Origin of the sequence: Thiocapsa marina 5811, assembly GCF_000223985.1 — a bacterium.
Classification (GTDB): Bacteria; Pseudomonadota; Gammaproteobacteria; order Chromatiales; family Chromatiaceae; genus Thiocapsa; species Thiocapsa marina.
Genome location: NZ_AFWV01000007.1, coordinates 1 through 114,056, shown reverse-complemented (window position 1 = coordinate 114,056; position 114,056 = coordinate 1). Strand labels below are relative to the sequence as shown.

Here is a 114,056-nt window from a genome sequence, read left to right as displayed (position 1 = left end):
CGGCGACATCGTCCGAGGGTCGGCGCGCGTAAATCATCACATCCGCAGCCTGCCGAGACCCGGACAACCGATCCGGCCGTCGCAGACCGAGCGGCTCCGAGCGCTCGCGGAGCGTGCCTCGGCTCAGGCCCGCGGCGCCCAACGGCGCGGATTCACGCTCGATATCCCCCCGCAGGTTCGCAATCTCGGTGCGCGATGCCGCGCCACCCGGAGCATCCCGCGGGGGCGCCGTCGGCACTTCGACGGGCCTCACGCACAGGGTATCGCGCGCCTCGCCGCGCGCCAGCGCCAGGATGCGTCGGCCCTCGCGGGCACCGAGAAAATGAAAGAGATAATCCTCCTCGGGCGTCGTCGCCCCCGAATCCAGACTCAGATAGTGCTTGGCAAAGGCAAGCACCGCGAAGTTGTGACGCAGCAGCCGCAGCTCCTCGTCCTTCGCATCGCGCACGCCCTCGATCGTGTCTCGGATCAGGCGACGCACCTTCGCATCGGAAAAAGGGCCGTTCCCCAAGTCCATGGGAGCGCGACCCGCCGCGGCCTCGGTCGCGCTCAGCAGCTCGGCGCCGTACCTTCTGATGATGTCGTGGAAGGTTGCGGGGATGAACTGCCACACGCCGGTCGCCGAGCCCAGCCGACCGTCGGCGATCGTGGGCCGAACATGATCGTTCCAGGTGTAGGCGCTTTCCATCTCTCCGGTGGCCAGCGCCTGCCCGAGGTTGGCCCCGGTGCGCTCGGCGACCTCGAGCAGAACGAGCATCTGTCGCGGGGAGATATCCTGTGTTCGGTCGTAGTCGCGCCACCGAGTCTCCGACCAGTCTCGATAGGCCGCAAGCATCAGCGCATGCGCACTGCCGTCCGCGGTGTAGACGGCATCGGTCACCGAGACGGGGCTCGACGACTCCTCGCCGAGCTCCGCGGTGGACGACCAGGAAGCTGCCGACAGCGATGTCAGAGCGCAAGCCGCGACCCCGACGAGATCGCGCATGAAGCCGGATCGTTTCATCGTGCTCATGTCCGATCGTCTCCTTGAAACCGCGTGCAGGGCGAGATGCTCACTTTCGAGTGAGCTCGACGTTTTATGCATCCACGGCGCGTAGCGGGAACGCGATTTAGAAGAAAAGAGAACAAACAACACCAAGACGCCGATCAAAAAAGCGTCCACCAAGCGACCCCAAGACCGCCCAGACCCGCACCGAGCAGCGGCAAGGTGACGCGCAGACCCAGCGCGCCGCCACCGACCGAGGCCGCAATGAGGCCCTTGACGAGGCTGTTCACGGCCGCGGCGATGATGATGCTCCAAACCGCAATGCCGACGCCAAGCTCGTCCCGACTCATACGCGCGACGGTGAGGGTGATGGCATCCACATCCGCGATACCCGAGACGGCGGCCAGCATCATGACACCGGTCGCTCCGATCCAGCTCTCGATGCCCCTCGCCAAGAGCATCACCAGGGCAAGCAGAAGTCCGAAGCCGACCGCGGATTTCAGCTCCAGCGGGTTATCGAGAAGCGCGTCCGCGTCGTCGCCGCCGCGCGGCTGAGTCAGCCAGTAGAAGGCCGCGAATCCGTAGGCGATCAGGGCCATTGCCGCGGCAGGCCAGATCAAGTGCGGCAGCAGTGGCGGATGGATCAGGCTCGACACCAGGAACATCCGGGGGAACATGGTCGCGCAGGCCACCAGGATGGCCGTGGCCAGCACGGGGGCCATCTCCCTGCGAGCACGTGCCAACCGCGAGAAATGCAGGGTCAGCGCGGTCGAGGATGCAAGACCACCGAAGAGTCCGGTGAACAAGGTTCCGCGCCGCGTCCCGACGAGCCTCATCGCGTAATAACCGACGAAGGAGATGCTCGCGATCAGCACCACCATCCACCAGATCTCACGAGGGTTGACGGCGTTCCATGGGCCGTAACCCTGATCCGGCAACACCGGCAACGCCACCACGGAGATGAGCAGCAGGATAAGACCGGCCTTGAGGTCCTTCTGCTCCATGGCATGAATCCAGCGATGGATCAGCGGCTTGGACCCCAGCAGCAGGGCCGTGACGACGGCTGCAGCCGCGGCGACGGCCAGCTCGCCGAGCACCGCGAGCGCCCCGAGCAGGAAGGTCATCAAGCCGGCGACCAGGCTGGTGATCCCGGCATCCTCGTCGCGCCTGTAGTCCAGGACGTGCGCAACCGTCAGGGCTCCTGCAAGCCCCGCGAAGATCACTCCCAAGGTCAACGCGCCTGAAGGTGCGCTCAATAGACCGGAAATCCCCCCGAGAAGCCCGATCAAGGCGTAGGTGCGAACGCCCGCGACGCGTCGCCCTTCCGCGGCGCCGCGCTCCTTCCAGCCGCGCTCGACGCCGATCAGAAGACCGATGGCCAAAGCGACAGCCAGCTCGATGAAGACCTGATGATCCTCGAACATCATGTGACCGCCTCGCCTTCGCTAGGCTTGCCCGGGGGCGACCATCAAAGACCAGACCCCGAGAGGTCCCCAGCCGTAACCGAGATCATGCACCGATCCGCGCCGAGGCGCCCGTGTCACACGCATAAGTGCCCTCCGATCACGGTGATGCCGGTCCCCCGAACCCGTCCACACTATTCGGACAGCTTAAACCGCGCCCGGCGCGGTATGCGAGGTTTTTGGATGGGATCGGCTCCGGCAAATTTGACGGCCGCTGGAGATGGTGCGGTTTAAGCGATTAAAAACGTTGTTATTTTAAACCGCGTCCCCGCCAAGGGCCGTGGATGCACCGAACGCCGAGCTCAACCGAACGTCAGCATCTCGCCCCGGACGCGGTTTAGCTCAAGGGGATCGGGGAGTTGCAGCGATCGCCGCGGTCTCGGTCACATCGACGAGCTCGCGCAGAAGCGTCGTCGCATAGGCGCCGGCCGGCAGGGAGAAGGTCAACCGCAATCCGCCGTCGACCCGTTGCGCGGCAAGATCGGCCACCGGCAGACGCAGAGACCGGCGCTCCTGCGCCAGACCGAAGGCGGCCAGCCCCTCGCACCAGGTCGGGAAGCGCATGCCGACCCCGTCTTCGAGCTGCCGGACCGATCCGCGCGCAGGCAGCTCGCCCTTGCCCCAGAGAGGCCCCGTCGGGTGCACATCCATGCCCTCGCAGCGCGCGCGCGTGGAGGCGTCGAGGGTCTCGGCGAGGAAATAGGAGTTGGATCCTGCGAGCTGGAGACAGTCCCCCTCGAGCGGACTGTCCCAGTCCCCGCGCTCGACCCGCTCGGCCAGGACCTCGTTGAAGATCTGAGAGCGTGCGGCGGAGAGCCAAAGACCGGACTGATGGCGGGGAACGCGACCGGCCGTCCCGGCGAAGAGGGCATGGGCACGGGCCAGATTGGAATGGTCGTGTCCGAAGCGCTGCTCGCCGAAGTAGTTGGGGATTCCGTGCGCGCGGATCCTCGCGAGCCGCTCGTCGAGCCCGGGCACGGTCTCGGGCTCGAGATCGCGTACCAGGATTCCGAAGTGATTTCCGACCAGGGCACCGCGCTTGAGCTTGCGCCGATGCGGATGCGCGTCCAGGACCTCGATGTGCTCCTCGAGGAGGATCGACCAATCCGGCATGCCCTCGCGCGGACGCGGGATCGAGAACCACTGGAGGGTCACGGCATGACGGTCCTTCAGGCCGGCATAGCCTACCGTGGACACCGGAACACCGGCGATGCGCGCCAGACGACGCGCCGCCCACTCCGTATTGGCGCCGGTCTTGCGAACCCGCAGCAGGAGATGATCGCCCTCACCGTCCGGGTCAAACCCGAGCTGCTCCTCGACCAGGAAGTCTTCGGGTCGCGCGCGCAAGCGTCCATGACCAAGCGGCGCGCCGTAGGCCCGGGGGAGTGCTTGGACCTGCGTCCAGGTCGGCAGCGACACCTCAGGTATCCGCCAAGAGGACGACGGCGCTCGCCGCGATACCCTCGCCCCTGCCCGTAAATCCCATCTGCTCGGTCGTCGTCGCCTTGACGTTGACGCGTGCCAGGTCGCAGCCCATGTCCGCGGCGAGGCGGGCACACATCTCCGGGATGTAGGCCGCCAGCTTGGGGCGCTGGGCGATGATGGTGAGATCGGCGTTGTGCACGCGCAGACCGCGCTCGGCAAGGCTCGCGATCACGCGCCGCAGCAGGATGCGGCTATCGATGCCGGCGTAGGCGGCGTCCGTATCCGGAAAGTGCCGACCGATGTCGCCGAGCCCGGCCGCGCCGAGCAGGGCATCGCAGAGTGCGTGAATGGCCACGTCGCCGTCGGAATGCGCGAGCAGGCCCTGATCGTGCGGGATCTCCAGGCCGCCGAGTACCAGCGGGCGTCCGGGACCGAAACGATGGGCGTCGACGCCCTGACCGATGAGCATGGTTAACAGCCTCCAGCCTCCGGCCTCCCGCCTCCTGCCTCCACCAGGTGCACGCTCGCGCAACGGTGGCCGGAGGCTGGAGGCCGGAGGCTGGAGGCTCTCGAGAGTTTGGATTAGCCCAGCCGCCCCTGCTGTTGCAGGTAGAAGCGGGCGAGCGGGAGATCCTCGGCGCGCGTGATCTTGATGTTGTCGGCATGGCCCTCGATCAGGCGCGGGGCTTGACCGATACGCTCCATGGCCGAGGCGTCGTCCGTAACCAGATCATTGGCGGCCAGGGCGTCGGTCAGTGCGGCACGCAATCGTCCGAGACGGAACATCTGGGGTGTAAAGGCGTGCCAGAGCGCGGCGCGATCCACCGTTGCGCCGATGCGATCGCCCGGCTCGGCCCGTTTCATGGTGTCGCGCACCGGGATGCCGAGCAGGCCGCCGACCTCGTCCTCGATCAGCGCCTCGATCAGCCGATCGAGATCAGCCGGGCGCAAACAGGGGCGCGCCGCATCATGCACCAACACCCAATCCTCGGCATGGGCGTGGGTACCCAGTGCATCGAGTGCATTCAGGACCGAATGGCAACGCTCGGCACCGCCGTGCGCGCGGACGACCTTAGGATGATCGGCATAGGCCGTCGCCCCCCAGTAGCGATCGGTCGGGTCGAGCGCGACCACGACGCCCCGGATCCGCACGTCGGCCACGAAGAGATCCAACGCATGATCGATCACCGCGCGACCGGCGAGATCCAGATATTGCTTCGGCGTCGTACTGCCCATGCGCCGCCCCACACCCGCGGCGGGAAGCACCGCCCACAAGGCCGGTGAAGGGCTCATCGTTTCACCTCCGGAGGCGTCGTCTGCTGTGCCTTACGCTCGATCACCTGGATGAAGATCTCGCCCGGCTTGATCATCCCCAGATCGCGGCGCGCGCGCTCCTCCAAGGCCTCGACCCCTTCGCGCAGGTCCATCACCTCGGCCTGGAGCTCCTGATTGCGCGCACGCAGACGGATCAGCTCCTCTTCCTGAGCCGCGATCTCGCTCTTGAGCCCATGCACCTCGGCCAAACTCCCCTCGCCGACCCACAGCCGAAACTGCAAGCCGGCCAGCAGGAGGATCAGCACGAGGATCAGAAGGCGCATCGAAGGTGTCTTCAGTTTCGGCAGCAGGGGGTGGACATGAGCGACCCCTGCCCGCCAACCATCAAAGCCACTTGAAGGCAGAGCGACCCGCATAGGTGGCCTCGTCGCCCAACAGGTCTTCGATCCGCATCAGCTGATTGTATTTGGCGACCCGGTCGGAGCGCGACAGCGAGCCGGTCTTGATCTGGCCCGTGCCGGTCGCGACGACCAAATCGGCAATGGTGGTGTCCTCGGTCTCGCCCGAGCGATGCGAGACGACGGCGGTATAGCCGGCGGCGTGCGCCATGGCGATCGCCTCCAGGGTCTCGGTCAGGGTGCCGATCTGATTGACCTTGATGAGGATGGAGTTGGCGATGCCCTTGTCGATACCTTCCTGCAGGATCTTGGTGTTGGTGACGAAGAGGTCGTCGCCGACGATCTGGACCTTGCCTCCGAGGCGCTCGGTCTGGCGCTTCCAGCCGTCCCAGTCGCCTTCGGCCAAGCCGTCTTCGATGGTGATGATGGGGTATTTGTCGACCCACTCGAGCAGAAGATCGGTCATGCCGTCGGAGTCGAGCGTGCGACCTTCGCCCTTCAGATGATACTTGCCGTCGGTGTAAAACTCGGAGGCCGCCACGTCCATACCGAGATAGATGTCCGAGCCGGCCTTGAATCCCGCCTTGTGGATTGCCTCGAGGATCGCCTCGATCGCCGCCTCGTTCGAGGGCAAGTCGGGGGCGAAACCGCCCTCGTCGCCGACGGCGGTCCCGAGGCCACGCCCGTGCAGCACGGACTTCAGCGCATGGAAGACCTCCGCCCCGTAACGCACCGCCTCGCGGATGCTGGGGGCACCGACCGGCAGGATCATGAACTCCTGGAAGTCCACGCTGTTGTCCGCGTGCTCGCCGCCGTTGATGATGTTCATCATGGGCACGGGGAGACGATAGGGTCCGGTCGCGAGCGACATGAAGAGCGGCAACGCCTTCTCCTGCGCGGCGGCATGCGCGGCTGCGATCGAGACGCCGAGCAGTGCGTTGGCACCGAGACGCGCCTTGTTGTCGGTCCCGTCGAGCGCAATCATGGCGCGATCGAGCGCCGCTTGGTCGCCGACCTCCATGCCGAGGACCGCATCGCGCAACTCGCCTTGGATATTGGCCACGGCCGTCAGGACGCCCTTGCCGCCGAACCGGGAGCGGTCGCCGTCGCGCAGCTCGAGGGCCTCGCGCGAGCCGGTCGAGGCGCCGGACGGAACGATGAAGCGGCCGATTGCGCCCTCGGCGGTGATGACATCGGCCTCGACGGTGGGATTTCCGCGGGAGTCAAGAACCTCGCGGGCACGAACATCGACAATGTCGGACATGATAGGTCTCTCCAAAAACAAGAACGGCGCGATTCTTCAAAAGAATCGCATGAGTGTATTGTGCCTCAGCGGGGATTCTCGCGACGATCGGTACATCGCAGACGCGTGCCCGATCTCGTTGTTCGATTCAAACCGGCTCCGGCAGGGAAGCCCTGAACGCGGCCCCGCTCGTGCAGGCGGGGATCGCCGGGCGTGCCGGCCATACCGAATGTCGCCTCACACCGAATCTCGAGACGCCTGCTCCGCGAAACCGGCCGACTTCACCAAGCGGTCGATCTGAGCCAAGGTCTCGAGCAAGCCTCGCATCTTCTCCAAAGGCCAGGCGTTCGGGCCGTCGCTCAGGGCGACATCGGGATTCGGGTGGGTCTCCATGAAGAGACCGGCGATACCGACCGCCACCGCGGCACGCGCCAAGACCGGGACGAACTCGCGTTGACCGCCGGAGCGATCGCCCTGCCCGCCCGGCAGCTGCACCGAGTGGGTCGCATCGAAGACGACCGGGCAGCCGGTCTCGCGCATCACCGAGAGTGCGCGCATGTCCGAAACCAGGTTGTTGTAGCCGAAGGAAACGCCGCGCTCGCACACCATGATCTGCTCGTTGCCGGTCGCGCGCGCCTTCGCGACCACATGACGCATATCCCAAGGCGCAAGAAACTGACCCTTCTTGATGTTGACGGGCTTGCCTTGGCTCGCGACCGCTTGGATGAAGTTGGTCTGGCGACAGAGAAAGGCCGGGGTCTGGAGGACATCCACCACAGCCGCGACCTCGCCGAGCGGCGTGTCTTCGTGCACGTCGGTCAGGATCGGGACGCCGATGCGCTGGCGCACCCCCTCGAGGATCGCCAGCCCCTGCTCCATCCCCAGACCGCGGAAGCTGCCCGAGGAGGAACGATTGGCCTTGTCGAAGGAGGACTTGTAGATGAAGGGAATCCCCAGGTCGTCGGTCAGCTCTTTCAGCACACCGGCGGTCTCCTCGGCCAGGCCCGCGCTCTCGATCACGCAAGGGCCCGCGATCAGGAAGAGCGGCCGATCCAGCCCGACCTCGAAACCGGGAAAGAGCATCATGCGGGCGTATCCTGCACCAGTTGACGCCGCGTCAGCGCCGCGCGAACGAAACCGCGGAAGAGCGGATGCCCGTCGCGCGGGGTCGAGGTGAATTCCGGATGGAACTGGCAGGCGATGAACCAGGGATGATCCGGGATCTCGACGATCTCCACCAGCCGGTTGTCGAGCGACCAGCCGGAGAAGCGCATACCCGCGTCCTTCATGACGTTCAGATAGCAGATGTTGAACTCGTAGCGATGCCGATGACGCTCGCGGATCTGCGGCTGACCGTAGACGCTGCGCGCCAGGCTGCCGGGCTCCAGACGACAATTCTGACCGCCCAGACGCATCGAGCCGCCCAGATCGACGCCCTCGGCGCGGGTCTCGATCCGGCCGCGCTCGTCGCGCCACTCGGTGATGAGCGCGATCACGGGGTGCGGGGTCTGGCGATCGAACTCCGTGCTGTGTGCGCCTTCCATTCCGGCGACATGCCGCGCGTATTCGATCACGGCGATCTGCATCCCGAGACAGATCCCGAGGTAGGGGATGCGGTGCTCGCGCGCGTAGCGCGCCGCCTGGACTTTACCTTCGATCCCGCGCTCGCCGAACCCGCCCGGCACGAGGATGGCATCGAGCCCGTCGAGACCGTCCGTGCCCTCCTGCTCGATGACCTCCGAATCCAGATAGACGATCTCCACCTTGGTCTTGGTGTGCACGCCCGCGTGGGCGAGCGCCTCGGAGAGCGACTTGTAGGCCTCGGTGAGGTGCATGTACTTGCCGACCATGCCGACGCGCACGACCTGCTCGGGGTGATCGAAGCCCTCCAGGACACGATCCCATTCACGCAGATCGGCCTCGGGGGCCTCGATCCCGAATTGGCGCACCACCAGCTCGTCGAGCTTCTGGTCATGCAGCAGCCGCGGGATGCGATAGATGTTGTCGGCGTCGACCGCGGAGATCACCGCGTCCTCGGTCACGTTGGTGAAGAGCGCGATCTTGCGACGCTCCTCGTCCGGAAGGTGCTTCTCCGCCCGGCACAGCAGGATGTCCGGCTGGATACCGATGGAGCGCAGCTCCTTGACCGAGTGCTGCGTGGGCTTGGTCTTGATCTCCCCGGCGGTGCGGATGTAAGGCACCAACGTCAGGTGCATGAAGAGCGCGTTCTCGCGCCCCTCCTCCACACGCATCTGGCGGATCGCCTCCAGGAAAGGCAGCGACTCGATGTCGCCCACGGTGCCGCCGATCTCGACCATCGCAACATCCGCGCCCTCGGCACCGAGACGGATTGCTTGCTTGATCTCGTCGGTGATGTGCGGAATGACCTGGACGGTTCGCCCGAGATAGTCGCCGCGCCGCTCTTTGCGGATGACGCTCTCGTAGATCTGGCCGGTCGTGAAGTTGTTGTTCCGACCCATCGGGGTGCGCAGAAAGCGCTCGTAGTGGCCCAGATCGAGGTCGGTCTCGGCGCCGTCGTCGGTCACGTAGACCTCGCCGTGCTGGAAGGGACTCATGGTGCCCGGATCCACGTTGATGTAGGGATCGAGCTTGATCATGGTCACCCGCAGACCGCGAGCCTCCAGAAGCGCCCCGAGAGACGCCGACGCGATGCCTTTACCGAGCGACGAGACGACACCGCCGGTGATGAAGATGAACTTGGTCATGGGGGTAGAGGAGGCAGTCGAGGGCAATGGCCCGGATCCGCCGACAAACTACCAAAAACCCCGCAACGGCTCAATGCGAATGCCGGCATTCCCCGCCGCGGCGGGCAGCCGCATGGTAAGAATTCCGGCCGGGCGCGAGCGCGCCGGGCACCGCCGCGCTTGACCTTCACAAAATCGAGCGGGCTGCGTATAGTCACCGCGGTTTCGCAAATGACGAAACACACCCTCTCGGCGTTGCGGGCGCTCGGCAGGATCGGGCGCCGCCGCAGCGGCCTTGATCGATGTCGTAGAACAAACAGAGGAGCGTCAACGATGCGTCAGACAGCAAGATTGATGAGTGCAGCCGCAATCGCAGGTGCCGCCGCCTTCGCAGTGAGTCCGGCCCAGGCGTGGTGGGGTCCGGGCTGGGGCGGTCCGGGCTACGGCGGCTACGGCCCCGGTTACGGCTCCGGCCTCGGCGACCTGTTCGGCGACATGCTCGGCGACGGCTGGGGTGATTTCAATATGAACATGAGCGGCGGCGGTCGCGGCTACGGGCGTGGTCGCGGCTACGGCTACGGACGTGGTTACGGATACGGCTATCCGGGCTACGGCTACGGTTACCCCGGCTACGGCTATGGCTATCCGGGTTACGGCGCCCCCTACTACGGCGCGCCCTACGCGGCGCCCTATGCCGCACCGGCAGCTCCCGCGACCGGCGAAGCGAAGTAGACCGGTCGCAGATTCGACATGCTTGCGTCAAGGCCGCGCCCGCAAGGGCGCGGCCTTTTTTGCGGGTTGAGGTCGCGCTGATGACAAGAAGATAATCTTCGCTTGATCCAGATCAAGCGGCGGTTCAAAATCTGACGACCGAAGACCGAGGGGCGATGCCGTGAGCCAGCACAAAGTAATCTCTTTGGAGACCATTCGCGTCGCCTGCAGGAACTGCTCCCTGTCATCGCTGTGCTTGCCCATGGGCCTTGCGCCGGACGATGTCGAGAGACTGGACGAGATCGTAAAGCGGACCCGCCCGCTTCATAGGGGCGACTTCTTGTTTCGCGACGGGGACCGTTTTCGTTCGCTCTATGTCGTGAAGACCGGCTCCGTGAAGACGTTCGCGCCGAGCCCCGAGGGCGGCGAGCAGGTGCTGGGTTTCCATCTTCCCGGCGAGGTGATCGGACTGGATGCGATCGACAAGGACATCCATGCCTGCTCGGCAAAGGTCCTCGAGACATCCGCAATCTGCGAGGTCCCCTTCACCCGACTCGAAGAGCTCACGGCGACGATTCCCAGCCTGCAACATCAGATGTATCGCCTGCTCAGCAAAGAGATCGGGCATGATACGGACATGCTCCTGCTTCTCGGCAAAAAGAACGCCGAGGAGCGGCTCGCCGCCTTCCTGCTCAGCCTGTCCAAGCGTCTGCACAAACGCGGGTTGTCCGCGACCGACTTCTATCTGAGCATGTCCCGACACGAGATCGGCAATTATCTGGGACTCGCCGTCGAGACCGTCAGCCGACTCTTTACGCGCTTTCAGGACGACGGCCTGATGAACGTCGACCGCAAGCACATTCAGCTTCTCGATTTAGCCACGCTGGAGTCGCTGGTCGGCGGCGCCGGACAGAATCGCCGCCAACAGCAGCAGAGCTAAACTGCGCCCGGTACGGTATGTGATGTTCGGAGGGTTGGATCCGCCTCGGAGCGATCGACAGCCCCTGGAGACGGCGCAGTTCAGGAGACTGAAACCCTAAAAAGCATCTCCACCGAGGCTGCGTGGACCTCCGGGGCCACACACGACGAAACCGCGGGCGGCGTCATCACTCGGCGCGAAGCCAAACACACCCATCGGCACTTGCAGCCTGGATCGCCGCGAGGCGCTCGGCATGGGCGGCGAGCGCGACCGGATCGGCCTGAATCACCCGCAATCGGGGCCGACTCGGATCCAACCGGCCGCGCGGCCGCGCGGCAGACCCGGCGTGAGAGGGCGTGGCGAACTCCTCGCCGAGGCTCAACGCCACCTGCCCGCCGGTCATGGCGAGATAGACATCCGCCAGGATCTCGGCATCGAGCAGAGCGCCGTGCAGGTCGCGGTGGCGATGATCCACGCCGTAGCGCTTGCACAAGGCATCGAGGCTGTTGCGCTGCCCCGGATGCATGCGACGCGCCATAATCAACGTGTCCGTCACCTCGCACAGGTCTGCGATCCGGGACGCTTCGGCATTCCAGCCCGCGATCTCGCGATCGAGAAAGCCGAGATCGAAGGCCGCGTTGTGGATGATCAGCTCGGCCCCTTTCACGTAGTCCAGGAAGCTCTCGGCGATCTCGGGGAAACGCGGCTTGTCGGCGAGAAAGGCGTTGGTGATCCCGTGCACGTCGGAGGCACCGGCATCGATCTGCCGATCCGGTTGGAGATAGCGGTGGAAGTTATTTCCGGTCAGGCGGCGGTCGATCAGCTCGACACATCCGATCTCGATGATGCGATGGCCGGCTTGGGGGTCGAGACCTGTGGTCTCCGTATCGAGTACGATCTGCCTCATTTAAACCGCATCCCTAGTGTAAACCGCTGCGTTGCAGGCAAGCGAATCCCCGAGGACTCCACATCCCCCGTACCTGACGCGGTTTAAAGAGCGAAATTCAAGGATCTGAATCGCGTCTGCACCGACGGGAGCCGAGTCATGCGACGCCGAGTCGAATCGAAAATTGCGCATGTCTTACCGGACGCGATTCAGCCCGCGACCCCTCGATTCGCCAGCCGGTCGGCACGCTCGTTCTCGGCGTGCCCGGCATGGCCCTTGACCCACTTCCAGCGCACCTGATGAGCGCCGATTGCGGAATCCAGACGCTCCCAGAGGTCGCGGTTCTTCACCGGCTTACGATCGGCGGTACGCCAACCGTTGCGCTTCCAGCGCGGCATCCATTCTTCGACGCCTCGCTTCACATACTGGGAGTCGGTGACGATCTCGAGAAAGGTCGGACGTTTCATGGCCTCCAGCGCCATGATGACCGCCATCAACTCCATACGGTTGTTGGTGGTCGCGCGCTCGCCGCCGCACAGCTCCTTCTCGACCTCCCCCCAGCGCAACAGGACACCCCAGCCCCCGGGCCCCGGATTGCCCTTGCAGGCACCGTCGGTGTAGGCACGCACGCAATCAGGCATGACCGGCTCGGCGGGTCGTCGGCTCCGCTGCTCCGCCGCGCAACAGCGAGCGCCGCCCCCAAGCCGGGCGCAGCGGCGTCAAGGTCGCGACGCGTTTGACGGCGCGAATCGAATAGACCCCGCCCAAGATCGGCCAGAGGCGTCGCCCCAGGGTATCGAAGGCGGAAAAGCTCGGCCCGAGGGCACGTCGGAACGGCGGGCGAAACATGATGTGCTCTCGAACCTCGATATCGAAACCCAACACGGACAACCAATCCTCGATTTGATGAGCGGTGCGGAAGCGCCCGCACCAGGGCACCTGCGCAGCGGAGCCGCTCAGCAGGGACCAAAGACCCCAGGCACTGAGCGCGTTGAACCCCAATACGATCACGCGACCCTCCGGGATCAGAACCCGCTCGACCTCGCGCAACACCGCGTCCGGGTCAGGCGAAAAATCCAGGGTATGCGGCAGCAGAAGAGCATCGACCGAATCGCTGGCGAGCGGCAGCCGGCTCGGCCATCCAACGACCTCGCGCCCCCCGTGGCCGGATGGATGCTCGCAGGGCATCAGGATCCGATGGCGGATCCGACTCGAGGCCATCGCGTCTCGAAAGCTCTCGGTCACGCCGATCTGGACCAGGTAATAGCCGAAGGTGTCGCTCAGCAGCCGCTGAACGCACGCACTCTCGAGCGCCGCCACCTCGGCTCCGAGCGGCGACCGATACCAATCTTGTAGTCTTGCCAGGGGCGAGCCCGGACCCTTGCGCACAGTCATGCCGATGCCTCTTCGAGAGACGCATGTTAACCGTGATTGCGCGTACTGTCGTGCGGGCGTAGAGGCGAATTTCCCGTAGCCGGACCTGGAATTGACGGCCATCTTTGGGTATCATGCTTTCCTAATTCCTAGAAAACGCAATTAAACAATCACTTACTAGGGATTTTTAGGGGGAAAACATGCCTGATGCCGCTCGTTTAGCGCGCGCGCTCGGCGCGCTCGGCGTACTGACGCTGCTCTTGAACGGTTGCGCGACGGAGAATCGGGTTGTCGAGGACGACCTCGGAGTCTCCGGCTACTCAGGCATGGTATCCGCCCGGGAGTATGGCTATGTCCGCCCGGCTACGGATGTCGTCGTCATGGAGAGACGCACCGCCGGGCGCGGGGATTCGCGCGGTGACCTCTGGAACCGCGTCCGCGCCGGGATGACCCTCGATCTCTACGCGGATGCGCGCATCGACAGTACGGTCGAGCGCTTCCGTCGAGACCCCCAGTATCTCTCCAAGTTGTCCCGCCAAGGGACGCCCTATCTCCACATGATCGTGACCGAGATCGAGCGTCGCGGACTGCCGATGGAGCTCGCCTTCCTGCCCCACGTGGAAAGCCGGTTCAATCCGGTTGCCACATCGCCCAAGGCAGCCGCCGGTATCTGGCAGTTCATGCCCTACACCGGGCTCGAAATGGGGTTGCGACAAGACGCCTGGTACGACGGCCGACGCGACCCGCTGGCGTCTACCGGCGCAGCGCTCGACTATCTCGAACAGCTCAACCGACGCTTCGACGGCGACTGGGCGCTCGCAATGGCCGCGTACAACTGCGGTCCGGGTCGCGTCGCTGCGGCACAGGCCGCCAATCGCCGCAGCGGCAAACCGACGGATTACTGGTCGCTGAGCCTGCCGAACGAAACCAAGCAATACGTCCCTCAGATTCTAGCCACCGCTCGCTTGGTTGCCGCGCCGACGCGCTACGGCATCAACCTCCCGCCGGTGCCCGATCGCCCGCAACTGGAGGTGATCCGCACGCTTCAACCGCTGGACTTGGGCAGCGTCGCCTCCGCGACCGGTGTTCAGCTCTACGAGCTGCAACGCCTCAACCCCGCCCTCAAGCTCGGACGCACCGCCCCCGGCGGTCCCGGCTATATCCTGGTGCCCTCGGGAAGCGGGCAGCGGATCGGCAAGAAGATGGGCCGAGTCCAGATCATGCCGGCCATGGCCTCCGTGGTCCGCACCAGTGCCGCACGCTCCGGTGGTACCGCTCGGCCCATGACCGCCACGCGCTCGAAGGCCGCACTCGCCGAGCGCAGCAAGATCCATGTCGTGAAGGGCGGCGAGACCATTGCCTCGATCGCGCGCGCCAACGGCATCGAGCCGCGCACGCTTGCCGAGCTCAACGGCATCTCCGTTCGCGAGCCGCTGCTTTCGGGCCAGACACTCGAGGTCCAAGCGACCGATGACTCCGCCTTGATCAAACACTTGGTCACCAAGGGCGATTCGGTCAAGACGTTGGCAAAACGCTACGGCGTCAGCGTCAAGGATCTCAAGCGCTGGAATCAGCTTGCCGATACACGACTGACTCCGGGCGATCTGATCCTCATCTATCCGCCGGGGCGTGCCCCGACATCCTGACGCCGGCGCGTGTCGGCTGATACACTGGTCGAAAGTGCGCGACCGCGCCCGGGGGCGCGCGATAGGATAGGTCCGATGAACAATCACAAGAACGTCTTGGGTGAGCCGCTCGAGATCTGCTCGCGCGAACCCGTGACAGGTTTCACGCGCAGTGGCGAGTGCGAGACCGGCCCACAGGATCCTGGATCCCATACGGTTTGCGCACGCATGACCCGCGAGTTCCTCGAGCTGAGCCTCGCCCGGGGCAACGACTTGGTGACACCCCAACCCGAGTACGGTTTCCCCGGCCTCAAACCGGGCGACCGCTGGTGTCTGTGCGCCGCGCGTTGGCAGGAGGCACTCGAAGCCGGCGCGGCCCCGCGCGTCGCCCTCAGGGCGACCCACGAGCGCGCCCTCGAGGTCGTGAGTCTGGCCGACCTGAAGTCACATGCCTTGGATCTCTCGTAAACAGAGACCGAGCGCGGGGTCGGCACGTGGTTCACCAGGTCTCGCCCTGATCATCACTGCGTTCGTTTCGGCCGTTTCGGCACCCGCGACTGCAATGTCGTATCTACCCTTGCCGCAGCCGAGCCGACCTGAAACCGGCACCCGCGCTCATCCCGTCGGCCTGGGTGCGGCGGATCGCTTGGTCGTCAAGAAGGCCGAGCGCCGCCTCTACCTCATGCGGGATGACCAGCCGCTGCGGAGCTACGAGATTGCCCTCGGGTTTCAACCCATCGGGCACAAGACACGCGAAGGCGACGGGCGTACTCCGGAGGGACGGTACCTGATCGACCGGCGAAACGACCGAAGCCGTTTCCACAAAGCACTGCACATTTCCTATCCGAACCCGGGCGACCGGCTACGCGCCGAGCATCGCGGAGAGCCGCCTGGAGGAATGATCCTGATCCACGGCCAGCCGAACGGAAAAAGCCGCTCGACGCGGATCGAGGACGACTGGACACTGGGTTGCATCGCGGTCTCCGACCGGGAGATCGACGAGATTTGGTCACTCACCGTCGACGGGACACCGATCGAGATTCTGCCATGAACCCTCAACCTTCGAAATCGCGCGTCGTTGCGATCGGCGGGCGCATGCTCTCTTGGATCGAGGTTCTCGGTCTCGTCGCGATCGCCATCGCGACGGTCGTCGCCGGTATCCAGGAGATCATCGAGATGGTGAGCCGGCGCGAGGTCGGCCTCGGCGATCTTCTCTTGCTCTTCATCTATCTCGAGGTGCTGACGATGGTCGGCATCTACCTGCAATCAGGCGCCTTGCCGATCCGCATGCCGCTCTACATCGCGATGGTTGCCCTTGCCCGACACCTGATCCTCGACATGAAGGAGATCACCGAGACCGAGATCATCGCAACCTCGGCCGCCATCCTGATTCTGGCCGGGGCCGTACTCCTGATTCGTTTCGGGCATGTCCGCTTTCCCTATCACCTCTCCAACCGGGACGAAGGCGCACCCTGATCGCGGGTCAGATCGGGCGACATCTTTTCGATACACGCGCATTCTAACCGGGATGAATCGATCGATGCCGCAACCGAGCGATATCACCGGCGTCATCCTGGCCGGAGGCCGCGGGCGTCGTATGGGTGGCATCGACAAAGGGCTCGCGGAGCTTGCGGGCCGGCCGCTCGTTGAATGGGCGCTGGATGCACTCGAACCGCAGGTCGGAACGCTGCTCATCAACGCAAACCGCCACCGCGAAACCTATGCGAGGTATGGCATCCCGGTAATCGCAGACCTCGACTCGGGATTCAACGGCCCCCTCGCCGGGATGCTGAGTGCAATGCGCGCCGCGCGAACCGACTGGATTCTGACCGTCCCCTGTGACGGCCCCCTGCTGCCGCCCGATCTGGCACACCGTCTCATCACGGCGTTGCGCTCGGGCAATGCCCCTTTGGCGACGGTCATTGAAAGGGAGCGCATCCACCCGGTCTATTCGCTCATGCCGGTCTCGCTCGAACAGACGCTTGCCGCCGATCTCGCGGGAGGCATGCGCAAGGTCATGGATTGGATCGCCCGACACCGCCCGGCGCTCGCGGATTTCAGCGATCGACCGCAGGCGTTCTGCAATATGAATTCGGCGGAGGACGTCGCGCGGCTCGAGTCGCAATTGCTGCTCTCGAGATGAGGCGGCGACAACAGCCGGATCAATGCCGAGGTTGAGATCCGGCGAAACGCGATAAAACAAAATGCTCTCAAGGGCCGAGGCCCATTGAGAGCAGTGCGACGGGGGCCGGGTGCCGCAGACCGAATCCGATTAAAACCTTTGGCTTCGTCGGATCAAGCCGTTCAGCTCGGCTCCGGGTGGTGTCGCAACCTCAGTCGGGGGTCACGTTCTCCGCCTGCGGACCCTTGGGGCCTTGCGTGACTTCCATGGTCACGCGTTGACCCTCGAGCAACGTCTTACGACCCGATCCATTGATGGCACTATGATGGACAAAGACGTCTTTGCCGCCCTCGCGCTCAATGAAGCCATATCCCTTCTCGTCATTGAACCACTTGACCGTCCCGGAAACCAATTCACCTGGCATATCAACCTCATCACTTAACGGACCAACCGGAGTTGGCTTTACTTAAACCCAGCCTTGCAGAAAGGCTAGTGTGTCCTCCACTCGATCTGGAGTGGAATCTGAATCAAGACCATCTGACTCAGTCTTTATCATGCGTCGGATCCCGGTCACCAAAGGGCGGTCCATGGTTCGCGTGCAGCATGCCTTAACCGGATTTTCTTGTCGTTCTCTACCTAAAGCAACGTGCAGCCCGAGCAACGCACCATACCCGAGGACATCCCCGTTCCGATAGCCCGTCGATCGGGGCAGATCGAAACGCACCTCTCGCCCGATGCGCCGAACCGGACGCGACTACGTCTAATGGAAGTCGGATGCTCATCGACACGGAATGAAAGAGGGGGAAAAATAAAGTGCGGATGTCGGAATGGGGTCGATCGTCTGATCTCGAGATTTGATCTCGCACAAGACAGGCCTCAAACGGTGCGGCTCGATTCGACGCAGCAGGCCGGAATTCCTTGCGCGGGGCTTTCACTTGCTCCTAGTGTACCGCGAAATTCGGAAAATGCGCGCCCATTGCGGCCATCGGAGTAAAAAAATTTGCGCAAGCACGGAACCTCTCAGTCGGAGCGTTCGGGGCCCTGCCACGCCGGACCGGAGCTGGACTCGACCCGCTGAATGCTGGGATACATCAGATTCTGGTAAGGCATGCTGACGAAATGCCCCTGAATCGCGTCCACACCCGCGGCGGTCAGCATCGGCAGAAGCTCGGCGTTGTCGACCGCCAACGCGATCACCCGCATGCCCTCCTTCTGCGCACACTGCACCAGCGCTTTCACGGCCGCTTGCGGGACACGCCGCTCGACCAACCCCTGGGTCATCGTGCGCGCGAGTTTCACATGGGTGATGAGGTCGCTGTGCTCGGCGAGAAAGGCGCAATCATCCAGACCGGCATCCTCGATCAAGAGGCCGTGACTCTTCGTTTGCAGTGACCGCGCAAACCGCTCCAAGGCCGCCCGCGCATCGGTAAAGGCGGACTTGCGCACCTCGATGACCACCGAGCCGCGCGCAAGGCGGGCAGCCGAAATAAAAGCCCCGAGCGCCTTCACCGTCTCCGCGGAGCTCAAGGTTTCGGTCGCGACATTGATGAACAGCACCGCGTCCTGCGCTCCCCCCTCCTGCATCTCCTGAAGCGTCGCCAAGGCGCGGCGCAGGATCCACAGGTCGATCTTGGTCATCCAGCCGGCAGACTCCAGGACGGGCAGAAACTCGGAGGGCATCAGCAGTTTTCCGGTACCGTCCTTGAGGCGCACCAGGGTCTCGAACATACTGCGATGCTCTTCATGGGTGCTGAGCGAGATGATCGGCTGAAACTCGAGCGTGAGCCCGCCGGCATCGATGAGCGCGCGGATACGCGCCTGATCGGACACCGGACTCTCGCCGGGGGCGGCGACGGCGGCCGGGACATCCTCCGTGCCCGGACGCGCCGCGCGACTCAGGTCATGGATCGTCGCGAGCATGACCGGCCGCGGGACATCCGGGTCGAGGATGCCGGCCGTGCGGCGAAGAACGCGCAGCTCCTTTCGAATCGCGCAGCTCCGCAGCTCGCGCTCGCACACCATCAAAAGATGCTCGATCTCGTCTCGCACGACCAGGTCTGCGGCGCCGAGGCGATAGCTCTGCTGCACACTCAAAGGACTCTCGGCCGCCTTCACCAGGACCAGAGAGGCATCCAGATCGTCCCGAAAGGGCAGGATTGCAGTGTCGACGCCGAGACCTTCGACGCTCTCGCCGTCGCACAGGATCAGATCCCACCAACCCGCGCGGTCCAAGGCGTTGCGGAGACCTTCTGGCGTGGAGACCTCGGTCAGATCGACTGCCGTACCCCGTCGGTTCAGGAGCGCTCCGATGCGAAGATCCGACGGTTCCGGGTCGATGCAGAGGATTTGCTTCGCTTTGCTCATTGCGATTGGACTGGGCCGCGCACCGATCGTGGTGAAGTGCCAAAACCATACGGTGCGCCGGCCTTCAAGACAAGAGGCGTCGCCGCAACGGTTCCGAACGCGCGCGTCAGGCCCGTAGACAATGCACGCGACGGGTCTCGCTCAAACGCGTCTCCTCGGGATACGTCCGTGAACAGGCATCGAACGCATCCGGACAGCGGGGGTGAAAGTAGCAGCCCGAGGGCGGGTGGCTCGGTGAGGGCATGTCGCCTTCGAGACGTATCACCGAACGCCGCTTTTCACGGTCGATCACAGGCACGGCCGAGAGGAGCGCGCGGGTATAGGGATGGCGCGGGTCATCCAGAACCTCGTCGACCCGCCCGCGCTCGACCACGCGTCCGAGATACATAACCGCCACCTCGTGCGCCAGATAGGCCACCACCGAGATGTCGTGCGTGATGAAGAGATAGGCAAGCCCGAGCCGATCCTGGAGGTCCTTCAACAGGTTGAGGATCTGGGCCTGGACCGAGACATCCAGCGCGCTGGTCGGCTCGTCGCAGACGATCAGCTTGGGCTCGACCGCGAGCGCGCGGGCGATGCAGATGCGCTGACGCTGGCCGCCGGAGAATTCGTGCGGGTAGCGCTCGACGGCGTCCGCGTCCATACCGACCAGATCGAGGAGCTCGGCGACACGCCGCATCCGGCCGGCCCGACTGCGCTCGATCCCGAGCGCCTGGAGACCCTCGCCGATCAGATCGCCGACCAGCATGCGCGGATTCATCGCCGCGTAGGGATCCTGAAAGATGATTTGAAGGTCTTTGCGGAAGGCACGCATGCGACGATGCCCCAGCCCGACAAGCTCCTCGCCCCGATAACGGATCGAGCCGTCGGTCGGCCTCGTCAGCTGCAGGATGCCTTTGCCGGCGGTCGTCTTGCCGCAGCCGGACTCGCCGACCAACGCCAGGGTGCGGCCCGGGGTCAGATCGAAGGTCAGGCCGTCGACCGCGCGGACCTGTCCGACGACACGCCGAAAAAAACCGTCGTGGATCGGGAAGTGGACCTTGAGATCCCGGACCTGCAGCATGGGAGCATGGGCCGCGGCCGGATCCTGCGCGGACTCGGGGACGAATGACGTCGCAGCCGCCGGATCGCCGGTCTCGCGCTGCAAACCGTCGGGCAGAACGCCACCGTGCTCCCAGAGATGACAGCGCACCCCTTGCCCGGTGTCGAGCTCGCGCCAGATGGGCGCTTGGTCACGACACCGCGGCATGACCGCATAACAACGCTCGGCAAACCGACAGCCGACGAACGCCTGATCCAGGTGCGGGACCCGCCCCGGGATCACGGCCAGACGCGCGCTGCGTTTGTCCGCGCCGGGCATGCTCTCCATCAGCTTGCGGCTATAAGGATGCGCCGGCGCGGCGAAGAAGGCATCGGTCGTCGCGGTCTCCAGGATCTGGCCTGCGTACATCACGGCCAAGCGATCCGCTGTCTCGGCGACCACGCCGAGATCGTGGGTGATCAGGAGCACCGCCATTCCGGTCTTCGCCTGGAGGTCCTTCAGCAGCCGAAGGACCTGGGCCTGGATGGTGACGTCCAGCGCGGTGGTCGGCTCGTCGGCAATCAGGAGCTGCGGGTCGCCGGCCAAGGCCATCGCAATCATGATGCGCTGCTTCATGCCGCCCGAGAGCTGGTGCGGGTACTCGTCGACTCGCCGGGCCGGATCCGGGATACCCACCGCGCGCATGAGCTCCACGACACGCGCCGGGATCCGATCGCGCGATCCACCCTCGTGAACCCGGACCGCCTCGGCGATTTGATCGCCGACGCTCATGACCGGGTTGAGCGAGGTTTGCGGCTCCTGGAAGATCATGGCCACGCGCCCGCCGCGGACTTGGCGCATCTCGGCCTCGGTCAGGCGCAGCAGGTCGGTTCCGGCCAACCGCACCGCGCCTGCCGTGACCCGTCCGGACGGCGGTAGAAGCCGCATCAGCGAGAGTGCCGTCATGGACTTGCCGCATCCGGACTCACCGAGCAGCACGAAGGTCTCGCCACGGCGAATCTCGAGATCGATCCCGTCGACGACCCGAACGGGCCGCGCGGCATCTCCGAGCAGCGTCGTCAGTCCGGAGACCTCAAGCAGCACATCGGACGCCATCAGACACTCACCCTCTCGTTTCGGGAATACGCGATCGAGCCGCTCGCGCGCAGGCACGCGGCGGGCTCGTCAACGCGATCAGCGTGCACCCTTGAGCCTCGGGTCGAAGGCATCGCGCACCACGTCCGCGAAGAGGTTCGCCGCGAGCACCAGCGCGAACATGAAGACGAACGCGGCGGCCAGGGACCACCAAACGACCGGATCACGGGCCAGCTCGAGCCGCGCGCTGTTGATCATGTTGCCCCATGAGTTCATGGTCGGATCGACACCGATGTTGATGTAGGAAAGCACGGCCTCGGCGAGCACCAGGCCGCTGAAGTCCAGCACCAGCGTGATCAGCACGATATGCATGACATTGGGCAGGATATGCCGGCCGATCAGGGTAAAGTGACCGACGCCGAGGGCCGTGGAGGCCTGCACATAGTCGACCTCGCGCAACTTCAGCGCCTCCCCGCGCAGCAGTCGGCAGAGCCCGGTCCAACTGGTCACGCCCAGGATCAGCACCAGAAACAGCAGGCGCAGATCGGCGCGCTCGACCAGGCTCGCGAAGTCGTCGGCGTGGTTGCTCATGTAGACCTGCAGCAAGAGGATCGCCGCGGCGATCAGGAGCACGCCCGGGATGGAATTCAGCGTGGTATAGAGATACTGGATGAGGTCGTCGACCCAGCCCCTGAAATAACCGGCCATGATGCCGAGCAAGACCGCGGCGGGCAGCATCACCAGGGTGGTGAGTGTTCCGATCAGAAGCCCGGTGCGGATGCTCTTCAGCGTCTGATAGAAGACGTCCTCGCCGACCTTGTCCGTCCCCAGGATGTGGTACGCAAGCGCCAGCTCGCCGGCAACGGCGCTCAGCACCAGCATGATCCCGAGCATCGCAAGCGCGATCCGCCAAGGGATCGGCGTGCGTCCGGCAAGGATCGCCGCGCGGGTCGCCGCCGATGTCTCCCCGCGCGAACGGGCAATCAGCCAAAGGATACCCGTCGCCAGCAGCGCCCAGATCACCAGGCCTTGCAGCGCACCCCACGCGGCGCGCCAGGCGATGTCGAAGCCGCGCTGTCGCGCTGGATCCTCCAGGTGCGCACCGCCGTACTCCAGCCTCGGAAAGTCACGCACGAGGGTTCCGTCCGGCTGCTCGATCGCCTCCTTCACGAAGAGATGGGTGGCGAACGGCGCCGAATAGGTCTTTTCCTGACGCTCGCGCAGCCCGCTCAACGCCAGGTCGAGCAGACTCAAGACCTCGGGCGAATAGCGGGTCTCGGCGCTGTCGTCGCCTTGCGGGTCGAGTGCAAGCCGAAAATGCACCGTATCGAGCAGCCCGACAACGACATAGAAGCCGAGCACGACGAGGGTCGCCACGCCTACCCTGGAACGCACCACCCGCCGCCAAGGTGCGCGCATGTGCTCGTACCGCGAGGCATAGAGCACGAAGGCCGCGATCAACGTCAGCAGCAGAAACACCAAAGCATCGGTCCAGAGCACGACCGGCATCACGCTCATGGCTGGCTTCCCAAGCCACCGGACAGGTCAGCGATTCGACTCCAGCCTCCAGCCGCCAGCCGCCAGCCGCCTGCGGATGTCGATCGTGCGGGAAGCCGGCAGCAGGAGGCCGGAGGCAGGCGGCTGGAGGCGCTCTTGATCATGGCTGTAATCTGACCCGCGGATCCACCAAGGTGTACGAGATATCCGTCAGGATCAGCCCGAGGATATAGAGCACGGCCCCGAGGAAGACCATCGAGCGCACGATCGCGAAATCCTGGCTGTTGATGGCGTCGATCGTGTAGCTGCCCAGCCCCGGAATCCCGAAGAAGGATTCGGTGATCAGACTGCCCATGAAGAGCAGCGGCAGCACGACCACGACGCCGGTCAGAATGGGGATCAGTGCGTTCTGCAGGACATGGCGGAAGAGCACGCGCCGCTCGCCGAGACCCTTGGCCCTGGCGGTGCGCACGTAGTCTTTGGAGATCTCCTCCAGAAAGAGGGTGCGATACCAGCGTGTGCCGGCCCCGATCCCGCCGATCACGCCCACGATCACAGGAAGGATCAGGAACTTCCAAGCCTCGATACCCGTGTCGTATCCGGAGATGGGGACCAGGTGGAAGAGCTTACCGAGCAGAAACTGTCCGCCGATGATGTAGAAGAGGCCCGAGATCGACATCATAGCCACCAACAGGACGACGCTGCCGATATCCAGATAGGTCGCGCGAAAGAAGACGATGAAGAGGGCGTAGGAGATATTGAAGGCGAGTCCGACCAGCAGCACCGGCACGGCGATGGCCAGACTCGGCCACATGCGTCGGGAGATGTCGTAGCCGATGTCGCGACCGTTGTCGGAGGAGCCGAAGTCGAAGACGAACAAGCGTATCGATTTCTCGAAAAAGATGGTCTCGGTGAAGCGCCCGAGGCCGGAGGCATCCGGGTTGTAGAGCAGCGGCCGGTCGTAGCCGTGCTCTTGCTTCCAGGTCTGGATCGCCTCCTCCGTGACCCGTTTCTCGCCGAGATGCATCCGTGCCATGTCGTCGGGGGCGTTGACCACGAAGAAGAGCACGAAGGTGATGAGGTTCACCCCGATCAGGATCGGGATCGCATAGATCAACCGTCGGATGATGTAGGCCGTCACAGTGCGGTGCTCCGCTCGCGCCGCCATACCAACCAGAGTGCCGGGAGGACAATCACCACGAGGAGCCCCCCGACCGCCCACAGCGGCCAAAGGATCGGCGGATTCCAGTCACGGCGCAGCTGCGCCCGCAGCTCGGGGTCGACCCGGCGGTACTTGAGCGTGTTGTTCGCCATCTGGTTCGGACTGGCGTTGTACATCCATCGATGATGCAGACTGAACGCCTTGGGATTGAAACCCCAGAGCCAGGGCGCGTCGGTGCGGGCGATCTCGACCATGCGATCGATCGCGGCCTGACGCTCCGGGCCGTCGTCCATGAAGCGCATCGCATTGAAGAGACGATCGAATTCCGGATTGACATAGTTCGACGCGTTCTCGCCTTGATGCTCGACCTTGCCGTTCGGCCCGTAGAGCAGGAAGAGGAAGTTCTCCGGGTCGGGATAGTCCGCGTTCCAACCCCACATGAAGACCTGCCCGGTCCCGTTGCGGATCTTCTCCTGAAAACGGTTGTAGTCGGTCGAACGGATCACAAGCTCGATACCGAGCTTGGCGAACTGCTTGCGGATCCAGTTCAGACGGGCGCGGTCGTCCGGGCCGGTCGCGATCGCCTCGTAGTTGATCGTGAGTGCCCGCCCGGTCGCTTGGTCGCGACCGCCTGGATACCCGGCCTGCTCCATCAGGACGCGGGCCTCGTCGAGACTCCGACGCACGGCCCGGCCATCGACCCATTCGTAGACGAACGGATTGATCCCCGCCTCTCCCTCGCGGTAGCCGAAGATCCCGGGCGGGATCGGGCCTTGCGCGACCAGGCCGCGACCGTTGGTGAAGATGGAGATGAACTCCTCGAAGTCCACCGCGATGGCGATGGCCCGGCGCAGGAGGCGCGCCCTCTCCGAGTCCCCGCCGATCACGGGATCGAGCATGTTGAATCCCATGTACATGACGGATGGCTCGACCGATGTCAGCAGGCTGATCCCGCGCTCGCGCATCGCATCGGTGAGTACCGGCTCGCCCCCGGCATCGATCTGAACGGCTTGATCGAAGGCGTCGGAGGCGATCCCGGAGCTGTCGTAGAAGCCCTGCAGGAACTTGTTCCAGCGCGGGATGCTTTCCTTCTCGAGGCTATAGATGGCCTCGTCGATGAAGGGCATCGGCCGGCCGGCATCGGCGAGGATCCCGGATGCCGTATCCTCCGGCATGCCCTCGCTCGGATAAGGTTCGCCGCGGAAATTCGGATTACGCTCGAGCACCATCCGCAGGTTTGGATTGTTCTCGCCGAGCATGAAGGGACCGGTGCCGACCGGATACCAGTCCAGCATGATGTTGCGCTCGCGCAGCCCCGGCTGAGCGTAGAAGACCTCCGCCTCCCACGGCATGGGGGCGAAGAAGGGCATGGCGAGCCAGTAGGCGAACTGCGGATACTTTCCCTTGACACTGATACGGTAACTGTAGGGATCGACGACCTCGACACCGGCGATCTCGGATGCCCGGAGTCGGGCCACACGCCCCGCTGGATCCGTTTCCGCCATCTGCGCGAGACCATCCGCATACGCATCGAACCCGATGATATGCTTTCGCATTACCGCGGCGATCGGCGAATGCGTCCAGGGCGCGGCAAGTCGCTTGATCTGATGAACATAGTCCGCCGCGGTCAGCTCGCGTGTTCCGGTCCGCTCGAAGTCTCCGAGCTGGTTGATGCCGCGTAAATCGCGCGCGGTCGGTGCGCGATCCTCGCCCGCCTCGTCCGCTGCAAAGGCCGGATGTGGCTGATAGCGAATCCCGGACTGGATGCGGATCAGGTAGTCGCTGCGATGGATCGACTCGGCCGGTGCATCCCGAGGAAGCGGATTCCCGTCGATGTCGAAGTAGGCCGGCTCGGGTACTTCGAGCGCCGTAAGCGGCACCAGACGGTAGGGGCGCAGCAGAAAATGGTACTGCAGCGGCGGCTCGTAGATCTGCGCGAGGAAGGCATACTCGTCGGCACTGTAGGAGCGCGCCGGATCAAGGTGCTTGGGCCGCTCGGCGAACGAGCTGTAGACCCGATTACCGGTCGCATCGCCCGCTGGATAGGGATCGTTCCAGGGTACCTCGCCGCAGCCCGCCAACAGCAAGGCGGCCAAGCCAAACAGGAGACCTCCCCGGACGTCGAACCGCTCGCTTGACCGCACGCCAGACCCTTTCACCGATAACCGAGTTTCTGTAATGTTAGCCCCGCAAATGGGGGTAAGACGAGAGATTGCACCGGGCTTTAGGTCATCGCACCGAGGCGGATGCGTCGCGCGTCGGGACTGCGACGGCGTCGATCGCAATGACCGTGCACATCTCTTCCGAGGGCGGATCGAACCCTGCCCGACCGACCCTCCCCGACCGACCTGCGCGCCATCCGGCGCCGCCCACTGAACGCACACAGAACGGAAGAGATATCGAATTATGGGATTCCTAAGCGGAAAGAAGATCCTCGTCACCGGGGTCGCCAGCAACCGATCCATCGCCTGGGGTTGTGCCGAGGCGATGCACCGCGAGGGTGCCGAGATCGCCTTGACCTACCAGAACGACAAGCTCAAGTCCCGCGTCGAAGACATGGCGGCGAAGTGCGGCTCTGATCTGACCTTTCCGCTCGACGTCGGCAGCGACACCGAGATCGATGCGCTTTTCGCTGCGCTATCCGAGCGTTGGGACGGCTTGGACGGCATCGTGCATTCGGTGGCCTTCGCACCGCGCGATCAGCTCGAGGGGGACTACGTCGACGCGGTCACGCGCGAGGGCTTCGGGACCGCCCACGACATCAGCTCCTATAGCTTCGCGGCACTCGCCAAGGCGAGTCGCAGCATGATGGAGGGCCGCAACGGCGCACTCGTGACCATGACCTATTTGGGCGCCGTGCGCGCGGTTCCCAACTACAACGTCATGGGCGTCGCGAAGGCGAGCCTGGAGGCGAACATGCGCTATCTCGCGGCATCGCTCGGGCCGCACGGTACGCGCGTGAATGCCGTCTCCGCCGGTCCCATCCGCACGCTTGCCGCGGCCGGGATCTCGGATTTTCGCGACATGCTGAAGAAGGTCGAGGAACGCACGCCGCTGCGGCGCAACGTCACGATCGAGGAGGTCGGTAATGCCGCCGCCTTTCTCTGCTCGGATCTGGCGAGCGGCATCACGGGTGACGTCGTGTACGTCGACACCGGGTACCACATCCTGGGCCTAGGCTGAGGTCACGTCGGGTCACCCGCGCCGCCGGGGCGCGGGTGTGAAGCCGGAATCAGAGGTCGGACGTCGTCTTGAGCGGATTGCGTTCCACCTTGGCACGCATTTCCATATCCGCGAGCATCGCGTCGTAGACGTGGCGCCCGAGCAATTGGACGAGCATCTCGGCCTCGGATGCGGATGACGGCCCCTCCGGCGGCGTCACCTCGCCATCCTTGATCTGCGTAACGCCGACGACCGCCACGTCTCCATCCTCCAGCACCGCCGTGCCGACACTCGGCACGCCGTCGCCGGGCGCGGCCAGCGTGAAGGCCAACCCGCGAATCGGTGCCGGGACGCTCTGCAGATCCCGACCCACCGCCCCGGGAGTCTCGAGCACCGCCGACGGGATCGCCTCGGACCAGCTCGTACCTTGCCGAAGCCGCTCGGCAGCGCTCTCGGCCGCCTGCAGTGCCGCCTCGCGGGCGCGCTCCGAACGCAGCGCCTCGACGATCTCGTCGCGCACCTCCTCGAGCGGCTTCACCGCCGCCACGCGGTGATCGGCAACGCGCAGGACAACGGCTCGAAGGACATCGCGCTCGGGCTCGATCAGATCGCTGTTGTTGCGACCGCCGAGAACCTCGTCGCTGAACGCCGCACCCATGACACGCGGATACGCAAAGACGCCCTCCCCGCCTTCGCGCCCGAGCCAATCGCTTTGCTGAAGCGCCAGGCCGAGCTCGTCGGCTGCCGGCTCGAGGCTATCCGGCGATTCGTAAGCGACGTTCGCGAGCCGCTCGCCGAGGTCGTAGAAAAGCGATTCCGCGCGCTGGCGCGAGACCTCGGCACGCAGCTCGTCCTTGACCTCGTCGAATGATTTCACCGCCGCTGGAACGATCTCGGTCACCTCGATCAGATGATAGCCGAAGCGCGTGCGGACAGGCTCGCTGAGCTCGCCTGCCGGGAGGCCGAAGGCGACCGTATCGAAGACGGGGTCCATGAGACCCTGCTCGATCGTCCCCAACGAGCCACCCTCGCTCGCGCTCCCCGGATCCTGCGACTCGGACCGCGCAACCTCCTCGAACGCCTCGCCCGCGAGGATCCGATCCCGAATCGCCTGCAACCGAGACTCGACGGCCTGCGCAGCGGCCTCGTCGGCGTCTGGCGGAACCGTGAGAAGAAGATGGCGAACGCTGCGCTGTTCGGGCTGACCGAAGCGCGACCGATCCTCCTCGTAGACGCGCCGAAGCTCGTCGTCGCCGATCTCCGCGCCCTTCGCGAGCTCCGCGACATCGAGCACCAGATAATCCAGCTTGACCGTTTCCGGGCTTTGAAACCGCGCCGCATTCGCGTCGTAGAAGGCCTGGATCTCCTCCTCGCCGATCGGTGCATCGCTTCGGAAATCCGCGACGGGCATCACGGCATACGACAGTTCTCGGGTCTGACCAACGAGTCGCCGATAATCGTCGAGCTCCCGGCTCGTGATGAGCTCGCTTCCGACGACGGCCCGCAGCAACTGGTTACCGATCAATTGCTGACGCAGCTGCTCTTCGAATTGCGCGGGAGAAAGCCCTTGCATGCTCAGCAGTCTTTCGTAAGCCTCGCGATCGAACCGACCATCGCGCTGAAAGGCCGACTCGGCAAGTATCTGCATGCGAACCTCCTCGTCGGACACGCGCATGCCGATACGGTTGGACACGTCGAGAAGGAGCGTTTGCCGAATCATGTCGTCGAGGACCTCGGCACGCAGGCGTCCTTCCTCGAAGAGCGCCGGGTCGTACGCTGCGCCGAGACGCTCGCGCAGCTCAAGGCGGGCCTGTTGTGCACGCCGACTCAGGTCACGGTCCGTGATTTCGACGCCGTTGACGGTCGCGACGACCGGCTCGCCGCCGACACCGAGGTAAGACTGAATACCCCAAAGGGCAAAAGGAATACTGATGAGTGCGACGATGACCCAGGCGAGCCAGCCCTGGGCACGTTCCCGAATGGCTTGAAGCATGAGGCGCTCAACTGCTGATTGGGACGGTGGAGGACGGATCCGGGAGAGGAATCGGGGATACCGATTGCGGTATCCCCGATTGACTGCAGTGGCGGAGCGGACGGGGCTCGAACCCGCGACCCCCGGCGTGACAGGCCGGTATTCTAACCAACTGAACTACCGCTCCGAAAAACATTTGCTCCGAGAAGACACGGCTTGTGCAAGCCTTTTCCTCTGTAGAGCTTGGTGGGTGCTGCAGGGATCGAACCTGCGACCCTCGCCTTGTAAGGGCGATGCTCTCCCAGCTGAGCTAAGCACCCTTGAGACGAACGACTATTGTACTGCGTCCTTGAAGGCTTTACCAGCCTTGAATGAAGGTGTTTTGCTTGCCTTGATCTCGATCGCCGCACCCGTTTGGGGATTACGACCGGTGCGTGCTGCACGCTCCTTCACTGCGAAGGTTCCGAAACCGATCAGGGAGACCGTGTCGCCCTCCTTGAGCGCACCGGCAACGCCATCCGTGAAGGCATCCAACGCCTTTCCTGCTGCGGCCTTCGAGATATCCGCAGCGTCCGCCATTTTTTCGATAAGTTCCGACTTATTCATCGCTCCCCCTGTTGATTCGTTCAATTTGCGCCGAAGGGCGCCCCGACGCTGAGGAAGCCGAAACCGGCTTCCCGCCGATGAGCAGGACATCAACACCGCATCAACGGCTCGACCGACCTGCGCTGCATGCTAAAACGGAGTCCGGACGAGGGCAACTGGCTTTTTGCGATTGAGCCGCACAAAACGGCGTTTAGTCAACGAAATGAGAACGAATCGCACACGGGGCGTCCCGATCCTGCGGTGCAGGACCGTTCGGGCCGTTTTCCGTCTCGGGAGGCGAGTGCAGCGCGGCAGCCGGGAGAGGCTTATCGGGGAAGCGCGCCCCGGCCTCTTCCCTGCCCGGGTCGCTCTAATGGTGGAGTCGCGCGGTCTGATCGCGTGCCGGCTCGGCAGAAGCCTCGCGCGTGTCCTTCTCGACCGTGATCGGGTCGTTCCCGTCAGCATCTGCAGCGATGCATTCCGGGCGTTTCGTCAGCGCAATATCGAAAACCTCGTCGATCCAGCGCACCGGATGGATGTTTAGATGTTGCTTGATGTTCTTCGGAATCTCGGTGAGATCCCGCTCGTTCTCGAGCGGAATAATCACGGTATCGATGCCGCCCCGGTGCGCCGCGAGGAGCTTCTCCTTCAGCCCCCCGATCGGCAACACCTCCCCGCGCAGGGTGATCTCCCCGGTCATGGCAACACTTGCCTTCACGGGAATCTTCGTCAACGCGGAAACCAGCGCCGTACACATGGCAACACCCGCACTGGGCCCGTCCTTCGGGGTTGCACCCTCGGGCACGTGGATGTGCACGTCGAGCGTGTTGTGGAAGTCCGGGGGCACACCGAGCGCGTCGGCGCGCGAGCGCACGACCGTCATCGCGGCTTGAATGGACTCCTGCATCACATCGCCCAGCTGACCCGTGTAGGTGAACTTACCTTTGCCGGGAACCAGGGCCGACTCGATGCGAAGCAGCTCGCCGCCGACCTCCGTCCAGGCCAGACCGGTGACTTGGCCGACTTGGTCGTGCTCGTCGGCGCGACCGTAGCGGAAACGCTGGACGCCCAGGTATTTCTCGAGGTTCTTCGCGCTGACCGTCGTGGCCGTATCGCGTTTCTTCAGCAGCACCTCCTTGACGACCTTGCGACAGATCTTGGAGATCTCGCGCTCGAGACTGCGCACGCCGGCCTCACGTGTGTAATGCCGGATGATGTCGCGCAGCGCACTCTCGCGGATGACCAGCTCGCCATCCTTCAAGCCGTTGTTCTTCATCTGCTTGGGCAGCAGATAGCGCTCGGCGATCGCGACCTTCTCGTCCTCGGTGTAACCGGAAAGACGGATCACCTCCATGCGGTCCAGAAGCGCAGGCGGGATGTTCAGGGTGTTCGCGGTGCCGACGAACATCACCTCGGACAGATCGAAATCGACCTCGAGGTAGTGGTCGTTGAAGGTATGGTTCTGCTCCGGATCCAGGACCTCGAGCAGGGCCGATGCGGGATCGCCGCGGAAGTCCATCGCCATCTTGTCGATCTCGTCAAGCAGGAAGAAGGCGTTGCGCGAACCGGCCTTGGAGAGATTCTGGATGATCTTGCCGGGCAGTGCGCCGATATAGGTCCGACGATGTCCGCGGATCTCGGCCTCGTCGCGCACGCCGCCGAGCGACATGCGCACGAATTGGCGATTGGTCGCACGGGCAATCGACTGACCCAGCGAGGTCTTGCCGACACCGGGCGGGCCGACCAAACAGAGGATAGGGCCTTTGAGTTTGCGCACCCGCTGCTGGACCGCGAGATATTCGAGGATGCGCTCCTTCACGCGCTCCAAGCCGTAGTGGTCCTTGTCCAGCACCGCTTCGGCGACCTTGATGTCGTTGCGGATGCGCGTGCGTTTCTTCCATGGTACGGCGACCAGGGTGTCGATGTAGTTGCGCACCACTGTCGCTTCGGCCGACATGGGCGACATCAGCTTGAGCTTGTTGAGCTCGCCTTGCGCCTTGGTCTTGGCCTCGCGCGGCATCCCGGCGGCCTCGATGCGTTTCGCCAGGTCTTCGATCTCGTTGGGCGCGTCCTCGAGCTCGCCGAGCTCCTTCTGGATCGCCTTCATCTGCTCGTTGAGATAGTACTCGCGCTGGTTCTTCTCCATCTGGCGCTTCACGCGCCCGCGGATGCGCTTTTCCATCTGGAGGATATCGTTTTCGGACTCCATCAGGCCCATCAGGTGCTCGAGCCGGGCTTGGACATCGATCATCTCCAAGACGCGCTGCTTCTCGTCGAGCTTCAACGACATGTGCGCAGCCATGGTGTCGGCGAGCCGGCCCGCCTCGTCGATGCTCGAGAGCGAGGTCAGCACCTCCGGCGGGACCTTCTTGTTGAGCTTGACGTACTGATCGAACAGCGTGACCGCGGAGCGCATGAGCACCTCCTGCTCGCGCTCGTCCACCTCGAGGGTCTCGTCCATCGGCTCGATGTTGGCCGAAAAAGAGCTTTCCGTCGTGAGGAAACGGTCGATACGTGCCCGCTGATTGCCTTCGACCAAGACCTTGACGGTCCCGTCGGGGAGCTTGAGCAACTGCAGGATGTTGGCCAGGGTCCCGATCTCGTGGAGATCCTTCACGCCCGGGTCGTCGACATCGGCGCTCTTCTGGGCGATCAAAAGGATCTGCTTGTCGCTCGCCATCGCCGCATCGAGCGCGCGAATCGATTTGTCGCGGCCGACAAAAAGCGGGATCACCATATGCGGATAAACAACGACGTCCCGCAAAGGAAGAACCGGGACCTCTTGAAGGGTATCGGATGCCGAGCTGGATACTGAATCGTGGTGCGCCATGTGGATCCGTTCTCGTGAAGTGGACGACCCGCGCCGACAGTTGTCGTCACTGCTGCTCGCGAGCGCGCGTCGGCTCGGGGCGTCGGTTGAGTTCTGGTCTGGGGTAAGGATCAGGGCGCGCCGAGCCGACTTCAACAGAAACCCGGCGCGGCGGGTGCCCGCGACGTGCGCGGGGCACGAGGGAGACGAACGAGGATCAGTCGGCTGCGACGGCCTGCTTCTCCAAACCTTCGTAGATCAGGAACGGCTTGTTTTCGCCCGAGATGACCGACGCATCGATCACGACCTTGCCGACATGCTCCATCGACGGGAGATCGTACATGGTATCCAGAAGCACCTGCTCCATGATGGTTCGCAGTCCGCGTGCTCCGGTCTTGCGCTCCATGGCCTTGCGCGAGATCCCGAGCAGGGCATCGTCGCGCAGCTCGAGCTCCACGCCCTCCATCTCGAAGAGACGTTGATACTGCTTGACCAGGGCATGCTTGGGCTCGGTCAGGATCCGCATCAGCGCCGGCTCGTCGAGCTCTTCCAAGGTCGCCATCACCGGGAGTCGGCCGACGAACTCGGGGATCAGGCCGTAGCGGATGAGATCTTCGGGCTCCACCGCACTGAAGAGCTCGCCGATCTGCCGTCTGTCGTCCTGGCTGTGGACCTCGGCCGAGAAGCCGATACCCGTCTTGCGCGAGCGGTTCTGAATCACCTTGTCCAGACCCGCGAAGGCCCCGCCGACGATGAAGAGGATATTGGAGGTATCGACCTGCAGAAACTCTTGCTGCGGATGTTTGCGCCCGCCCTGCGGAGGAACCGAGGCGACGGTGCCTTCGATCAGCTTGAGCAGGGCTTGCTGTACCCCCTCGCCGGAGACATCGCGGGTGATGGATGGATTATCCGATTTGCGCGAGATCTTATCGATCTCGTCGATATAAACGATGCCGGTCTGCGCCTTCTCGACGTCGTAATCGCACTTTTGAAGCAGCTTTTGGATGATGTTCTCGACGTCCTCGCCGACATAACCGGCCTCGGTCAAGGTCGTCGCATCCGCAATCGTGAAGGGGACGTTCAGCAGTCGCGCGAGTGTTTCGGCGAGCAGTGTCTTGCCCGAGCCCGTCGGGCCGATCAGCAGGATGTTGCTCTTGGCGATCTCGATGTCTTCCTTGGCCTCGGCGACCTCGAGACGTTTGTAATGGTTGTAGACCGCGACCGACAGGACCTTCTTGGCTTGCTCCTGGCCGATCACGAACTCGTCGAGTCGCGCGTTGATCTCGCGCGGCTTGGGAAGGTTGTTGGTCGCCTCGCCCACGCCGTCCTGCATCTCCTCGCGGATGATGTCGTTGCAGAGCTCGACGCACTCGTCGCAGATGAATACGGACGGGCCGGCGATCAGCTTGCGGACCTCGTGTTGACTCTTGCCGCAGAAGGAGCAGTAGAGTAGCTTGCCGTCGTCGCTCTTGCCGTGGCTGTTTCCACTCATCGCGGTTGAGTCTCCGTGCGGTCGGTTGGGGTCAAGTTGAGAGGGTCTCTGAGGGCGCAAACTCAATCATAACGGTTTGCTGTTGGATGGCAAGATGGTGACGAATCCCGCGCATCTCCACGGGATCCATCATTCGATCGGCCGTATCGGGGGCAAGCGGCGTGCGCAGCGCGGCCCGGCAACTGCGCCGGACATTGAAATCAGGCCTTCTTCGGCGCCGGACCGCGCTCGTCGATGACCTTGTCGATCAGGCCGTATGCCACGGATTCCTCGCCGCTCATGAAGCGATCTCGCTCGGTGTCGTCCGCGATCTTCTCGATCGGCTGGCCCGTATGGTGGGCGAGGATGTGGTTGAGTCGATCGCGAATATAGAGAATCTCGCGCGCGTGGATGTCGATATCCGTGGCCTGGCCCTGGAAACCGCCCAACGGCTGGTGGATCATCATCCGCGAATGGGGCAGGCAGACACGCTTGCCGGCCGCACCGCCCGCCAACAGCAAGGCGCCCATGCTGGCCGCCTGCCCGATGCACATGGTACTGACGTCGGGCCTGATGAACCGCATGGTGTCGTAGATCGCCAGACCCGCCGTCACCGAGCCGCCCGGAGAGTTGATGTAGAGGTGAATGTCCTTGTCGGGGTTTTCCGACTCCAGAAACAGCAGTTGCGCCACCACCAGGTTTGCCATGTGGTCCTCGACCGGACCGACCAGGAAGATGACGCGCTCTTTGAGAAGCCGGGAGTAGATGTCGAAGGAACGCTCGCCGCGCGCCGTCTGCTCGACGACGATGGGCACCAGCCCCAGACCGGAGGGCTGCCAATCCGAACGGCTCGAAGAATAGCTCATAGGATGTCTCATCGCCTTAAATCGCGTTCAGCATGAACAAAACCGACATCCGCCCGCGACCGATCGCCGCGCACGGATGTGTACCGGACCGGCGCACGCAAACCGGACGTCGGATCCGCTGCCCTCACTGCCCTCAGAGGCCGGGGCGAGCGCTCGACTCGGACAATTGGTCGAACGTCAGCGCCTCTTCCTCGACCTCGACCTGCCCCAACACCCATTCGACGACCTGCTCCTCGAGCACGAGGCTCTCGACCGAGGCGAGATGCTTGGGATCGGAGTAGAAATAATCGATGACCGCCTGCGGTTGCTCGTAGGTCGAGGCGCTGTCCTCGACCGCCGCGCGGACCCGCTGCGGGTCGGGGCGGAGCCCCTGCTGCTTCACGATCTCGCCGATGATGAGTCCCAGCGCGACGCGCCGCTTCGCTCCTTCCTCGAACAGCCCGTCGGGGAGCGCCACATCCGCGGAGCCGAGCGTCTCGAGCATCTGCGCCTTCATCGCGCGGATCTCCTCCTGAACCAAGACCCCCGGCAGCTCGATCTCGTGAGCCCCGAGGAGCAGCTCCATCACCGCTTCCTTCCTGCGGGCGTCGAGCCGCTGTTTCATCTCCCGCTCCATATTTTGACGCACCTCCGCCCTAAAACGCGCGACATCCCCGTCGGCGACACCGAATTTCTCGATGAAGGTCGCATCGATCTCGGGCAGAACGGACTCCTCCACCGCCTCGACGCTCACCTCGAAACGCGCGGGCTTGCCGGCGAGATGCTCGGCCTGATAGGAATCGGGAAACACCAGATCAAGCGTGCGCTCCTCGCCGGCCGAGGCGCCGATCAAGCCGTCCTCGAACCCCGGGATCATGCGACCCGTGCCCAGCTCGAGCTTGACGCCGGACGCGGAGCCACCCTCGAAGGGCTCGCCGTCGAGCGTCCCGTTGAAGGAGATGGTCAAAAGATCACCCGTCGCGGCTGCTCGCTCCACCGGCGCCCGGGTCGCGTGCTGCCGGCGCAGCCGCTCGACCATCGCATCGATATCCTCGTCGGTAATCTCGGCGACCGGCGATTTCACGGCGCGCCCGGACAGGGATACGATCTCGACCTGCGGCAAGACCTCGAAGATCGCCGTATAGCCGAAACGCTGCTCGGCCGGATCGATCTCCGGCTCGATCCGCGGCATCCCCGCGGGGCGCAGCGATTGCTGCATGAGCGCCTCGGAGAAGCTGGACTCGACGAGCTCGCCGAAAACCTCTTGGTTCACGGCGTCGCCGTAACGCTTCCTCAGCACCTTCATCGGCACCTTGCCCGGCCGAAAACCGGGCAGACGAGCGCTTCGGGCGAGCTTCTGCAAGCGCTTATCCACTTCGACCGCGATCTCCTCGAAAGGCAGATCGATCTTCATCCGTCGCTCGAGCCCCTCGCCCGTCTCAACCGAAACCTGCATCATGTCTCTCCGCTCGGCCCTCGCCGAGAGGGTCCGTAGGTTGTTGAATCTTGGATCGGGCAGAGACGCCCAAACCGCATAAAAGCTGTCCAGTATAGCGCACGGGCCGTCCGTCGCGAACGCTATCGGATCACCCGATCACCCGATCACCCGGGCGCCGACGCCTCGCCGACCCCTCGCTCATGCTCGCCGCAGCGTCGCAGCTCGCGCTTGAGGATCTTGCCCGCCGCGTTCTTCGGCAAGACGTCCCGGATGATCAGACGGCGCGGGACTTCATGCCGTCCCAAGTGCTCGCGGCACCAAGCACGCAGATTCGCCTCGGTGGCCGACGAACCGGTGCGCAGGACGACGTGTGCAACCGGGATCTCGCCGTGGCGTGCGTCCGGATCGCCGACGACCGCCGCCTCAGCAACCTCCGGATGCGCGAAAAGCGCCTCCTCGATCACCCGCGGATAGACGTTCATGCCGTTGGTGATGATGAGATCCTTGATGCGGTCGACCAGAAAGATATAGCCGTCCGCATCGCGATAACCGAGATCGCCGGTACGGAACCAGTCGCCGAAGAAGCTCTCGCGGGTCGCCTCGGGTTGGTTGTGATAGCCCTGCATCACGCTCGGCCCACGCACACAGACCTCGCCGTAGGTCCCGTCCGGCACCTCGCGACCCTCCGGGTCGAGGATCCGGGTCTCGACCGTGGGGATCGGCAACCCGATCGAGCCGGGCTTGCGCACGCCCGCGATCGGATTGACACAGGTGACGGGACCGCATTCGGTCGGGCCGTCACCTTCGAGGACGGGGATCCCGAAGCGCTCCTGAAACGCCGCCATCAGTGCGGCGGGCATGGCCGCACCTCCGCTCACGCAGACACGCACGCTGCGCCAGTGCGCGAGCTGCTCGGCATCGAGCCGCAACAGCACACCGTAGAGGCTCGGCACGCCGAGGAAGACGCTGGCGCCGTGACGAGCGATGGCCGTCGAGATCGCCCCCGGATCGAACTTCGCGACAGGCACGATCCCGAGACCATGCAGCAGCGGTGTCAGCACGCCGACGGTCGCGGCAAAGGCGTGAAACATCGGGAGCACGACCAGGATGCGGTCGGCCGGGGCGAGCGCAAGCGCCTGCGCGACGGCATCGGCGTTCGCGATCAGATTGGCGTGGGACAGCATCGCGCCCTTGGGACGACCGGTCGTGCCGGAGGTGTAGAGGATCGCGGCGATCGCGTGTTGCGGATCGCACGCCCGGACAGGCGCAGGCTCGGCGCTGCGCATCATGGCGGCGAAATCCAGGATGGCCGGATCGACCGCGGGGCTCGCGCCGATCCGCACCCGCACGGCTATGTCGGTCAGGCCGTCGAGGGCGGCGGCTGCGGCCGCATCGAACGCCTCCTGATGGATCAGACCCACGGCCCCGCTGTCGGCCAGGATGTAGGCCATCTCTTTGGGGTTGAGCAGAAGGTTGAGCGGCACCAAGGTCGCGCCGGCCTTGAGCGTTGCGAGGTAGGCGATGACGAGCTCCGGGCCGTTGCCGCAGAGCAGTCCCAGGCGATCGCCCTCCCCGATACCGGCCGCAGCCAGCGCCCCGGCGACCCCGTCGGAGGCCCGATCGAGCGCGGCATAGCTCCAATCGCCCCGATCCGAGCAGATGCCGATCGACGCGCCGAACCTTGCCGCCGTCGCCCGAAAGCGCCCGGGAATGTCCGGCGCGACGCTCGTACCCACCAGCGAGAAAGCCGTCAGATCACCTTCGAGAAGCCGATCGGCCCGGTCTTGGTGGCCAGATAGGCGTCGAAGGCCATACAGATGTTGCGCACCAGAAGGCGCCCGCGCGGGAGGATGCGGATCTTGTGCGCGTCGACCTCCAGCAGCCCGTCTCCGGCCATGTCGCGCAGCTTCATCAGGGCGTCGGCGAAATACTCGTCGAAGCGGATATCCCAAGCCGCCTCGGCGGAGGGGATGTCGAGCTCGAAGTGACAAATCAGACGGGTGATCATGTCGCGACGGATCAGGTCGTCGCGGGTCAGCTCGATACCGCGGAAGACCGGCAGACGTCCGGCGTCGAGATCCGCGTAATACTCCTCCAGTCCGCGCCGATTCTGGCCGTAGGTGTTGTCGATCTTGCCGATGGAGGTCACCCCGATCCCGATTAGATCGCAGTCGGCGTGAGTGGAGTAGCCCTGGAAGTTGCGATACAGGGTCCCGGCCTGCTGGGCGCGGGCCAGCTCGTCGTCGGGACGGGCGAAATGGTCCATGCCGATATAGACATAGCCGGCCTCGGTCAGGCGCTCGATCGTGGACTGAAGGATGTCGAGCTTCGCCTCGGGCGCCGGCAGATCGGCCTCGTTGATCCGCCGTTGCGGCTTGAAACGCTCGGGCAGATGGGCGTAGTTGAAGACCGACAGGCGCTCCGGATCGACCGCGATGATGCGCTCCAAGGTCCGTGCGAAGCTCTCGGGGGTCTGGAACGGCAGGCCGTAGATGAGGTCGATGCTGATCGAGCGAAAACCCTCGGAGCGTGCCGCCTCGAGCACGGCCATGGTCTCGGCCTCGGTCTGGATGCGGTTCACCGCCTGCTGAACCCGCGGGTCGAAGTCCTGCACGCCCAGACTCATCCGGTTGAAACCCAGACGGCGCAGCAGCGCCACACCGGCGGCATCGGCCTCGCGCGGATCGATCTCGATCGAGTACTCGCCGACATCGTCCCCGGCCAGGTTGAAGTGCCGGCGCGTCGTATCCATCAGCTCGGTCATCTGAGCGTGACTGAGGAAGGTCGGTGTACCGCCGCCCCAGTGCAGCTGCTCCACGACGCGCGTCTTGTCGAACAGCTCCGCTTGCAGGGCAAGCTCCTTGTAGACACGCTCGAGATAGGGCGGGGCAAGGGAGCGATCCTTCGTCGCGATCTTATTGCAGGCGCAATAGAAGCAGACGGTGTCGCAAAAGGGGATGTGAAAATAGAGCGAGAGCGGGCGGCCGCTGTGATTGCTGCGCTCGCAGGCCGCGCGATAGGCGGCGACGTCGAAGGATTCGTCGAACTCCACCGCGGTCGGATACGACGTATACCGCGGGCCGCTTTGGTCGTAGCGACGGATCAGATCCAGATCGAAAGAAATACCTTGTTCCACCGTTCAACCCTCCGGCCGTGGTGCCTGCCGCGACACCCGTTCGGCCATGTTCGTAACGCCTGTCTCAGGCATCATCCCCGCCGACATCGAGGCCGCGACGGCGCGTCTCGTTGATCTGTTCGAGCAGGGTATGGAATGGAATCTCTTCCGCGTACGTGCCGACCAGGTCCATGAGCGGCAGATCCGTGCGCCGGAAGGTGTCGCTCCGATCCTTCCCGGCGTCTTCCAGCGCCCGAAAACCCTTTTGAAGGGGATCGAGAACGGCCGAGGACCGGACCGAGCCCTCCATCTCGAGCTCGAGACAGTCGAGCAGACCGGCGTCCGCGAAGATCGCCCTGCGTGTGCGCTCGACATGGTCGTCGATGTTCTTGACCCGGGACAAGCTCATCGGGTCGTGGCCTCTTCGAGTAGCTCGAGCTGATGGCGATCGAGCTGCTCGCGCGTCAGCAGGAAGACGCCCTCCCCGCCGCGCTCGAACTCGATCCAAGTGAAGGGCACGCCCGGCAAGCGACGTTCCAGCTCGGGCGCCGCAGTGCCGACCTCGACGATCAAAATACCCTCGTCCGTTAGATGGCTTGCGGCATCGGCGAGGATCCTGACGACGAGATCAAGACCATCCTCGCCACCCAGAAGGCCTAACTCGGGCTCATTGCGGTATTCGAGGGGCAGGGCGTCCAGCTCGGAGCGAGACACATAGGGAGGGTTGGAAACGATGACATCGTAACGGTCGGTCGGAACCGACGCGAACAGATCCGAGGCGAAGACGCGCACTCGATCCTCGACCCCGTGTCGCGCGACGTTGCGCCTCGCCACATCCAACGCCTCGGTCGAGATGTCGACCAAATCGACATCCACATCGGGCAGGTGGACGGCTGCGGCAACGCCGATGCAACCGCTCCCGCAGCACAGATCCAGCACGCGGCCGACGATCTCGCCGTCGATCCAGGGCTCGAAACCGGCCTCGACCAGCTCTGCGATCGGCGATCGCGGCACCAGAACGTCCGGTGTCACGATCATTTCAAGACCGGCGAACCAGGTCCGCCCGGTCAGATAGGCCGCCGGTAGGCGCTCCACGACCCGACGCTCGAGGATGTCGCACACCTGCACGCGCTCGGACGGCGTCAACCGGCAATCGCGAAAACCGGCAGGGAGTCCGGGGTCCAAGCTCAGGGTTCCGAGGACCAGGTGAGCGGCCTCGTCGACAGCGTTGTCGGTCCCGTGACCGAAGTAAAGTCCGGCGGCGTTGAAGCGGCTTGCCCCCCACCGCACGAAGTCTTGTATCGTGATCAAACCATCCGGCTGCTCGGCCATACGAAATTTCGAAGAGAACGCGTCAGTGAATCCAGCGCCGCAGGATACCACTACCGCGCGCCCCTGTTCAGCCCCGTTGCGGGTCAGCAACGAAGAGCAAGCCGACAGGGGCTTCGAGCGCGGGTCCCGAACCGAACCGCCGATCAGGCCGCGCGTCGTTTGGCGTCGTCCTCGAGCGTCTCGATCCCGACCTTCGGTGCATCGGATCGGCCGCGGCCGCGGTCGACCAGATCTTGCAACGAGATATCTTTGAGGAAGCGAAAGATTTCGTCGCTGAGCTGATCCCATAGATGATGCGTCAAGCAACGCTGACCGTCGCGACAGTTCTCGCGGCCGCCGCATCGCGTGAACTCCACCCACTCGTCCACGGCGCAGATGATGTCGGCGATCGAGATGTCCTCGGCCGATCGACCGAGATAGTAGCCTCCTCCCGGTCCGCGCACGCCCCGCACGAGTTTTTTGCTTCGCAGCGCGGCAAACAGTTGCTCGAGGTACGACAACGAGATCCCTTGATTTACCGAGACGTCCGCCAGCGTCACCGGCCCGCTGCCGGAATGCAGCGCGAGGTCGAGCATAGCGGTCACCGCGTATCTGCCTTTCGTCGATAGTCTCATCGTAGGATGCCTGGAGTGAGTGAGCCGATGGACGCGCGGGTCGAAGCGACGGCGCCCAATGTCCCCCAGTTAAGTAGTCAACAATTTCGACATTTCAATGCGCAACCGCGTGATCGGTCGTCGGAGAACGGGTCTCGAGGGGAAGAGCGCGCGTCTGCCGCCGGCGTGGATCCGGACCAGACCGGCCCGGGCCAACGGCGCGCTAAGGGCAGAGGGTGACGCGAGCGCCGGACGCGCACGTCGGGGGAGTGACCGGCGCATCCGCGAAGACGCGCCCCTGCCGCAGGCAATATGTCAGCCACTTGCCGACGAAGAGATTCGCTTGCCATTTCTCGGCGAGCGCAGGTGCACGATAGTCGGCACGCAGCGGCAGGACCGTTTGGCGCAGGTCGATCACCTCCACTTGACCGGCGTCGTGATACACCCTCAAGCGGGCATCCGGGTCGGGAAGCGCAGCGCCCTGAACGGCGAAGACATAGGTGAGACGAAGGATGGTCGTGAAGCGCGCCTGCTCTTCGATCTCGAGATAGAGATCGACCCCTTCGGGGCAACGCGATCCGTAAACGCCCGGCGGCCGCGCGCCCAGCTCCGGAACCAAGCGAGCGAGCCGCGCGAAGTTTTCTTCGCAGAGACTCATGAGTGCCCCGACGTTGGGGCGACCCGACAGGACGCAGGCAGTCGCCCAAGGGTGGCAAGCGCGCTGCATCGAGACCGGAACCGAGGGAGCGGTGCGCGACTGACGCGCTATGCGTTTCCGGAGGCCGGAGCCTGGGCCTGCTCTGCGATCTGACGCTTGACGTCGACCATATCGAGATCCCCGGCTTTGGCCAGGAGATCTCGGAACTGACTCTCCGGGAGCGCGCCCGGCTGCGAGTAGATGATGATCTGCTCGCGAAAGATCATGAGCGTCGGAATCGAACGGATCTGAAAGTGAGCGGCGATCTCTTGCTGCTCTTCGGTGTTGATCTTGGCGAAGACGATATCGGTCAAGTCCTCGGACACCTTGTCGTAGACCGGCGCAAAGGATCGGCAGGGACCGCACCAGGGCGCCCAGAAGTCCACGACGACGAAGGCATTGCCTTGAATCGTTTGTTCGAAATTGGTCCCGTCGAGCTCGATTACGGCCATAAGGATATCCTGCGATCAATTCGGCGATGAAACATTGCCGTCGATGGTATCAGAATCCGGGCCCCTCGGCAGTTTCACGGACTCGAAACAGGGATATACCGAGCGCGCGCGGGTTTCTCGGAAAGCAGCGTGCGGCGAAAAAAACGCGTGCGCTCGGTACCTTGCGGATGGGCACGCCCCGATCGGGCCGACAGGGCCGGACCCGACATCGAGTACCGGGTGTCGCCCGCAGGCGCTCGAGAGGGCCTCAGCCGGCGGAGAGTTTCGCGATGATCTCGTCGCGAATCCCCTCGACCGAACCGATCCCGATCACCTTGACGTAACGAGGGGCGTCATCGCCGCCCTGCTCGGCCCAGGTCGAGTAGTAGTCGATAAGCGGCTCGGTTTGGTCGTGATAGACGCGCAGCCGTTCCTTCACGGTCTCCTCGCGGTCGTCGTCGCGCTGGATCAGCGGCTCGCCGGTCTCGTCGTCCTTATCGGCCTCTTTGGGCGGGTTGAAGACGACATGGTAGGTCCGGCCCGAGCCGGGGTGGACTCGACGACCCGACATGCGGCGGATGATCTCCTCGTCCGGCACGTCGATCTCGACCACGACATCGATGCCGACGCCCGCCGCCTTCAGGGCATCGGCCTGCCCCAGGGTGCGCGGAAAACCGTCGAACAGATATCCGTTCTTGCAGTCCTCATCGGTGATCCTGGTCTTCACCATGCCCATGATGATGTCGTCGGAGATGAGACCGCCTTCGTCCATGATCTTCTTGGCCGCCTTGCCCAGATCGGTCCCGTTCTTGACGTGCGCGCGCAGCATATCGCCGGTCGAGACCTGCGGGATCTTGAAGTGCTCCTTGATGAATCCCGCCTGCGTACCTTTTCCCGCGCCCGGGCCGCCCAATAGGATGACGCGCATTTCGCTTCCTCTCAGTGATGTTTCTCTTAGGGTACGCCCGAGTGTGCCACAGTCCGATTCAAGAGAACCACAGAACTAATCCATCGCGGGATCGGGCGGATTTATGGCCGAAAGCCGCTCCGAGGACCGCCCGGCAGCGTCGCGCCCGCCGAGATTCGACGGGCGCGCGCAATCGACGAGGCACTGCCGCGGGGTTCGCCCTCAGCGCCCGGACATCAGCATGCCGAGCATCAACTTGTTCAGACGCCCGACGAACGCCGCGGGATCCTCGAGCTGTCCGCCTTCGGCGAGCTGCGCCTGGTCCAGCAGGATGAGCGCGAGGTCCGCAAAACGATCGTCTTGGCTCTCGGACTCCAGGCGCTTGACCAAGGGATGGCCGATGTTGACCTCCAGGATCGGCTTGCTCTCGGGCGCACTCTGACCGACCGCCTTGAGCACGCGCGCCAGATTGGCGCTCATGTCGTGCTCGCCGACGACCAGACAGGCCGGGGAGTCGACCAAGCGGGTGCTCGGCCGGACCGAGTCGACCCGCTCGCCCAAGGTGGATTTGAGCCGCTCGAGCAGACCGCCGTGCTCCGCCGCGGCCTTCTCCTTGGCCTCTTTTTCTTCGGCATCGGCCAACCCGCCGAGATCCAGATCGCCCTTGGCGACCGAGTGCAGCGTCTTGCCTTTGTACTCGGTGAGATGACTGACCAACCACTCGTCGACGCGGTCGGACAAGAGCAGCACCTCGATGCCCTTCTTGCGGAAGACCTCGAGATGCGGGCTGTGACGCGCCGCCGCTGCGCTGTCGGCGGTGATGTAGTAGATCTTCTCCTGGCCGTCCTTCATCCGCTCCAGGTAGCCGTCGAGGGACTCGCGCTGCGCATCGCTCTCGCTGTGAGTGCTGGCGAAGCGCAGCAGACCGGCGATGCGCTCTTTGTTCGCGAAGTCCTCGGCCGGACCTTCCTTGAGCACCCGGCCAAACTCGTCCCAGAATTCGCCGTACCTCTCGGGCTCGTCCTTCGCCAGGGTCTCGAGGAGTCCGAGGATTCGCTTGGTGTTGGCCTGGCGGATGGTGTCGATCTTACGGTTGTGCTGGAGAATCTCGCGCGAGACGTTCAAGGGCATGTCGTCGGAGTCGACTACGCCCTTCACGAAGCGCAGATAGTGCGGCATCAGCTTGTCGGCCTCGTCCATGATGAAGACGCGGCGCACATAGAGCTTCACGCCGTGCTTGGCGTCGCGCTCCCACAGATCCCAGGGCGCACGTTTGGGCACGAAGAGCAGCGTGGTGTACTCGTTCGTCCCCTCGACCCGGTTGTGGGCATAGGCGAGCGGGACATCGAAGTCGTGCGACACGTGTTTGTAGAAGTCGTGATATTCCTCCTCCGTGATCTCCGACTTGTTGCGCATCCAGAGTGCGGTGCCGCGGTTGACCTGCTCGTACTCGGGCGGTGCGTCCTTGGCCTTCTCGGCCTCCTCGCCGTAAAGCTCCTTGCGCATCTCCACCGGCAGGGCGAGATGGTCGGAGAACTTGCCGATGATGCTGCGCAGACGCCAGGCATCCAGGAACTCCTTCTCGTCCTCCTTCAGGTGCAGGATAACGTCGGTGCCGCGACCGGACTTCTCGAGCGTCTCCAGGGTAAAGCTGCCGCGGCCGTCGGACTCCCAACGCACCCCGTGCTCGGCACCGAGTCCGGCACGACGCGAGATCAACGTCACCTTGTCCGCGACGATGAAGGCCGAATAGAAACCGACACCGAACTGGCCGATCAGCTTGCTGTCTTTCGCCTGATCGCCCGAAAGCGCCTCGACGAATCGGCGCGTGCCGGAGCTGGCGATACTACCGATGGTGTCGATCACCTCTTGGCGGCTCAGCCCGATCCCGTTGTCCGATACCGTCAGCGTGCCGGCCTCTTTGTCGATCTCGACCCGGATGCGCAGCTCGCTCTCGCCTTCGTAGAGCCCGTCGTCGCTGAGTGCCTCGAAGCGCAGCTTCTCGGCCGCGTCGGAGGCGTTGGAGACCAGCTCGCGCAGAAAGATCTCCTTGTTCGAGTACAGCGACCGGATGACGAGATCCAGCACCTGGCTGACCTCCGCCTTGAACTCCAGTGTTTCTTTGTGCGCTTCGACTGTCATTGCTTGGAATACCTCAATCGTGCTTCGATTCAACTTGAAATTGGGGGGTGGCCCGAGGGCACAGCGGCCGTCCGACATCACGCGCGGTGCACGGCCGGAGCAGCCCCGGGCCGATCCGGTATTGTCGCATGGGCTTGCGGGGATACAATGCCGCACGAGCGCAGCGGCCGATCGCGTGACCGAGCATCCGCATCCCGCGCCTTCGGGAGCCTTTTCAAGCAAGCCCGGGCGCTCCGCATCCGGACATGTGAAGATCGGAGCCCGCCATGTCAATACACGTCAAGGGGTTGAAGATGCAACCGCAAGTGATCGCCACAACGCCATTCGAGGGGCAGCGCCCCGGCACCTCCGGCCTGCGCAAAAAGGTCGGGGTGTTCCGGCAGCCGCATTATCTGGAAAACTTTGTCCAGGCGATCTTCGACACCCAAACCGATGTCGCGGGCGGGACACTGGTCGTCGGCGGCGACGGACGTTACTACAATCGCGAGGCGATCCAAACCATCCTGCGCATGGCCGCGGCCAACGGGGTGAAGCGGGCGCTGGTCGGGCGTGGCGGGATCCTCTCGACACCGGCCGCCTCCTGCGTCATCCGCAAGTACCGCACGCGCGGCGGCATCATCCTCTCGGCGAGCCACAACCCGGGCGGCCCGGATGGCGACTTCGGCATCAAGTTCAACATCGCGGCGGGCGGTCCCGCGCCGGAGTCGGTCACCGACGCCATCTTCGCGCGGACCCAAACGATCCGCGAATACCGCACGCTCGACTGCCCGGCGACCGATCTGGATGAGCTCGGCACGGTGCGTATCGGCGACATGGATGTCGAGATCATCGACCCGGTGAGCGATTATGCCGAGCTCATGGAGTCGCTGTTCGACTTCAACGCCATCCACCAGCTGTTCAATTCCGGCATCTTCCGCATGCGCTTCGATGCCATGCATGCCGTGACCGGCCCTTATGCCAAAGAGATCATCGAGACGCGCCTGGGCGCGGCACCGGGCACCGTCCTGAACGGCGAAGCACTGGAGGATTTCGGCGGCGGGCATCCCGATCCGAATCTCGCGCATGCCAAAGAGCTGGTGGCGATGACCGAGGGACCGGATGCACTGGACTTCGGTGCGGCCTCGGACGGCGACGGCGATCGCAACATGATCCTCGGAAAGAAGTGCTTCGTCACCCCGAGCGACAGTCTGGCGGTGCTTGCAGCGAATGCACACCTGGTTCCCGGCTATCGCGCCGGGATCCGCGGCGTCGCGCGCTCCATGCCGACCAGCCAGGCCGCGGATCGTGTGGCCGAGCAGCTGGGCGTGGAGTGCTTCGAGACCCCCACCGGCTGGAAATTCTTCGGCAATCTGCTCGACGCCGGCCGCATCACGCTCTGCGGCGAAGAGAGCTTCGGCACGGGCTCGGATCATGTCCGCGAGAAGGACGGGCTCTGGGCCGTGCTCTTCTGGCTGAACCTGCTGGCCGTGCGCCAGCAATCGGTCTCCGAGATCCTCGCCGAGCACTGGCGCCGGTTCGGACGCAACTTCTACACCCGGCACGACTACGAGGCGGTCGACGCCACCGCGGCGGAGGGTTTGATGGACCACCTGCGGATCCTTCTCCCCGGTCTGGCCGGTCGGCAGCTCGGCGAGCAGACCGTGCGCTACGCCGATGATTTCGCCTACACCGACCCGATCGACGGCAGCCGCTCGGAGCGCCAGGGGATTCGCATCGGCTTCGAGAGCGGAGCGCGCATCGTCTTCCGGCTTTCGGGTACGGGGACCGAAGGGGCGACACTGCGGATCTATCTCGAATTCTTCGAGCCGGATCCCGAGCGCCACCTTCAAGACACCCAAGAGGCGATGCAGCCGCTGATCCTGATCGCGCGCGAGCTCGCGCAGATCGAAGCACGGACCGGCCGCAGCGAGCCCGACGTCGTCACCTAAAGCGCGTCCAGAGCGAGATGCTGGTTTTCGAGTGAGCTCGACGTTCGATGCATCCAAAACACTCAGCGGAGACGCGCTCTAGAATGACCTCGTTCTTTGAAATCTTAAGCCGCGCCGACTCCAGCGAAGGACTTATCCAGACAGGCATTCCGAATGATCCGCAAGAACCCTTCCGGCGATCTGCCGGTGATCGACGAATCCGCTTACATCGATAAGACTGCGATCATCTGCGGGAAGGTCGTGATTCACGCCAACGTCTTCGTTGGACCCTATGCGGTCATCCGAGCCGACGAGGTCGATGCGCAGGGCGACATGGACCCGGTGGTGATCGGTGCCAACTCGAACATCCAGGACGGCGTCGTTATCCATTCCAAGTCCGGCGCGGCGGTCACCATTGGGACCAACACCTCGATCGCACATCGCTCGATCGTCCACGGCCCCTGCTCCGTCGGAGATCGGGTCTTCATCGGCTTCAACAGCGTGCTCTTCAACTGTCGCGTCGGGGACGGCTGCGTCGTCCGCCACAATGCCGTCGTCGACGGTTGCGATCTTCCACCCGAGTTCTACGTCCCCTCCACGACGCGCATCGGTCCCTCGACCGATCTGGACTCCATCCGGCGGGTCACGCCGCAAGCGAGCGAGTTCTCGGAGGACGTGATCCGCGCCAATGTTGACTTGGTGCGGGGATACAAACGCCTCCAAAACGAGTTCTAAATTAAACTTCGGCCCTTTGGGGTTTGAGATGTGGGTAGGCTCCGGTGATGTCGGAGCCCCCTGGATCGCCGGTGGATGCCGAAGTTTAAGTCATTATTTTTTTTATCTCCTGAATCCCGTCGTCTACCGAGGTCTTTAATTGGTGCGGCGTCGATAGCGCGTCTCACCTGGCGGATCACTCGCGACGGGATTCAGTTGGATTCAGCTCGGGATCGGCGTCCATGGGCGGCGCACGCCGCGGGTCGCCATCCTCCGCGTCTTCGTCCATGAGGATGCGCCGGCCGTCGCCGTCCAGATCGTCGTATTGACCGGTTCGGGTCGCCCAGAAGAGCACGGCGACCGCAGCGAGTCCAAGGACCAGCATGCCGGGGATCAGGCCGTAGATCACGTCCATCGTCGATCGAACCTCCGCTCGACAGAATCAAGCAACCGCTCGGGTCACGGCTCGCGCGGAGCGCCGCCGTCTCCGGGCTTGAAGACCGCGCGAATCCGCGCCGAGTTGCCGATGACCGCCAGGGAGCTGAGCGGCATCGAGACGGCTGCGATCAGAGGTGTGACGACCGCAGCCATCGCAAGCGGGACCATGACGAGATTGTAAACCACCGAGATGCCGATGTTCTGGCGGATGGTCCTTAGGGTGCTGCGAGACAGTCGCGCGGCCTCCTCGACACGCCCGAGCTCACTGGACATGAGGACGATGTCGGCGCTGGCGATCGAGACATCGGTCCCGCTCCCCATGGCGATCCCCACATCGGCACGCACCAATGCAGGCGCGTCGTTCACCCCGTCGCCCACCATGGCGACCCGGTGGCCGCCACGCTGCAGCTCGGCGATCACACGATCCTTGTCCTCGGGCATGACCTCGGCGATAACATCGATCCCGCCTCCGAGCTGCGCTGCGATCGCCTCGGCCGTCTCGCGGCGATCACCGCTCAGGAGCGTCACCCGGATCCCCCGCTCGCGCATCCGCCCGATCACGCGCGCGGCATCGGGACGCAGCGGATCGGCGACGCCGAGCCGCAGCACCTCTTCACCGGCTCGCGCGCAATGAACCAGCCCCGAAGCCGCGGCGGACTGCTCACCAACCTCGGACCAGGGTTGCACGCCGTTGCGGATCAACCACTCGCACGAGCCGGCGAGGATCTCCACGCCATCGACGCGACCCTTGATTCCGAGACCGGGCGCGACCTCGACCGCATCGACCCGGGAAGCCACGCGGTCGATCTCGGCACGTGCGCAGAGGTCCAGGATGGCTGCGGCGATCGGATGCTCCGAGAGCCGCTCGAGCGCCTGAAGCCCAGTGAGGACATCGCGCTCCTCGCACGTCAAATCATGCGGTCCGTCGATCGGGCGCCAATGGCCGGGCGCGCTCGCGAGCCCGGTCACGGTCGGCCGCCCGACGGTCAGCGTCCCGGTCTTGTCGAAGACGAAATGATCGATCGAGGAGAGGCGCTCGAGCACGGCACCGTTCTTCACGAGGATACCCCGCGAGGCGGCCAGACCCGTCGCCACGGCCACTGCCATCGGCGTGGCCATTCCGAAGGCGCAGGGACAGGTGATGATGAGCACGGCCGTCGCCGCCATGACCGCGACCTCGACATCCACCCGCATCCAGATCAGGAAGGTCAAGGTCGCCAGACCGAGCGTTCCCGCGACGAACCAGGGCACGATCCGGTCGGCAAGCCGCTGAATCGGGGCCTTGCTCGCTTGCGCGTCCTCGACCAGACGGATGATGCGACCCAGCGCGGTCTCGCGCAGCAGCGCACCGATCCGCACGGTCAGGACACCCGCACCGTTGATGGTACCCGCAACGACCTGATCGCCGATCGTCTTCGCGACCGCTCGCGACTCGCCGGTGAGCATGGATTCGTCCACCCCGCTGCCGCCCGAGATCACTTCGCCGTCCACGGGGATCCGCTCGCCCGGACGCACCAGCACACGCTCGCCAAGTTTCAATGCGCGAACCGGAACGACCGACTCGGCCTCGCCGCCCTCCCCGTCCAGTCGAGTCGCGACCTTCGGTTGAAGGTCGAGCAGCCGTTGCGTCGAGGCCACCGCCTTGCGCCGCGAGATCGCCTCGAGATAGCGCCCGACGAGGATGACGAAGAGAAAGTTGACGACGGTATCCCAATAGACATCTCCGATGCGCGAGATGCCGAGTGTGACGTAGAGCGAATAGCTATAGGTCGTGGTCACGCCGATCGCGATCGGCAGGTCCATGCTGAGATGGCCCGAACGCAGACCGGACCAGGCTCCGCGGAAGAAGGGCGCGCCCGAATACAGGAGGGTCGGCGTGGCAATCACAAAGCCGAGCCACTGAAACAAGCCGCGGAACTCGCCCTCATCGGCGCCCGCGTAAAGCGCGATGGAGATCCACATGAGATTCATCATCGCGAAACCGGCCCACGCCATGCGGTAGAGCATGTTGCGGTTCTCGCGCCCGACCGCACCCTCGGCGGACTCGGGATCGAAGGGCGCGGCGGCATAGCCGAGATCGGCGAGTCGGCGCAGGATCCGAGAAAGCTTCAGGCGACCGTTGTCCCAGCGCACGCGCAGCCGCCGCCCGGTCAGGTTGACGCGGGCCTCCTCCACCCCCGGCATGGCGCAAAGCCCCTTCTCGATCAGCCAGACACAAGCCGCGCAGTGGATACCTTCGACCAAAAGGTTGATCTCGCGGGACTCGCCGGCGGTGTCGGTGAACTCCTCCTGCACGGCATCGAGGTCGAAGACAGCCAGATCCTTCGGTGGCTCGGGGGGTGGCCCGAAGATCTCGCCCTCGGGGGTGCGCTTGTAGAAGCCCTCCAATCCGGCCGCGAAGATCGCTTCGCAGACCGACTTGCAGCCGGTGCAGCAGAAGGCTCGTTCGCGACCGGCCACCACGGCCGTCTCGCGCGCGGATTCGGCGACCGGCAGACCGCAGTGGAAGCAGCGCGTTCGGGCCGAGGCCGCCTCCGGATGTACACCCGCCGCCGATGCCGAACCAGCTTCGGGGCTCGAAACCGGAGGCGTTCGGACCTCAGGGGCGAGCGACGTTGACACGCTCGCCGACGCTGTATTCGTCCTCGCCTGTCTTCGCGGCGATCAGGATGTCCCAAACGCCGACCAGCGGAAAAGACGTCTCGACCAGATAGCGTCCCTTGGTCTCCCGAATCATCGGCAAAGCGAAGTCGCGCGAGACATCGGACGGCCGGTATGCGTAAAAGGTCGCGTCGTCGACATCCACGGGCTGACCGGCCTTGTCGACAAGGACCAAACGAATCGACTCTTGCGCACCGGCCGTGAGGGGCTTCGGGATATCCGCACGCATCAGCCAACCGGGATCGCGGGCGAGACGCGAGACCATCGTTCGCTCGTAATCCTGGCCCCGTTCATAGTAGTTCGCGTTGACCAACCCCGGATTGGTGCGGATCGCGAGAAAGACAAAGGTCAGATTCACGGCCAGTACCGTGACGATTAAGCCGATCCATGCCAGAACCCAGGGGCTGCGGAACGCCGGGGTCGGTTTGGAAGAAGATTCGCTAGTTGCCTGCATACTCGTTTACCTCGATTTCGATACCGTTCGAGCAACGGCTCGTCGGCTGTGCCAAACGAGCTCCCGTGCCGACCTGTCTATGCTGCGTTCCGCATCCAAAGAGCCGACGAGCCGACTCGAACGACGCCAACCGCAAGGGCCAACAACGCCGAGACGGTGACAAGCTCGATGCCCTGCTCAAGACGGGAAAGGGTGTCGTGATCCATGTCCACGAGCCGCATCAGGAGGTAGGACAACGCGTCCGCGCCGATTGAAGCAGAAGCAACAATCCCGAACACCAGCCCCGTCAGGACAATCGCGGCACGCCCCGCTCGATCAGTCCCGCGCCAGCCTAAGGCGAGAATTACGATCGATATGGCACCGAACACGAGCGAAAAGACAAGAACCCCTATTTCGGATCTTGTCGGATCGTCGATGCCCGCAACCCAGCCGTAAATGAAAAGGACACCCAATGCTTTATGAAATTTCAGTATCTTGACCGCGGCAAGCAGACTCGCAATCACACAGAGACTGCCGAAAGCAGAATCGCGGTAGCGCCACCACCCGAAGATGAAAACCAGGGCCGCGAGGGCGAATTGACTCGCAATCATCAGGTTGCCGATCCCCGCCTTGAACGAGACCAGGTCGAATGCTTTGGCGACGATCATCAGGACAAACAAAACGTCGAAGACCATCAGTGCGGTGAATAGCCTGCGGGTCGACACATCCCGAAGGACGTCGCGACCGAGCCGCTTTGCGTCCCCCAAGCTCGCCATCTCATCCATCGATCGATGCTACCGTTTGCATTAGACAAGCACCGAACGGCGTCCGTCGCGCTCGGAGCCGGCGAGCCTGCTAGGACCGCGGTCCGATGAAGACGCTGTCCCGATCGGCCTCGACCAAGTCGCCGGAGGGGCGCGCCGCTTCGACGTGAAACCGCACCGGATGCTGTTCGCCGTCGAGCGAGCGCTTCGGCACCTTCACGAAGACGACGGCGGGCGTCACTCCGCCCGGCGGTGCGACGATCGGCTCCTCCGCACCCACGAGCTCCAAGCCGTCGGGTCCGGTCACGCTGATCCGTACGGAGAGCTCCTCGGGCATCTTGTTGAGAATCTTCAGCGTGTACTTGTTTTGGATAGACCCGTCGCTGAGCCGCACGTACAGCGGCGCGCGCTCGTGCAGAACCTTGAGGTCGATCGCAGCCAAGGTCGAGAACCCGTAGAGGATCCCGGCCAAGGCAACACTCATAATCGCCGCGTACACCCACACCCGCGGTCGTAGCAAGAGTTTCTTGGTGGGCAACCCTTCGATCTCGTCGAGCGAGGCATAGCGAATCAGACCGCGCGGACGCCCGACCTTGTCCATGACCTGGTCGCAAGCATCGATGCAGAGCGCACAGGTGATGCAGCCTTCCTGCTGCCCGTGACGGATGTCGACCCCGGTTGGACAGACGGCGACGCATTGATTGCAGTCGACGCAGTCGCCGCCCGAGCGCGTTTCGCCGGTCTCGCCGCGTTTCACGCGTCCGCGGGGCTCGCCTCGCGCAACATCGTACGTCGGAACGATAGTCGTCTTATCGAGCATGACGCCTTGGATACGCGCATAGGGACAGAGCCAGAAGCAGGTCTGCTCGCGCATGAATCCGGCAAGGCCGTAGGTCCCGACCGTGAAGAGCGCCACCGTGATGTAGGCAACGGGGCCGGACTCGCCGGCGAAGAAGCTGCCCCACAGCGTCGGCGCGTCCGTGAACCAGGCCACGAAGCTGAAACCCGTGATAAAGCCGATCATCAACCAGAGCGCATGCTTGGTCGCCTTGATCCGAAGCTTGCTCAGGGACATGGGCGACTTGTCGAGCTTTCGACGTTGCGGCGGACTCCCCTCGAGCTTCTCTTCGATCCAGGTGTAGATATCGGTCCAGACCGTCTGAAAGCAGAAATAGCCACACCAGACGCGGCCGACCAATGCGGTCGCCACGGCGAGCAGGATGGCGAAGAAGAGCAACAACAGCGAGAGCATCCAAAAGTCCTGCGGGAGGACCGTCGCGCCGAAGATGTGATACTGACGATTCGGGATATCGAACAAGACCGCCTGCCGGCCGTCCCAGCGCAGGTAAGGGCCCAGGAAGTAGATCAACCAAACCGACGCGGCAGCCCACTTGATGGTGCGCCAACGCCCGGCAAGACGTTTGGCGTGGATCGTCTCCCCGCCGGTATTGACATGCCAATGTTCGGCCTCGGCATAGAGGTCATCAACGGCGGTTTGAGTTACGACAGGATTCGTGCTCACTGACCATCTCCACGACGGGGTCAACGTTTACGACAGGGCGCTCGAGCGCCGCGTTGCGAGCGCATCGCGACGACGCGCAACAGAGAAGCGGCGGCGCGCTCGGCCGAATCCGGCCCTCGGGACCGGTTGAAGGGATCCGAAACGATCAGCCGATGGCCGCTTTCGTCAATCGATCAGCTTACGCTTCAGGCCGGCTTTTCGCCATGCGTTTTCGCAAGCGCAACCGATTGATTCGGAAGCCATTTACGGTACAAAAAAAGGGGGATCTCAGATCCCCCTCGATGGCATTGCAGCACGCCCGACGCGCCGTCAATGCTGGTTGTTCTTATGCGCCTCCGCATCCCGGTTCATTAAGGTGATGACCTTGTAGACCAGAAACACGATGATCAGGATCGCGATGACGACCATCGCGATGGACATCCAAGTCACGAAATCCCACGTCAATCCTCCGGTCATGTCGATCTCCTCCCCTGCTCCCCTTGTTGTCCGCAGGCCGGCCGACGGGCCGGCCCGCACGCCTTCAGACGCTTGTCAGCCGCCACCGCCGAGCTGGTGGACATAAATCGCGAGCTTCTTGATGTCCTGATCGTCGAGTTTCCGAACCTCGACATCGTCCACCTTAGCCACCGAGCCGAAGGCCGGCATGACCGCGTCTCGCGTCTCGGGGATACCGGGCTGGTTCACACCGTACATGATCGTGTGACGCGCACTCTCGAAGCCGCCCGGCTCGAAGCGCCAGATGCTGTCGGTGAGATTCGCCGCACCGACGGTCACGACCTCCCCGCCCGGAAGCTCGGCGAGTACCCCGTTCGCCTTCTCTCCGTGACAGGCGTTGCAGCCCTTGGCCCGATACAGCTCCCAACCGGCTGCACTACCCTCGCTGCCGTCGTGCATTTCGACGACCCAGTTCGAAAGCGCATCGATCTCTTCCGCCGAGAGGATGTTCGCGTGGGCGGTCATCGCGCCTTTACGACCGTTCGTAATCGTCTCTTTAAGCTTCGTAATCGAGCCGCCGTACAGCCAGTCGTCGTCCGCCAAGACCGGATAGCCGGGATTGCCTTGACCGCCGCTACCATGGCAAGCAGAGCAATAATCGCCGAACAGGACCTTGGCCGATGCCAGCGTGTACTGCAGCAGCCCCGGATCGGCGATGATCTCTTCGGCAGTCATCTGACTGATCTGCTCTTCGAACGGACCGCGTTTCGCGTCGACCTGAGCAACGCCCTGCTCGTATTCCTGTATCTGGGTCCAACCCAGAAGCCCCGGTGTGGCTTGCTGACCGACCGGCCAGCTCGGGTACAGGATGGTGTAGGTGATGACGAAGAGAATGGATGCCCAGAATCCGAGCATCCACCACCGCGGCGGCGGATTCGCCAATTCCCGCAGATTGTCGTCCCAGACATGCCCGGTATTGTTCTCACCGGGAAAGGGGTTATTTTCGGCCATGTGGGTCTCCGGTGTGCTCGTTGTCCTCTTCGAACGGGATATGTTTCATGGCTTCGAGCTTTTCCCGATTCTTGGGACGAAAGACGTAGAAGTAGGCACCGACCATCAGCAGGAAGACAACGACGGTGAGGATCGTGCCGATCCAATCATTCGTCGTCATCGCCTGCCAATCGGTCTGGAGGTGGTCGCTGAGACTACTCACGGTAGGTCTTGGACTCGTCAAGCGCGACCATGGTGCCGAGGACCTGTAGATAGGTCACCAGAGCGTCCATTTCGGTCTTGCCGTCCACCAGTGCCGGCGCCGCCTCGATATCGGCGTCCGAGTAAGGCACACCCACCGTACGCATCCCGCGCATGTGACGCTGCATTTTCTTGCCGCTGAGATAATTCTCGTCCAGCCAGGGATACCCCGGCATTACGGACTCAGGGACCAAGGAACGCGGCGCACGCAGATGCTGGCGCTGCCACTCGTCGGAATATTTACCGCCGACCCGCGCGAGGTCAGGACCAGTCCGCTTCGAGCCCCACTGGAAGGGGTGATCGAACATGGACTCGGAGGCCAGCGAGTAGTGCCCGTAACGCTCGCGCTCGTCGCGGAACGGACGGATCATCTGCGAGTGACAAAGGTAGCAACCCTCGCGCTGGTAGATGTCTCGCCCGGCCAGCTCGAGCGCCGTGTAGGGACGCATTCCTTCGCCCGCCGCCCAGTTCCATTGCTCTTTTCCGGCCTCGTCGACGACCACGATCGGCTCTGCTCCGGCCTTATCCCACACGATCTCCGGATAGGTGTGGTACTCCATGGTGTTCTTCATATAGAAGAGCGGAACGATCTCGACCAATCCGCCCACGGACAGCACCAGGGCCGTCACGATGAGCAGGCCCCAGATATTGACCTCCATCCATTCCTGGAAGGATTTCGGCTTCGTCTTGTTATCGGCCATTAGATGCTACTCCGGGGATCATGCCGCTGCCGGCAAGGCACGGGCCTTGCTCAGGCTGCCTTCGGACAACGACTTGCGCACGGTCATCAAGATGTTGAAGAGCATCACGATGGCGCCGAGCAGGAAGATCGCACCGCCGACCGCTCTCATGGCGTAGTAGGGGTGCATCGCGTCCACGGACTCAACGAAGGTATAGGCCAGGGTGCCGTACTCGTCGTAGGCACGCCACATCAGGCCCTGCATGATTCCCGAGACCCACATGGCCACGATGTAGATCACGGTCCCGATCGTCGCCGTCCAGAAATGGAAGTTGATCAGCCGTACCGAGAACATCTCCGTGTGATAGAGCCTGGTCATCAGGTGGTAGATCGCACCGATCGAGATCCCCGCAACCCAACCCAGCGCGCCGGAATGCACGTGACCGATGGTCCAGTCGGTGTAGTGGGAGAGCGCGTTGACCGTCTTCAGCGACATGACCGGGCCTTCGAAGGTCGACATGGCGTAGAAGGCGAGTGCAATGATCAGGAAGCGCAGCACATAGTCGGTCCGCAGCCGGTCCCAGGCGCCCGAGAGCGTCATCATGCCGTTCACGGCACCGCCCCAGGAGGGGATGATCATCGCGATGGAGACCGCGGCTCCGAGCGACCCTGTCCAATCGGGCAGCGCGGTGTATTGCAGATGATGCGCACCCAGCCAGACGTAGCCGAACATCAAGGCCCAAAAATGGATGACCGAGAGCCGGTAGGAGTAGATCGGACGTCCGGCCTGTTTCGGCACGAAGTAATACATGATCCCGAGGAAACCGGCCGTCAGGTAGAACCCGACCGCGTTATGTCCCCACCACCACTGGATCATCGCGTCCTGGACGCCCGAGAAGATCGAATACGACTTGAAGAGTCCGACCGGAATCGCCAGGCTGTTCACGACGTGGAGATAGACGATCATGATCATCATGCCGAGGAAGAACCAGTTCGACACATAGATGTGCGAGGACTTCCGGTTGGCGATCGTCATCACGAAGTTGATGGTGAACGAGAGCCAGACCACGGCGATCAAGATGTCGACCGGCCATTCGAGCTCCGCGTATTCCTTCGATTGGGTCAAACCCAGCGGAAGCGTAATCACGGCCAGAACGATGACCAGATTCCAACCCCAAAAGGTGAACCAAGCCATCTTGTCGCTCCAGAGGCGTGCGCCGCAGGTGCGTTGGACGGTATAGAAGGCGGTGGCCATCAGGGTACATCCGCCGAAGGCGAAGATGACGGCATTGGTGTGAAGCGGGCGCAGACGCCCGAACGATAAATAGGGGCTATCGAGATTCAGTGCCGGCCAAGCCAGCTCCGCTGCGATATAGACCCCGACAGACGCGCCCACCACAAGGTAGACGACGGCCATGACCGTGAACCAGCGTACAACGTCGAAGTTGTACTTCCGTTCCAGACTGGCTTCCATTAGACCCTCCCAGAAAACGTCGGGAAAACAACAAGGATTATAAGGCGATCCAGCCGTCTCGTGATGCCGCTGCATCGGGCGACAGTGCGCGGGTCATCTCACTGGATCGGAGTCGGAAAGTCAACAGATGGGCAGGGCATACAACCCGATCCATATGGGATATACCGCAACAGTCATTGATCTGGATCAGGTCCGGGCGGGGGATTCGAGCATCCTGACGAACGGTCTCACTTGAAAAACGCGTCGATCGAAAACCCTTCTTTTTCCAGGATATCGCGAAGCCGCCGCAACGCATCCATCTGGATTTGGCGCACCCGTTCACGGGTCACGCCCAGCTCCTGGGCGACGTTCTCGAGGGTCGAATTTTCGTAACCGTGCAGGCCGAAGCGCCGCTCCACGACCTCGCGCTGTTTCGCATTGAGCTTCCCGAGCCAGTGCTCGAGATTGGCTTGAATGTCGGTGTCCTGGATGCGGTCGGCGGGATCGTCGGCGGCCTCGTCCTGAAGCATGTCGACCAGCGGCTTGTCGGCATCCTTGCTGTAGGGTGTATCCACCGAGGCGATGCGCTCGTTCAGTCCGAGCATCCGCTTGACCTCGCCGATCGGCTTGTCGAGCAGGACGGCGATATCCTCGGTGGTGGGCTCGTGATCGAGGCGCTGCGAGAGTTTGCGCGCAGCCTTGAGATAGATGTTGATCTCCTTCACGACATGAATCGGCAGGCGCACCGTGCGCGTCTGATTCATGATTGCCCGCTCGATCGTCTGGCGGATCCACCAGGTGGCATAGGTGGAGAAACGGAACCCTCGCTCCGGATCGAATTTCTCGACCGCGCGGATCAACCCGAGGTTGCCCTCTTCGATCAGATCCAACAGGGGTAAGCCGCGATTGAGATAGCGCCGCGCGATCTTCACGACCAACCGGAGGTTGCAGACAATCATGCGCTGGCGTGCGGCGTTGTCGCCGCTTTGGGCTGCCCGCGCGAGGGTAATCTCTTCTTCGGCGGTGAGGAGCTTGGATTCTCCGATCTCGTTCAGGTAGAGGCGCGTCGCATCGAAATCGCCTTCGCCCGAGCTGAAACGCTCGGGCGAAGGCTCGATCGCCACCGGCTCGCTCGGCTCGGACTCGACGGGATCAGCCTCGTCCGCCTCGATATCGTCGTCGGTCGGCTCGGAGTCCTCGCCGTCGAGCAAGATCTCTGTGTCGAGGTCCGACGCGAGATCGGGAACATCGACCTTGGGCTCACGAGGATCGGCGCTTGACATCCACATCTTCCTCCGTCGGGTCGGACGCGTTTACGTTCGCGGAGGCAGGTAGAGTAGCGGGTCGACGGCCGCGCCGTCTCGGCGGATCTCGAAATGCAGGAGATAGCCGCCCCCCTCGACCGCTTGACCCACCTCCGCAACCGCTTGTCCGCGCTTAACCCGATCCCCCTCGGCGGCGAGCAACCTGCGATTGAAGCCGTAAGCGCTCAGATATTTGTCGTTATGTTTGATGATGATAAGGTTGCCGTACCCTTTGAGTCCACCGCCGCTGTAGACCACTTGGCCATCGGCCGCGGCTGTGGCCTGATCGCCGGCGCGCCCGCGGATGCGGATCCCTTGGCGGGTGCGGTCGCCGTCGCTGAAGCGCTGCACGAGCGATCCCTCGAGCGGCCAAGCCCAAGCGACCCCGGTGGCCGCGACCGGACTCCCGGCGGTGCGGGCCGTCTCCTTCCGAGGCGCGCCTCTCGAGGCGGGCTCGGGGCCGGGCGCCGGCGCCGGATTCGCCGCAGGCGCAGCCTTCGTGGGCGCCGGTGCAGCAGCCACCGTCGGAGCGCTCGGCGCCGCGGACGGCTGCGGCGGGGGCGAGCCGTCGGGCGGCTCGATCCGCAGCAGTCGACCGGCATAGATCGAGTAGGGCGACTCCAGGCCGTTCCAGCGTGCGAGCGTCCGAAGACCCACGCCCTGCCGAGTCGCAACCTCGCTCAGCGTGTCGCCTTGGCGGATCAGATAGTAGCCATCCGGAGCCGGACCGACCCAATCCCACCCCCCCACCGGTGCAGGCGCCTTCGAGGCGCACCCGGCGAGCAACAAGGTCACGCACAGGGCAAGTCCATAACAGCCCACCGACAGCATCGCACGACGCCGCGCGGGGCGTGCCCGGGGGCGGCAGAGACGAGCATCCGGCGTGCGAGCGATCGGGCCTTTGGAAATTTTGATTGTATCCATCCGATGCATACAGCGATCAGGAACCTATCGGAAATAAGCGGGGCAGCGAACCTATTCGTTGTCGTTGTCGATTGCGATCACGGCAACGACAACAGACGCGGCAATGGTATTCGTTCGTCAGCTTGTTTTGTTCGTTCGTGGACCCTTTCCGAGCGATCGACTGCTGAATCCAGATTCAAGACACCCCCGAAACGAGCGGTACAAAACTGACCGACTCGAGAACCTCCTGCTCGAAGCCCTGCGGCGTGCGCGTGACACGCAGCAGCACCTGAGCATCGCCCTCCCAGATGGGCAGGATCATGACGCCCCCGAGCGCGAGTTGCTCGGCAAGCGCCCGCGGCACACCGCGCGGCGCTGCCGTGACCAGAATGCCGTCGAAGGGCGAATATTCGGGCCAACCCAGAGCGCCGTCGTCATGTCGAAACCGGATGTTGCGATATTCGAGCTGGCGCAGCCGCTCACGAGCACGCTCGAGCAAGGCCCCGATCCGCTCCACGCTGTAGACCCGGCGCACCAGCGACGCCAGAACGGCCGTCTGAAAACCGGAGCCGGTACCGATCTCGAGCACGGTATCGGGCTTGGATGGCTCCATCAACGCCTGGGTCATCCGCGCGACCGTGTAGGGTTGAGAGATGGTCTGACCATGGCCGATCGGCAGTGCCGAGTCCTCGTAGGCGCGGCTCGCCAGCGCCTCGTCGACGAACAGATGACGCGGCAATCGCCGGATCACGTCGAGGAGCTCCGGCATCCGGATCCCCGACTCTTCCAGACGCTGGATCAGACGAGCGCGGGTACGCTGCGAGGTCATCCCGATCCCTTGGTGGACAGACCCGGCGCTCAAGGGCGCGTATCCAACCACTGGCGAACGGATTCCAAGGCGCTGTGCCGCGTCAGGTCCACCTGCAAAGGAGTGATCGAGACGAAACCGTTGCGCACGGCGAAGAAATCGGTACCGGGCCCGGCGTCCTGCTCCGGACCGGCGGGTCCGACCCAGTAGATGCGACGCCCGCGCGGATCGAGCGCGGGGACGACGGCCTCGGCCTTATGCCGATGCCCCAAACGGGTCGAGACGAACCCCTTGATCCGGTCGTACGGAACATCCGGCACATTGACGTTCAGGATGATGGTGGATTCGAGCGGGGCCTCCCGCAAGCGGGTGACGAGCTCGACCGCAACCGCCGCACCGGTTTCCAGGTGCTGCGGCTCGTGCGCGTACATGGACACCGCGATGGCGGGCAGGCCGAGAAACCGCCCCTCGGTGGCCGCCGCAACGGTCCCCGAGTAGAGCACGTCGTCGCCGAGATTCGGCCCGTGATTGATCCCGGCCACCACGATATCGGGATCGACATCCACCAGGCCGGTCAATGCCAGGTGGACGCAATCCGTCGGGGTCCCGTCGACCCGGATGTAGCCATTCGCCATCCGGGTCGCCCGCAGCGGCACATCCAACGTCAAGGAGTTGCTGGCACCGCTGCGGTCGCGCTCGGGCGCCACGACGAGAACATCCCCGAGGGACCCAAGGGCATCGGCCAGCTTGACCAGACCGGGCGACTGATAACCGTCGTCGTTACTCACGAGAATCTTCATGTCGTCCTAAACCGCGTCCGTAGAAAACCGATACCTCTCCAGGGCCCACCGAATCGGGGTCGCCCGGATCATACTCAAAAGCACCCGAACCGGCACCCGGCGCGCCTCGGTCCGCCTCAACCAAGCGGCGCTGCTATACTGCGAGGCCGAACGACGACTCGACGCAAGCCCATCAGAACGCTCGAGAGCGACCCGGCAGACGCCGTCGTGGTCATGCATGCGGACGTTCGCCGCCACGGACTGTCTTGGGGACTGTCCCAAGCCTGGCCTGCAGGCGACGCCATCCGTCGGAGTGCAACGATAACCTGTCCAGACATGAAGAAACAAATCCAAGAAGCTGATTTGGCGTTGTTTCGCGAGCATGTTCAGGACGCCGAGCCCGTCGCGCACGACCGGGTCGAGCATGAACGCCGCAAACCGCCGCCCATCCCGCGTCCGCGCCCGGTCGAGCTGCCGGAGGGGCAAGGCGTCCCGCTGTTGTCCGAGTCGGAGGTCGAGACTCATGAGTTTCTGCTGTTCGCCCGACCCGGCGTCCAGAGACGCCTGATGTCCGAGCTGCAACGCGGCGGCATCGAGGTCGGACTCGAGCTCGATCTGCACGGATTGCGCGTCGAGCAGGCCCGCGGGCTCCTTGCCGAGTTTCTCGCCGAATGCGCGCGACGCCGCGTGCGCTGCGCCCTGATCGTCCACGGCAAAGGCTATCGCTCGGCCGGCCAACAACCGGTCCTCAAACAAAAGGTCAACTATTGGCTGAGGCTGCACGAGGAGGTGCTGGCCTTCTGCTCCGCGACCCGACGCGACGGCGGCACCGGCGCCGTCTACATCTTGTTGCGCAATCCAAGCAATCCAAGCAAGTCGAGCCGGACGCCTTGACCCGATGCAGCCGCCCCTCGCGCATCCGGCTCCCCGCCCAGACCACACCCGAGAACCCCCGACCCGCGCTCGCGGATCAACGGCGCTCGTCGCCGCCGCGGCCTTGATCGCCGCGAACCTCTGCGGATTCCCCGCGGCTGCCGATGCGGCATCCGACCACCCGGTCATGGGTCTTGCGTATCAGCCCTATGTCGGCCAATGGAGCGCATCGGGGGACAACCCCTTCGCACCTGGGCGGCGCTATACGCCCGCCTTCAACAGCTATCGCGGCGGCATCTCGATGACGCAGACCCCGCCCGGGCTCTGGATGGCCCGCCAGCGCGTCGCACTGCATTTCGATCGTGCCGGGCACCTGAGCAGGATCGAGGCGCAAGGCATCTTGAACCTCGACCCCTCCGCACTGCGCGAGGCCAGTCCGGCCGATTGGAGCCGCACCTACTTCAAATTCTTCGAGGGCACGACAGCGCGCGCCGCGACCACCGTCGACCACCGGGCCTCGGTCTATCGCCAGCTCGACTATCTCGCGAAACAGGCCGACGGGGCACCCCTCACGCTCGCGACCTACGGTACCGGCTTCGATGTCGGCTATTGGCGCCGCCTCGACGGCGAGGACATGGTGGTGCTGCCGGTATGGGCCGAGAACCAGGTCGACGTCTTCGCCGAGGACGCCGGCAGCCCGACCACCCGGCGCACGATCGACGAGCTGTACTTCTATTTCCCGCCCGAGGCCGGCTTCGTCACCCCGGACCCGGACGGGGTCATCGTCGAGAGCACCGGCACGGCGGGGCACGACCTGGCACTGCAAGCGGTGCATCTGCGCGTCTTCGCGCCGGCACTGCGCAGCGACCCCGGAGCGGTGCTGAATCCCGGCTTCTTCCTCGGCGACGCCAATGCGCAAGTCTCCCTTGCCGCCGCCGAGATCAACGCCCGCGCCGGCAAGACCCTCCTCACGATCAAGCAAGGTGTGCCGAACGTCGCCGTCGACGGCACTCTGGTCAACCCGCGGATGCGCTTCGCCATCCGCTCCGCACTCGCCCAGGCACAGACCGCCAACGACCGCCATCCCGGCACCGTCACCCACCTGATCCTCTCCAACGAGTACGCCGAGCCCGTCGTATCGAGCGACGCGCGGATGACCCCGACCCGGCAGGTGACCGAGATGGTGCGTTTCGCTCGGGCGCAGATGGCACCGGGCGGTGACTTCGAGGGGCTCACGCTGACCGTCGGCGTGCGCGGCCGCCGTTTTCGGAGTGTCGACGCGGACGCGACCGATCCGGCGGTTCGCCAATTCACGCAAGACGTCCGCGAGCTGATCGGCGTGACGGACGTGCTCATGGAGAACATCTATCCGAGCCCCGAGGCGGTGGAACAGGCCCGCATCACCGGGAATTGGGACGTCTTCTTCGATCCGGAGCGCGGCGAGCTCTCGATCCAGTGGCGCCGACTCGAAGCGACGATCGCCGGGCTCGCCGACGGCAAGGCGATCGACCTCATGATCGGCGAGATCGGTCACCCCACCGACGGCATCGCCTTCAACCTCCCGGGCGCCGCCGCCGGCGAGCGAGCGGCACCACCCGGCTCGGCATTCGCACGCATCGCCGAGCATCTCGACGATGCCGACAGCCGGATCGGCAAGCCGGGAATCGACATCGTCCAGACCTATTTCAACGATCGGCTGAGCGCCGCCTTCCTGAGCGCCGCGTTCCGATGGTCGCGCGAGCAAGGCGTTCAGATCCACGCCTTCGAGGCCTTCGACGAGCCGCATAAGTCCGACCAGAACCCACCGCCCCCCGGCCCGGCGCGCAGGGCCGCCACCCTGAGTCCGTCGGGGAGCTACGGGGCCGAGGCCTTCTACGGCATCTTCGGCTATACCGGCGTGGCCGGGTTCTCGGCAACGCCCGAGCGTCCGATCAAACCCGGGGCGAAGCTCGTCGACCCACTACCGGCCCGGGCAAACGGCGAAACGCCCCGCTGGGCGCCCCAGTTCTCGGGCCACCTCTACCCCAAGCTGCCGGGGTTCGACTTCAGCCGCACGGCGCGCGCGTTTCTCCGGACGCCGCAGGCGACATCCGCGGAGAACGCAGCGCGGCCGTGAATGCCATCGCGCTGCGGAGTTCTCGGGACGATCTCGGAAGGCGGCGCGCGGATCTTGCCGAACGCCTCCGCCGGAGACCGGTCAGGCGCTGGCTGCATTGGATGCTGGCGTTACTCTGTCTCGGCGCCCATGCCCCAGACAACGTACCGGCTGACGCGCCCCTGCCCCGCGCCGCCGACCCAACCGCGCAAGCGATCCGGGTACTAACCTGGAACGTGCTCGAGCCTTCCCCCGCTCGAGCGGCTGCTCGGCCTTGTGCTCGAGACCGCGAGCACGGCACGAGCGCATACACTGCTGCGGCAAGCGAAGGCGCTGGACCCGGACATCGTCGCGTTGCAGGAGGTCACGGCCGGGTTCATGGAGGTCCTCGCCGAAGATGCCGACTGGGCCGGCTACCACGTCAGCGTCGAGGGATCGGAGGCGCCGCCCGGCGGTTTGCTCGTGCTGTCGCGCTATCCGTTCGCGAAGATCGCCTACCGCAAGCTGCCGAGCGCCTCGGGGCGCTACGTCCTCTTCGCCTCACTCGACCCGGGGACCGAGCCCTTGGTGGTGGCCACCACGCACCTGGAGAGCTTACTGGAGGACCAGGTTGCGCGAAAGGCGCAGATCGCCTTCATCCAGGAGCGCCTGCCCCACCGGGGGCTCACGCTCTGGCTGGGCGATTTCAACGTCGGCGATCAGGACCCAGAGACAGCCCATCTCGCCGGCTGGACCGATGCCTGGACCCGGCTGCGCCCGGGCGGGCCGGGCTACAGCTACGACCTGGAGACGAACCCCTTGGCCCGCGAGCACGCCTTCGCGGCGGAGCCGAGCCGGCGGCTCGACCGCATCCTCGGCTCCCGACGGCTGGTCCCCATCGCGGTCGGCTTGACGGGGCAAACGAACCCGCCGTCCGACCACTACGGCGTCTGGGCCGATCTGGTCCTGTCGCGCTGAGGCGAGCGCCTGTTCAGGCCATCAGGCCGATCGGCGTTGGACGTCTTCTGGACGGACGGAATGTGACAGCGCACGCGCCGGGCATAGAATAGGGACCGAAGCCCCCGTGATCGCCGATTTCCGCGGCTGGTGTCGGTTGGGGTGAGCATCGCGAACCCCAACGATTCGGCGACGGCGGGAGATGTTGGGGTTCGTACCTCACCCCAACCTACCCCATAGCGGGATGAAGGCAGACCGCGGACCAGGTGGCGGCGCCATCCGCGGACATGCCGGGCAAAGAAAAGGGGGCCGAAGCCCCCGTGATCGCCAATGCCGGCAGGCCCGGCGATCATCCGGTCTTAGCGTCGGTCTCGGGCGGGGTGTCGGTGTTGCATTCGTAGGTGCACGCAATCACCGCCCGCGCCTCGGCCGGCGCCTCGGTGTTGTCGCAACTGCTGCCGTTGTAGCAACCCGAAGCCACCCCGCTCGTTGCCCAGGCGATCACGGCCGCGGCCATACAGGTCATCGTCGTCTTCATCGCTCTGGCTCCTTTTGCCGGTGTATTCGGTGAAACCGCGGTCAGCGGGGCACGCACACCCCTGCGGATCTTGATCCGGAGTCAAGCCTCGAATCCATGACATTGCCCGCATGAAGCGTGACGATTAATGACGAATGATGAACGCGGCCGGAGGATCGACCTGAGCCCACCGCCATCCGCACCGAGCGCGGCGCCGGCTGCCGGTGGGTGAACGGGTCACGGACGCCAAGGCGCGGATTTGACTCGGTTCCGCGGGCCCTGCTAGCCTTGGCTTACTGCGTCTTACCGTTGTTGTCGCCATGGAAACCCTCCGCCTGTCCACCAAGGGTCAGATCGTCATTCCGCGAGCGATCCGTGCGCGCCACCACTGGGAGCCCGGCACCGAGCTGGTCATCGAGGATCGTGGCGATGTCCTGGTGCTGCGCGCGGCAAAGCCGTTCCCGCGGACGCGATTGGAGGACGGGCTGGGCTGCACGGGATACCGCGGGCCGGCGAAGACTCCCGAGGAGATGGACGCGGCCATCGGTGACAACCTGCGGCGCGAGTGGACACGGGGCAGCTCCCGATGATCGCAGTGGATACCAATGTTCTGGTGCGGTATCTGACCAACGACGACGTCGAGCAAGCCCGCAAGGCGATGACCGTGCTCGCCGGCCCGGACGTGATCCTCCTGCCCCACACGGTCCTGCTTGAGCTCGAGTGGGTGCTGCGGGCCGCCTACGATCTGCCTCCGGAGACCATCCATCGGTCGCTGTTGCAGGTGCTTGGACTCGCCAATGTCCAGATCGAGAAGGCAGACGACGTCGCGAAGGCCCTGTCCTGGTACGAGTCCGGGATGGATTTTGCCGACGCCCTGCATCTCGCCCTCGCCACCGGCGTCGACCGATTGCTCACCTTCGACCAGCGGTTCGTCAAGGCCGCGAAGGCTCAGGGCCTGCCGGTCCAACACATCCCGATTCCGAGCGATTGACGTCGGTCGGGGTCAGCGCAGCGCACCCCAACGACGGCGCGGCGCGTGAAATGTTGGGGTCGCGCAACGCGCCCCGTTCCACGTCCACGGAGGTGGTCATGACCAGACCCAGCACGGCCAGGGCGAGCGCGGCCCATAGTAGCGGGTCGGTCCGTACGGGCTGCGGCAGGTGCTCGGCGCCGGCCGGGCACGCGGGACGGACACTGACCATGCGCTGACTCCTATCGCGGTCCTCGATCATTCGCATTTCGCTCGGACGGGGCACTCGCCCCGTCCGGAACATCTCGGCGTTTACTCGCGCCTTTCGGCCCAGCGTTTTTCGTACGTCCCCAAACGTACGGGACGGGGTTGCAAACCCCGTCCCGGTTGGGGGAGTCGCGGGCGACTGCGGCTCGGTCGAGCGCGGTGCAAGCGGCGAGGCACTGTGCCGCGGCGACCTGGCCATCGACCTCGAAACCTACAGCGCGAGCCAGAACGACAAGCGGCTGCGGCTGAGCCTGACCCAGAATAGACGCCGTTGCGCTCGTCGGGGGGCGTGTGCCGTTCCAGCAGATGGAGCGAGGTGCGCACGCCGGTGACGCTGTTGCACAGCTCGTGGCGCAGGAAGTGGGCGAGGTTCTCGAGCCAGTCGATGCGCGCCGCCTCGGTCTCGCGCGCATGGCGCTCTCGGGCGAGCAGCTTCTCCGCCGTGTAGTGCTCCATGCGGCTGGTCAGCTCCATGCGGTAGGCACCGACCGTCAGGATGCCGGTCGAGATGACGAGCATGTAGACCGCCTTGGCCATCAGGACCGCGGGGGTATCAAGCGCCCACAAGGTCAGCAGGTTCAGGACGCCGATGCCGCCGACCAGCGGTGCGGCCCAGGCGAAGCGGAGGCCAAGTAGCACATAGCCGTACATGGCGACGACAACGGTGCCGGGGACGAAATACATGGTCGCACCGGCATCGAACAGCAGATTGGCCAGCGCGGTTGTCAGACCGTTGACCAGCACGACTGCGGCGGCGACCGGCTGATCGATGGCCGCAAACCCGGGATGAAAGCTCAGCACGAACGCGACGACGCCGACCGGGATGCTCACCCCGAAACGGGCCGCCCAGAGGGTTGCGGCCTGCTCGCCGAGCACCAGGGAGTCGACGCGCAGGAAGGCGAGCTGCACCAGCACGCCGAGGCCCAGTGCCCAGCGCAGCAACCACAGCGAGCCGTCGAGCTGGGCGCGGCGATAGGCCGCCTCGCGCTCCGGGGAGCGGAAGCGCAGGCTTAGACGGCTCAGCGGCAGTGTGTGCGGGCTCATGCCCGGGAGTGTACCCCGATCTATCTCCGATGAGATTTCAGACACGTAGGGTGCGGTGAGGAACGAACCGCACCGTGCCACGAGTTGACCCGAAATCGGTGCGGTTCGTTCCTCACCGCACCCTACATCACTGGCCCGCCGATGGACTCGCGCCGGAGCGCCTACGACGAGGCGCGTGCCGCACGGATCGCTAGCGGTCGGGCATCGCCTCAGGGGACTCCGCGGCCTTCTCTTGCGGTGTTTTGGCCTTGATCGTCAAGGCGTGCAGGACACCGGACTTCAACTCGTCCTTGAACAGGCCCAAGACGCCTTTTTGGCGTTGGAGCAGACCTTGGCCGGCGAAGCCTTCGCTCACGATGTGGATCTCGAAGTTGCAGTCGGCCCCGGCAATGTCGATGACCGCGTCCGGGTGTTCGGCCCGAACGCGCGTGATGATCTCGTCTTGGTGCATGTGCGATCCTCGGTCTCGTATTAAGCGGCCGCGTCTTTCAGCATCGGCAACAGCTCGCCGCTCGCGAGCATGGCCTCGATGATGTCGCTGCCGCCGATGACCTCGCCCTTGATGAAGAGTTGCGGGAAGGTGGGAAAATCCGAGACCTCGGGCAGCGCCTGCATGAACGCCGGCGCGGCCAAGACATCGACGTAGGCGAACTCGACCCCGGTGGATTGCAGCACGCTCGCTGCCTTGGCTGAAAACCCGCAGCGCGGCTCGCGCGGCGTGCCCTTCATGTATAGGACGATCGGGTTGTCCTCAAGTTGTTGACGGATCTTGTCGGTGGTTTTCATGGGCATTGCTCGCTGAGGGAGGACGGTTGTCTGTCCGGCGCATTCAGTCGCCGGGGAGATCGAGAATCGCCGGGGTTAGATCAGGCCCGTCACGCGTTTGTCGACGATGTAGACCCGACCGTCGATTTCGGCGGAGCGCAACGCTTCAAGTCGCTCGCCCGAGCACAAGACACTCAAGGATTCACCCGTGGTCGGGTCGTAGACGATGCCGTGCATGGAGCAGCGCAGGTGCTTTTGCTCGGCATCGAAGACCGCGTCGTGCATGCAGTCCAGACGCCGCACCATGTGCACGCATTGATTCAAATAGGCGAAGATCTGGCCGCCGTGTCGAAGCACGATCGCGCTCTGGCGCTCGTTCTTGAACAGCAGAGAGATGATTCGATGTTGACGATCCGCCAACTCGGCGCTCTCGCAAATCAGCAGTTTGCGTTTGTCGAACGCTGAAGGGCCCTGGGCTGGCGTGGTGTTCACCGATCAGGAACCCGGGTTCGCTTTCAGAGGTGCAGCTAGATCTCTGCCCATGGTCTCGGCATGGACCGTGAACCAACCCAAGTCGGTAAGCTCGCGATGAACGCTATCCATCTCCTGCGCGCCCAGGCGGAAGCGGGGGTCGTCGAGATCGATCGGGAGTCCGCTCATGGCAGCTCTTCGCGGCGATGGGCGATGGTCTTGAACAGCTTGCGCGCAACGTAGGTGGCGAACTCTTCGCTGTTGTCGTAGCCATAGTCCATCGCGAGATTGGCCAGCGCGTCGATGGATGCCCGCAGTCGGGCGATCTCGCTCGACTCTCGGCCGCAGGTTAGACAGCGCTCGCCGGTATCGCGGCAGGCGTTCTTGCCGTGGCAGGGTTCGAATCGGGCCATGGCTCAGCTCGACCCGAGTCCGGCGCCGACGGTCTGCCGGCCGAAGCGGCCGTGGGGGACTTCGGCGAGCCCGCGGGCATCGCCTCGGGCCACGAAGACATCCACGCTCGCAGTGTGTGAGCCGGGGACTGCATCTGTTCGCGTGATCGATTTCGATGCGTGAATCGGTGCCATGAGACGAATCCGGGTTGCTGTCGCGCTGCTTATTTTACCAGCAAACAACAGGCCAATTATCGCCGACAACTTTTCAATGGCTTACCGATCATCACGACCCGCTGCGACAGTGACACGTTGGATTCGCGACAACGAAGAGAGCAAGGCAACGACACGGCGAACGCGGATGGATTGAGCGCGAGCGTGACCCGCTGCCGACTGCGCCGGGTGGATGAGTCCCGGACATTTGCGACCGGACACTGCCCGAAACAACAGGTTCCGAACCCTGCCTTGAAACCGACATCTTGAAACTCGCGGCCACGCTGTATACTAGCCGCCGCCATGCTGACCTATCCCGATATCGACCCCGTCGCACTCGGCCTTGGACCCCTACGGATCCATTGGTACGGGCTCATGTATCTCGTCGGATTCGCTGCCGCCTGGATGTTGGGGCGCTGGCGAGCAGGCCGGCCCGGCTCGGGCTGGACGGTCGAGATGGTCGACGACCTCATCTTCTACGGCGTCATCGGCACGATCGTCGGCGGGCGGCTCGGCTACATGCTCTTCTACGGGTTCGACCAACTGGCCGCGAACCCGCTGAACATCCTCAAGGTCTGGGAGGGCGGAATGGCCTTCCACGGCGGGCTGGTCGGGGTGCTGATCGCGATCTACTTGTTCGCGCGCCGCCATCGCATGCGGTTTTTTCAGGTCGGCGATTTCCTCGCCCCGCTCGTCCCTTTGGGGCTCTTCGCGGGGCGAATCGGTAACTTCATCAACGGCGAGCTCTGGGGCCACCGGACCGATCTCCCCTGGGGGATGCGCCTGCCCTGTCTGGAATTTCCGGCGCAATGCGCGGATCTCCCCCAAGGGACGCACTGGAGCATCCCGGTGCATGCCTCGCAGCTCTATCAGGCCGCGCTCGAGGGCCTTGCCCTCTTCATTGTCCTCTGGATCTTTTCCAGCAAACCGCGCCCGATGATGGCCGTCTCGGGGCTCTTCCTGCTCGGCTACGGCCTCTCGCGATTCGCCGTTGAATTCGTACGCGTGCCGGATGCGCATATCGGCTATCTCGCATTCGGCTGGCTGACGATGGGTCAGCTGCTCTCGACGCCCATGATCCTGTTCGGCGCGCTGTTGCTCGCGCTCGCCTACGCACGTGCACGCCGCTCGTCGTAGGCCGACGGCGGCATCTGCCCATCTCCGGGACCCTCGGCCTCGGCGTTCGGCCTAAAAAAAGAGCGGCTGAACCGCAAAGAGCGTAAAGGCGATCAATGCCTTGCTTCAGTGACGCTATTCACCCGAAAGGCGAACGTCGTTCGTATCCCATCCTCCTGTCTTCTTTTGCGTCCCGTGCGCCTTTGCGGTTTTACAATCGGGATTTAGGATCCGTTATCGGCTTCCGAGACCCTGGACGCTCGCCGCCGATAGCTCGCAGCGCTCTTTAGAGTCTCGCCCGCGAAGGCATAAAAAAACCGGCCTCGAAGGCCGGTTCTTCCGTGCGCCGGAGATCGGTGCCGAACAGCGACTAAACCATGCCCTTGATGTGGGCGTTCATCCGGCTCTTGTGGCGAGCTGCCTTGTTGGCATGGATCAGACCCTTGCGCGCGGCCCGATCGATACGCGGGACAGCATCCTTGAAGGCTTGAACGGCCGCTTCTTTGTCGCCGGCCTGGATAGCGTTGATGACCTTCTTCATGAAGGTGCGCAGGGTGCTTCGCTGCGAGGCGTTCTGCTGACGACGGTTCTCCGCCTGACGGGCGCGCTTGCGGGCTTGTGCTGAGTTGGCCAAAGGGGTCTCCTGAAAATCCGGCGCTGTGGAGCTGTCATTCGAGTAAAGACCGCGTAGTATCCATATGGCCTCGGGTCCTGTCAATGCGTGCGTGCCTATGCGCACGAAGGTCAAAGCGCTGAACTTGCTCGACAACGCCGCGCTGCGCCTCTCCGGCGAGCCGCCCAACCCGCGCTTGCACGCCGCACCTCGACATTCGAGCGGCGCATTGGTCCCGCCCGAACCGATTTGAACGGCGGGCTTCGGCGAATCCGATCGATCGCCGCCGCCCCCGGACACCCTTATAATCCGCGCTTTTTGCGGAGTCTCATCAGCCGTGGCCTCACTCGCCGCCTCGATCGCCAAGGTCGGTAGCAACACCTTTCTCTCGCGGGTCCTCGGCTTCGTACGCGATCTGGTGATCGCCCGGATCTTTGGCGCCGACGCCGGAACGGACGCCTTCTTCGTCGCCTTCAAGATCCCCAACTTCATGCGTCGGCTGTTTGCCGAAGGCGCCTTCTCCATGGCCTTCGTCCCGGTCCTGAACGAATACAAGGAGAAGCGCGGGTTCGAGGCGCTCAAGGCGTATGTCGATGCGGTCGCCGGCACACTCGGCGCCGTTCTGCTGCTGGTGACCGTGCTCGGCGTGCTCGGTGCGCCGTTGCTGATCCTGGTCTTCGCCCCGGGCTTCGTGAACGAGCCGGAGCAGTTGGCTCTGGCCACCGAGATGCTTCGACTGACCTTTCCGTATCTCCTGTTTATCTCGCTGACCGCCTTTGCGGGCGGCATCCTGAACACCTACGAGCGCTTCGGCATCCCGGCCTTCACCCCGGTCCTGCTCAACATCTCGCTGATCCTTTGCGCGGTCTATCTCGCACCGCTGATGGACCGCCCGATCGTCGCGCTGGCCTGGGGTGTCTTCATCGCCGGGATCGCGCAGCTGCTCTTTCAGATCCCCTTCCTGCGTCAGCTCAAGCTGCTGCCGCGCCCGCGCCTGGCAACCACGGATCCGGGCGTGCGCAAGACGGTCAAGCTGATGGTGCCGGCACTGTTCGGGGTCTCAGTCGGACAGATCAGCCTGCTGCTCGATACCCTGCTCGCCTCCTTTCTGGTCACCGGGAGCATCTCCTGGCTCTATTACTCCGACCGGCTGATGGAGTTCCCGTTGGGCATCCTCGCCGTGGCGCTCGCAACCGTGATCCTGCCGCGCCTGTCGCAGCGTCATGCCGCGGACGATCCGGTGGCCTTTTCGTTCACCATGGATTGGGCGCTGCGTTGGGTCCTGTTGCTGGGCGTGCCTTGTGCCGTCGGCCTCCTGCTCCTGGCCGGGCCCATGATCGCGACCCTCTTCTACTCGGGCGAGTTCGGCGCGAACGACGTGGAGAAGGCCAGACTCAGTCTGATGGCCTACGCGCTCGGACTGGTCGCATTCATGGGGATCAAGGTATTGGCGCCCGGCTACTATGCCCGTCAGGACATGAAGACGCCGGTGCGTATCGCGGTGATCGCGCTCGTGACCAACATGACCTTCAACCTGATCCTGATGTTTCCCTTCGGACATGCCGGGCTTGCGGCGGCCACGACGATCGCGGCCATCACAAACGCCGGCTTGCTGCTGCGCGGCCTACTCAGGGACCGCATCTTTCGACCGAAGCGCACATGGATCCCGCTGATGATCAAGGCGCTGATCGCCAATCTGGCGATGGGCATCGTCATTTATCTGGGGGTCGGCGTGACCGCGGACTGGATCGCCATGGGTCCGGGTGAACGGATCTGGCGTCTGCTGATGTGGATTCTGATCGGCGGGGCCGTCTATGCGACGGCTCTGCTGGCGATGGGCATCCGCCCACGGCACTTCATGGGGCGGGAATAAGGCCAAGCCGCTTCCGGCAAGATTCGAGCGGGTTTCGCCTTGACCCGAATCCGGATCAAGCAGCGGCGCTCGACGTCGGCGAGCGTCGGACGGATGTCGTCGAGACATCTTGTGCGAGCGTCAAACGTCGGGGATGGTTCGAGGCCTTCCGGTGCTCGCGTATACTGGCGTTCCGGTTTCCCGAGGCAGATGGCAATGCGGCTGATCCGAGGCTTACACAACCTGCGCCCGACCGACCGAGGTTGCGTTGCGACCATCGGCAACTTCGACGGTGTTCATTTGGGACATCGAACCGTCTTCCAGCGCCTGTTGGCGCGCGGACGCGAGCTCGGTCTGCCGGCGACGGTCATCACCTTCGAGCCGCAACCGATGGAGTTCTTCGCACCCGAGTCTGCCCCCGCGCGGCTCACGCGGTTACGCGAGAAGCTGGCGGCGATCCAGGACTGCGGCATCGAGCGGGTGATGCTCCTCGAGTTCAACACGAAGCTCGCCGGAATGGGTGCACGCGACTTCGTGCAACGGCTCCTGCTCGACGGACTCGGCGTACGGTATCTCTTGGTCGGCGACGACTTCCGCTTCGGCCGAGGTCGCGAAGGGGACTATGCCCTGCTGCACGCGATGGGCCAGGCCGGCCGGAAGGACGACAGCGGGTTCGAGGTCGAGGATCTGCACACCATCACGCACGGCACCGAGCGGATCAGCAGCACCCGGGTGCGCGAGGCGCTCGGGCGCGGCGATCTCGAGCAGGCCCGTCACCTGCTCGGGCGCCCCTACCGCATGCAGGGCCGGGTTTCCCACGGCGCCAAACGCGGTCGCAGCATCGGCTTTCCGACTGCGAACATCGACCTGCACCGCCGTTTCAGCCCGGTGCGGGGCGTTTACGCCGTCACGGTGTCCGGTCTCGGCCCGACCCCGCTCCCGGCCGTCGCCAATGTCGGCACACGGCCAACCGTCAACGGAAAGGACTATCGCCTCGAGGTCCATCTCTTCGACTTCGATCGCGAGATCTACGGACATCACTTGGGGGTCGAATTCCGTCTGAAGCTGCGCGACGAGCAGCGCTTCGAGTCATTCGATGCGCTCAAGGAGCAGATCCAGGTCGACGCACGGGTCGCACGCGAGTATCTCCAAACAACCGGGCCGCATGACCCCGACAATCGCCCCCTGCCCCCGGTAGCCGGCCTCGGGCCCTGAGTCGGCTCGGGGCTCGGGGTTCGGACCCGGACGCGATCACCTTTGCCTCGCGCGGCCGAGCAAGCCACAATCGTCCTTTGTCCGCCCCGGAACCCGTCGGAGTATCCGACGCGACCCCTTCCGACGCACCGAGACCAAGCCACGTGACCGATTACAAAGACACCCTGAATCTCCCGAACACGGGCTTTCCGATGAAGGCGAACCTCGCCCAACGCGAGCCCGCGATGCTCGAGCGCTGGGAGTCGATGGCGCTCTACGCCCTGATCCGCCAAGCCCGCGCAGGGGCTCCGGCCTTCATCCTGCACGACGGCCCGCCCTACGCCAACGGCGAGATCCACATCGGTCATGCGGTCAACAAGGTCCTCAAGGACATCATCGTGAAGGCGCGCACGCTCGACGGCTTCGACGCGCCCTATGTGCCGGGCTGGGACTGTCACGGCCTGCCGATCGAGCTGCAGGTCGAGAAGAAGAAGGGCAAACCGGGGCACAAGATCAGCGCTGCCGAGTTTCGCGTCGCCTGTCGCGACTATGCCGCCAAGCAGGTCGACGGCCAACGCACCGACTTCAAACGTCTCGGCGTCTTCGGCGACTGGGAGAACCCCTATCTCACGATGGACTTCGGCTTCGAGGCCGAGATCATCCGCTCGCTCGGGCGCATCATCGCCAACGGTCATGTGCAGAAGGGGTTCAAGCCGGTGCACTGGTGCATCGACTGCGGCTCCGCCTTGGCCGAGGCCGAGGTCGAGTATGCCGACAAGCAATCGATCGCCATCGACGTGCGCTTCCCGGTCGTCGAGCCGGAGACGCTCGAGGCCCGCTGTCACGGCACGCCCAACGGCTGCGGCGAGGGTCCGGCCTCGATCGTGATCTGGACCACGACGCCTTGGACGCTCCCGGCCAATCAGGCGGTGGCCCTGAACGCCGAGCTTGAATACGTGGTCGTCGAGGTCGCGTCCGCGCAGGGCCATGAGCGCCTGATCGTCGCCGAGGGGCTGCTCAAAGACACCATGGACCGCTGGGGCATCGAGCAGTATCGGGTGATGGGCTACGGTCGCGGGATCGACTTCGAGGGACTCAAGCTCAAACACCCCTTCTACGACCGCGAGGTGCCCGTGATCGTCGGCGAGCATGTGACGCTCGATGCCGGCACCGGGGCCGTTCATACCGCGCCCGGCCATGGTCTGGAGGACTACATCGTCGGTCAGCGCTATCACCTGCCGGTCCACAACCCGGTCGGCGGCGACGGGCGTTTCCTGCCCGACACGCCGCTCTTCGCGGGCGAGAACGTCTTCAAAGCCAACGAGCATGTCGTCGAGACGCTCAAGGCCAAGGGCGCGCTGTTGCTGGAGACCCGCTTCACCCACAGCTATCCGCATTGCTGGCGTCACAAGACCCCGATCATCTTCCGCGCCACGCCCCAATGGTTCATCGGGATGGAGAAGCAGGGTCTGCGCAAGGCCGCCTTGCGCGAGATCGGCCATGTGAGCTGGATGCCCGATTGGGGTCAGAGCCGGATCGAGGGCATGGTCCAGGGCCGGCCCGACTGGTGCATCTCGCGCCAGCGCACCTGGGGCGTGCCGATCACGCTCTTCGTCCATAAAGCCACGGGCGAGTTGCATCCACGCACCGCCGAGCTGATCGAGGAGGTTGCCGGTCGGGTCGAGCAGCAGGGCATCGAGGCCTGGTTCGCGCTGCACCCGGCGGATCTCTTGGGCGACTCCGAAGGCGCCGAATACGACAAGGTCCAGGACACGCTCGACGTCTGGTTCGACTCGGGTGTGACGCACGCCTGCGTGCTCGAGCATCGCGATGGTCTGCGCGCACCCGCCGACCTCTATCTGGAAGGCTCCGATCAGCACCGCGGCTGGTTCCAGAGCTCGCTCATGACCTCGGTCGCCATGCACGACCGCGCGCCCTACCGTCAAGTCCTCACCCACGGCTTCACCGTCGATGCCAAGGGCGAGAAGATGTCCAAGTCCAAGGGCAACGTGGTCAAGCCTCAGGATGTCATGAAGACCCTGGGGGCGGACATCATCCGCCTGTGGGTCGCGGCCACCGACTACCGCGCCGAGATGGGCGTCAGCGACGAAATCCTCAAACGCACCGCCGATGCCTATCGACGCATCCGCAACACCGCGCGTTTCCTGCTCGCCAACCTCGACGGCTTCGATCCGGCGACCGACCGGGTTGCACCCGAGGCCATGCTCGAGCTCGACCGCTGGGCCGTGGATCGCGCCTTCCGGCTGCAGCAAGAGGTCGTCGATGCCTATCGCGACTACCAGTTCCACGTCATCTATCAGAAGGTCCAGCAGTTTTGTGTCGTCGACATGGGCTCCTTCTATCTCGACGTCATCAAGGACCGTCAGTACACGACGCAGTCGGACAGCCTGCCGCGTCGCTCCTGCCAGACGGCGATGTACCACATCGCCGAGGCCATGAGCCGTTGGCTCGCCCCGATCCTCAGCTTCACCGCGGAGGAGATCTGGCAATACTTGCCGGGCGAGCGCACCGAGACCGTCTTCGTGGAGACCTGGTACGCGGGGCTCTTCCCGCTCGCCGACGGCGACCCCATGGACCGGGCATTCTGGGATCAGGTGATCGCGACCCGGCTCGCCGTCGGACCCGCGTTGGAGACCGCGCGCAAGTCGGGCTTGATCGGCTCGTCGCTGGATGCCGAGCTCGATCTCTATTGTGCCGAGCCACTCTATGCCGTTCTCGGCCGCCTCGGGGAGGAGCTGCGTTTCGCACTCATCACCTCCGAGGTGCGTCTGCATCCCTCGAGCGAGCAACCGACCGATGCGCTCGAGACGGATCTCAAGGGCCTCGCCGTGCGGGTGCGGCCGTCCAAGCACACCAAATGCGTGCGCTGCTGGCATCATCGGCCCGACGTGGGAACTCACGCGGAGCACCCCGAGCTCTGCGGACGCTGCGTAGAAAACGTCGCAGGCAGCGGCGAGATCCGCCGCTATGCCTAAAGCGCACGCGTCTGCAACGCGCGCCGCACCGGCCGCCTCGGCGACCGATTCTGCGACCGGCTCGCGTACCAACGGCGGTATCATGAAACACTGGCTGTGGCTCTCGCTCGCCGTTCTGGTGCTCGACCAGGCCACCAAGTGGTTGGTACTTGGCCTGCTCGAGCCGTTCGAGGTGATCGAGCTCGTCCCGAACCTCAACCTAACCCTGATGTTCAACACCGGCGCCGCCTTCAGCCTTCTGGCCGACGCCGGGGGCTGGCAGCGCTGGCTGTTCGCCCTCGTGGCCGTCGGCATCACGGTCGCACTGACCGTATGGCTGCTGCGCCTGAAATCCGGAGACGGCAGCCTTGCGTTCGGACTGGCTCTCTTGATCGGCGGCGCTGTCGGAAATCTGATCGACCGAATCCTGCTCGGTCACGTGGTCGACTTCATTCAGGTCTATCTTCCCTTTATCCCGCTCGCCGTCTTCAATCCCTGGCCGTCGTTCAACATCGCGGACAGCGCCATCAGTGTCGGCGTCGTGGTCATGCTGATCGCAACCTTGCGGGAGAGCGAACCCACGTGAGCCGAAGCGCGCCGCAGGGATGACCGCGTTTCCGAGGCAGCAGCTCCGCAACCGCACGGACCGAGCAGAGTCGAAACGTTGGAGGACCGGTCGAGGATAGCCGAGCAATCACAGCGACTGCTTCTCGGCTCATCCCTCCCCGATCGCAAACCCAAATCACACCGCACGCCCCGAGAGCAGATCCACTCGCCCGGGGCCGCACGCATCCGTATCCCGGACTCGCGCCCGTCGAGACGGGAAGACCCAACACAAAAGGCTTCGCCATGAAAATCGCCATCCTCTCGCGCAACCCGACGCTCTATTCGACTCGGCGCCTGGTCGAGGCGGCGCGAATGCGTGGACATGACACCAAGGTCGTCGATGTCCTGCGTTGCTACATGAACATCACATCGCACGCACCCTCGATCCACTATCGAGGCGAGGAGCTCAGAGACTTCGACGCCGTCATCCCGCGCATCGGCGCCTCGGTCACCTTCTACGGGACGGCGGTGTTGCGTCAGTTCGAGATGCTCGGGGTCTATCCACTGAACGAATCGGTCGCCATCACCCGCGCTCGCGACAAGCTGCGCTCCGTGCAGCTGCTCTCGCGCAAAGGGATCGGCCTGCCCATCACCGGCTTTGCCCACGCACCGGACGATGTGGAGGATCTCATCAAGATGGTGGGCGGCGCCCCGCTGGTCATCAAGCTCCTGGAAGGCACCCAAGGCATCGGCGTCGTGCTGGCCGAGACCCAACAAGCTGCCGAGAGCGTGGTCGAGGCCTTCATGGGCCTGAAGGTCAACATTCTGGTCCAGGAATACATCAAAGAAGCGAACGGCGCCGACATCCGTTGTTTCGTGATCGGCGACAAGGTCGTCGCGAGCATGAAGCGCCAAGCCAAGCCTGGCGAATTCCGCTCCAACCTTCACCGCGGCGGGAGCGCCTCGCTGATCCGCATCACCCCGGAAGAACGCTCGACCGCCACGCGCGCGGCCAAGATCATGGGCCTGAACGTCGCAGGCGTGGACATCCTGCGCTCCAACCACGGCCCCGTGGTGATGGAAGTCAACTCCTCGCCGGGCCTCGAGGGAATCGAGCGGGCCACCGGCAAGGACATCGCCTCGCAGATGATCGAGCTCGTCGAGAAGAACGCGGTGCTCGGCAAGACCCGCACGCGCGGACAGGGGTGAGGAGAGAGGGGGGAGGAGAGAGGAGTGTTGTCGGTCACTCTATTCCACGCGGATTCCTCAGAGTGATCCGCGCTGACCCTACCGGATTCGTCCCCCGCTCTTGCGGCTGCCTGCGGTCCAGCCGGTCTTGGATCGTTTCAGCCGGCTCCAACGGCGGCACCCGGCCAACTGCGCACGCGGGCACTTCGCCGCTCGGGGTCCGCACTTGCGTGGATAGCCGACGCTCGCCACGTTAACGTGTTGAGTCAGGTAGACAGTCACCAGAATTGTCTTGCCCCCGCCATCGTCCCCGCAATACATCCCACACGGTGCAGTTCCGGTTCGTCCTGCGCCGCGTCCTATTGCACTCGACACCTGTCAGCACGAGCAGGACAATGATGCTTGCTCGCCAAGTACGCCAGGAGCCAAAGATGGCCTCAGCTCAGATCGATATTCCGCAAGACATTTTGGACTCCGCCAGGTTGTCGCCGGAGGCGCTCAAGCAGGAACTTGCCATCAGCCTCTACGCGCAACGGCGGCTTTCGATCGGTAAGGCGCGAGAACTCGCCGGGATGTCCCTGTGGCAGTTTCGCCAGTTGCTGTCGTCGCGGGAGGTACCCGCTCACTATGACGAGAAGGAACTATTGGAGGATCTGGACACTGTATCCAACTGGGATCGTTCGGCCTCATGAGGCGAATTGTCAGCAACACGTCCCCACTGACGAATCTCGCCGCGATCGGCCAACTCAACCAGCTGCATCGGCTTTTCGGCCGTGTCGACATTGCCCACGCGGTCTGGGACGAGCTGAACGCCAACGGGCGCTCCTGGCCTGGTCGCGACGAAGTTGCCCGGGCATCCTGGATCGTTCGCCAAATACCCAAAAACGGCGCGCTGATTCGTGCCTTGCAACGGGATCTCGACCGGGGCGAATCCGAGAGCATTGCGCTCGCGGTCGAGCTGGGAGCAGATCTCATCCTGCTGGACGAGCAGGACGGGCGTCGTATTGCCCAGCAGCAGGGCTTGAAGCCCATGGGAGTGGTGGGTGTTCTGCTGCTGGCGAAGCAATGCGGTCTGTTGTCGGCAATCCGGCCTGAACTCGACGCCTTGCGAACCGATGCCGGCTTCTGGCTTGGGGATTCGGTTTATCAGCTCGCGCTTCAGAAGGCGCGTGAATCATCCTGAATCGGGCGACATGGTCCAATCGTGGTGCATCTCCTATGAGGGGCCAGCATGTTTTTTGCTTCGCCTTGAGATTCATGGATTTCTTTTGGCTGAAAGCTGAGAGTTGACTGCGGAAGGCAGGAGGCAGGAGGCCGAAAACCAAATCCCCCGAAATGGCGATTTCATGACAAGATCGCGGCGTCTGTCTCCAAGGATGCCAGCCGATGACCGTAGATTCAGTCTCCATCGCCGGTCGCGAGATCCAACCCGGGGAGCGCGCCCGGGTCGACATCCCGCTTCCGAATCTCTACACGACCACACCCGTTTACATGCCGGTCCATGTGGTTCGCGGCCGCAAACCAGGCCCGCGTCTGTTCGTGACCGCCTCCATCCACGGCGACGAGATCAACGGGGTGGAGATCATCCGCCGGATGCTGCTGCAAAAGGCGCTGAGCCGGCTGCGCGGCACCCTGCTCGCCGTTCCCGTCGTCAACGTCTACGGCTATGTCCGCCAGTCACGCTATCTCCCGGATCGGCGCGATCTGAACCGCAGCTTTCCCGGATCCGACAAGGGTTCGCTCGCCGCGCGCCTGGCCACGACCCTGATCAGCGAGGTGGTCGAAGGCTCCACCCACGGGATCGATCTGCACACCGGGGCGATCCACCGCGAGAACCTGCCGCAGATTCGCGTCACGCTCAATGCCGGCGAGGACATGCCTGCGTTGGCGAAGGCGTTCGAGACACCGGTCATCCTCGACGCGGAGATACGCCCCGGATCGCTGCGCGCGGAGGCCGCCGCGCGCGGCATCCCCATCCTGCTTTACGAAGGAGGCGAGGCGCTGCGTTTCGACGAGTTCGCGGTGCGCGCAGGTCTACGCGGCATCTTGGGTGTCATGCGTCACATCGGAATGATCCGATCGACCGCGCCCCGCCGCGCCATCGGACACGAACCGCTCGTCGCACGCTCCAGCGTCTGGGTCCGTGCCCATCAGAGCGGCATCCTGCTCTCACTCACCCCGCTCGGCGCGCACGTCAACAAGGGCGACACCCTAGGCATCATCACGGACCCCTTCCGACCGGTCGACGACCCGGTGCTCTCGCCCGTCAGCGGCATCGTCATCGGCCGCACCAATCTGCCGCTCATCACCGAGGGCGAGGCCCTCTATCACCTCGCCTGCTTCGGCAAGCCGGAGACCGCCGCGGCCTTGTTGGAGGAGTATCGCGACGCACTGGATCCGGATGACGAGGAGGAGACGGTGATTATTTGAAGGGCGCTACCGCGGCCTTCGCGATTGCGTGTCCTGCCCATGCCAGCGTGCGAGCACGGCCAGCAGGTTCGCGCGGACAAAGGGCTTCGTGATGAAGTCGTCCATCCCCGCCGACATGCAGCGATCCTCCTCTTCCTTCAATGCGTGCGCCGTCATGGCGATGATGGGCACGCGACCGGGGTAACCGCCGAGGGCGCGAATCCGCCGCGACGCCTCGATCCCGTCCATGACGGGCATGGACACGTCCATCAGAACGCTCCCGACCGGCTCGCCGCAGACCGCCTCCAGAGCCTCCAAACCATTGGTGGCGATACGCACCTGATAGCCTGCCTTCTTTAAGGTCGCCTCGGCCACCATGCGATTGACCTGGTTGTCGTCGACGAGCAGGATCGGCAAGGCGGCACGAGCGTCCTGATCCGACGGGCGACAGCTCGGGGCCGAACGAACGGGTTCGGGCGGGACAATCCGCTCAGCAGGTATCAGCGTCAGCTCGAACCAGAAACAGCTCCCGCGGCCGGGCTCGCTGTCGACATGGATGCTCCCGCCCATCAGATTGACAATGCGCTGCGAGATCGCGAGCCCGAGGCCGGTCCCGCCACGCCGGTCGCGGCCGAGTGGATCATTCACCTGCGTGAATTCGTCGAACAGCCTGGCCTGACGCTCCGGCGGTATCCCGATGCCCGAGTCGATGACCTCGAAGCGCACACGTTGACAGGGTTCGCCGGGGCACTGGGTCTTCACGCGCAGCGTGACTCGGCCCGCATCGGTGAACTTCACCGCATTGCCGGCCAGATTGATCAGCACCTGACGCAAACGCACCGGATCGACAGACACGGTATGGGGCAAACGCGGATCGAGCTCGACCTCGAGCGTCAGATCCTTGGACTGCGCGAGCGGCAGGACCATCGACGCCGCCGCACGCACCAGTGCGCCCAGGTCTGCCCGCTCCGGGTGGAGATCCATGCCGCCCGACTCGATCTTGGAGAGGTCGAGCACATTGTTGATCAGCTCCAGCAGCGCGCGGCCTGCGTCCCGCGCGAGACCGAGCTGCGCATGCTGCTCGGCCGGCAACGTCCAGTCTTCGGCGAGATCGAGCGTCCCCAATATGGCGTTCAGCGGTGTGCGCAGCTCATGGCTCATGTGGGCCAGGAAACGGGATTTGGCCGCATTCGCTCGGGTGGCCTCGACGGATGCCGCCTCCGCCGCTTCGGCGGCGGCCTCGGCACGCCGTCGGGACGCCTCCAGCTCCGTGTAGCTCCGCCGCAGGCGCTCGGACATCGTGTTGAAGGCACGCGCCGTATCCGCGATCTCGTCGCGGCCGCGCACCGGCACCGTGTGCCCCGGACCACCCTCGATGATGGCGTGCGCCGCCCCGCGCAGTCCATCCAGGGCGCGGGTGAGATAGGTCCCCAGCAGGATCGAGAACAAGGCAACCAGCACGACCTCGATCGTCGCGATGCTCAAGAGGTGCGCGCGCGCCTCGGCGAAGAGCTGTTCCTGCCCCGTGGTGGAGATCCCCAGCTCGATGCGGCCGAAATCAATTTCGCCCTCGCGGATCGGCGCGCTTGCATCGAACACCCCGTCGGTCGGGCGCACCTGCTCCGAATCGGCCTCGAACGGCCTGAGGAGAACCTCCGGGCCACCGCGCTGGACCAGGAGATTGCCATAGCCGACGATGCGCAGGTAGGCCATGTGCTCGTTGAGCATGACCTCGTCGGCAAAGGTCTCCAAGCTGGCCAGATCCTCGGACAAGACCGCGTCTTTGGCCAAAGCAGCGAACTGCGCGGCGGTTCCGACGGCCCGCTCGGCGACGGAACGTGCGCTGGAATCACCCAGATAGCTCAGGCTCGACCACACCAAGATGGCGAGCAGGATGATCTCGATCAGCGCGATGCCGATGACGGTCTTGCCGCGAAACGACAGGATCCAACCGGTCCGACCCGGGCTCATCGGCGGATGTCGGGGTTCTCGGTCTCGATCGGGAGATCGATGCCGAGGGCGCGCACGTCGTCCCAATCGGCGTCCTCGCCGGCCTCGATCCCATCGAACTCGATCGCCGCCAGCAGCTCGGCCCCCCGCGGCGTCTCCGCCATCGCCACCATGGCATCACGGATCTTCGCCACCAGTGCCGGATCGACCCCTGGGTGCGCCGCGATGGCGTGGGGCGTGAAATCGGGGGTCGTCCAGAGGACCCGCAGTTGGTCACGCACCTCCGGCTCGGCCCCCTGAAAGGTCCGCTCGATCCCGCCGCCGGCGGGATAGAGCCCCTTGACCACGGCGCGATACACCGAGTCGTGCGAGCGCACATAGTGCGGCTTGATGTCGATCCCGGCCCGGCGCAGCGCGGCCTGCGGCAGGACGCTGGCGGCAAAGGCCGCGGGCGCCGGAAAGGCGATCTCCTGTCCGGCCAGCTCGGCGATGTCCTTGATCGGTGAATCACGCCGCACCACCAGGAGTCCGCGGATGCGCTGATCGCGTTGTCGCGCGAAGGCACGATAGCCCGGGGCTCGGCTGAAGACCGTGTAGTGGTAGGGGTTCATGTAGGCCAGGTCATAGTCGCCCGCGGCCAATCGCTGCTCGAAGGTCGGGATATCCGGTGCCGTGCGAAAACCGATCCGGACCCCTGTGCGCGTGCTCAGGTCCTCCAGGATCGGCGACCAGAGCCGCGCCAACTTGCTGGATGCTTGCTGGGGGACGACCCCGAAGGTCAGCGTGGGGGAATCCTCCGGTTGATGCTCACCCCCTGTTTCCGACCCCGCCTGCGACCCGATCGCACAGGGAAGGTTCAGGGTGAACGCACACAGAAGAATCAACAGAGGCCGGAGCAGCCCAAACGACGAAACACCACGCAAACCGAAGGCGGACCCCGGACGCGAAGAACAAGATTCTGCTGTAGTCATCCGATCGACACCCCTATCGCATGCGCGCCGCAGGATTCGCGACATCCGGCCCCGCCGGCCAAATCCATACTCAGAGCGCTGAATTATCCCGGCCGATTATGGCATATCCTCCTTGCAGGGTCGGAAATCCATCCAACGGGGGCTTGCGCGACGCATCGCAAACCCGTGCATCGCATCGTGAGCACACCCGTCCGGCCTAGCACACGAAAAATTAAACAAGACCACTATCGGAGTCCATCGAATGAAACGCATCGTCCTCGCTTCATCCCTCATCCTTCTCGTCGCCGGCGCCGCCGGGGCCAACGAGCGGTATGCGCAGCAGAAGGTCGTCTATCACATCAACGTCGACGATGCGGCGACACAGACCGCCGCTCTGCGCAACATTCAGAATCACATCGACGCGGTCGGGGCCGACAACATCGAGGTCAAGGTGGTCATGCACGGCGACGGCATCTCGTTGCTCCTCGAGCCGGACGCGTTGGAAGGCACCAAGATGAAGGCAGCCAACGCCGACCAGAACATGGCCGCCCGAATCGATGGCCTGAAGCAGCAAGGCGTTGCGTTCGAGGTCTGCGCCAACACCCTGAAGGGTCGCAATGTCGAGATCGACGACATGTATGACCTGAGCGAGGCCGATATCGTGCCGAGCGGTGTCGCCGAATTGTCGCTGCTCCAGCAGCGGGGCTATACCTATATCAAGCCTTGAGAGTGTCGCGGCCAAGCCACAAACACGCGGGATGGGCGGGGCGCCCAACCGCGTAGCGCATTCTTCGGTAACTGATTTATGCGTTACGATCCAACCGCGGCGAGATGTCTCCGCCGCCCGGTAACCAATCGCCGTGGAGCACCTCGCCGACGGCCCGGGGACAGGTCTTCGGCAGATCGGCGATGCCGGTCTCGCGGGTGGCGGCGTCCAGCGCATCGTCCCGGGCAACGATGTCGGTGTCGTAAAGCTCAGTGAGCTCGGCGGCTTGTGGGTGCGGTTTCACCCCCAATGTGAATGCATCCTCGTGGAGAGGTCGGTTGACGGGACGAATGCTCTCCCGTCACGAACGGCCATCCCTGGCCGGATCATCGGCTCCCTACCCTATCGAGCCGCGTTCAGCGCCGCATGGGCGGCCGCGAGGCGGGCGACCGGCACGCGCGGACCCGAGCAGCTGACATAGTCCAACCCGGCTTGGTGGCAGAAGGCGATGGAGGCCGGATGGCCGCCGTGCTCGCCGCAGATGCCCACGTGCAGGTTGGGCTTGACCGAACGACCCCAGTCCACGGCCAACTGCATCAGCTTGCCCACGCCCTTCACGTCCAACACCTCGAAGGGATTGTCCTGCAGGATGCCGGACTGATTGTAGAGCGGCAGGAACTTGTTCTCCGCATCCTCGCGCGAGAAGGAGAAGGTCGCCTGCGTCAGGTCGTTGGTGCCGAAGGAGAAGAACTCGGCCTCCTCGGCGAGCGATTCGGCGCGCATGCAGGCCCGTACCACCTCGATCATGGTGCCGAACTTGAAGTTCACCGGCTGGCCGTAGGTCTCGGTGACCTCGTCGTGGATGGTGTCGACGAAGGACTTGACCAAGCGCAGCTCCTGCGCGGTACAGACCTGCGGCACCTTGATCTGAGGATGGACCTCGATGCCCGCCTTGGTGCACTCGGCCGCCGCTTCCAGGATCGCCCGGATCTGCATCTGATAGATCTCGGGGAAGGTGATGCCGAGACGCACACCGCGATGACCCAGCATGGGGTTGGTCTCGTAGAGCGCGCGGACCTTGCGCAGCATCGCCTCCTTTTTGGCGATGGCCTCCTCGACGATTGCCGGATCGACCATGCGCCGAAGCGACTCGACATCCTGGCGAACATTGTCGGGCGAGTGCAGCAGCCCCATTGCCCCGGCCAGCACCGTCATGCCTCGGGTGGTGCGGGCGAGGACGCGAAGGTCCGTCAGCTCGCGCTCGAGGACATGCTCGTCGGGCAGGAACTCGTGGATCGGCGGGTCGAGCAAGCGGATGGTGACCGGATTCGGCGCCATCACCTCGAACAGATCGCGGAAGTCCTTGCGCTGTAGAGGCAGCAGCTTGTCGAGTGCCGCCTGACGTGTCTCCGGCGTCTCGGCGACGATCATCTCGATGACGATCGGCAGGCGCTGCACATCGTTGAACATGCGCTCGGTGCGCGCCAGACCGATTCCGACCGCGCCGTACTTGCGTGCGCGGCGGGCATCCTCGGGCGTGTCCGCGTTGGCCATGACCTTGAGCCGGGCCATCTCGTCCGCCCAGCCGAGCAGGACGTCGAGCTCGGGCGTGAAGTCCGGCTCCACCGTCGGGATGGCGCCGAGGTAGACCTTGCCCGAGGTGCCGTCGATGGTGATGACGTCGCCTTCCTTGAAGCTGGTCAAGCCGACCCGCGCCTCGCGCCGGTTCACATCCACGCTGATGCCTTCGGCGCCGGCGACACAGGGCTTGCCCATACCGCGCGCGACCACGGCGGCGTGCGAGGTCTTCCCGCCGCGCGAGGTCAGGATGCCTTCGGCAGCGAAGAAGCCGTGAATGTCCTCGGGCTTGGTCTCCTCGCGGACGAGGATCACCTTCTGGCTCAACTCATGGCCCAGTTGTTCGGCACGATCGGCATCGAAGACCGCGATCCCGAACGCCGCGCCGGGTGATGCCGGCAGACCCTGAGCGACCGGCTCGGCCTTGACCGTCGGGTCCAGACGCGGGAAGAGCATCTGCTCGAGTAGATCGGGCTGGATGCGCAGCAGCGCCTCTTCCTTGCTGATCAGACCCTCGCGCTCCATCTCGACCGAGGTGCGCACCATGGCGACCGCGTTCATCTTGCCGTTGCGGGTCTGCAGGCAGAAGAGCTGACCGCGCTCGATGGTGAACTCGAAGTCCTGTACCTCGCGGTAGTGGGTCTCGAGCTTCTCGCGCAGGATGTCGAGCTGAGCGGCCATCTCGGGCATCTCCGCACGCAGACGCGAGATCGGCTTGGGCGTGCGGATGCCGGCGACGACGTCCTCGCCCTGAGCGTTGACCAGATACTCGCCGTAGAGCTTGTTCTCGCCCGATCCCGGGTTGCGCGTGAAGGCTACACCCGTGGCGGAGTCATCGCCGCGGTTTCCGAAGACCATGGTGACCACGTTGACCGCGGTGCCGTTGGCCATCTCTGGCGTGATGTGGAACTGTTTGCGGTAGTCGACCGCACGCTTGCCGCCCCAGCTGTTGAAGACGGCCTTGATGGCGATCTCCAATTGACGGTAGGGATCGGTCGGGAAGGGATGACCGGTGTGCGCCTCCACGACCCGGAGGAAGCGCTCGCTGACCTCTTTCAGATCGTTCGCGCTGAGGTCGACGTCCTGCTTGGCGTGCGCCGCCTCCTTGACCTCGTCGAGCTCATGGTCGAATGCCGCATCCGGCACCCCGAGCGCGACCTTGCCGAAGAGCTGGATGAAGCGGCGGTAGGCGTCGTAACCGAAGCGCGCATCGCCGGTTGCTCGGATCTCGCCTTGCAGCGTCTCCTCGTTCAGACCCAAGTTCAGAATCGTGTCCATCATGCCGGGCATGGACATGGCCGAGCCGGAGCGCACCGAGACCAACAAGGGATTGTCCGGATCGCCGAACCCCTTGCCGGTCTTCTTCTCCACGGCACGCATCTGCGCATGTACCGCGTCCATCAGGCCGGCGGGCAAGGCACGCTCGGGCGAATCCAGATACTCCAGGCAGGCCGCGGTGGAGATCACGAAACCGGGCGGGACATTCAGCCCCATCTGGGTCATCTCGCAAAGATTGGCGCCCTTGCCCCCGAGCAGTCTCTTATCCTTGCCGTCACCTTCTTCGAACGCGAACACATGGTTGGTGGTTTGGGATGACATTGGTCGAACGTACCTCTCTCGTCTTTTCGTTGCGGGTTGTCTGGACTCAAGCGCGCGGACCCGTGCCGCGGCAACCGGCCTATTGTCGCAGAGCTTCGCGGTTCGGTCGGGAGGAATTTCGTCGAGGGTTGAAGGTGAAAGGCGAACGGTGAAAGGTGAAAGGTGAAAGCTGCTTCGGTTGTGCTGACGAGAGGAAGCACAACGTCCGCCGACGCTTGGTTGTGCCTCGCATGGCTCGGTACAGCCTATGGCCTGCTTCCTGCCCTCAGCGAACGTGAAGCTGGCGGCTGGCGTTCGACGGCGACCTCAGCCGCCAGCCGCCAGATACGCCCGCCAGCCCCCGAGCGCACTGATGTCTCGCGCACCATCCGCCGCGAAGCCCTCGCAGATAAAACCCTTTTCCCAATGGCCGTCGGCCAGCTCGACGCTGCCGAGGCCGAGCGGTGCCGGGATGCCGGCGAGGAAGCTGCCGACGGTCGTCTGCGGAAGCGCCCAGACCTCGACATCGATGGCGACGCCGCCGGTCGGGACCCGGATCAGACCGGGGCGCTCGGGCGGGCCGCCGGGGAGTGCATAGAGTCGATAACGGGGCGTGGTCTTGGTTGCAGCCAAGAGACGGGCGCCGCGCTCGATCAGCTGGTGATTGAGCGCGAGTCCCGAGAGGTGGGCGCCGCAGACGACCAGAGGGAGCATCGCGGGGTCGGTCTCCTTCGGGCTGTCCGCAGGACGCGAATCGGCGCGTCCCGTTGCCCATCGGGAAACCGGCGACACCGGATGCCCGGTCGCGCCTTGGGTGGGCCAAGCGGTCTGGCTCGGATCCAGGTGGAGACGCTCGGCCAAGCGCGCGAGGATCACGTCGCTGAAGGCGGGACCGAAGAGGGTCACGCCGAACGGCAGACCGTCGGGCCGCATCCCCGCGGGCACGGCGACAGCGGCCAGATCCAGCAGGTTCATGAAGTTGGTGTAGTAGCCCAGGCGGCTGTTGAGCCGAATCGGATCGGCGGCGACCTGTGCGATCCGGTAGGGGGTCGCGATCGTCGGCGTGAGGATGCAGTCCAGCTCGGACCAACAGGCATCGGCAGCGCGCTTGATCTCGGCCAACCGATATTGGGCCTTGAAGGCATCGACCGCCCGCGCCTCGACGGCCGGCTCGATGATGGCGCGTGTGACCGGGTGCAGCGTCTCGGGGCGGGTTCGGATCCAGTCCTCGATGGCGGCGTAACGCTCCGCGACCCAGGGGCCCTCGTAGAGTAGGCGGGCCGCCTCGGAAAACGGGGTGAAGTCGATGGTGACCGCCTCGCCGCCGAGTGCGCGGAGGCGTCGCACTGTCGCCTCGAACAGTCGCTCGCTCACCGTGTCGCCGAACCACTCGAGCGTCGCGGGCACGCCGAAACGGAAGGATGCATCGGTCGCTCCTTGGTCCCGCAGCGGCGTCGACGGTGCGGGCCGCGCAAAGGGATCCTCCGGGTCAAAGCCGGCGACGATCGGCATCAGCTGGTCGGCATCGGCCAGATCGAGCGTAAAGAGGCTCACGCAGTCGAGCGTGCGGCAGGCCGGCAAGACACCGCGGGTGCTGAGCAGACCACGGGTCGGCTTGATGCCGACGAGGTTGTTGAGCGCCGCCGGGACACGCCCGGAGCCGGCGGTATCCGTCCCCAAGGCGAAGCTGACGAGCCCGTGCGCGATCGCCGCCGCGGACCCCGAGCTGCTGCCTCCGGCGATGTAGTCCGGATCGAAGGCATTGGGCACCGCGCCGTAGGGCGAGCGGGTGCCGACCAGACCGGTCGCGAGCTGATCGAGATTGGTCTTGCCGACGGGCAACGCGCCGGCGGCGATCAGGCGTTCGACGACGGTGGCCGAGCGCTCCGGCGTCCAGGCGAGCTCCGGCAGCGCGGCGGTGGTCGGCACGCCCGCGAGGTCGATGTTGTCCTTGATCGCGAAGGGGATGCCGTAGAGCGGGAGCGTCTCGGGATCGGTCTCGGACAGCCGCGCCAGATAAGGCGCCAGCTCGGCGTCGGACAGGACGTGGATCCAGATATTGTCTTCCGCATGCTCGGCGATCCGGGCGCGGATCTGCTCCACCAGCGTCGCGGGTGTGAGCCCGCCCTCGCGATAGGCCGCGCGGAGATGACGGATCGAGAGGTTCAGGGGCGTCTGCGGTGTTCGGCTCATGCCGTCTTCTCCGTTGCGTCGGCGGCGGTATCCAGCACCAAGAGCGCCTGGCCGGGTGTCACCTGGGCGCCGCTGCGACAGAGGATGCGCGCGACCCGTCCGCTGCGGTCGGCATGCACGGCGATCTCCATCTTCATGGACTCCAGGACCAGCAGCACTTGGCCGGGCTCGACCTGCTGCCCGACCTCGACCGCGAGCTGCCAGACACTGCCGTGGACATGGCTCTCGATCGCCAGCTCGCCCGGCGCGAGCCGCAGCGACTCGGCCTGCTCGTCGATGTGCCCGGACGCGCCGCTGCCGACATCCTGATCGACCTCGAGCTGACCGGCCGCGGCCCAGCGCTCGCGCTCGGCCTCGAAGGCGGCCTGTTGGCGTGTCTTGAAGACCGCGATCGACTCCGCGTTCGTTTGGAGAAACGCCTGGTATTCGGCCAGGCTGAACCGCGTCTCCTCAACCTGAAGCCGAAAGCCGCCGCGCGGGAAGGCCTCGCGCAGCTCGGTCAGCTCCTGCTCGGAGACCGGGTAGAAGCGGATCTGGTCGAAGAAGCGCAACAGATAGGGCCGCTCGAAATCCGGGGTGCGCTTGAAGCGATTCCACATCTGAAGCGTGCGTCCGACGAACTGATAGCCGCCCGGCCCTTCCATGCCGTAGACGCAGAGATAGGAGCCGCCGATCCCGACGGCGTTCTCGGGTGTCCAGGTTCGGGCCGGGTTGTATTTGGTCGTCACCAGACGATGTCTTGGATCCAGCGGCGTGGCGACCGGCGCGCCCAGATAGACATCGCCCAGGCCCATCACCAGATAGCTCGCCTCGAAGAGGATGCGCCGGACATCATCGATGCTGTCGAGCCCGTTGATGCGGCGGATGAACTCGATGTTGCTCGGACACCAGGGCGCGTCCGGTCGTACCGACTGCATGTATTTCTCGATCGCAAGCCGGGTGGACGAGTCATCCCAGGACAGAGGGAGATGCACCACGCGCGCCGGGACGGAGAGCGACTCGACATCGCCGAGGGCCTGCTCGCGCGCGACGAGCCGGTCGAGCAGAGCGCCGAGCTTCAGCGCACGGCTGTCATAGCGCACCTGCAAGGAGCGGATGCCCGGAGTGAGCTCCAGCACGCCTGGGATCGGCTCGTCGCGGAGCGAGAGCATCAGCGCATGCACCCGGAAGCGCAGCCGAATATCCAGCACCTGCGGGCCGTACTCCACCAGCAGGTCCTTGTCGCCCGAGGCCCGGTAGGTGACGCCGACCGGATGCTCGGGGGGATCGATTCGACGCACGCGCGGGTCGGCGGGAGGCAGCGGCTTGGCCTTCACCGCAGCCGGCGCCGCGAGCCGGGAGATCATGTCGTCCCGCGCAGCCTCCAGCGCGTTGGCGGTCTCCTGAGAGACCGGCACAAAACGCACCCGATCACCCGGCCGGAGCTGACCCAGACACCAGCGGTCCGCCGAGATCACCGTCGCCGGGCAAACGAACCCGCCCAGACTCGGCCCGTCAGGACCCAGGATCACGGGCATGTCGCCGGTGAAATCCAGCGTCCCCAAGGCATAGGCGTTGTCGTGTATGTTCGACGGATGCAGTCCGGCCTCGCCGCCGTCGGGCCGCGCCCAGGTCGGCTTCGGACCGATCAGACGCACGCCGGTGCGGCTCGAGTTGTAGTGCACCTCCCAGTCGGTCGCGAAGAGGGTCGCGATGTCCTCGTCGGTGAAGAACTCGGGTGCACCGTGCGGCCCGTAGATCACCCGCAGCGTCCAGGTGTCGCCGTAGCGCGGGATGAGAGGCTCGGGGAGACCGGACAGGCTCGGACCACCATCGCTCCCGTCCGTGAGCGTCCCCGCAAACAGATCCGGATCGGTCGCCAGATGTAGGACATCCCCCACCTGCAACGGACGCCCACCATGCCCGCCGAATCGGCCGAGTGTGAAGGTGGCGCGACTGCCGAGATAGGTCGGCACCTGCAGGCCACCGCATACCGTCAGATAGGCGCGCGCGCCGGATCCGACCATCGCACCGAGACGCAGCACCTCCCCGGCGCGCACGGCCACGGGACGCCACCAGGGCACCGGGCGTCCGTCGATCTGTGCCGCCATCTCGGCTCCGGTCAGACAGACGCGCGCATCGCGATTGAAACGCAGCGTCGGCCCCGTGACCGTGAGCTCCAGCCCGGCGGCGTCGGATGGATTGCCGAGCATCCGGTTGCCGAGCCGAAACGCCAGATCGTCCATGGGTCCGGACGGGGGGATACCGACGTCCCAGTAGCCCAGTCGCCCCGGCCAGTCCTGGACCGTGCTCTGAGTGCCGGCGGCGAGAACGTCGATAGTGTCCGGCCGATAGTCGAAGCCGGCCAGTGTAGCCGTGTGGTGGCGACCGGCCACGACCTCCGGGTCACGCATGACTTGGCGCAGATACCCGAGATTCGTCTCGATACCGGCGATCTCGGTGCGCTCCAGCGCCTGCTCCAGACGCGCGAGCGCCGCGGGGCGATCCTTCGCATGGACGATGACCTTGGCGAGCAGCGGATCATAGTAGGGCGAGACCTGCGTGCCGGTCTCGATCCAGGTGTCGACGCGGACATCCGGCGGCAGCTCGACGTGCGTCAAGAGCCCCGCGCTCGGCTGAAACCCCTTACCCGGATCCTCGGCATAGAGGCGGACCTGGATCGCGTGGCCTTGCGGCTCGACGGACAGCCCGCCGAGATCCGGAAGGCTGCCCGCACCGAGGCGCACCATCCACTCGACCAGGTCGACCCCGGTCACCGCCTCCGTCACCCCGTGCTCGACCTGAAGACGCGTGTTGACCTCCAGGAAATAGAAAGCGGCACGCTCCGGGTCGTAGATGTACTCGACGGTCCCCGCCGAGCGATAGGCCACGGCGGCACCGAGTCGGCGTGCCGTCTCGAGCATGGCGGCGCGCAGCTCGGGCGGCAGATGCGGGGCCGGGGTCTCCTCGACGACCTTCTGATTGCGCCTCTGCAGGGAGCAATCGCGCTCGCCGAGTGCCGCGACGCCGCCGAGCCCGTTGCCGAAGATCTGCACCTCGATATGCCGCGCCCCGCGCACATAGCGCTCGAGGAAGATCCCGGCATCGGCGAAGTTGCTCTGACCGAGTCGACGGACCCGCTCGAAGGCCTCGGTCAGCGCGTCGACATCCGCGCATTGCTGCATCCCGATCCCGCCGCCGCCCGCCGTACTCTTGAGCATCACCGGATAACCGATCCGCTCCGCCTCGCGCCGCGCCTGCTCGGCGTCCTCGAGCAGACCGCTGCCGGGCAGCAAGGGTACGGCGTTGGCCGCCGCCAGCTCACGCGCACGGTGTTTCAACCCGAAGTCGCGCAACTGCGCCGGGGTCGGTCCGAGAAAGACCAGACCGCGCTGCTCGCAGGTCTCGGCGAAGCTCGCGTTCTCCGAGAGAAAACCGTAGCCGGGATGGATGGCCTGCGCCCCGGTCGCCTCGGCCGCGTCCAGGATTCGGCCCATGTCCAGATAGGACTCGGCCGCGAGCGCCTCGCCGATGCAGACCGCTTCGCCGGCCAGGCTCACGTGCCGGGATGCGGCATCGGCGCGCGAATAGACCGCCACCGACCCGACTCCCAAGGCGTCGAGCGTGCGGATGATGCGGCAGGCGATGGCGCCGCGGTTGGCAATCAAGACCTTGTCGAACATCGTCGGCGATTCCGAGCGGTCGCGGGTCGTCCCGCGTCGATAACATGACCCGCGGGGTCGTCCCCGTGGTCCTCCAAGCCTTGAACCGGGCCCGGAGCAGTATGCGGTGTTCCGGGATGGGAACGGCCCCGGCAGTCTTGACGAAGCTCGGAGCTGACCCGGTTCAAGAGATCAAAAAATGATTTGGACCCGGTCCCCGCTAAAGACCCTGGATGCATCAAAGGTCCAGCTCTCTCGAAAATCAGCATCTCGCTCCGGGCGCGGTTTAGGTCGGATGAGCGCAGCGAAATCCGACATTCACCTGATTGCGGGCACCGCAATCAGTCCCAGATGAGCATCCGCGCCGGCGTCGGGTTATAGGCATTGCACGGATTGTTGAGCTGCGGACAGTTCGAGACCAGGACGATCAGGTCCATCTCGGCCCGCAGCTCGACATATTTGCCGGCGTCCGAGATGCCGTCCTCGAAGGTCAGGTGTCCTTCGGGTGTCACCGGCACGTTCATGAAGAAGTTGATGTTGGCGGTCAGGTCGCGCTTGCCCATGTCGTAGCTGGATTCGGCCAGTGCGATCAAATAGTTGTCGCGGCAGTTGTGCATCGGCCGCTTTTCCAACGCATAGCGCACCTGGTTGGACTCGGCGGCGCAGGCACCGCCCAGGGTGTCGTGGCGCCCGCAGGTGTCGGCGACGATGGTCGCCATCGGGTTGCCGTCGTTGGAGATCAGGACCGAGCCGGTGGTGAGATAGAGGCTGCCTTGAGCGCGAATGGTGTCGACCGCGCTGTAGCGCTCGGCGGGATCACGGGCGTTGTAGAAGAGGGTGTCCACCGCCTGGTTACCCATGAGGTCGAGGATACGCAGGGTCTGGCCGGCACGCAGCTCGTGCAGCCAGGGCTCGCCGGCCGGGATCTCGTGATCGTAGACGGCATCCGAGGGGTCGAGCCGGCTTTCGACCAGGTTGGCCGCGAAATCCGCAACGGGAGGAGTCTGGATCTGGGTCGTCATGCCGGTACCCTCAGAGCTGGCAGTGATAGATGGCGGTGTTGGCGAAGCCGCGGCCGTTCTCGGCACAAGAGGTCCGGCAAAGATCATCCTCGGCGGCGGGATCGGCGCGATAAATGGTCAAGTCGACCGGCTTGGGCGACCACCCGTCTGCTGGGTCGAGCGGATGCGGACAGGTGTTGATCACGACGAGTGTGTCCATCTCGGCGCGCAGGTCGACATGATCGCCCGGCTTGGAGTGATCGGGCTCGAAGCGCATCAGGCCGGCCTCGTCAACCGCAACCTTGCTGAAGAAGTTGACGTTGGGAACCAGATCGCGACGCCCGAGACCCCACTTGCCGAGCTCGATCAGGAAGAGCTCGCGGCCGTTGCGCAGGAAGGCGTTGCGCGCCTCTTGATAACGGGCCTCGCCGAAACGCTCGCGCACCAAGGCGGCATCGCTCACCCCGCAGAATGTATCGTGCCAGCCGCAGGTATCCTCCGTGATCGAGACCAGGATCCGACCCATGTCGGAGTAGCACACATGACCCGCGGTCAAGAAGGCCGTGTGCTGGGCCTTGAGCGTATCGGCCATGTTGTAGCGCTCGAGCTTCTCGTGCGCGTTGTAGAAGAGCGCCGAGCAGTTGGCCCCGCCGCGCCGATCGCTCAGGCGCAGCGCGAAACCACGGCGAATGATGAAGGACCAGTTGCGCGCACCGGGCAGCAGCTCGGTGTGGACGATCCGCGAGGGGTCTAGGGTCTCATGGGTCACGTTCTGCTCTCCTCGAATGATCGAATTGGTGGAGCCTTCCACCTTCCACCTTTCCCTGCACCTTTCACCTTTTACCGTTCACCTTTTACCCCCCGCCAAAACCTCCGCCAGCGTTCCCGGATCCGCCTGGCCGATCGGCAGGTCGTAGGTGATGCCGGCGCCGTAGGCTTGAGGCGCATCCGGGTCGTAGCGCAGCTTGTCGAAGACCAGCAGGCGAGTTCCAAGGTAGAAGCCTTCGCGGATGTCGTGGGTGACCATGAAGACGGTCAGGTTGTTCTCGCGCCAGAGCCGCAGGACCAGCTCGTGCATGTCTCGGCGGATCCCCGGGTCGAGCGCACCGAACGGCTCGTCGAGCAGCAGGATGCGCGGGTGCATCACGAGCGACTGGGCGAGCGCGAGACGCTGTTGCATGCCTCCGGAGAGCTGGGTCGGGTACTTGCCCAGCGATTGCCCGAGACCGACTGCCTCCAACATCGCGACCGCCTCGTCCCGCGCGTTGCGACGGGCGCCCCCGAAGAGTCGACCCGTCACCGGTGCGGCGCGCAGCTCCAATCCAAGCAAGACATTGCCGAGAACGGAGAGATGCGGGAACACCGAGTAACGCTGAAAGACGATTCCGCGATCCGGCCCCGGCTCCGCGGGCAGAGGCTCGCCGTCGAGCAGGATCCGCCCGCGGCTCGGCGTCTCCTCGCCGAGCAACAGGCGCAGCAGCGTGGTCTTCCCGCAGCCCGACGCACCCACGATGGTGCAGAACTCGCCCGGCGCCACGGTCAGATTGAGTCGCTCCAACACGACCTGATCGCCGTAGGTCATCCAGACATTCTCGAAGCGGATCCTCGGTGTCATCGGCCCGGCTCCCCGTTGTGGTACCAGGGGAAGGCCCGGCGCGAGATCTGCTTCAGGAGGAAGTCGGTCAGGTAGGCCAGGATCGTGATCCAGACCACGTAGGGCAGGATCACGTCCATCGCGAGGTAACGGCGCACCAGGAAGATGCGATAACCGAGCCCCTCGGTGGCCGCGATCGCCTCGGCCGAGATCAGGAAGAGCCAGGCGGTGCCGAGCGAGAGCCGAACCGCATCGATCAGTCGGGGAACGACCTGCGGCAGGATGACCCGCAGGACGATCTGCCAACTGTTCGCGCCGAGGGTCTGCGCCTTGATGATCAGCTCGCGCGGCAGCTCCTGCACCCTTTGCTGCAGATCGCGCACGATGAAAGGCGTGATGCCGACGATGATGAGCACGACCTTGGAAACCTCGCCGAGCCCGAAGACGATGAAGAGGACCGGCAGCACGGCCATCGGCGGGATCAGCGACAGCACCGCGACAAAGGGCGCAAACCCGGACCGAATCAGCGGGATGGCGCCCAGCGCGACACCCAGTATCAGCCCGATCGCCGCGCTGATCCCCACACCTTGCGCGAGCCTGCGCAGACTCGCACCCGTGTCCTGCCACAGCAAGATCTCGCCGGTGCGCTGGCTCGGCACGCTGGTCAGTCGAACGAAAGACTCGGCGAGCGTCGTGAACGACGGCAACAACTTGTCGTTCGGGTTCTCCGCCAGCCGCGCATCCGAGGCGAGCAGGTAGACCAGCGCCAGGACCACGAAGGGCAGGAGCGCGAGTGCCGCGGTCGAGACCGGGCCGGGGCGTTGGTTGATGAGTCGTTTCATCGGTGGTCCTGGGTTGGGGGCGATGCGCTGTCGGCAATCAGTTGGTAGGGTGGACGAGCGAGAGCGAAGTCCACCGAAATCGGCGCCGGCGCTGGTGGACTGCGCTGCGCTTGTCCACCCTACGACGCTTGTCCACCCTACCGCGCTTGTTCACCCGATTTACAGCACCCGTAGGTTGCGCTGACGATAGGAAGCGCAACTTGCGCCGACGCTTGGTTGTGCCTCGCACGGCTCGGCACAACCGACCGCCGAACGGCTGATTGCTGGAGGCTCTCAGCTCACAGCGCCCCGTCCGCCGCCATCTGCATGAATCCCGCATCGAAACGCAGCTTGAGATTGCCGGGGTCGCCGAAGTAGCGTTCGCCCGGGAAGGCGACGCCGATGAAACCCGGATTCGGCGCACCCTCGCCGAGCAGGCCGTGGTCGAAGGAGAAGCTCGCCACTTCCTCCATGGTGAGCGGCAGCTGCTCGCTCTTGGCGAAGGCGACGGCCTCGGCCGGCTCGAAGAACATCTTGGTGCTGGCGAGCTGGGCGTCGTAGCCGGCCAGATCCGTACCGGATGCCTTGCCCATCGCGGTGCGCGCGGCGCGGCCGGCCTCGTCGTCCTTGGACATGATCGACATGGTCTCGTACCAAGCGCCGACCAGTGCCTTGCCGAGCGCCGGGTTGGCTTCGAGGGTCTCGGTGTTGACGACCATGAGGTCGATGATCTCGCCGGGGATTTGGCTCGAGTCGAACACCTTGGCGGTGTTCGGCATGGCCAGGATCTCGGAAACCAGGGGGTTCCAGGTGACGACGGCGGTGGGGCCGCCGGAGGCGAAGGCCGAGACCATATCGGCATCGGAAGTGTTGACGACGGTGACGGCGCGCTCGGTCAGTCCCACACTCGCCAGCGCGCGTGCCAAGAGATAATGCGAGACGGAGAGCTCGACCAGGTTGACCTTCTGGTCGGCGATCTCGGCGAGCTCGGTCTCGTCGCGGAGGATCACGGCGTCGTTGCCGTTGGAGAAGTCGCCGACGATGAGCGCCGTGGAGTCCACGCCGCCCGCCGCCGGTATGGTCAGCGCGTCCATGTTGGTCATCACGCAGCCGTCGAAGGCCCCGGCGGTGTATTGGTTGATCGACTCGACATAGTCGTTGATCTGCACGACCTCGATCTCGATGCCGTACTTGTCCGCCCATTTCTTCACGATGCCGGACTGGGCGGCATAGTCCCAGGGCATCCAGCCGACATAGATGCTCCAGGCGATGCGGAACTGATCCTTGGCCAGCGCGTTGCCGGAGATGGACAAGGCCGCGAGCAGGAGGACGGCCGGCACGAGGACGCGGCCGACGCGGCTCTTGAGACGGTTTGACGGGGTGAAGATCATGGCAGGCTCTCCCGAGGTCAGGTTACGAAACGGAACGCGGGAGAACCTGCATGCAGGTGATCTCCCGGGCTTTTATCCCGCCGTGTAACCTGCCCCGGTCGATGCGTCCTGAACCTGTTCGAAGACCGGATCGAGCCGGCTCGGGAAGGTGTTCGGACGGATCGGCGGATCAGGTCGGCAGCTCTCGGACCAGACACCCGCGGTCAGCGGATCGGAACCCTAGCCACCTATTCGCCGAATTGTCGCGTGATCTGCGGGGCGAAAGACGCATCCGCAGGTTCTCCTCCTGTACCGATACGCAAATCATGTACCAGCGACGGCAAGTCACGCTGCCGGTAGCCTGCCTGCCCCCTCCCCCCGGCCCCCTCCCGCAAGGGGAGGGGGAGAGTCGACTGCCTTGTTTGGACGCACTTCCGCCCATCGGCGGGTGATGACCAGGGACGGCAAGAGCGCATCGACGGAGGTTGTTTTCGAACGGTCGCTTACCGCTGCGGCGGCGCATTTAAGTCACCGGCATCCCGGCGAGCGTCCATCCAGCCCCGGCTTTTGCACAGCACGGGCGCATTCCGAGCCATCGACGCCCAATTCCGGTGCGGCCGCACGGACACACCGGGAGGCCGTCGATCCGTCAATACTCGAAATTCCAGTCGAGACCCGCCCCCGCCGGATCCAGTCGAACCCGCTTCTCGACGGCGCCTGCCGGGATCCGATCGCCGAGGATCAGACTGATATCCGCACGTTCCGCGAGCCAGGTCGTCAGCTCGGTCTCGCCCTTCAGGCCGATCCTGCGTTCGGCCCGCGCCGCGAGCGTCAAGAAATCGCGTCGGTCGTCAGGATCAGGCATCTCGGCGAGGACATGCCCCAATGGGCGCGGAAGCAGCAGAAAGAGCCCTACGCCCTGCTCGCGATCCATCGCTTCGCGCACCAGCTCGCGCGAGCGCCGATCGATCAGGGTCGAGGCCAGGACGAGGGCGCGATCCGGGTAACGCGCGACCAGTCGGTCCAGCGCCTGGTCGGCGAGCCGCCGCAACCGCATGCCGCCCGGACAGCCCACGGCGGGCTGCGGGATACCGACGATGAGCAAGCGCAGGATCCCGAGTCCCTGACGCGCGAGCAGGGTCGGCAAACCGCGCACGGCGAAACGATCCAGGTCCTTCATCGGCTCGGACAGATCGGCGTAGGGGATGAGCTGGGGGTGGTGCTTGAGCCGGTTGTCGCGCACGGGTGCGTAGCTCCAGCCGTCGAGATGACGATCCGCCGCCCAGCGCTCATGCTCGATGACGGCGAGTCGCTCGACCTCCAAGGGCGTCAGGACGAAGGAGTCGACCATCTCCTCGGGCACCGCCCGGGCGTCGGTCACGGCCAGCTTGGCCCAGACATGATCGGCCTGGTGACGATTGGCCTGGCGATAGGAGGTCGCCAGCAGCTCCCAGGGCTGACCCGCGGGCTCGCCATCCGGATCGCGGCCTTGCGCGGCGATGCTGTCGCGATAGTGATCGTGAATGGTTCGAGCGACCTCGTCGCCGCGACCGTCGAGCAACACCGCCGGGCGGCAGGCCTCGCGGAGATAGGAGACCGGGATGACCTGGCCGTCCCAATCCTCGATCCGACCCCTTGCCGTTGCAGTCCCGACATCGAGCGGCAGACCGATCTCGAACAGGATCGGGGGCGAAGCACCCTGGATGTCTGCGATGTCGCGCACGAGCTGCCGAACGGCATCGACACCCTCCCCGGCCGCGTCCGGGAGACAAACAACGGCAAGTGTGACGGGCACGGCATCGGTCGGCGTTACGCTGGATGCGTGTGTCTCCTTCGAACATGCCTCGCGCAGCAGGCTCGGGGTGTCCTCGATCGGGCCGAATCGGATGTCCGCGACCTCGGGTGCCTGCGGAAATGCGCCCAGGAACGCGGCCCCGACCGCATCGCTGTCCGCGCAGACGACACTGATGCGCGGCCGGCCGGTCCCGTACTGGATCAGGCGCAGGGCATGCACCAGGATCGCCTGAGCCGGATCGGCAAAGCCGGCGATGAGCAGATGAGGGCGCTGGCCGAAGCCCGGGTCCATGCCAATGTGCAACGGCCAGCGGTTCAGCAGGGCGCGTGCGGCGCGATCGCGGATCGCGAAGGTCTCCAGCCGCAGGGAACCGTTCGGGTCCGGGACGGGAAGCGGCGGTGGCGGATCCTGCCCGTGCATGAGGATCAGGCGTTGGGTCGCTCGCCGCCTCGGCCGTCCGCACGGCTCGACACGGGCCGCGATGGCTTCGACCAGCGCCGACGCGTCGGGGGGATCGGCCAGGATGAGGGTTCGAATCCGTTTCGGATCGAGGGTCTCCAAGCGCTGTGCATCGATCCGCAGGGCCTTGCGGCCCTCCAGGCGCAGGCCCTCGACGACCAGATCCGCGAGCGCCCCGGGGCCGCAGACCAAGATGGAAAGCGCGCCGAAGGCAAAAGGCATCCCGTCACGCATCCTCAGCGTGCGAGGGACTGCTCGACCAACGCGGGCAGCGTCTCTTGCGCATCCGCCAAGTCCAACACCTCGAGCAGGCCGCGCCCGGCCTCTGCGAGATCGACATCGGGAAGGCTACGGCCATCGCGACGCCAGTCGGCAAAACGGTCCGCCGTGCCGCCGCTGCCGGCGAGCACCAGGACGCGGCCGCCCGTAAGCAGGCGGTGCGCCACATCCAGACGGGTGATGGCCCCGCCGGCCGCGACCAGCATCAACGTCCCGCGCCCGCGGGCAAGACGGTCGGCCACCGCGCTGAGCCAAGGCGACTCGTCGCCCCAACCCTCGCCCGGCACCAACATGAAATGGGTGTGCTCGGGATCCAGCCGCACCCTGCCGTCCTCGCGGGCGAGCGGATTCGGCTCGCCCGTGTCGATCGTCACGGCACCTTGCGGCGCGATCCCGATCAGCGGGAAACGCGCACCGGTGCAGCGGCGCGCCCGTCCCATCAGCGCCATGACGCCGAACGCGGTGCCCCCGTCGATGACGGCGGCGCCGAGCGCGTCGAGCTGCGGCGCCAGCAGCTCGAAGAGTCTCAGCAGCGCGGGCGCCACACCCTCGGACAGATTCGCGGCACCGCCGACCAAGACCAGAACGGGCATCGGGTCACTCAAGCCCACGGCAGCCAGGGCGGCGTCGAGCTCGCCCGGCTCGGGGCGTCCATGCGGATGCGAGATCCACACCAAAGGCGCGAGACCGGCGGCGTTGCTCGTCGCGTCCAACGGAACCCTATTCCGTCTCGTGCAGGACGTTGCCCGCTTCGTCCCGAAGTGTCACGCGCATCGGGATACCCTGGCGGATGCTGGCCGAGACCACGCAGAAGTCCTCGAAGAGATCCTTGCAACGCGCGAATCGCGGGGAGGCGGTCACGGCCTCCGCGAGGATCAAGGTGATCTCCATTCGACCGACGCGCAGCCGCTTCTTTTCGTTGCGGACCATCACGCAGACCGCCTCGGCACGCAAACAGTTATCCGGCGGCTCCTCCTTGAAGACGCAATAGAGCAGACTCGCGCTCAGACAGTTGGCCGCCGCGGCTGCAAGCAGACGCGAGGCGTTCGGTCCCTTTTGCTCGCCCAACGGGGGCGGCTCGTCCATGAGCAGATCCGCGGCGCGCTTCCAGTCAAAGGCGACATTGATCTGAAAGCCTTCCTGCTGCTCGAGATGGATCTTGAAACGGCCTTCTTCGGACATCGGGCTTGCTCCAACGAGTTGTATGACTGATTTTCGAACCCTTCCCGGGGCTCTGAATTCAAACGGACGCGCAGACCGGCTCCGAATCACCCGACCGCGCAACCGTCTCGCGGCTCGTCGCGCCTATCAAGGGGCCGCGGGTCTTCGGATCCCGCGCGCGACGCACGCCGGCGGCCCGGATGGAGTCCGGATCCGTCGCGAAGGTCCGCCAGTCGCCCCCGGGGATCAGCGGACGGTCCCGCACGGATCCGCGAAAGAGATAGATCCAGGCCCGTCCGTAGGGCGTCGCCAGAAGCTGGCGGTCGTAAAGCGTGGGATAGTCCTCGAGCCGATCGAGCCGGCGCAGACCGGCGCGGTCCACACCGTAGACCTCGCCGTGGATCGCGGTTCCTCCGCCACGCACCGCGCCCGGATAGGCCCGGAGGAGATAGAGCGAGAAGCACGCCGCCGTGCGGTGCGCCCCGAGATACTCCGCCGGCGCCAGCAGGTGGTGATTGACCTCTCCACGCAGCAGGGTTCCGTAAACAAAGACGCGCTGTTTCATCAGGTCTCGATGCGGGTGCCCAGCACATCGAGGAACTTGCGCATCCACTCCGGATGGGCCGGCCACGCCGGGGCGGTCACCAGATTTCCGTCGGTATAGGCGTTGGAGACGGTCTCGTTGACCTCGCACCAGGTACCGCCCGCACGCTCCACCTCGGGACGAACGGCCGGGTAGGCTGTGCAGCGTTTGCCTTCGAGAATCCCGGCGGCGGCGAGAATCTGTTGACCGTGACAGATCGAGGCAATCGGTTTGCCGCCGGCCGCGAAGTGGCGGACCAATTCGATCACACGCGGATCCAAGCGAAGATATTCCGGGGCGCGACCTCCCGGGATGACCAGCGCGTCGTACTTGGCCGGATCGACGGCGTCGAAGTCGGCAGTGATCGCGAAGCGGTGCCCCGGCTTCTCGCTGTAGGTTTGGTCGCCTTCGAAATCGTGGATCGCGGTGCGCACCCAGTCCCCGGGCTTCTTGTCCGGACAGACCGTACGGACATTGTGGCCCACCATCTGCAGGATCTGAAGCGGTACCATCGCCTCGTAGTCCTCGACATAATCGCCGACCAGCATCAGGATCTTCTTCACCGCCATGATTCTGTCCTCGTTGTGATCAAAGCTCGTGCAGACGCCAAACTATAACACCCGTGCAAGGCGACGATCGCCGGGGCCCCGTGCCGATTTGCGCGAAGTCGGCGTCATTCATCAGACCGACCCGTAGGGTGCACAAGCGCCGTAAGGTGGACAAGCGCCGTAGGGTGGACAAGCGCCGTAGGGTGGACAAGCGCAGCGCAGTCCACCGAGTCCTGCGCCGGCTTTGGTGGACTGCGCTGCGCTTGTCCACCCTACCGGCCTCCACCCTACAATGCCTCTTTCACCATGCGCCCCGACCCCGACCGAAAGGCCACCCCCGATCAACCCGTTCCGGCCCACTTGGTCGGCGCCCGAACGGGCCGACATCATCCTGCGCAAGAGACCTGCATGCCGAACACCAAGCCCCCCATCGCCGTCTTCGCATCCTTCTCGGGTGCCGGCGGGGTCGAGCGCATGCTCGTGAACCTCATCCGCGGCGTCCTCGACCTGGGGCAGCCCGTGGATCTGGTCCTGATGCGTGCCTCCGGCCCGCATTTGGCACGGCTCCCGGCGGAGGTCAACCGAATTGAATTGGGTACGCGCCACAGCGCGCTCGCCGCCCCGCCGCTCGCGCGCTATCTGCGGCGTCGTCGCCCCGCGGCCCTGCTGGCGGCAAAGGATCGCGCCGGCCGGGCTGCTGTGCTGGCACGCGCGCTGGCCGGCACCCAGACCCGCCTGGTGATGCGTCTCGGCACACACCTCTCCGCGGCGATGGCCGAAAGGTCCGGAGCCGAACGCTGGCTGCGCTATACCCCGATCCGTCTGCTCTACCCGCGGATCGATCACATCGTGGCCGTCTCCGAGGGCGTCGCGCAGGACACCGCCCGGATCGCCCGCCTGCCGAGCGCGCGGATCAGCGTGATCCGCAATCCGGTGATCACGCCCGAACTCAACCGCCTTGCCGCCGAGCCCTGCCCGCACCCCTGGCTTGCACCGGGCGAGCCGCCTGTCATCCTGGGCGCAGGACGCCTGCAGCGTCAAAAGGATTTTCCGACCCTGCTCCGGGCCTTCGCCCGATTGCCGCGCGCGGCGGGCTACAGGCTCGGGATCCTCGGCGAGGGCGGCGGCCGATCCAAGCTGGAGACGATGATCAGCGAGCTCGGTTTAAGCGACCGCGTCGCGCTGCTCGGTTTTCAAGACAATCCGTATGCCTATCTCGCGCGTGCCCGTCTCTTCGTGCTGTCGTCCGCATGGGAGGGCTCGCCGAACGTCCTGACCGAGGCCATGGCGCTCGGCGTCCCGGTCGTCTCGACCGATTGCCCGAGCGGTCCGTTCGAGCTCCTGGACGGCGGACGCTACGGGCCGCTGGTGCCCGTCGGGGATGTCGATGCGCTCGCCGATGCCATGCAGCGCACCCTGGAGCACCCGCTGCCTCCCGATGCGCTGCGCTGCGCGGTCTGTGAATACACGCAGGAACGCAGCGCCGAGCGCTATCTGGAGGTGCTCGGTGTCTCCCGCTGAGTCTGCACGTCCGGCTCCGTCGGCGAACGCCGTACGGCGCGGGATCCACACGCGTGCCGGAATCCGAGCTGGCGCTCGGGAGCACCCATGAACCTGGTCCTGGTGGGTCGGATCGTCGGCATCTATGCGCTGATCTTCGGCGTCACCTTAGTCGGTCCGGTCCTGGTGGGTCTGTGGTATCGGGAGGCGGAGGTCGTGCACTTCCTCTGGCCGATGGTCGGCTCGCTCGCCGGCGGCGCCTTCCTCTGGCTGATCGGTCGACGCCACGCACGCGAGCTGAGCGTCGGCGACGGTTATCTGGTCGTGGCCCTCTTCTGGGTCCTGCTGAGTATCCTGGGGGCTTGGCCCCTGATGAACGGCTTCGGTCTCTCGCCGGTCGATGCCCTGTTCGAATCCACCTCCGGCATCACCACCACCGGCGCGACCGTGATCGCCGGCCTGGACAGCATGCCGCGCTCGCTGCTCTTCTACCGCCAGCAGCTCCAGTGGTTCGGCGGGATGGGACTCATCGTGCTCGGGGTAGCGGTCATGCCCATGCTGGGCATCGGCGGGATGCAGCTCTACCGGGCCGAGGCGCCCGGGCCGCTCAAAGAGGAGAAGCTGACCCCGCGCCTGACCCAAACCGCTCGTGCGCTCTGGATGATCTACTTCACCCTCACCCTGGCCTGCGCCGGCGGCTACTGGCTTGCGGGGATGACCCCCTTCGACGCCGTCTCCCACAGCCTGTCGACGGTCTCCACCGGCGGCTTCTCCACCCACGACGCCAGCATGGGCCATTTCGCAAGCCCCGCCGTCGAGGCGGTCGCCGTGGTCTTCATGCTCCTGGCCGCGATCAACTTCGGCGTCCACTACCTGGTCTGGCTCGATCGCAATCCGTTGCACTATCTGCGCGACACCGAAGCCAGGACCTTCCTCGGCTTCGTCCTCGGCATGGTTCTGCTGGTCGGTCTGATCCTCTACGTGGAAGGCCCCTATGATCAGGTGCATGCCAGCCTGCGCGACGCCGCATTCGAGGTGGTCTCCATCGTCACCAGCACCGGGTTCGGGACCGTCGACTTCGCCCACTGGCCCGATTTCCTGCCCCTCCTGCTCATCTACATCAGCTTCGTCGGCGGGTGCGGCGGCTCGACCGCCGGCGGCATGAAGGTGCTGCGTGTCCTGCTGATGGTCAAGCAGGGCGCGCAGGAGGTGCGTCAGCTCATCCATCCGCACGCCATCCTGCCGTTGCGGTTGGGCCGACGTATCGTCGACCCCCGCCTCGCACGTTCGGTCTGGGGCTTTTTCGCACTCTATACCTTCGCGGTCGCGACCTTGACACTCTTGATGATCCACGCAGGGCTCGCCCCGCTGGATGCCTTCAGCGCCGTCGCCACCTGTCTGAACAATCTCGGTCCGGGCCTCGGCGAGGTCGCACTCACCTTCCAAACGGTGAGCGATACCGGAAAGCTGCTCGGCGTCGTCGCCATGCTGCTCGGGCGGCTGGAGATCCTGACCATCCTGGTGATCCTCTCGCCGGCCTTTTGGCGGCGTTGAGCGCCGGATCATCGCGACTCGCCGCGTGCCAAGATGGCCTGAACGACCGACCAACCCCGGCTGCCGGTTCGCGCCGGCTTTTGATAAGGTGCCGGCACGCAACCCCTATTCGTCCCACGCGCGGGAGCTTGAACCCATGGCCCGATTCACTCGATCGACCCTCCTCGGCCTTCTCCTGCTCTGCGGCGCCGCAGCCCACGCCGAGGCGCCGGACGGCTACGCCTTCAAGCCCTTCGACCAGGCCATGCAACAGGCGCGGGACGAAGGCAAACCGCTGTTCGTCTACTTCGGCCGGTACGGCTGCGGTTATTGCGAGAAGACCAACAAGGAGGCCTTCTCCGACACGCAGGTGCACGAACGCTACTCCGCGCATTACGCGCTCGCCTATGTCGACGCCGAGGGCGGCGAGCGCCTGCGCCTGCCGATTGGCGAGCGCATCACCGAGCGCGAGCTCGGGACCCGCTACGACGCCTTCGTGACACCCGTCTTTTCGTTCATGACGCCGGACGGCGAGACGGTCCTGCGTCTGGTCGGCGTGCAGCGGATCGAGGATCTGCTCGAGGCCGACGCCAAGATCCAAGAGGCACTGGCCATCGCAGGTGCCTCGTGAGCCGTTTCGTGAGCCGTTTCGTGAGCCGTTTCCCGATCCGTTGCACCGGGCATCCGGTGCGCGCCTTCCTGACCCGGGCGCTCGTTGCCGCTCTGACATGGGCGACGGCCTCGGCATCGATCGCGGCGCAGCCCTGGAGCTTCGACGAGCCGCCGATCGAGGTCATCGGTGCCTCGGCGGGCGTCTTCCACCGGATGTCGTCCGCCGGACGCCGCAGCCTGGCCGTCTCCCGAGGGACGCTCGCCGTGGTGTGGGACGACGAGCACGCGGGAACCCCGCGCGCCTACCTGGCGCTGAAGGATCCGAATACGGCCGTCTTCGACTCCGCGATCCAGATCAGCGGCGACGGCGAGGCCTTCGAGCCCGCTGTCGCGGCCCTGCCCGATGGCCGCTTCGCCGTTGCCTGGGAGGAGGACGGCCGGATCCTCGTGCGGCTCGCGACCCCGGAGGGCCTCGGACCGCCCGTGGAGCTGAGTCCCGAAGGAGCACAGGCCAGCCTCGACGGCACCGACGGGGTTCTCGTCGCAGTCTGGTCCGATCGGCAGACCGGCGTCGGACACATCCTGACGGCGACGCTCGGCCGCGACGGCCCGCTCGGTCTGAAGGTGGACACCCGCTGTCCGGCGGACACCGCCGCCCCGGTGGCGGACCAACTCTTTCCGACCGCCGCGCAGGTCGGCGAGCGGCTGGTCGTCGCCTGGGAGTACCGCCGCCCGGGTCACACCATCATCATGGCCACGACAAGCGCACCCGGTCAGCCGTGCCGTTTCGCTCCGCCGGCGCGCATCAGCGAGGACCCGCCAGGCCCCGAGATGCCCTACGGCGCGGGTCACGGCGTCGCACGGGTTGCGATCGCACCCTACGGTGACGATCGCCTGCTCGCCGCCTGGGAGGACAAGCGCAACTTCCGTCACGGCTACGACGTCTATGCCGCGCACCTCGGACCAAACGGATTCGGCCCGAACGAGCGGGTGCAGGACGATTTCGGCGAGCTGTCCGCACAATGGCACGTCAGCGCCGCGGGGCATCCCGATGGAACGGTGGTTGTCGCCTGGACCGACGAGCGCGAAGGACAGGGCGACATCCTCCTGAGCCGGTATGCCGACGGCACCTGGAGCGAGGATCTGCAGCTTCCGGGGGCTTCCGGTCCCCAGGAGCAGGGCCATCCGTCCATCGCCCTGGACGACGCCGGCAACCTGCACGCCGCCTGGGTGACACGCGAGACCAAAGGCGGACCGACACGCATCCAATACCGCTTCGGGAGGCATGCAAACTGAGGCCGGAGCCACGCAACTCGACCTACACGGATTTGCGTCAATGAACAGCCCGACCGCCTAGACCTGCCCCTAAATCCTCTCCCCTAAATCCTCTCCCGGAAATCACCGAACAAGACCCGCAAGGACACGCACCACATGCCCACCCGCGGCCCGATCAAGATCCTGATCCTCATTCCCTTTCTGCTCGGCTACTGGGCAGTGGGTCTGTACCCCTTCACCTTCGAGCCCCCGAAACATGTCGTGAATCAGGCCGAACGCACGGCCGACGGGGGCTTGTCGTTCTCAGGGGTCGGCATCGCATGCACCCCCGGCGCTCCGGAATGGTTGAGCCGCCTAAACGACACGAGCCGGATCGAGATACGGCTCGTTGCGCGTACCGACGATCCCGACCAACGCGGACCCGCCCGTCTCTTCACCATCTCCGACGGTGTTTCGGATCGCAACCTCACACTCGGACAGGAGGGCGAGGATCTCGTCATCCGCGTCCGCCGCCCGGGATCGGACGCCAACGGCACGCCAGCCCTGCAGGTCGCCGGCCTCTTCCGCGACGCCGCCTGGCACGCGATCCGCGTGCGGATCGAGCCCGATCGACTGACCGTGACGGTCGACGGCAAGACCCGTGTCGAGCAGGCGCTATCCGGATCGCCCTTCCCCGAATGGAATCCCGAGTACGCGCTGGCGATGGGCAACGAGCTGCCCTACGGGCGGGCTTGGACGGGCGAGATCCGCGCCGCGTCGGTCGAGATCGACGGCCGCACCATCGATGTTCTGGATCCGGTCGAGATCCAGCTCCCCGGAGGCTGGTGGGAGATCAGGCACGTGGACTTCTGGAATCTGCATCATGACCGGCCGTATTACAAAACCCCGGACATCTACATCAATTTCTTCGGATTCATCCCCTTCGGCGCCCTGCTCATGCTCTTCTTCGGACGCCGCCTCTCCATCCTGCACATCATGCTCCTCGGAGCGGCCTTGAGCCTCTCGATCGAAACCCTGCAAATCCTGCTGCCCCGCCACCCCTCGGTCACCGATCTCGTCCTCAATACCCTCGGTGCCGGGGTCGGCGCCGCGCTCGCACGGATGGCAATTCGGAGCGGCGCAAGCGCCTGATTGCAAATCCCCCGTCGGCCCGGAAGCGTCGAGCACGGGCACCATCGAGGTGGCTCTTTGTCGCTTTGTCGCTTTGGATGATATAGAAGAGGCAATCGCCCGGGGAGTCAGCGAAACACATGCTCGCGGTCGATACCAACGTCGTCGTGCGGATCGTCGCCAATGACGATCCCGATTCGATGAGAAGCTGATCAAGCTCGCACAGAGACTTCAAGCGAATGGGATTGTAGCGGTTTGAGCGCTACGATTCGCAACGAGCCGGACGCCCGAGTCCAAAACCGCCCTCGATTCCGAAAGCACCCGGGCCGGGATGAAGAAGCGCGAATCCCGGCGTCCACCGCCGCTGCTCTCCAACGATCGCACCAGGCATCATTCGCGCGAACAGCCCCGACCGCCTCTTCATAAGCCCATACCGGCAGTGCCATGGACGAGATCGTGAACACTTTCTCGCCCTGCCCAGAGAAGCACGCGGACCGCAGGGTGGCGGCGATCACAAAACCGGCCACTGCGATGATCTCGCGCCGTAGGGTGGACAAGCGCAGCGCAGTCCACCAGCGCCGTCGCCGGGTTCGGTGAACTTCGCTCCGGCACGCCCACGGCGGCCGGCGTGATGAGCAAAGCCGCAGAGATCCAACGCAGGCGGCCGATAGCGAGCGCTACAACAGGCCATCCAGCGGACTCAGCACGCCCTGCCCACCGCGATTGAGGACATGGGTGTAGATCATGGTCGTCGACACATCCGCGTGACCGAGCAGCTCCTGAACGGTGCGGATGTCGTAGCCGCTCTCGAGCAAATGCGTCGCAAAGGAGGGCCTCAGCGAATGGCAGCCGTCAACGGCTGCTCCAACCGCTTCGGCAAGGGAACCACGCGGTCCTTCTGGCCCTTTCCGTCCCGGACGACAATCTGGTGATACTGGAAATCCACATCCTGAACCCGGAGCCGAACGCATTCCATCAGACGCATGCCGGTGCCGTAGAGCAAGGCGGTCATCAGATGCGGCATGCCGTCGAGCTGTTCCAACAGGCGGGCGACCTCGCCGCGGCTCAGCACCACCGGCAGCCGTCGCGGCCGCTTGGCCCGCGCGAAGTCTCCCAGCTCCAGCAGAGTCTAGCCTAAGTTTAACACCCCACCCAAAGCTCCCTTTCCTTTCATTGGCTTACGCCGAACGAAGTGGGCGAGTGGCACTACAAACATGCCATTCTTCGGGATGAGGGATCAAACAATCATTTTATGCACACCTCCCGGGGTGGGGTCGCTGCCGAGGGCCCGGATGATCGCCAGCTGCGCCGGTTCCGGTTGGGTGGCCTTGCGCACATGCAGGGCACGCCCGTCGGGACGGCGGAAGGTGGCGGTCACCCGGCATTGGCCGGCGAGGATCGCACGCAGACTGGACCACCGGTCGGTGATGCCGTGCGCCTGCAGGCGCCGGCGGATGACCTGGACGAACTGATAGGCCAGCACGGTGATGAACAGGTGTCCCTCGGCGCGTTCCGCCGTCTGATGGTAAACCGGACGCAGACCCAACTCCGATTTTAAGGAGCGGAACACCGCCTCCAGGTCGGTGAGCATGACGTAGGTCCGCCACAACTGCTCCGAGTCCCATGCCAGCTCGTTGGTGCGCAGGCAATAGACCCCGGGGTGCGTGACCAAGGTGCCGTCGACCGGTCGGCGTTCCCAGCGGATGGCTTGGGCATTGACCCCGCCGGCGTCCGGCTCGATGGTGATGGTGTAATGCTGCGCAACGCCGTGACTCTTCTCCTTCAACCGCCCGATACGTTCCCACAGCTTGGCGATGCGCTTGGTGGTGCGCGGGCGCGCCAGTCCCTCGTGCAGGGCCTGCAGGGCCACCTCGAAACGGGTGCAGAACCGCTCGGCGATGCCTTCTTCCTTGTGTGCCCGGCGCTCGGAGTAACAGTAGAGGCGAACCTCCTCGCCCTCGGCGTCGAGGACGCGCTGCACGGCGATGGGATCCCCGCCGGCGGTCTGGATCGCGATCGCCGCGTCCGCATCGAATTGGCGTTGCCGCTCCCGGCTCACCACCAGATAGCGATAGCCCTGCGCGCGCAGCCACACCACGTTCTCCTCGGTGGCGATGCCGCGGTCCATCACCACCAGGGCGCCCGCGGGGGCGCCCAACCCGTGGAGCATGCCCTCCAGGGTCGTGCCTTCGACCACGTTGCCGTCGAAGACCTCGGAGCGGCGCACAAAGCCGCTGCTGTCGAGGACCAGGCCCAGGGTTACGAGCGGGCAGTCGCTGCGTTTCTCCTTGGAATGGCCGTGCTTGGCCCGGGGATTGGCCGCCGCCTCGCCTTCGAAGAAGGTGTTGGTCAGATCGTAGAGCGTGACCGTCCAGTCCAACCCGAAGAATTCACTGACCCGGGCGAACAGCGTCTGCTCGATGGCGGCACGGTGGCGCAGCAGGGCATCGGAGGCGCGATAGAACCGCATCAGGTTCATGGCCTCGAAGTCGACGTCCAGCAACTCGCCCAACCCGCTGGTCTCGACCAACCAGCGCCGGGTGTCAGCGCCGACCTGAATCTGTAGCCATGTGGCCGGAGTGAACGTGCGGAGGTGTTTCTTGCGCATTCCACGCCATTCGGCCACCTGTTCCACCAACATCCGGCCGGCGATTCCACCGGCATTCGGCCACCCGTTCCACGGCCATTCGGCCGGGGCAGTCGGAGCGAAGCGACGCAGGCGTGTCATTGTTACTCGGCGGGTACGCTCGGCGTCAACGTCCGGGCGTGGCGTTTGCGCATCGACTCGCCTTTGAGGGTGATCCGGTAGGCGTTGTGGACCAGTCGGTCGAGGATCGCATCGGCGAGGGTGGGATCCCCGATCAGGTCGTGCCAATGCTCGAGGGGCAGCTGGCTGGTGATGAGCGTGGCGCGCTGGCCGTGGCGGTCGTCGAGCAGCTCGAGCAGGTCGCGCCGGGCCTCGGCGTCCAGCCCCATGAGCCCCCAGTCGTCGAGCAGCAGCAGATCGGTCTTGGCGAAGCTGCGCATGAGCTTGGGGAAGCCGCCGTCGGCGTGGGCGAGGCGCAGTTCCTCGAACAGGCGCGGGGCGCGCAGATAGCGCGTGGTGAAACCCTGTCGGCACGCCTGCTGGGCCAGTGCGCACGCCAGCCACGTCTTCCCGACGCCGGTCGGGCCGAGGACCAGGCAATTGAGCCCCTCGCGGATCCATTGGCCGGTGGCCAGTTGGGTGACGAGGCCGCGATCCAGACCGCGCGGCGTGCTGTAGTCGAGGTCTTCCAGGCAGGCGCTGTGCTTGAGTTTGGCCTGGCGCAGACGGGTCTGCAGGCGGCGATCCTCGCGCGTGGTCAGCTCCCGGTCCACGAGCAGGCCGAGGCGCTCCTCGAAGCCCAGGGTGTGGATCTCGGGAAGATCGAGCTGCTCGCGCAGGGCGGTGGACATGCCGACGAGGCGCAGCTGTTGGAGCTTGTCCAGGGTGGGATGATGCAACATGGGGTCTGACTCCGAGTGAGGTTTAGTGGAAATAGCCCGGACCACGCAGGTGGTCGTGGGCAGCGGGTAGATCC

102 protein-coding genes, 2 tRNA genes, 2 pseudogenes and 1 riboswitch (1 of these 107 running past the window's edge) are annotated in these 114,056 nt (G+C 64.8%); of the genes and pseudogenes, 30 read left to right on the top strand and 76 right to left on the bottom strand.

Features of this window, described 5'->3' with window-relative positions:
- The 9 genes from THIMADRAFT_RS11420 to THIMADRAFT_RS11380 form a co-directional block, all read right to left on the bottom strand.
- On the bottom strand, positions 1-1,012 hold the 5' end (the start) of the coding sequence (locus tag THIMADRAFT_RS11420) for a peptidoglycan-binding protein (RefSeq protein ID WP_007193191.1). Its footprint begins 1,217 nt before the window's first position; only the first 1,012 of its 2,229 coding nucleotides appear in the window; the start codon lies at positions 1,010-1,012; its stop codon lies off the left edge, out of view.
- Between the two features lie 134 nt (positions 1,013-1,146).
- Positions 1,147-2,412, bottom strand: coding sequence for an MgtC/SapB family protein (locus THIMADRAFT_RS11415; RefSeq protein ID WP_007193190.1), 1,266 nt, complete (start codon positions 2,410-2,412; stop codon positions 1,147-1,149).
- Between the two features lie 378 nt (positions 2,413-2,790).
- Positions 2,791-3,867 (bottom strand): tRNA pseudouridine(13) synthase TruD, encoded by a 1,077-nt coding sequence (gene truD / locus THIMADRAFT_RS11410; RefSeq protein ID WP_007193189.1) that lies wholly within the window; start codon positions 3,865-3,867, stop codon positions 2,791-2,793.
- 1 nt (position 3,868) lies between these two features.
- Complete coding sequence (gene ispF, locus THIMADRAFT_RS11405; RefSeq protein ID WP_007193188.1) at positions 3,869-4,342, bottom strand: 2-C-methyl-D-erythritol 2,4-cyclodiphosphate synthase; 474 nt, start codon at positions 4,340-4,342, stop codon at positions 3,869-3,871.
- 113 nt (positions 4,343-4,455) lie between these two features.
- Complete coding sequence (gene ispD, locus THIMADRAFT_RS11400; protein WP_007193187.1) at positions 4,456-5,166, bottom strand: 2-C-methyl-D-erythritol 4-phosphate cytidylyltransferase; 711 nt, start codon at positions 5,164-5,166, stop codon at positions 4,456-4,458.
- Complete coding sequence (ftsB, locus tag THIMADRAFT_RS11395) at positions 5,163-5,471, bottom strand: cell division protein FtsB (RefSeq protein WP_040731094.1); 309 nt, start codon at positions 5,469-5,471, stop codon at positions 5,163-5,165. Before ftsB ends, ispD begins: the two co-directional genes overlap by 4 nt.
- A 61-nt stretch (positions 5,472-5,532) precedes the next feature.
- A complete protein-coding gene (eno, locus tag THIMADRAFT_RS11390) occupies positions 5,533-6,810 on the bottom strand; it encodes a phosphopyruvate hydratase (protein WP_007193185.1) in 1,278 nt (425 codons plus the stop codon).
- A gap of 216 nt (positions 6,811-7,026) precedes the next feature.
- Complete coding sequence (gene kdsA / locus THIMADRAFT_RS11385) at positions 7,027-7,875, bottom strand: 3-deoxy-8-phosphooctulonate synthase (RefSeq protein WP_007193184.1); 849 nt, start codon at positions 7,873-7,875, stop codon at positions 7,027-7,029.
- Positions 7,872-9,515, bottom strand: a complete 1,644-nt coding sequence (locus tag THIMADRAFT_RS11380; RefSeq protein WP_007193183.1) for a CTP synthase — start codon at positions 9,513-9,515, stop codon at positions 7,872-7,874. The genes kdsA and THIMADRAFT_RS11380 overlap by 4 nt, the downstream gene beginning before the upstream one ends.
- Positions 9,516-9,827: 312 nt before the next feature.
- Between THIMADRAFT_RS11380 and THIMADRAFT_RS11375 the strand changes: the two genes are divergently transcribed.
- Together THIMADRAFT_RS11375 and fnr are read left to right on the top strand one after the other, a co-directional pair.
- Positions 9,828-10,226, top strand: coding sequence for a sulfur globule family protein (locus THIMADRAFT_RS11375; protein WP_007193182.1), 399 nt, complete (start codon positions 9,828-9,830; stop codon positions 10,224-10,226).
- Between the two features lie 160 nt (positions 10,227-10,386).
- Positions 10,387-11,145, top strand: a complete 759-nt coding sequence (gene fnr, locus THIMADRAFT_RS11370; RefSeq protein ID WP_007193181.1) for a fumarate/nitrate reduction transcriptional regulator Fnr — start codon at positions 10,387-10,389, stop codon at positions 11,143-11,145.
- Between the two features lie 166 nt (positions 11,146-11,311).
- Here fnr and dnaQ read toward each other — a convergent pair whose 3' ends face one another.
- The 3 genes from dnaQ to THIMADRAFT_RS11355 form a co-directional block, all read right to left on the bottom strand.
- Positions 11,312-12,031, bottom strand: coding sequence for a DNA polymerase III subunit epsilon (gene dnaQ, locus THIMADRAFT_RS11365; RefSeq protein ID WP_007193180.1), 720 nt, complete (start codon positions 12,029-12,031; stop codon positions 11,312-11,314).
- Positions 12,032-12,219: 188 nt separating this feature from the next.
- On the bottom strand, positions 12,220-12,651 hold the full coding sequence (gene rnhA, locus THIMADRAFT_RS11360) for a ribonuclease HI (RefSeq protein WP_007193179.1): 432 nt from the start codon (positions 12,649-12,651) through the stop codon (positions 12,220-12,222).
- Complete coding sequence (locus THIMADRAFT_RS11355; protein WP_007193178.1) at positions 12,644-13,405, bottom strand: class I SAM-dependent methyltransferase; 762 nt, start codon at positions 13,403-13,405, stop codon at positions 12,644-12,646. Before THIMADRAFT_RS11355 ends, rnhA begins: the two co-directional genes overlap by 8 nt.
- A 179-nt stretch (positions 13,406-13,584) precedes the next feature.
- Between THIMADRAFT_RS11355 and THIMADRAFT_RS11350 the strand changes: the two genes are divergently transcribed.
- The 5 genes from THIMADRAFT_RS11350 to mobA all read left to right on the top strand — a co-directional run bounded on the left by THIMADRAFT_RS11350 (position 13,585) and on the right by mobA (position 17,152).
- Positions 13,585-15,030 (top strand): transglycosylase SLT domain-containing protein, encoded by a 1,446-nt coding sequence (locus THIMADRAFT_RS11350; protein WP_007193177.1) that lies wholly within the window; start codon positions 13,585-13,587, stop codon positions 15,028-15,030.
- A gap of 75 nt (positions 15,031-15,105) precedes the next feature.
- A complete protein-coding gene (locus tag THIMADRAFT_RS11345; RefSeq protein ID WP_007193176.1) occupies positions 15,106-15,477 on the top strand; it encodes a DUF2237 family protein in 372 nt (123 codons plus the stop codon).
- A 94-nt stretch (positions 15,478-15,571) separates the two neighbouring features.
- On the top strand, positions 15,572-16,060 hold the full coding sequence (locus THIMADRAFT_RS11340) for a L,D-transpeptidase family protein (protein WP_007193175.1): 489 nt from the start codon (positions 15,572-15,574) through the stop codon (positions 16,058-16,060).
- Entirely contained in the window at positions 16,057-16,485 is a 429-nt protein-coding gene (locus THIMADRAFT_RS11335; protein WP_007193174.1) for a phosphate-starvation-inducible protein PsiE, read from the top strand. Before THIMADRAFT_RS11340 ends, THIMADRAFT_RS11335 begins: the two co-directional genes overlap by 4 nt.
- A 64-nt stretch (positions 16,486-16,549) precedes the next feature.
- Positions 16,550-17,152 (top strand): molybdenum cofactor guanylyltransferase MobA, encoded by a 603-nt coding sequence (gene mobA, locus THIMADRAFT_RS11330; RefSeq protein ID WP_007193173.1) that lies wholly within the window; start codon positions 16,550-16,552, stop codon positions 17,150-17,152.
- Positions 17,153-17,342: 190 nt separating this feature from the next.
- On the opposite strand, the gene THIMADRAFT_RS11325 is transcribed toward mobA, so the two are convergent.
- The 6 genes from THIMADRAFT_RS11325 to THIMADRAFT_RS11300 form a co-directional block, all read right to left on the bottom strand.
- Entirely contained in the window at positions 17,343-17,555 is a 213-nt protein-coding gene (locus THIMADRAFT_RS11325; protein WP_007193172.1) for a cold-shock protein, read from the bottom strand.
- A gap of 596 nt (positions 17,556-18,151) precedes the next feature.
- A complete protein-coding gene (locus THIMADRAFT_RS11320) occupies positions 18,152-19,495 on the bottom strand; it encodes an EAL domain-containing protein (RefSeq protein ID WP_007193171.1) in 1,344 nt (447 codons plus the stop codon).
- Between the two features lie 106 nt (positions 19,496-19,601).
- Positions 19,602-21,632 carry an ABC transporter ATP-binding protein gene (locus THIMADRAFT_RS11315; protein ID WP_007193170.1) on the bottom strand — a complete coding sequence of 677 codons (2,031 nt, stop codon included), beginning with the start codon at positions 21,630-21,632 and terminating at the stop codon, positions 19,602-19,604.
- A 78-nt stretch (positions 21,633-21,710) separates the two neighbouring features.
- Positions 21,711-23,129, bottom strand: coding sequence for an ABC transporter permease (locus tag THIMADRAFT_RS11310; RefSeq protein ID WP_007193169.1), 1,419 nt, complete (start codon positions 23,127-23,129; stop codon positions 21,711-21,713).
- A 139-nt stretch (positions 23,130-23,268) separates the two neighbouring features.
- The gene (locus THIMADRAFT_RS11305) at positions 23,269-24,249 is read right to left on the bottom strand and encodes an ABC transporter permease (RefSeq protein ID WP_007193168.1); all 981 of its coding nucleotides are present in this window, start codon (positions 24,247-24,249) and stop codon (positions 23,269-23,271) included.
- The gene (locus THIMADRAFT_RS11300; protein ID WP_233490239.1) at positions 24,246-26,366 is read right to left on the bottom strand and encodes an ABC transporter substrate-binding protein; all 2,121 of its coding nucleotides are present in this window, start codon (positions 26,364-26,366) and stop codon (positions 24,246-24,248) included. The genes THIMADRAFT_RS11305 and THIMADRAFT_RS11300 overlap by 4 nt, the downstream gene beginning before the upstream one ends.
- Before the next feature lie 310 nt (positions 26,367-26,676).
- On the opposite strand from THIMADRAFT_RS11300, the gene THIMADRAFT_RS11295 reads away from it, so the two are divergent.
- On the top strand, positions 26,677-27,453 hold the full coding sequence (locus THIMADRAFT_RS11295) for an enoyl-ACP reductase FabI (RefSeq protein ID WP_007193166.1): 777 nt from the start codon (positions 26,677-26,679) through the stop codon (positions 27,451-27,453).
- 49 nt (positions 27,454-27,502) lie between these two features.
- On the opposite strand, the gene THIMADRAFT_RS11290 is transcribed toward THIMADRAFT_RS11295, so the two are convergent.
- The 17 genes from THIMADRAFT_RS11290 to htpG all read right to left on the bottom strand — a co-directional run bounded on the left by THIMADRAFT_RS11290 (position 27,503) and on the right by htpG (position 45,769).
- The gene (locus THIMADRAFT_RS11290) at positions 27,503-29,425 is read right to left on the bottom strand and encodes a SurA N-terminal domain-containing protein (RefSeq protein WP_007193165.1); all 1,923 of its coding nucleotides are present in this window, start codon (positions 29,423-29,425) and stop codon (positions 27,503-27,505) included.
- Positions 29,426-29,514: 89 nt separating this feature from the next.
- A tRNA-Asp gene (locus THIMADRAFT_RS11285) sits at positions 29,515-29,591 on the bottom strand.
- A 57-nt stretch (positions 29,592-29,648) separates the two neighbouring features.
- A tRNA-Val gene (locus tag THIMADRAFT_RS11280) sits at positions 29,649-29,724 on the bottom strand.
- 13 nt (positions 29,725-29,737) lie between these two features.
- Positions 29,738-30,010: an HU family DNA-binding protein gene (locus THIMADRAFT_RS11275; RefSeq protein WP_007193164.1), complete on the bottom strand. Its 273-nt coding sequence runs from the start codon at positions 30,008-30,010 to the stop codon at positions 29,738-29,740.
- A 349-nt stretch (positions 30,011-30,359) separates the two neighbouring features.
- Positions 30,360-32,819 (bottom strand): endopeptidase La, encoded by a 2,460-nt coding sequence (gene lon / locus THIMADRAFT_RS11270; RefSeq protein WP_007193163.1) that lies wholly within the window; start codon positions 32,817-32,819, stop codon positions 30,360-30,362.
- Positions 32,820-33,015: 196 nt separating this feature from the next.
- Entirely contained in the window at positions 33,016-34,290 is a 1,275-nt protein-coding gene (gene clpX, locus THIMADRAFT_RS11265; protein ID WP_007193162.1) for an ATP-dependent Clp protease ATP-binding subunit ClpX, read from the bottom strand.
- A 200-nt stretch (positions 34,291-34,490) separates the two neighbouring features.
- The gene (clpP, locus tag THIMADRAFT_RS11260; RefSeq protein WP_007193161.1) at positions 34,491-35,135 is read right to left on the bottom strand and encodes an ATP-dependent Clp endopeptidase proteolytic subunit ClpP; all 645 of its coding nucleotides are present in this window, start codon (positions 35,133-35,135) and stop codon (positions 34,491-34,493) included.
- 133 nt (positions 35,136-35,268) lie between these two features.
- Positions 35,269-36,573, bottom strand: coding sequence for a trigger factor (gene tig, locus THIMADRAFT_RS11255; protein ID WP_324603136.1), 1,305 nt, complete (start codon positions 36,571-36,573; stop codon positions 35,269-35,271).
- A gap of 143 nt (positions 36,574-36,716) precedes the next feature.
- Positions 36,717-38,288, bottom strand: a complete 1,572-nt coding sequence (locus tag THIMADRAFT_RS11250) for a long-chain-fatty-acid--CoA ligase (protein ID WP_007193159.1) — start codon at positions 38,286-38,288, stop codon at positions 36,717-36,719.
- A gap of 14 nt (positions 38,289-38,302) precedes the next feature.
- Positions 38,303-39,688 (bottom strand): oxygen-independent coproporphyrinogen III oxidase, encoded by a 1,386-nt coding sequence (gene hemN / locus THIMADRAFT_RS11245; protein ID WP_007193158.1) that lies wholly within the window; start codon positions 39,686-39,688, stop codon positions 38,303-38,305.
- Between the two features lie 64 nt (positions 39,689-39,752).
- The gene (locus THIMADRAFT_RS11240) at positions 39,753-40,076 is read right to left on the bottom strand and encodes a hypothetical protein (RefSeq protein ID WP_007193157.1); all 324 of its coding nucleotides are present in this window, start codon (positions 40,074-40,076) and stop codon (positions 39,753-39,755) included.
- Positions 40,073-40,999, bottom strand: coding sequence for a 50S ribosomal protein L3 N(5)-glutamine methyltransferase (gene prmB / locus THIMADRAFT_RS11235; RefSeq protein WP_007193156.1), 927 nt, complete (start codon positions 40,997-40,999; stop codon positions 40,073-40,075). The genes THIMADRAFT_RS11240 and prmB overlap by 4 nt, the downstream gene beginning before the upstream one ends.
- Before the next feature lie 143 nt (positions 41,000-41,142).
- Complete coding sequence (locus tag THIMADRAFT_RS11230; RefSeq protein WP_007193155.1) at positions 41,143-41,613, bottom strand: Rrf2 family transcriptional regulator; 471 nt, start codon at positions 41,611-41,613, stop codon at positions 41,143-41,145.
- Positions 41,614-41,815: 202 nt separating this feature from the next.
- A complete protein-coding gene (locus THIMADRAFT_RS11225; RefSeq protein ID WP_233490238.1) occupies positions 41,816-42,250 on the bottom strand; it encodes a DUF1249 domain-containing protein in 435 nt (144 codons plus the stop codon).
- A 107-nt stretch (positions 42,251-42,357) separates the two neighbouring features.
- The gene (gene trxA, locus THIMADRAFT_RS11220; RefSeq protein WP_007193153.1) at positions 42,358-42,741 is read right to left on the bottom strand and encodes a thioredoxin; all 384 of its coding nucleotides are present in this window, start codon (positions 42,739-42,741) and stop codon (positions 42,358-42,360) included.
- 247 nt (positions 42,742-42,988) lie between these two features.
- Entirely contained in the window at positions 42,989-43,648 is a 660-nt protein-coding gene (gene adk / locus THIMADRAFT_RS11215) for an adenylate kinase (RefSeq protein WP_007193152.1), read from the bottom strand.
- Positions 43,649-43,849: 201 nt separating this feature from the next.
- Positions 43,850-45,769 carry a molecular chaperone HtpG gene (htpG, locus tag THIMADRAFT_RS11210; protein ID WP_007193151.1) on the bottom strand — a complete coding sequence of 640 codons (1,920 nt, stop codon included), beginning with the start codon at positions 45,767-45,769 and terminating at the stop codon, positions 43,850-43,852.
- Between the two features lie 293 nt (positions 45,770-46,062).
- Between htpG and THIMADRAFT_RS11205 the strand changes: the two genes are divergently transcribed.
- Both THIMADRAFT_RS11205 and THIMADRAFT_RS11200 read left to right on the top strand, forming a co-directional pair.
- Positions 46,063-47,697 carry an alpha-D-glucose phosphate-specific phosphoglucomutase gene (locus THIMADRAFT_RS11205; protein ID WP_040731087.1) on the top strand — a complete coding sequence of 545 codons (1,635 nt, stop codon included), beginning with the start codon at positions 46,063-46,065 and terminating at the stop codon, positions 47,695-47,697.
- A 153-nt stretch (positions 47,698-47,850) separates the two neighbouring features.
- Positions 47,851-48,411 (top strand): gamma carbonic anhydrase family protein, encoded by a 561-nt coding sequence (locus tag THIMADRAFT_RS11200; protein ID WP_007193149.1) that lies wholly within the window; start codon positions 47,851-47,853, stop codon positions 48,409-48,411.
- Between the two features lie 175 nt (positions 48,412-48,586).
- On the opposite strand, the gene ccoS is transcribed toward THIMADRAFT_RS11200, so the two are convergent.
- The 14 genes from ccoS to surE form a co-directional block, all read right to left on the bottom strand.
- Entirely contained in the window at positions 48,587-48,805 is a 219-nt protein-coding gene (gene ccoS / locus THIMADRAFT_RS11195) for a cbb3-type cytochrome oxidase assembly protein CcoS (RefSeq protein WP_007193148.1), read from the bottom strand.
- Positions 48,806-48,849: 44 nt separating this feature from the next.
- Positions 48,850-51,291, bottom strand: a complete 2,442-nt coding sequence (locus THIMADRAFT_RS11190; RefSeq protein WP_007193147.1) for a heavy metal translocating P-type ATPase — start codon at positions 51,289-51,291, stop codon at positions 48,850-48,852.
- Positions 51,292-51,427: 136 nt separating this feature from the next.
- On the bottom strand, positions 51,428-51,943 hold the full coding sequence (locus tag THIMADRAFT_RS11185; protein ID WP_007193146.1) for a FixH family protein: 516 nt from the start codon (positions 51,941-51,943) through the stop codon (positions 51,428-51,430).
- 77 nt (positions 51,944-52,020) lie between these two features.
- Positions 52,021-52,707, bottom strand: a complete 687-nt coding sequence (locus THIMADRAFT_RS11180) for a hypothetical protein (protein ID WP_007193145.1) — start codon at positions 52,705-52,707, stop codon at positions 52,021-52,023.
- 70 nt (positions 52,708-52,777) lie between these two features.
- Complete coding sequence (gene ccoG, locus THIMADRAFT_RS11175; RefSeq protein ID WP_007193144.1) at positions 52,778-54,208, bottom strand: cytochrome c oxidase accessory protein CcoG; 1,431 nt, start codon at positions 54,206-54,208, stop codon at positions 52,778-52,780.
- 309 nt (positions 54,209-54,517) lie between these two features.
- Positions 54,518-54,664, bottom strand: a complete 147-nt coding sequence (locus THIMADRAFT_RS27445; protein WP_007193143.1) for a hypothetical protein — start codon at positions 54,662-54,664, stop codon at positions 54,518-54,520.
- Between the two features lie 75 nt (positions 54,665-54,739).
- On the bottom strand, positions 54,740-55,654 hold the full coding sequence (ccoP, locus tag THIMADRAFT_RS11170) for a cytochrome-c oxidase, cbb3-type subunit III (RefSeq protein ID WP_007193142.1): 915 nt from the start codon (positions 55,652-55,654) through the stop codon (positions 54,740-54,742).
- Entirely contained in the window at positions 55,641-55,856 is a 216-nt protein-coding gene (locus tag THIMADRAFT_RS11165; RefSeq protein ID WP_007193141.1) for a cbb3-type cytochrome c oxidase subunit 3, read from the bottom strand. Before THIMADRAFT_RS11165 ends, ccoP begins: the two co-directional genes overlap by 14 nt.
- Positions 55,849-56,595 (bottom strand): cytochrome-c oxidase, cbb3-type subunit II, encoded by a 747-nt coding sequence (ccoO, locus tag THIMADRAFT_RS11160; protein WP_007193140.1) that lies wholly within the window; start codon positions 56,593-56,595, stop codon positions 55,849-55,851. The genes THIMADRAFT_RS11165 and ccoO overlap by 8 nt, the downstream gene beginning before the upstream one ends.
- 18 nt (positions 56,596-56,613) lie before the next feature.
- A complete protein-coding gene (gene ccoN, locus THIMADRAFT_RS11155; protein WP_007193139.1) occupies positions 56,614-58,047 on the bottom strand; it encodes a cytochrome-c oxidase, cbb3-type subunit I in 1,434 nt (477 codons plus the stop codon).
- A 227-nt stretch (positions 58,048-58,274) separates the two neighbouring features.
- A complete protein-coding gene (gene rpoS, locus THIMADRAFT_RS11150; protein ID WP_007193138.1) occupies positions 58,275-59,309 on the bottom strand; it encodes an RNA polymerase sigma factor RpoS in 1,035 nt (344 codons plus the stop codon).
- Between the two features lie 30 nt (positions 59,310-59,339).
- Positions 59,340-60,161 carry a peptidoglycan DD-metalloendopeptidase family protein gene (locus tag THIMADRAFT_RS11145; RefSeq protein WP_007193137.1) on the bottom strand — a complete coding sequence of 274 codons (822 nt, stop codon included), beginning with the start codon at positions 60,159-60,161 and terminating at the stop codon, positions 59,340-59,342.
- A 268-nt stretch (positions 60,162-60,429) separates the two neighbouring features.
- Complete coding sequence (locus THIMADRAFT_RS11140) at positions 60,430-61,062, bottom strand: protein-L-isoaspartate(D-aspartate) O-methyltransferase (RefSeq protein WP_007193136.1); 633 nt, start codon at positions 61,060-61,062, stop codon at positions 60,430-60,432.
- Positions 61,063-61,091: 29 nt separating this feature from the next.
- Entirely contained in the window at positions 61,092-61,841 is a 750-nt protein-coding gene (gene surE, locus THIMADRAFT_RS11135; protein WP_007193135.1) for a 5'/3'-nucleotidase SurE, read from the bottom strand.
- Positions 61,842-62,156: 315 nt separating this feature from the next.
- Between surE and THIMADRAFT_RS11130 the strand changes: the two genes are divergently transcribed.
- The 3 genes from THIMADRAFT_RS11130 (at position 62,157) to THIMADRAFT_RS11120 (ending at position 65,745) form a co-directional block, all read left to right on the top strand.
- A complete protein-coding gene (locus tag THIMADRAFT_RS11130; RefSeq protein WP_007193134.1) occupies positions 62,157-62,714 on the top strand; it encodes a Smr/MutS family protein in 558 nt (185 codons plus the stop codon).
- A 4-nt stretch (positions 62,715-62,718) separates the two neighbouring features.
- Positions 62,719-64,809, top strand: a complete 2,091-nt coding sequence (locus THIMADRAFT_RS11125) for a hypothetical protein (protein ID WP_007193133.1) — start codon at positions 62,719-62,721, stop codon at positions 64,807-64,809.
- A gap of 255 nt (positions 64,810-65,064) precedes the next feature.
- A complete protein-coding gene (locus THIMADRAFT_RS11120) occupies positions 65,065-65,745 on the top strand; it encodes an endonuclease/exonuclease/phosphatase family protein (RefSeq protein ID WP_007193132.1) in 681 nt (226 codons plus the stop codon).
- Positions 65,746-66,073: 328 nt separating this feature from the next.
- On the opposite strand, the gene THIMADRAFT_RS11115 is transcribed toward THIMADRAFT_RS11120, so the two are convergent.
- Positions 66,074-66,262, bottom strand: a complete 189-nt coding sequence (locus tag THIMADRAFT_RS11115) for a hypothetical protein (RefSeq protein WP_007193131.1) — start codon at positions 66,260-66,262, stop codon at positions 66,074-66,076.
- 299 nt (positions 66,263-66,561) lie between these two features.
- Here THIMADRAFT_RS11115 and THIMADRAFT_RS11110 point away from each other — a divergent pair, with 299 nt between their 5' ends.
- Positions 66,562-66,831, top strand: a complete 270-nt coding sequence (locus THIMADRAFT_RS11110; protein ID WP_007193130.1) for an AbrB/MazE/SpoVT family DNA-binding domain-containing protein — start codon at positions 66,562-66,564, stop codon at positions 66,829-66,831.
- Entirely contained in the window at positions 66,828-67,232 is a 405-nt protein-coding gene (locus THIMADRAFT_RS11105; RefSeq protein ID WP_007193129.1) for a type II toxin-antitoxin system VapC family toxin, read from the top strand. The genes THIMADRAFT_RS11110 and THIMADRAFT_RS11105 overlap by 4 nt, the downstream gene beginning before the upstream one ends.
- Before the next feature lie 291 nt (positions 67,233-67,523).
- On the opposite strand, the gene THIMADRAFT_RS11100 is transcribed toward THIMADRAFT_RS11105, so the two are convergent.
- The 6 genes from THIMADRAFT_RS11100 to THIMADRAFT_RS11075 form a co-directional block, all read right to left on the bottom strand.
- The gene (locus THIMADRAFT_RS11100) at positions 67,524-68,522 is read right to left on the bottom strand and encodes a hypothetical protein (RefSeq protein ID WP_007193127.1); all 999 of its coding nucleotides are present in this window, start codon (positions 68,520-68,522) and stop codon (positions 67,524-67,526) included.
- Between the two features lie 190 nt (positions 68,523-68,712).
- Positions 68,713-68,973 (bottom strand): BolA/IbaG family iron-sulfur metabolism protein, encoded by a 261-nt coding sequence (locus THIMADRAFT_RS11090; RefSeq protein WP_007193126.1) that lies wholly within the window; start codon positions 68,971-68,973, stop codon positions 68,713-68,715.
- 20 nt (positions 68,974-68,993) lie between these two features.
- Positions 68,994-69,308, bottom strand: coding sequence for a Grx4 family monothiol glutaredoxin (gene grxD, locus THIMADRAFT_RS11085; RefSeq protein WP_007193125.1), 315 nt, complete (start codon positions 69,306-69,308; stop codon positions 68,994-68,996).
- A gap of 75 nt (positions 69,309-69,383) precedes the next feature.
- Positions 69,384-69,779, bottom strand: a complete 396-nt coding sequence (locus THIMADRAFT_RS11080; protein ID WP_007193124.1) for a Rieske (2Fe-2S) protein — start codon at positions 69,777-69,779, stop codon at positions 69,384-69,386.
- A gap of 3 nt (positions 69,780-69,782) precedes the next feature.
- The gene (locus THIMADRAFT_RS27110; RefSeq protein WP_007193123.1) at positions 69,783-69,947 is read right to left on the bottom strand and encodes a hypothetical protein; all 165 of its coding nucleotides are present in this window, start codon (positions 69,945-69,947) and stop codon (positions 69,783-69,785) included.
- Positions 69,944-70,171, bottom strand: coding sequence for a hypothetical protein (locus THIMADRAFT_RS11075; RefSeq protein ID WP_007193122.1), 228 nt, complete (start codon positions 70,169-70,171; stop codon positions 69,944-69,946). Before THIMADRAFT_RS11075 ends, THIMADRAFT_RS27110 begins: the two co-directional genes overlap by 4 nt.
- Before the next feature lie 495 nt (positions 70,172-70,666).
- Here THIMADRAFT_RS11075 and lgt point away from each other — a divergent pair, with 495 nt between their 5' ends.
- A complete protein-coding gene (lgt, locus tag THIMADRAFT_RS11070; RefSeq protein ID WP_007193120.1) occupies positions 70,667-71,500 on the top strand; it encodes a prolipoprotein diacylglyceryl transferase in 834 nt (277 codons plus the stop codon).
- A 349-nt stretch (positions 71,501-71,849) separates the two neighbouring features.
- Here the strand turns inward: lgt and rpsT are convergent, their stop codons facing one another.
- On the bottom strand, positions 71,850-72,113 hold the full coding sequence (gene rpsT, locus THIMADRAFT_RS11065) for a 30S ribosomal protein S20 (protein ID WP_007193119.1): 264 nt from the start codon (positions 72,111-72,113) through the stop codon (positions 71,850-71,852).
- A 316-nt stretch (positions 72,114-72,429) separates the two neighbouring features.
- Here rpsT and murJ point away from each other — a divergent pair, with 316 nt between their 5' ends.
- From murJ to THIMADRAFT_RS11025, 8 genes are all read left to right on the top strand, one after another.
- Entirely contained in the window at positions 72,430-73,965 is a 1,536-nt protein-coding gene (murJ, locus tag THIMADRAFT_RS11060) for a murein biosynthesis integral membrane protein MurJ (RefSeq protein WP_007193118.1), read from the top strand.
- 195 nt (positions 73,966-74,160) lie between these two features.
- A complete protein-coding gene (gene ribF, locus THIMADRAFT_RS11055; RefSeq protein WP_007193117.1) occupies positions 74,161-75,159 on the top strand; it encodes a bifunctional riboflavin kinase/FAD synthetase in 999 nt (332 codons plus the stop codon).
- Positions 75,160-75,302: 143 nt separating this feature from the next.
- A complete protein-coding gene (gene ileS, locus THIMADRAFT_RS11050; RefSeq protein ID WP_007193116.1) occupies positions 75,303-78,134 on the top strand; it encodes an isoleucine--tRNA ligase in 2,832 nt (943 codons plus the stop codon).
- Positions 78,135-78,216: 82 nt separating this feature from the next.
- Positions 78,217-78,699, top strand: a complete 483-nt coding sequence (gene lspA, locus THIMADRAFT_RS11045; RefSeq protein ID WP_040731162.1) for a signal peptidase II — start codon at positions 78,217-78,219, stop codon at positions 78,697-78,699.
- Between the two features lie 263 nt (positions 78,700-78,962).
- Positions 78,963-79,868, top strand: coding sequence for a 30S ribosomal protein S6--L-glutamate ligase (gene rimK / locus THIMADRAFT_RS11040; protein WP_007193114.1), 906 nt, complete (start codon positions 78,963-78,965; stop codon positions 79,866-79,868).
- 410 nt (positions 79,869-80,278) lie between these two features.
- On the top strand, positions 80,279-80,539 hold the full coding sequence (locus tag THIMADRAFT_RS11035; RefSeq protein ID WP_007193113.1) for a UPF0175 family protein: 261 nt from the start codon (positions 80,279-80,281) through the stop codon (positions 80,537-80,539).
- The gene (locus THIMADRAFT_RS11030; protein ID WP_007193112.1) at positions 80,536-81,030 is read left to right on the top strand and encodes a DUF3368 domain-containing protein; all 495 of its coding nucleotides are present in this window, start codon (positions 80,536-80,538) and stop codon (positions 81,028-81,030) included. Before THIMADRAFT_RS11035 ends, THIMADRAFT_RS11030 begins: the two co-directional genes overlap by 4 nt.
- 203 nt (positions 81,031-81,233) lie before the next feature.
- On the top strand, positions 81,234-82,277 hold the full coding sequence (locus tag THIMADRAFT_RS11025; RefSeq protein WP_007193111.1) for a succinylglutamate desuccinylase/aspartoacylase family protein: 1,044 nt from the start codon (positions 81,234-81,236) through the stop codon (positions 82,275-82,277).
- Positions 82,278-82,283: 6 nt separating this feature from the next.
- Here the strand turns inward: THIMADRAFT_RS11025 and THIMADRAFT_RS11020 are convergent, their stop codons facing one another.
- Both THIMADRAFT_RS11020 and THIMADRAFT_RS11015 read right to left on the bottom strand, forming a co-directional pair.
- Complete coding sequence (locus tag THIMADRAFT_RS11020; protein WP_007193110.1) at positions 82,284-84,227, bottom strand: ATP-binding protein; 1,944 nt, start codon at positions 84,225-84,227, stop codon at positions 82,284-82,286.
- Entirely contained in the window at positions 84,224-84,988 is a 765-nt protein-coding gene (locus THIMADRAFT_RS11015; protein ID WP_267878405.1) for a phosphate/phosphite/phosphonate ABC transporter substrate-binding protein, read from the bottom strand. The genes THIMADRAFT_RS11020 and THIMADRAFT_RS11015 overlap by 4 nt, the downstream gene beginning before the upstream one ends.
- Before the next feature lie 430 nt (positions 84,989-85,418).
- Here THIMADRAFT_RS11015 and THIMADRAFT_RS11010 point away from each other — a divergent pair, with 430 nt between their 5' ends.
- A complete protein-coding gene (locus THIMADRAFT_RS11010; RefSeq protein ID WP_007193108.1) occupies positions 85,419-85,883 on the top strand; it encodes a DsrE family protein in 465 nt (154 codons plus the stop codon).
- Positions 85,884-85,959: 76 nt separating this feature from the next.
- Here the strand turns inward: THIMADRAFT_RS11010 and THIMADRAFT_RS11005 are convergent, their stop codons facing one another.
- The 14 genes from THIMADRAFT_RS11005 to THIMADRAFT_RS10940 form a co-directional block, all read right to left on the bottom strand.
- Positions 85,960-86,166, bottom strand: coding sequence for a hypothetical protein (locus tag THIMADRAFT_RS11005; protein ID WP_040731080.1), 207 nt, complete (start codon positions 86,164-86,166; stop codon positions 85,960-85,962).
- Between the two features lie 98 nt (positions 86,167-86,264).
- On the bottom strand, positions 86,265-89,039 hold the full coding sequence (ppdK, locus tag THIMADRAFT_RS11000) for a pyruvate, phosphate dikinase (protein ID WP_007193106.1): 2,775 nt from the start codon (positions 89,037-89,039) through the stop codon (positions 86,265-86,267).
- 306 nt (positions 89,040-89,345) lie between these two features.
- Positions 89,346-91,211 (bottom strand): allophanate hydrolase, encoded by a 1,866-nt coding sequence (atzF, locus tag THIMADRAFT_RS10995; RefSeq protein ID WP_007193105.1) that lies wholly within the window; start codon positions 91,209-91,211, stop codon positions 89,346-89,348.
- Positions 91,208-94,873 (bottom strand): urea carboxylase, encoded by a 3,666-nt coding sequence (uca, locus tag THIMADRAFT_RS10990; RefSeq protein ID WP_007193104.1) that lies wholly within the window; start codon positions 94,871-94,873, stop codon positions 91,208-91,210. The genes atzF and uca overlap by 4 nt, the downstream gene beginning before the upstream one ends.
- Before the next feature lie 320 nt (positions 94,874-95,193).
- Entirely contained in the window at positions 95,194-95,874 is a 681-nt protein-coding gene (locus THIMADRAFT_RS10985) for an urea amidolyase associated protein UAAP2 (protein ID WP_007193103.1), read from the bottom strand.
- A 10-nt stretch (positions 95,875-95,884) separates the two neighbouring features.
- Positions 95,885-96,622: an urea amidolyase associated protein UAAP1 gene (locus THIMADRAFT_RS10980; protein ID WP_007193102.1), complete on the bottom strand. Its 738-nt coding sequence runs from the start codon at positions 96,620-96,622 to the stop codon at positions 95,885-95,887.
- Positions 96,623-96,700: 78 nt separating this feature from the next.
- Entirely contained in the window at positions 96,701-97,468 is a 768-nt protein-coding gene (locus THIMADRAFT_RS10975) for an ABC transporter ATP-binding protein (protein WP_007193101.1), read from the bottom strand.
- Positions 97,465-98,289 (bottom strand): ABC transporter permease, encoded by an 825-nt coding sequence (locus tag THIMADRAFT_RS10970; protein WP_007193100.1) that lies wholly within the window; start codon positions 98,287-98,289, stop codon positions 97,465-97,467. The genes THIMADRAFT_RS10975 and THIMADRAFT_RS10970 overlap by 4 nt, the downstream gene beginning before the upstream one ends.
- 278 nt (positions 98,290-98,567) lie before the next feature.
- Positions 98,568-99,659 (bottom strand): putative urea ABC transporter substrate-binding protein, encoded by a 1,092-nt coding sequence (locus THIMADRAFT_RS10965; RefSeq protein ID WP_007193099.1) that lies wholly within the window; start codon positions 99,657-99,659, stop codon positions 98,568-98,570.
- A 59-nt stretch (positions 99,660-99,718) separates the two neighbouring features.
- Positions 99,719-99,893: riboswitch (guanidine-I (ykkC/yxkD leader) on the bottom strand.
- A 394-nt stretch (positions 99,894-100,287) separates the two neighbouring features.
- Complete coding sequence (locus tag THIMADRAFT_RS10960; protein ID WP_007193098.1) at positions 100,288-102,114, bottom strand: RyR domain-containing protein; 1,827 nt, start codon at positions 102,112-102,114, stop codon at positions 100,288-100,290.
- A 14-nt stretch (positions 102,115-102,128) separates the two neighbouring features.
- Positions 102,129-102,884 carry a hypothetical protein gene (locus THIMADRAFT_RS10955; protein WP_007193097.1) on the bottom strand — a complete coding sequence of 252 codons (756 nt, stop codon included), beginning with the start codon at positions 102,882-102,884 and terminating at the stop codon, positions 102,129-102,131.
- 7 nt (positions 102,885-102,891) lie between these two features.
- Complete coding sequence (locus THIMADRAFT_RS10950; RefSeq protein WP_007193096.1) at positions 102,892-103,353, bottom strand: OsmC family protein; 462 nt, start codon at positions 103,351-103,353, stop codon at positions 102,892-102,894.
- Positions 103,354-103,411: 58 nt separating this feature from the next.
- Complete coding sequence (locus tag THIMADRAFT_RS10945; protein ID WP_007193095.1) at positions 103,412-103,897, bottom strand: gamma-glutamylcyclotransferase family protein; 486 nt, start codon at positions 103,895-103,897, stop codon at positions 103,412-103,414.
- Positions 103,897-104,484 (bottom strand): DJ-1/PfpI family protein, encoded by a 588-nt coding sequence (locus THIMADRAFT_RS10940; RefSeq protein ID WP_007193094.1) that lies wholly within the window; start codon positions 104,482-104,484, stop codon positions 103,897-103,899. The genes THIMADRAFT_RS10945 and THIMADRAFT_RS10940 overlap by 1 nt, the downstream gene beginning before the upstream one ends.
- A 387-nt stretch (positions 104,485-104,871) precedes the next feature.
- Between THIMADRAFT_RS10940 and THIMADRAFT_RS10935 the strand changes: the two genes are divergently transcribed.
- The 5 genes from THIMADRAFT_RS10935 to THIMADRAFT_RS27105 all read left to right on the top strand — a co-directional run bounded on the left by THIMADRAFT_RS10935 (position 104,872) and on the right by THIMADRAFT_RS27105 (position 110,514).
- Positions 104,872-105,984 (top strand): glycosyltransferase, encoded by a 1,113-nt coding sequence (locus THIMADRAFT_RS10935; protein ID WP_007193093.1) that lies wholly within the window; start codon positions 104,872-104,874, stop codon positions 105,982-105,984.
- An 87-nt stretch (positions 105,985-106,071) separates the two neighbouring features.
- Complete coding sequence (locus THIMADRAFT_RS10930; protein WP_007193092.1) at positions 106,072-107,517, top strand: TrkH family potassium uptake protein; 1,446 nt, start codon at positions 106,072-106,074, stop codon at positions 107,515-107,517.
- Between the two features lie 136 nt (positions 107,518-107,653).
- Positions 107,654-108,127, top strand: coding sequence for a thioredoxin family protein (locus THIMADRAFT_RS10925; protein WP_007193091.1), 474 nt, complete (start codon positions 107,654-107,656; stop codon positions 108,125-108,127).
- Positions 108,128-108,135: 8 nt separating this feature from the next.
- Positions 108,136-109,404 (top strand): hypothetical protein, encoded by a 1,269-nt coding sequence (locus THIMADRAFT_RS10920; protein ID WP_139052803.1) that lies wholly within the window; start codon positions 108,136-108,138, stop codon positions 109,402-109,404.
- A gap of 135 nt (positions 109,405-109,539) precedes the next feature.
- Complete coding sequence (locus tag THIMADRAFT_RS27105) at positions 109,540-110,514, top strand: VanZ family protein (RefSeq protein WP_007193089.1); 975 nt, start codon at positions 109,540-109,542, stop codon at positions 110,512-110,514.
- A gap of 656 nt (positions 110,515-111,170) precedes the next feature.
- Here THIMADRAFT_RS27105 and THIMADRAFT_RS25675 read toward each other — a convergent pair.
- From THIMADRAFT_RS25675 to istB, 3 genes and pseudogenes are all read right to left on the bottom strand, one after another.
- Positions 111,171-111,613: pseudogene (locus THIMADRAFT_RS25675) on the bottom strand (tyrosine-type recombinase/integrase); the annotation flags it as partial.
- A gap of 117 nt (positions 111,614-111,730) precedes the next feature.
- Positions 111,731-113,035 (bottom strand): annotated as a pseudogene (locus tag THIMADRAFT_RS10905) (IS1634 family transposase); the annotation flags it as partial.
- A gap of 188 nt (positions 113,036-113,223) precedes the next feature.
- The gene (istB, locus tag THIMADRAFT_RS10900) at positions 113,224-113,982 is read right to left on the bottom strand and encodes an IS21-like element helper ATPase IstB (protein WP_007193086.1); all 759 of its coding nucleotides are present in this window, start codon (positions 113,980-113,982) and stop codon (positions 113,224-113,226) included.
- Between the last annotated feature and the right edge of the window lie 74 nt (positions 113,983-114,056).

What these genes read in the sequence shown, in the direction of transcription:
- THIMADRAFT_RS11415 (WP_007193190.1), bottom strand. Translation starts at nt 2,412, where the DNA reads ATGATGTTCGAGGATCATCAGGTCTTCATCGAGCTGGCTGTCGCTTTG.
- ispF (WP_007193188.1), bottom strand. Translation starts at nt 4,342, where the DNA reads ATGCTCATCGGTCAGGGCGTCGACGCCCATCGTTTCGGTCCCGGACGC.
- ispD (WP_007193187.1), bottom strand. Translation starts at nt 5,166, where the DNA reads ATGAGCCCTTCACCGGCCTTGTGGGCGGTGCTTCCCGCCGCGGGTGTG.
- ftsB (WP_040731094.1), bottom strand. Translation starts at nt 5,471, where the DNA reads ATGCGCCTTCTGATCCTCGTGCTGATCCTCCTGCTGGCCGGCTTGCAG.
- eno (WP_007193185.1), bottom strand. Translation starts at nt 6,810, where the DNA reads ATGTCCGACATTGTCGATGTTCGTGCCCGCGAGGTTCTTGACTCCCGC.
- kdsA (WP_007193184.1), bottom strand. Translation starts at nt 7,875, where the DNA reads ATGATGCTCTTTCCCGGTTTCGAGGTCGGGCTGGATCGGCCGCTCTTC.
- THIMADRAFT_RS11380 (WP_007193183.1), bottom strand. Translation starts at nt 9,515, where the DNA reads ATGACCAAGTTCATCTTCATCACCGGCGGTGTCGTCTCGTCGCTCGGT.
- THIMADRAFT_RS11375 (WP_007193182.1), top strand. Translation starts at nt 9,828, where the DNA reads ATGCGTCAGACAGCAAGATTGATGAGTGCAGCCGCAATCGCAGGTGCC.
- dnaQ (WP_007193180.1), bottom strand. Translation starts at nt 12,031, where the DNA reads ATGAGGCAGATCGTACTCGATACGGAGACCACAGGTCTCGACCCCCAA.
- rnhA (WP_007193179.1), bottom strand. Translation starts at nt 12,651, where the DNA reads ATGCCTGATTGCGTGCGTGCCTACACCGACGGTGCCTGCAAGGGCAAT.
- THIMADRAFT_RS11355 (WP_007193178.1), bottom strand. Translation starts at nt 13,405, where the DNA reads ATGACTGTGCGCAAGGGTCCGGGCTCGCCCCTGGCAAGACTACAAGAT.
- THIMADRAFT_RS11350 (WP_007193177.1), top strand. Translation starts at nt 13,585, where the DNA reads ATGCCTGATGCCGCTCGTTTAGCGCGCGCGCTCGGCGCGCTCGGCGTA.
- THIMADRAFT_RS11345 (WP_007193176.1), top strand. Translation starts at nt 15,106, where the DNA reads ATGAACAATCACAAGAACGTCTTGGGTGAGCCGCTCGAGATCTGCTCG.
- THIMADRAFT_RS11340 (WP_007193175.1), top strand. Translation starts at nt 15,572, where the DNA reads ATGTCGTATCTACCCTTGCCGCAGCCGAGCCGACCTGAAACCGGCACC.
- THIMADRAFT_RS11335 (WP_007193174.1), top strand. Translation starts at nt 16,057, where the DNA reads ATGAACCCTCAACCTTCGAAATCGCGCGTCGTTGCGATCGGCGGGCGC.
- mobA (WP_007193173.1), top strand. Translation starts at nt 16,550, where the DNA reads ATGCCGCAACCGAGCGATATCACCGGCGTCATCCTGGCCGGAGGCCGC.
- THIMADRAFT_RS11325 (WP_007193172.1), bottom strand. Translation starts at nt 17,555, where the DNA reads ATGCCAGGTGAATTGGTTTCCGGGACGGTCAAGTGGTTCAATGACGAG.
- THIMADRAFT_RS11320 (WP_007193171.1), bottom strand. Translation starts at nt 19,495, where the DNA reads ATGAGCAAAGCGAAGCAAATCCTCTGCATCGACCCGGAACCGTCGGAT.
- THIMADRAFT_RS11315 (WP_007193170.1), bottom strand. Translation starts at nt 21,632, where the DNA reads ATGGCGTCCGATGTGCTGCTTGAGGTCTCCGGACTGACGACGCTGCTC.
- THIMADRAFT_RS11310 (WP_007193169.1), bottom strand. Translation starts at nt 23,129, where the DNA reads ATGAGCGTGATGCCGGTCGTGCTCTGGACCGATGCTTTGGTGTTTCTG.
- THIMADRAFT_RS11295 (WP_007193166.1), top strand. Translation starts at nt 26,677, where the DNA reads ATGGGATTCCTAAGCGGAAAGAAGATCCTCGTCACCGGGGTCGCCAGC.
- THIMADRAFT_RS11290 (WP_007193165.1), bottom strand. Translation starts at nt 29,425, where the DNA reads ATGCTTCAAGCCATTCGGGAACGTGCCCAGGGCTGGCTCGCCTGGGTC.
- THIMADRAFT_RS11275 (WP_007193164.1), bottom strand. Translation starts at nt 30,010, where the DNA reads ATGAATAAGTCGGAACTTATCGAAAAAATGGCGGACGCTGCGGATATC.
- lon (WP_007193163.1), bottom strand. Translation starts at nt 32,819, where the DNA reads ATGGCGCACCACGATTCAGTATCCAGCTCGGCATCCGATACCCTTCAA.
- clpX (WP_007193162.1), bottom strand. Translation starts at nt 34,290, where the DNA reads ATGAGTGGAAACAGCCACGGCAAGAGCGACGACGGCAAGCTACTCTAC.
- clpP (WP_007193161.1), bottom strand. Translation starts at nt 35,135, where the DNA reads ATGAGCTATTCTTCGAGCCGTTCGGATTGGCAGCCCTCCGGTCTGGGG.
- tig (WP_324603136.1), bottom strand. Translation starts at nt 36,573, where the DNA reads ATGATGCAGGTTTCGGTTGAGACGGGCGAGGGGCTCGAGCGACGGATG.
- THIMADRAFT_RS11240 (WP_007193157.1), bottom strand. Translation starts at nt 40,076, where the DNA reads ATGAGCTTGTCCCGGGTCAAGAACATCGACGACCATGTCGAGCGCACA.
- prmB (WP_007193156.1), bottom strand. Translation starts at nt 40,999, where the DNA reads ATGGCCGAGCAGCCGGATGGTTTGATCACGATACAAGACTTCGTGCGG.
- THIMADRAFT_RS11230 (WP_007193155.1), bottom strand. Translation starts at nt 41,613, where the DNA reads ATGAGACTATCGACGAAAGGCAGATACGCGGTGACCGCTATGCTCGAC.
- THIMADRAFT_RS11225 (WP_233490238.1), bottom strand. Translation starts at nt 42,250, where the DNA reads ATGAGTCTCTGCGAAGAAAACTTCGCGCGGCTCGCTCGCTTGGTTCCG.
- trxA (WP_007193153.1), bottom strand. Translation starts at nt 42,741, where the DNA reads ATGGCCGTAATCGAGCTCGACGGGACCAATTTCGAACAAACGATTCAA.
- adk (WP_007193152.1), bottom strand. Translation starts at nt 43,648, where the DNA reads ATGCGCGTCATCCTATTGGGCGGCCCGGGCGCGGGAAAAGGTACGCAG.
- htpG (WP_007193151.1), bottom strand. Translation starts at nt 45,769, where the DNA reads ATGACAGTCGAAGCGCACAAAGAAACACTGGAGTTCAAGGCGGAGGTC.
- THIMADRAFT_RS11205 (WP_040731087.1), top strand. Translation starts at nt 46,063, where the DNA reads ATGCAACCGCAAGTGATCGCCACAACGCCATTCGAGGGGCAGCGCCCC.
- THIMADRAFT_RS11200 (WP_007193149.1), top strand. Translation starts at nt 47,851, where the DNA reads ATGATCCGCAAGAACCCTTCCGGCGATCTGCCGGTGATCGACGAATCC.
- ccoS (WP_007193148.1), bottom strand. Translation starts at nt 48,805, where the DNA reads ATGGACGTGATCTACGGCCTGATCCCCGGCATGCTGGTCCTTGGACTC.
- THIMADRAFT_RS11185 (WP_007193146.1), bottom strand. Translation starts at nt 51,943, where the DNA reads ATGCAGGCAACTAGCGAATCTTCTTCCAAACCGACCCCGGCGTTCCGC.
- THIMADRAFT_RS11180 (WP_007193145.1), bottom strand. Translation starts at nt 52,707, where the DNA reads ATGGATGAGATGGCGAGCTTGGGGGACGCAAAGCGGCTCGGTCGCGAC.
- THIMADRAFT_RS27445 (WP_007193143.1), bottom strand. Translation starts at nt 54,664, where the DNA reads ATGACCGGAGGATTGACGTGGGATTTCGTGACTTGGATGTCCATCGCG.
- ccoP (WP_007193142.1), bottom strand. Translation starts at nt 55,654, where the DNA reads ATGGCCGAAAATAACCCCTTTCCCGGTGAGAACAATACCGGGCATGTC.
- ccoO (WP_007193140.1), bottom strand. Translation starts at nt 56,595, where the DNA reads ATGGCCGATAACAAGACGAAGCCGAAATCCTTCCAGGAATGGATGGAG.
- ccoN (WP_007193139.1), bottom strand. Translation starts at nt 58,047, where the DNA reads ATGGAAGCCAGTCTGGAACGGAAGTACAACTTCGACGTTGTACGCTGG.
- rpoS (WP_007193138.1), bottom strand. Translation starts at nt 59,309, where the DNA reads ATGTCAAGCGCCGATCCTCGTGAGCCCAAGGTCGATGTTCCCGATCTC.
- THIMADRAFT_RS11145 (WP_007193137.1), bottom strand. Translation starts at nt 60,161, where the DNA reads ATGCTGTCGGTGGGCTGTTATGGACTTGCCCTGTGCGTGACCTTGTTG.
- THIMADRAFT_RS11140 (WP_007193136.1), bottom strand. Translation starts at nt 61,062, where the DNA reads ATGACCTCGCAGCGTACCCGCGCTCGTCTGATCCAGCGTCTGGAAGAG.
- surE (WP_007193135.1), bottom strand. Translation starts at nt 61,841, where the DNA reads ATGAAGATTCTCGTGAGTAACGACGACGGTTATCAGTCGCCCGGTCTG.
- THIMADRAFT_RS11130 (WP_007193134.1), top strand. Translation starts at nt 62,157, where the DNA reads ATGAAGAAACAAATCCAAGAAGCTGATTTGGCGTTGTTTCGCGAGCAT.
- THIMADRAFT_RS11125 (WP_007193133.1), top strand. Translation starts at nt 62,719, where the DNA reads ATGCAGCCGCCCCTCGCGCATCCGGCTCCCCGCCCAGACCACACCCGA.
- THIMADRAFT_RS11115 (WP_007193131.1), bottom strand. Translation starts at nt 66,262, where the DNA reads ATGAAGACGACGATGACCTGTATGGCCGCGGCCGTGATCGCCTGGGCA.
- THIMADRAFT_RS11110 (WP_007193130.1), top strand. Translation starts at nt 66,562, where the DNA reads ATGGAAACCCTCCGCCTGTCCACCAAGGGTCAGATCGTCATTCCGCGA.
- THIMADRAFT_RS11105 (WP_007193129.1), top strand. Translation starts at nt 66,828, where the DNA reads ATGATCGCAGTGGATACCAATGTTCTGGTGCGGTATCTGACCAACGAC.
- THIMADRAFT_RS11100 (WP_007193127.1), bottom strand. Translation starts at nt 68,522, where the DNA reads ATGAGCCCGCACACACTGCCGCTGAGCCGTCTAAGCCTGCGCTTCCGC.
- THIMADRAFT_RS11090 (WP_007193126.1), bottom strand. Translation starts at nt 68,973, where the DNA reads ATGCACCAAGACGAGATCATCACGCGCGTTCGGGCCGAACACCCGGAC.
- grxD (WP_007193125.1), bottom strand. Translation starts at nt 69,308, where the DNA reads ATGAAAACCACCGACAAGATCCGTCAACAACTTGAGGACAACCCGATC.
- THIMADRAFT_RS27110 (WP_007193123.1), bottom strand. Translation starts at nt 69,947, where the DNA reads ATGAGCGGACTCCCGATCGATCTCGACGACCCCCGCTTCCGCCTGGGC.
- THIMADRAFT_RS11075 (WP_007193122.1), bottom strand. Translation starts at nt 70,171, where the DNA reads ATGGCCCGATTCGAACCCTGCCACGGCAAGAACGCCTGCCGCGATACC.
- lgt (WP_007193120.1), top strand. Translation starts at nt 70,667, where the DNA reads ATGCTGACCTATCCCGATATCGACCCCGTCGCACTCGGCCTTGGACCC.
- ribF (WP_007193117.1), top strand. Translation starts at nt 74,161, where the DNA reads ATGCGGCTGATCCGAGGCTTACACAACCTGCGCCCGACCGACCGAGGT.
- lspA (WP_040731162.1), top strand. Translation starts at nt 78,217, where the DNA reads ATGAAACACTGGCTGTGGCTCTCGCTCGCCGTTCTGGTGCTCGACCAG.
- rimK (WP_007193114.1), top strand. Translation starts at nt 78,963, where the DNA reads ATGAAAATCGCCATCCTCTCGCGCAACCCGACGCTCTATTCGACTCGG.
- THIMADRAFT_RS11035 (WP_007193113.1), top strand. Translation starts at nt 80,279, where the DNA reads ATGGCCTCAGCTCAGATCGATATTCCGCAAGACATTTTGGACTCCGCC.
- THIMADRAFT_RS11030 (WP_007193112.1), top strand. Translation starts at nt 80,536, where the DNA reads ATGAGGCGAATTGTCAGCAACACGTCCCCACTGACGAATCTCGCCGCG.
- THIMADRAFT_RS11025 (WP_007193111.1), top strand. Translation starts at nt 81,234, where the DNA reads ATGACCGTAGATTCAGTCTCCATCGCCGGTCGCGAGATCCAACCCGGG.
- THIMADRAFT_RS11020 (WP_007193110.1), bottom strand. Translation starts at nt 84,227, where the DNA reads ATGAGCCCGGGTCGGACCGGTTGGATCCTGTCGTTTCGCGGCAAGACC.
- THIMADRAFT_RS11010 (WP_007193108.1), top strand. Translation starts at nt 85,419, where the DNA reads ATGAAACGCATCGTCCTCGCTTCATCCCTCATCCTTCTCGTCGCCGGC.
- ppdK (WP_007193106.1), bottom strand. Translation starts at nt 89,039, where the DNA reads ATGTCATCCCAAACCACCAACCATGTGTTCGCGTTCGAAGAAGGTGAC.
- atzF (WP_007193105.1), bottom strand. Translation starts at nt 91,211, where the DNA reads ATGAGCCGAACACCGCAGACGCCCCTGAACCTCTCGATCCGTCATCTC.
- uca (WP_007193104.1), bottom strand. Translation starts at nt 94,873, where the DNA reads ATGTTCGACAAGGTCTTGATTGCCAACCGCGGCGCCATCGCCTGCCGC.
- THIMADRAFT_RS10985 (WP_007193103.1), bottom strand. Translation starts at nt 95,874, where the DNA reads ATGACGACCCAGATCCAGACTCCTCCCGTTGCGGATTTCGCGGCCAAC.
- THIMADRAFT_RS10975 (WP_007193101.1), bottom strand. Translation starts at nt 97,468, where the DNA reads ATGACACCGAGGATCCGCTTCGAGAATGTCTGGATGACCTACGGCGAT.
- THIMADRAFT_RS10970 (WP_007193100.1), bottom strand. Translation starts at nt 98,289, where the DNA reads ATGAAACGACTCATCAACCAACGCCCCGGCCCGGTCTCGACCGCGGCA.
- THIMADRAFT_RS10965 (WP_007193099.1), bottom strand. Translation starts at nt 99,659, where the DNA reads ATGATCTTCACCCCGTCAAACCGTCTCAAGAGCCGCGTCGGCCGCGTC.
- THIMADRAFT_RS10960 (WP_007193098.1), bottom strand. Translation starts at nt 102,114, where the DNA reads ATGCCTTTTGCCTTCGGCGCGCTTTCCATCTTGGTCTGCGGCCCCGGG.
- THIMADRAFT_RS10950 (WP_007193096.1), bottom strand. Translation starts at nt 103,353, where the DNA reads ATGTCCGAAGAAGGCCGTTTCAAGATCCATCTCGAGCAGCAGGAAGGC.
- THIMADRAFT_RS10945 (WP_007193095.1), bottom strand. Translation starts at nt 103,897, where the DNA reads ATGAAACAGCGCGTCTTTGTTTACGGAACCCTGCTGCGTGGAGAGGTC.
- THIMADRAFT_RS10940 (WP_007193094.1), bottom strand. Translation starts at nt 104,484, where the DNA reads ATGGCGGTGAAGAAGATCCTGATGCTGGTCGGCGATTATGTCGAGGAC.
- THIMADRAFT_RS10935 (WP_007193093.1), top strand. Translation starts at nt 104,872, where the DNA reads ATGCCGAACACCAAGCCCCCCATCGCCGTCTTCGCATCCTTCTCGGGT.
- THIMADRAFT_RS10930 (WP_007193092.1), top strand. Translation starts at nt 106,072, where the DNA reads ATGAACCTGGTCCTGGTGGGTCGGATCGTCGGCATCTATGCGCTGATC.
- THIMADRAFT_RS10925 (WP_007193091.1), top strand. Translation starts at nt 107,654, where the DNA reads ATGGCCCGATTCACTCGATCGACCCTCCTCGGCCTTCTCCTGCTCTGC.
- THIMADRAFT_RS27105 (WP_007193089.1), top strand. Translation starts at nt 109,540, where the DNA reads ATGCCCACCCGCGGCCCGATCAAGATCCTGATCCTCATTCCCTTTCTG.
- istB (WP_007193086.1), bottom strand. Translation starts at nt 113,982, where the DNA reads ATGTTGCATCATCCCACCCTGGACAAGCTCCAACAGCTGCGCCTCGTC.